General features: G+C 67.2%; 96 protein-coding genes and 3 pseudogenes. 27 read left to right on the forward strand and 72 right to left on the reverse strand.

From position 1 onward, the window contains the following. Positions 1–200 precede the first annotated feature (200 nt). From FGL98_RS13160 to FGL98_RS13170, 3 genes are all read left to right on the forward strand, one after another. Positions 201–1,442 (forward strand): saccharopine dehydrogenase family protein, encoded by a 1,242-nt coding sequence (locus FGL98_RS13160; protein WP_146317236.1) that lies wholly within the window; start codon positions 201–203, stop codon positions 1,440–1,442. Between the two features lie 194 nt (positions 1,443–1,636). Further along, positions 1,637–2,131, forward strand: a complete 495-nt coding sequence (locus FGL98_RS13165; RefSeq protein ID WP_146317237.1) for a DNA glycosylase AlkZ-like family protein — start codon at positions 1,637–1,639, stop codon at positions 2,129–2,131. Positions 2,132–2,228: 97 nt separating this feature from the next. After that, positions 2,229–3,344, forward strand: a complete 1,116-nt coding sequence (locus FGL98_RS13170) for a tellurite resistance/C4-dicarboxylate transporter family protein (protein WP_146317238.1) — start codon at positions 2,229–2,231, stop codon at positions 3,342–3,344. Here FGL98_RS13170 and FGL98_RS13175 read toward each other — a convergent pair. The 5 genes from FGL98_RS13175 to FGL98_RS13190 form a co-directional block, all read right to left on the reverse strand. Beyond that, positions 3,333–5,237: an acetate--CoA ligase gene (locus FGL98_RS13175; protein ID WP_146317239.1), complete on the reverse strand. Its 1,905-nt coding sequence runs from the start codon at positions 5,235–5,237 to the stop codon at positions 3,333–3,335. The two genes, FGL98_RS13170 and FGL98_RS13175, sit on opposite strands and share 12 nt — an antisense overlap. A gap of 638 nt (positions 5,238–5,875) precedes the next feature. Then, on the reverse strand, positions 5,876–7,315 hold the full coding sequence (locus tag FGL98_RS13180; RefSeq protein ID WP_146317240.1) for an HNH endonuclease signature motif containing protein: 1,440 nt from the start codon (positions 7,313–7,315) through the stop codon (positions 5,876–5,878). 173 nt (positions 7,316–7,488) lie between these two features. Beyond that, positions 7,489–8,382 (reverse strand): AAA family ATPase, encoded by an 894-nt coding sequence (locus FGL98_RS13185; RefSeq protein ID WP_342779979.1) that lies wholly within the window; start codon positions 8,380–8,382, stop codon positions 7,489–7,491. A gap of 43 nt (positions 8,383–8,425) precedes the next feature. Beyond that, positions 8,426–8,662, reverse strand: coding sequence for an AAA family ATPase (locus FGL98_RS26930; protein ID WP_342779980.1), 237 nt, complete (start codon positions 8,660–8,662; stop codon positions 8,426–8,428). Between the two features lie 224 nt (positions 8,663–8,886). Beyond that, a complete protein-coding gene (locus FGL98_RS13190) occupies positions 8,887–9,330 on the reverse strand; it encodes a hypothetical protein (protein WP_146317241.1) in 444 nt (147 codons plus the stop codon). Positions 9,331–9,554: 224 nt separating this feature from the next. Here FGL98_RS13190 and FGL98_RS13195 point away from each other — a divergent pair, with 224 nt between their 5' ends. Then, positions 9,555–10,658: an LOG family protein gene (locus FGL98_RS13195; protein ID WP_146317242.1), complete on the forward strand. Its 1,104-nt coding sequence runs from the start codon at positions 9,555–9,557 to the stop codon at positions 10,656–10,658. 10 nt (positions 10,659–10,668) lie between these two features. Here FGL98_RS13195 and FGL98_RS13200 read toward each other — a convergent pair whose 3' ends face one another. The 7 genes from FGL98_RS13200 to pyrH form a co-directional block, all read right to left on the reverse strand. Further along, positions 10,669–11,163, reverse strand: coding sequence for a flavodoxin family protein (locus tag FGL98_RS13200; RefSeq protein ID WP_146317243.1), 495 nt, complete (start codon positions 11,161–11,163; stop codon positions 10,669–10,671). 45 nt (positions 11,164–11,208) lie between these two features. After that, a complete protein-coding gene (gene purU / locus FGL98_RS13205; protein ID WP_146317244.1) occupies positions 11,209–12,078 on the reverse strand; it encodes a formyltetrahydrofolate deformylase in 870 nt (289 codons plus the stop codon). A gap of 80 nt (positions 12,079–12,158) precedes the next feature. Next, a complete protein-coding gene (locus tag FGL98_RS13210) occupies positions 12,159–13,016 on the reverse strand; it encodes a phosphatase PAP2 family protein (RefSeq protein ID WP_146317245.1) in 858 nt (285 codons plus the stop codon). 168 nt (positions 13,017–13,184) lie between these two features. Beyond that, positions 13,185–14,348, reverse strand: a complete 1,164-nt coding sequence (gene rlmN / locus FGL98_RS13215) for a dual-specificity RNA methyltransferase RlmN (RefSeq protein ID WP_146317246.1) — start codon at positions 14,346–14,348, stop codon at positions 13,185–13,187. Positions 14,349–14,360: 12 nt separating this feature from the next. After that, complete coding sequence (locus FGL98_RS13220; RefSeq protein ID WP_146317247.1) at positions 14,361–15,260, reverse strand: phosphatidate cytidylyltransferase; 900 nt, start codon at positions 15,258–15,260, stop codon at positions 14,361–14,363. Positions 15,261–15,273: 13 nt separating this feature from the next. Continuing rightward, positions 15,274–15,840, reverse strand: coding sequence for a ribosome recycling factor (frr, locus tag FGL98_RS13225; protein WP_146317248.1), 567 nt, complete (start codon positions 15,838–15,840; stop codon positions 15,274–15,276). 116 nt (positions 15,841–15,956) lie between these two features. Then, positions 15,957–16,685 (reverse strand): UMP kinase, encoded by a 729-nt coding sequence (pyrH, locus tag FGL98_RS13230; RefSeq protein WP_146317249.1) that lies wholly within the window; start codon positions 16,683–16,685, stop codon positions 15,957–15,959. Positions 16,686–16,837: 152 nt separating this feature from the next. Here pyrH and FGL98_RS13235 point away from each other — a divergent pair, with 152 nt between their 5' ends. Further along, positions 16,838–18,496 (forward strand): APC family permease, encoded by a 1,659-nt coding sequence (locus FGL98_RS13235; RefSeq protein WP_146317250.1) that lies wholly within the window; start codon positions 16,838–16,840, stop codon positions 18,494–18,496. A gap of 80 nt (positions 18,497–18,576) precedes the next feature. Here the strand turns inward: FGL98_RS13235 and acs are convergent, their stop codons facing one another. The 4 genes from acs to rpsB all read right to left on the reverse strand — a co-directional run bounded on the left by acs (position 18,577) and on the right by rpsB (position 23,381). Continuing rightward, entirely contained in the window at positions 18,577–20,538 is a 1,962-nt protein-coding gene (gene acs / locus FGL98_RS13240; RefSeq protein ID WP_146317251.1) for an acetate--CoA ligase, read from the reverse strand. Between the two features lie 111 nt (positions 20,539–20,649). Then, positions 20,650–21,267 carry an acetate uptake transporter gene (locus FGL98_RS13245; protein ID WP_146317252.1) on the reverse strand — a complete coding sequence of 206 codons (618 nt, stop codon included), beginning with the start codon at positions 21,265–21,267 and terminating at the stop codon, positions 20,650–20,652. A 265-nt stretch (positions 21,268–21,532) separates the two neighbouring features. Further along, positions 21,533–22,360, reverse strand: coding sequence for a translation elongation factor Ts (gene tsf / locus FGL98_RS13250; protein ID WP_146317253.1), 828 nt, complete (start codon positions 22,358–22,360; stop codon positions 21,533–21,535). A 52-nt stretch (positions 22,361–22,412) separates the two neighbouring features. Next, the gene (gene rpsB, locus FGL98_RS13255; RefSeq protein WP_146317254.1) at positions 22,413–23,381 is read right to left on the reverse strand and encodes a 30S ribosomal protein S2; all 969 of its coding nucleotides are present in this window, start codon (positions 23,379–23,381) and stop codon (positions 22,413–22,415) included. 283 nt (positions 23,382–23,664) lie between these two features. Between rpsB and FGL98_RS13260 the strand changes: the two genes are divergently transcribed. Then, positions 23,665–24,852 carry a pyridoxal phosphate-dependent aminotransferase gene (locus FGL98_RS13260; RefSeq protein WP_146317255.1) on the forward strand — a complete coding sequence of 396 codons (1,188 nt, stop codon included), beginning with the start codon at positions 23,665–23,667 and terminating at the stop codon, positions 24,850–24,852. A 93-nt stretch (positions 24,853–24,945) separates the two neighbouring features. Beyond that, positions 24,946–25,452: a M23 family metallopeptidase gene (locus FGL98_RS13265; RefSeq protein WP_146317256.1), complete on the forward strand. Its 507-nt coding sequence runs from the start codon at positions 24,946–24,948 to the stop codon at positions 25,450–25,452. 28 nt (positions 25,453–25,480) lie between these two features. On the opposite strand, the gene FGL98_RS13270 is transcribed toward FGL98_RS13265, so the two are convergent. After that, positions 25,481–26,380 carry a DUF3152 domain-containing protein gene (locus FGL98_RS13270; RefSeq protein WP_146317257.1) on the reverse strand — a complete coding sequence of 300 codons (900 nt, stop codon included), beginning with the start codon at positions 26,378–26,380 and terminating at the stop codon, positions 25,481–25,483. Between the two features lie 28 nt (positions 26,381–26,408). Then, positions 26,409–27,323: a tyrosine recombinase XerC gene (locus tag FGL98_RS13275; RefSeq protein ID WP_146317321.1), complete on the reverse strand. Its 915-nt coding sequence runs from the start codon at positions 27,321–27,323 to the stop codon at positions 26,409–26,411. A 173-nt stretch (positions 27,324–27,496) separates the two neighbouring features. Here FGL98_RS13275 and FGL98_RS13280 point away from each other — a divergent pair, with 173 nt between their 5' ends. Further along, entirely contained in the window at positions 27,497–28,762 is a 1,266-nt protein-coding gene (locus tag FGL98_RS13280) for a hypothetical protein (protein ID WP_146317258.1), read from the forward strand. Here the strand turns inward: FGL98_RS13280 and FGL98_RS13285 are convergent. Then, on the reverse strand, positions 28,751–29,689 hold the full coding sequence (locus tag FGL98_RS13285; RefSeq protein ID WP_186526160.1) for a MerR family transcriptional regulator: 939 nt from the start codon (positions 29,687–29,689) through the stop codon (positions 28,751–28,753). The two genes, FGL98_RS13280 and FGL98_RS13285, sit on opposite strands and share 12 nt — an antisense overlap. A 76-nt stretch (positions 29,690–29,765) precedes the next feature. Between FGL98_RS13285 and FGL98_RS13290 the strand changes: the two genes are divergently transcribed. From FGL98_RS13290 to FGL98_RS13305, 4 genes are read left to right on the forward strand one after another with little or no spacing between them, the layout of a single operon-like run. Then, positions 29,766–30,224 (forward strand): SRPBCC family protein, encoded by a 459-nt coding sequence (locus tag FGL98_RS13290; RefSeq protein ID WP_186526161.1) that lies wholly within the window; start codon positions 29,766–29,768, stop codon positions 30,222–30,224. Beyond that, the gene (locus FGL98_RS13295) at positions 30,208–31,212 is read left to right on the forward strand and encodes an NAD(P)H-binding protein (RefSeq protein WP_146317261.1); all 1,005 of its coding nucleotides are present in this window, start codon (positions 30,208–30,210) and stop codon (positions 31,210–31,212) included. Before FGL98_RS13290 ends, FGL98_RS13295 begins: the two co-directional genes overlap by 17 nt. A 17-nt stretch (positions 31,213–31,229) precedes the next feature. Further along, on the forward strand, positions 31,230–31,943 hold the full coding sequence (locus tag FGL98_RS13300) for a CPBP family intramembrane glutamic endopeptidase (protein WP_246136537.1): 714 nt from the start codon (positions 31,230–31,232) through the stop codon (positions 31,941–31,943). After that, positions 31,940–33,313: a cryptochrome/photolyase family protein gene (locus FGL98_RS13305; protein ID WP_146317262.1), complete on the forward strand. Its 1,374-nt coding sequence runs from the start codon at positions 31,940–31,942 to the stop codon at positions 33,311–33,313. The genes FGL98_RS13300 and FGL98_RS13305 overlap by 4 nt, the downstream gene beginning before the upstream one ends. A 308-nt stretch (positions 33,314–33,621) precedes the next feature. On the opposite strand, the gene FGL98_RS13310 is transcribed toward FGL98_RS13305, so the two are convergent. The 20 genes and pseudogenes from FGL98_RS13310 to FGL98_RS13400 form a co-directional block, all read right to left on the reverse strand. After that, complete coding sequence (locus tag FGL98_RS13310) at positions 33,622–35,697, reverse strand: MMPL family transporter (RefSeq protein ID WP_246136538.1); 2,076 nt, start codon at positions 35,695–35,697, stop codon at positions 33,622–33,624. A gap of 141 nt (positions 35,698–35,838) precedes the next feature. Then, a pseudogene (locus FGL98_RS13315) lies at positions 35,839–36,303 on the reverse strand (metal ABC transporter permease); the annotation flags it as partial. Beyond that, positions 36,216–36,830 (reverse strand): ATP-binding cassette domain-containing protein, encoded by a 615-nt coding sequence (locus FGL98_RS27125; RefSeq protein WP_146317265.1) that lies wholly within the window; start codon positions 36,828–36,830, stop codon positions 36,216–36,218. The pseudogene FGL98_RS13315 and the gene FGL98_RS27125, both read right to left, overlap by 88 nt. Further along, positions 36,827–37,711 (reverse strand): annotated as a pseudogene (locus FGL98_RS26935) (metal ABC transporter solute-binding protein, Zn/Mn family). The gene FGL98_RS27125 and the pseudogene FGL98_RS26935 overlap by 4 nt, the downstream one beginning before the upstream one ends. Before the next feature lie 111 nt (positions 37,712–37,822). Next, a complete protein-coding gene (dprA, locus tag FGL98_RS13330) occupies positions 37,823–38,956 on the reverse strand; it encodes a DNA-processing protein DprA (RefSeq protein ID WP_146317266.1) in 1,134 nt (377 codons plus the stop codon). Continuing rightward, complete coding sequence (locus FGL98_RS13335; protein WP_146317267.1) at positions 38,953–40,485, reverse strand: YifB family Mg chelatase-like AAA ATPase; 1,533 nt, start codon at positions 40,483–40,485, stop codon at positions 38,953–38,955. The genes dprA and FGL98_RS13335 overlap by 4 nt, the downstream gene beginning before the upstream one ends. Then, positions 40,482–40,901, reverse strand: a complete 420-nt coding sequence (locus FGL98_RS13340; protein ID WP_146317268.1) for a YraN family protein — start codon at positions 40,899–40,901, stop codon at positions 40,482–40,484. The genes FGL98_RS13335 and FGL98_RS13340 overlap by 4 nt, the downstream gene beginning before the upstream one ends. A gap of 122 nt (positions 40,902–41,023) precedes the next feature. After that, complete coding sequence (locus FGL98_RS13345; RefSeq protein ID WP_146317269.1) at positions 41,024–41,329, reverse strand: DUF2469 domain-containing protein; 306 nt, start codon at positions 41,327–41,329, stop codon at positions 41,024–41,026. Further along, positions 41,326–42,039, reverse strand: coding sequence for a ribonuclease HII (locus FGL98_RS13350; protein WP_146317270.1), 714 nt, complete (start codon positions 42,037–42,039; stop codon positions 41,326–41,328). Before FGL98_RS13350 ends, FGL98_RS13345 begins: the two co-directional genes overlap by 4 nt. Continuing rightward, the gene (gene lepB / locus FGL98_RS13355) at positions 42,036–42,857 is read right to left on the reverse strand and encodes a signal peptidase I (RefSeq protein WP_146317271.1); all 822 of its coding nucleotides are present in this window, start codon (positions 42,855–42,857) and stop codon (positions 42,036–42,038) included. The genes FGL98_RS13350 and lepB (FGL98_RS13355) overlap by 4 nt, the downstream gene beginning before the upstream one ends. Beyond that, a complete protein-coding gene (gene lepB / locus FGL98_RS13360; RefSeq protein ID WP_246136541.1) occupies positions 42,854–43,681 on the reverse strand; it encodes a signal peptidase I in 828 nt (275 codons plus the stop codon). Before lepB (FGL98_RS13360) ends, lepB (FGL98_RS13355) begins: the two co-directional genes overlap by 4 nt. Beyond that, positions 43,678–44,316: a signal peptidase I gene (lepB, locus tag FGL98_RS13365; protein ID WP_186526162.1), complete on the reverse strand. Its 639-nt coding sequence runs from the start codon at positions 44,314–44,316 to the stop codon at positions 43,678–43,680. The genes lepB (FGL98_RS13360) and lepB (FGL98_RS13365) overlap by 4 nt, the downstream gene beginning before the upstream one ends. Before the next feature lie 30 nt (positions 44,317–44,346). Continuing rightward, positions 44,347–44,709 carry a 50S ribosomal protein L19 gene (rplS, locus tag FGL98_RS13370; protein ID WP_146317326.1) on the reverse strand — a complete coding sequence of 121 codons (363 nt, stop codon included), beginning with the start codon at positions 44,707–44,709 and terminating at the stop codon, positions 44,347–44,349. 215 nt (positions 44,710–44,924) lie between these two features. Then, on the reverse strand, positions 44,925–46,091 hold the full coding sequence (gene trmD, locus FGL98_RS13375) for a tRNA (guanosine(37)-N1)-methyltransferase TrmD (protein ID WP_146317273.1): 1,167 nt from the start codon (positions 46,089–46,091) through the stop codon (positions 44,925–44,927). Between the two features lie 3 nt (positions 46,092–46,094). Further along, positions 46,095–46,607, reverse strand: a complete 513-nt coding sequence (gene rimM / locus FGL98_RS13380) for a ribosome maturation factor RimM (RefSeq protein ID WP_146317274.1) — start codon at positions 46,605–46,607, stop codon at positions 46,095–46,097. Positions 46,608–46,619: 12 nt separating this feature from the next. Continuing rightward, the gene (locus tag FGL98_RS13385) at positions 46,620–47,798 is read right to left on the reverse strand and encodes an MFS transporter (RefSeq protein WP_146317275.1); all 1,179 of its coding nucleotides are present in this window, start codon (positions 47,796–47,798) and stop codon (positions 46,620–46,622) included. 147 nt (positions 47,799–47,945) lie between these two features. After that, positions 47,946–48,188: an RNA-binding protein gene (locus tag FGL98_RS13390; RefSeq protein WP_146317276.1), complete on the reverse strand. Its 243-nt coding sequence runs from the start codon at positions 48,186–48,188 to the stop codon at positions 47,946–47,948. A gap of 5 nt (positions 48,189–48,193) precedes the next feature. Beyond that, positions 48,194–48,376 (reverse strand): sunset domain-containing protein, encoded by a 183-nt coding sequence (locus FGL98_RS27340; protein ID WP_484177377.1) that lies wholly within the window; start codon positions 48,374–48,376, stop codon positions 48,194–48,196. A gap of 36 nt (positions 48,377–48,412) precedes the next feature. Further along, a pseudogene (gene rpsP, locus FGL98_RS13395) lies at positions 48,413–48,871 on the reverse strand (30S ribosomal protein S16); the annotation flags it as partial. 185 nt (positions 48,872–49,056) lie between these two features. Then, on the reverse strand, positions 49,057–49,743 hold the full coding sequence (locus FGL98_RS13400; RefSeq protein ID WP_146317278.1) for a (2Fe-2S)-binding protein: 687 nt from the start codon (positions 49,741–49,743) through the stop codon (positions 49,057–49,059). 102 nt (positions 49,744–49,845) lie between these two features. Here FGL98_RS13400 and FGL98_RS13405 point away from each other — a divergent pair, with 102 nt between their 5' ends. Genes FGL98_RS13405 through FGL98_RS13415 form a run of 3 tightly spaced genes read left to right on the forward strand, consistent with a single transcriptional unit; the run spans position 49,846 to position 53,338 of the window. Then, positions 49,846–51,948: a phage holin family protein gene (locus FGL98_RS13405; RefSeq protein ID WP_146317279.1), complete on the forward strand. Its 2,103-nt coding sequence runs from the start codon at positions 49,846–49,848 to the stop codon at positions 51,946–51,948. Continuing rightward, entirely contained in the window at positions 51,945–52,736 is a 792-nt protein-coding gene (locus FGL98_RS13410) for an MBL fold metallo-hydrolase (protein ID WP_146317280.1), read from the forward strand. Before FGL98_RS13405 ends, FGL98_RS13410 begins: the two co-directional genes overlap by 4 nt. Further along, entirely contained in the window at positions 52,733–53,338 is a 606-nt protein-coding gene (locus FGL98_RS13415; RefSeq protein WP_222432166.1) for a DedA family protein, read from the forward strand. The genes FGL98_RS13410 and FGL98_RS13415 overlap by 4 nt, the downstream gene beginning before the upstream one ends. A gap of 12 nt (positions 53,339–53,350) precedes the next feature. Here FGL98_RS13415 and FGL98_RS13420 read toward each other — a convergent pair whose 3' ends face one another. The 7 genes from FGL98_RS13420 to FGL98_RS13450 all read right to left on the reverse strand — a co-directional run bounded on the left by FGL98_RS13420 (position 53,351) and on the right by FGL98_RS13450 (position 59,687). After that, the gene (locus tag FGL98_RS13420; RefSeq protein WP_146317281.1) at positions 53,351–53,734 is read right to left on the reverse strand and encodes a type II toxin-antitoxin system VapC family toxin; all 384 of its coding nucleotides are present in this window, start codon (positions 53,732–53,734) and stop codon (positions 53,351–53,353) included. Next, entirely contained in the window at positions 53,731–53,952 is a 222-nt protein-coding gene (locus FGL98_RS13425; protein WP_146317282.1) for an antitoxin, read from the reverse strand. Before FGL98_RS13425 ends, FGL98_RS13420 begins: the two co-directional genes overlap by 4 nt. Before the next feature lie 925 nt (positions 53,953–54,877). Continuing rightward, positions 54,878–56,206: a serpin family protein gene (locus FGL98_RS13430; protein WP_146317283.1), complete on the reverse strand. Its 1,329-nt coding sequence runs from the start codon at positions 56,204–56,206 to the stop codon at positions 54,878–54,880. 76 nt (positions 56,207–56,282) lie between these two features. Next, positions 56,283–57,188: an alkaline phosphatase family protein gene (locus FGL98_RS13435; RefSeq protein WP_186526164.1), complete on the reverse strand. Its 906-nt coding sequence runs from the start codon at positions 57,186–57,188 to the stop codon at positions 56,283–56,285. A 66-nt stretch (positions 57,189–57,254) separates the two neighbouring features. Further along, positions 57,255–58,499 (reverse strand): low temperature requirement protein A, encoded by a 1,245-nt coding sequence (locus FGL98_RS13440; RefSeq protein WP_146317285.1) that lies wholly within the window; start codon positions 58,497–58,499, stop codon positions 57,255–57,257. A 110-nt stretch (positions 58,500–58,609) separates the two neighbouring features. Further along, a complete protein-coding gene (locus FGL98_RS13445; protein WP_146317286.1) occupies positions 58,610–58,834 on the reverse strand; it encodes a hypothetical protein in 225 nt (74 codons plus the stop codon). 97 nt (positions 58,835–58,931) lie between these two features. Further along, on the reverse strand, positions 58,932–59,687 hold the full coding sequence (locus tag FGL98_RS13450; protein WP_146317287.1) for a metallophosphoesterase family protein: 756 nt from the start codon (positions 59,685–59,687) through the stop codon (positions 58,932–58,934). 45 nt (positions 59,688–59,732) lie between these two features. Between FGL98_RS13450 and FGL98_RS25450 the strand changes: the two genes are divergently transcribed. Together FGL98_RS25450 and FGL98_RS13455 are read left to right on the forward strand one after the other, a co-directional pair. Next, positions 59,733–59,876 (forward strand): hypothetical protein, encoded by a 144-nt coding sequence (locus tag FGL98_RS25450; protein ID WP_186526165.1) that lies wholly within the window; start codon positions 59,733–59,735, stop codon positions 59,874–59,876. Next, entirely contained in the window at positions 59,870–60,472 is a 603-nt protein-coding gene (locus FGL98_RS13455; protein WP_146317288.1) for a hypothetical protein, read from the forward strand. The genes FGL98_RS25450 and FGL98_RS13455 overlap by 7 nt, the downstream gene beginning before the upstream one ends. Here the strand turns inward: FGL98_RS13455 and FGL98_RS13460 are convergent. Next, positions 60,436–62,028 (reverse strand): helix-turn-helix domain-containing protein, encoded by a 1,593-nt coding sequence (locus tag FGL98_RS13460; RefSeq protein ID WP_146317289.1) that lies wholly within the window; start codon positions 62,026–62,028, stop codon positions 60,436–60,438. The two genes, FGL98_RS13455 and FGL98_RS13460, sit on opposite strands and share 37 nt — an antisense overlap. Before the next feature lie 114 nt (positions 62,029–62,142). Between FGL98_RS13460 and aceA the strand changes: the two genes are divergently transcribed. Both aceA and aceB read left to right on the forward strand, forming a co-directional pair. Next, positions 62,143–63,438 carry an isocitrate lyase gene (aceA, locus tag FGL98_RS13465; protein ID WP_146317290.1) on the forward strand — a complete coding sequence of 432 codons (1,296 nt, stop codon included), beginning with the start codon at positions 62,143–62,145 and terminating at the stop codon, positions 63,436–63,438. Between the two features lie 158 nt (positions 63,439–63,596). Continuing rightward, positions 63,597–65,288, forward strand: a complete 1,692-nt coding sequence (gene aceB / locus FGL98_RS13470) for a malate synthase A (protein WP_146317291.1) — start codon at positions 63,597–63,599, stop codon at positions 65,286–65,288. 136 nt (positions 65,289–65,424) lie between these two features. On the opposite strand, the gene FGL98_RS13475 is transcribed toward aceB, so the two are convergent. The 8 genes from FGL98_RS13475 to FGL98_RS13510 form a co-directional block, all read right to left on the reverse strand. Continuing rightward, positions 65,425–66,426: a GNAT family N-acetyltransferase gene (locus tag FGL98_RS13475; RefSeq protein ID WP_222432167.1), complete on the reverse strand. Its 1,002-nt coding sequence runs from the start codon at positions 66,424–66,426 to the stop codon at positions 65,425–65,427. After that, entirely contained in the window at positions 66,423–67,511 is a 1,089-nt protein-coding gene (locus tag FGL98_RS13480) for an amidohydrolase family protein (protein ID WP_146317292.1), read from the reverse strand. The genes FGL98_RS13475 and FGL98_RS13480 overlap by 4 nt, the downstream gene beginning before the upstream one ends. 10 nt (positions 67,512–67,521) lie before the next feature. Continuing rightward, positions 67,522–69,123, reverse strand: a complete 1,602-nt coding sequence (ffh, locus tag FGL98_RS13485) for a signal recognition particle protein (protein ID WP_146317293.1) — start codon at positions 69,121–69,123, stop codon at positions 67,522–67,524. 9 nt (positions 69,124–69,132) lie between these two features. Then, positions 69,133–71,475: a [protein-PII] uridylyltransferase gene (locus FGL98_RS13490; RefSeq protein ID WP_246136542.1), complete on the reverse strand. Its 2,343-nt coding sequence runs from the start codon at positions 71,473–71,475 to the stop codon at positions 69,133–69,135. A gap of 32 nt (positions 71,476–71,507) precedes the next feature. Further along, positions 71,508–71,846 carry a P-II family nitrogen regulator gene (locus FGL98_RS13495; RefSeq protein WP_146317294.1) on the reverse strand — a complete coding sequence of 113 codons (339 nt, stop codon included), beginning with the start codon at positions 71,844–71,846 and terminating at the stop codon, positions 71,508–71,510. Then, positions 71,843–73,207 (reverse strand): ammonium transporter, encoded by a 1,365-nt coding sequence (locus FGL98_RS13500; RefSeq protein ID WP_146317295.1) that lies wholly within the window; start codon positions 73,205–73,207, stop codon positions 71,843–71,845. Before FGL98_RS13500 ends, FGL98_RS13495 begins: the two co-directional genes overlap by 4 nt. 139 nt (positions 73,208–73,346) lie before the next feature. After that, complete coding sequence (locus FGL98_RS13505; RefSeq protein WP_146317296.1) at positions 73,347–73,685, reverse strand: P-II family nitrogen regulator; 339 nt, start codon at positions 73,683–73,685, stop codon at positions 73,347–73,349. Continuing rightward, positions 73,682–75,052 (reverse strand): ammonium transporter, encoded by a 1,371-nt coding sequence (locus FGL98_RS13510; RefSeq protein WP_186526166.1) that lies wholly within the window; start codon positions 75,050–75,052, stop codon positions 73,682–73,684. The genes FGL98_RS13505 and FGL98_RS13510 overlap by 4 nt, the downstream gene beginning before the upstream one ends. A 114-nt stretch (positions 75,053–75,166) precedes the next feature. On the opposite strand from FGL98_RS13510, the gene FGL98_RS13515 reads away from it, so the two are divergent. Then, positions 75,167–76,096: an oxygenase MpaB family protein gene (locus tag FGL98_RS13515; RefSeq protein ID WP_146317297.1), complete on the forward strand. Its 930-nt coding sequence runs from the start codon at positions 75,167–75,169 to the stop codon at positions 76,094–76,096. A gap of 233 nt (positions 76,097–76,329) precedes the next feature. Here FGL98_RS13515 and ftsY read toward each other — a convergent pair whose 3' ends face one another. Together ftsY and FGL98_RS13525 are read right to left on the reverse strand one after the other, a co-directional pair. Next, positions 76,330–77,724 carry a signal recognition particle-docking protein FtsY gene (gene ftsY, locus FGL98_RS13520; protein ID WP_146317298.1) on the reverse strand — a complete coding sequence of 465 codons (1,395 nt, stop codon included), beginning with the start codon at positions 77,722–77,724 and terminating at the stop codon, positions 76,330–76,332. Positions 77,725–77,802: 78 nt separating this feature from the next. Then, positions 77,803–78,141 carry a hypothetical protein gene (locus FGL98_RS13525; protein WP_146317299.1) on the reverse strand — a complete coding sequence of 113 codons (339 nt, stop codon included), beginning with the start codon at positions 78,139–78,141 and terminating at the stop codon, positions 77,803–77,805. Positions 78,142–78,227: 86 nt separating this feature from the next. On the opposite strand from FGL98_RS13525, the gene FGL98_RS13530 reads away from it, so the two are divergent. Beyond that, positions 78,228–79,433: a serine hydrolase domain-containing protein gene (locus FGL98_RS13530; protein WP_146317300.1), complete on the forward strand. Its 1,206-nt coding sequence runs from the start codon at positions 78,228–78,230 to the stop codon at positions 79,431–79,433. A gap of 12 nt (positions 79,434–79,445) precedes the next feature. Here the strand turns inward: FGL98_RS13530 and FGL98_RS13535 are convergent, their stop codons facing one another. Next, a complete protein-coding gene (locus FGL98_RS13535) occupies positions 79,446–79,637 on the reverse strand; it encodes a hypothetical protein (protein WP_146317301.1) in 192 nt (63 codons plus the stop codon). Positions 79,638–79,719: 82 nt separating this feature from the next. Further along, positions 79,720–80,226, reverse strand: a complete 507-nt coding sequence (locus FGL98_RS13540; protein WP_146317302.1) for a GNAT family N-acetyltransferase — start codon at positions 80,224–80,226, stop codon at positions 79,720–79,722. Between the two features lie 629 nt (positions 80,227–80,855). On the opposite strand from FGL98_RS13540, the gene FGL98_RS13545 reads away from it, so the two are divergent. After that, complete coding sequence (locus tag FGL98_RS13545; protein WP_146317303.1) at positions 80,856–82,640, forward strand: sigma-54-dependent Fis family transcriptional regulator; 1,785 nt, start codon at positions 80,856–80,858, stop codon at positions 82,638–82,640. 120 nt (positions 82,641–82,760) lie between these two features. Here FGL98_RS13545 and FGL98_RS13550 read toward each other — a convergent pair whose 3' ends face one another. Then, a complete protein-coding gene (locus tag FGL98_RS13550) occupies positions 82,761–84,626 on the reverse strand; it encodes a sigma-54-dependent Fis family transcriptional regulator (RefSeq protein WP_146317304.1) in 1,866 nt (621 codons plus the stop codon). A gap of 411 nt (positions 84,627–85,037) precedes the next feature. Here FGL98_RS13550 and FGL98_RS13555 point away from each other — a divergent pair, with 411 nt between their 5' ends. Beyond that, positions 85,038–86,093 (forward strand): zinc-dependent alcohol dehydrogenase family protein, encoded by a 1,056-nt coding sequence (locus tag FGL98_RS13555; protein WP_146317305.1) that lies wholly within the window; start codon positions 85,038–85,040, stop codon positions 86,091–86,093. Between the two features lie 202 nt (positions 86,094–86,295). Then, positions 86,296–87,162 carry an MOSC domain-containing protein gene (locus FGL98_RS13560; protein ID WP_222432168.1) on the forward strand — a complete coding sequence of 289 codons (867 nt, stop codon included), beginning with the start codon at positions 86,296–86,298 and terminating at the stop codon, positions 87,160–87,162. A gap of 120 nt (positions 87,163–87,282) precedes the next feature. Here the strand turns inward: FGL98_RS13560 and FGL98_RS13565 are convergent, their stop codons facing one another. The 12 genes from FGL98_RS13565 to FGL98_RS13620 all read right to left on the reverse strand — a co-directional run bounded on the left by FGL98_RS13565 (position 87,283) and on the right by FGL98_RS13620 (position 98,017). Continuing rightward, entirely contained in the window at positions 87,283–87,879 is a 597-nt protein-coding gene (locus FGL98_RS13565; protein WP_146317306.1) for a hypothetical protein, read from the reverse strand. A gap of 25 nt (positions 87,880–87,904) precedes the next feature. Continuing rightward, the gene (locus tag FGL98_RS13570) at positions 87,905–88,159 is read right to left on the reverse strand and encodes a hypothetical protein (RefSeq protein WP_146317307.1); all 255 of its coding nucleotides are present in this window, start codon (positions 88,157–88,159) and stop codon (positions 87,905–87,907) included. A 41-nt stretch (positions 88,160–88,200) separates the two neighbouring features. After that, a complete protein-coding gene (locus FGL98_RS13575) occupies positions 88,201–88,383 on the reverse strand; it encodes a hypothetical protein (protein ID WP_146317308.1) in 183 nt (60 codons plus the stop codon). An 85-nt stretch (positions 88,384–88,468) separates the two neighbouring features. Further along, positions 88,469–90,118 carry a chaperonin GroEL gene (gene groL / locus FGL98_RS13580; RefSeq protein WP_146317309.1) on the reverse strand — a complete coding sequence of 550 codons (1,650 nt, stop codon included), beginning with the start codon at positions 90,116–90,118 and terminating at the stop codon, positions 88,469–88,471. 51 nt (positions 90,119–90,169) lie between these two features. Beyond that, positions 90,170–91,195 carry an NAD(P)-dependent alcohol dehydrogenase gene (locus FGL98_RS13585; protein WP_146317310.1) on the reverse strand — a complete coding sequence of 342 codons (1,026 nt, stop codon included), beginning with the start codon at positions 91,193–91,195 and terminating at the stop codon, positions 90,170–90,172. Continuing rightward, positions 91,192–91,926: an iron-sulfur cluster assembly protein gene (locus FGL98_RS13590; RefSeq protein ID WP_146317311.1), complete on the reverse strand. Its 735-nt coding sequence runs from the start codon at positions 91,924–91,926 to the stop codon at positions 91,192–91,194. Before FGL98_RS13590 ends, FGL98_RS13585 begins: the two co-directional genes overlap by 4 nt. Continuing rightward, a complete protein-coding gene (locus FGL98_RS13595; RefSeq protein ID WP_146317312.1) occupies positions 91,923–92,933 on the reverse strand; it encodes an amidohydrolase family protein in 1,011 nt (336 codons plus the stop codon). The genes FGL98_RS13590 and FGL98_RS13595 overlap by 4 nt, the downstream gene beginning before the upstream one ends. 87 nt (positions 92,934–93,020) lie before the next feature. After that, the gene (mimD, locus tag FGL98_RS13600) at positions 93,021–93,365 is read right to left on the reverse strand and encodes a propane 2-monooxygenase effector subunit MimD (RefSeq protein WP_146317313.1); all 345 of its coding nucleotides are present in this window, start codon (positions 93,363–93,365) and stop codon (positions 93,021–93,023) included. Continuing rightward, positions 93,362–94,474 carry an aromatic/alkene monooxygenase hydroxylase subunit beta gene (locus tag FGL98_RS13605; RefSeq protein ID WP_146317314.1) on the reverse strand — a complete coding sequence of 371 codons (1,113 nt, stop codon included), beginning with the start codon at positions 94,472–94,474 and terminating at the stop codon, positions 93,362–93,364. Before FGL98_RS13605 ends, mimD begins: the two co-directional genes overlap by 4 nt. 67 nt (positions 94,475–94,541) lie before the next feature. Beyond that, entirely contained in the window at positions 94,542–95,588 is a 1,047-nt protein-coding gene (locus FGL98_RS13610) for an FAD-binding oxidoreductase (RefSeq protein ID WP_146317315.1), read from the reverse strand. A gap of 95 nt (positions 95,589–95,683) precedes the next feature. Continuing rightward, positions 95,684–97,321, reverse strand: coding sequence for a ferritin family protein (locus FGL98_RS13615; protein ID WP_146317316.1), 1,638 nt, complete (start codon positions 97,319–97,321; stop codon positions 95,684–95,686). A 507-nt stretch (positions 97,322–97,828) separates the two neighbouring features. Beyond that, entirely contained in the window at positions 97,829–98,017 is a 189-nt protein-coding gene (locus FGL98_RS13620) for a hypothetical protein (protein WP_146317317.1), read from the reverse strand. Between the two features lie 498 nt (positions 98,018–98,515). Between FGL98_RS13620 and FGL98_RS13625 the strand changes: the two genes are divergently transcribed. The 3 genes from FGL98_RS13625 to FGL98_RS13635 all read left to right on the forward strand — a co-directional run bounded on the left by FGL98_RS13625 (position 98,516) and on the right by FGL98_RS13635 (position 101,771). Beyond that, the gene (locus FGL98_RS13625; RefSeq protein WP_146317318.1) at positions 98,516–99,112 is read left to right on the forward strand and encodes a hypothetical protein; all 597 of its coding nucleotides are present in this window, start codon (positions 98,516–98,518) and stop codon (positions 99,110–99,112) included. Between the two features lie 69 nt (positions 99,113–99,181). Then, positions 99,182–99,826: a GPR1/FUN34/YaaH family transporter gene (locus FGL98_RS13630; RefSeq protein ID WP_146317319.1), complete on the forward strand. Its 645-nt coding sequence runs from the start codon at positions 99,182–99,184 to the stop codon at positions 99,824–99,826. Between the two features lie 151 nt (positions 99,827–99,977). Beyond that, positions 99,978–101,771, forward strand: coding sequence for a sigma-54-dependent Fis family transcriptional regulator (locus tag FGL98_RS13635; RefSeq protein WP_146317320.1), 1,794 nt, complete (start codon positions 99,978–99,980; stop codon positions 101,769–101,771). Positions 101,772–102,070 lie beyond the last annotated feature (299 nt).

Raw genomic sequence — 102,070 nt, forward strand, 5'->3', positions numbered from 1 at the left:
ACCGCGGCGACCCCGTCATCCAACTCGCCCCACCACTGATCATCGGACAACCCGAGTTCGACGAGATCGAACAAAAACTACGCAGCGTCCTCACGCAGGCCTGGTCCCGGCTCTAGCACCAGCGCTGTCCAGGATCGGGTAGCCGCCGGCGGGAAGCCCACCCTTGGGCTCCTTCAGGGGACGCCCACTAGGGTCTGGCTATGACAGATCGTGACCTCGACATCGTGCTGTTCGGCGCCACCGGTTTCGTGGGCGCCCTCACCGCCAAGCACCTGGCCGGCCATGCGCCCACAGGGCTGCGCATCGCGCTCGCCGGACGCAACCGAGCCCGCCTGGAGCAGGTGCGCTCCGGTCTCGGTGAGAGTGCTCGCAACTGGCCCCTGCTCGTTGCCGATGCGACCGATGCGGAGTCTCTGCGAGCGCTCGCCGAGCGTGCGCAGGTCGTGGTGACCACCGTGGGTCCGTATGCCGCGCACGGCCTTCCCCTCGTCGAGGCCTGCGCCCGCGCGGGCGCCGACTATGTCGACCTGACCGGTGAAGTCCTCTTCGTGCGCAAGTCGATCGACCTCTTCGACGCGATCGCCCGCGACACCGGCGCCCGGATCGTCCACAGCTGCGGATTCGACTCCATCCCGTCCGATCTTGCGGTCTTCAATGCCGCTGGACAGGCCGCGCTCGATGGTGCCGGTGAGCTCGCGGAGACGGTGCTGCTGGCCACGCTCAAGGGCGGGTTCAGCGGTGGCACCATCGCATCCGCGATGCTGCAGGCCGACGAGGTGCGGTCCGACCGCACCGCGCGCCGCGCGGCCGCCGACACGTTCGCGCTGTCGCCGGACCGGGCCGATGAGCCAACCGGTGAGCACCGCGACACGCTCACCGTGGCCTACGACCAGTATCGGCACACCTGGGTCGCACCGTTTGTCATGGCGTCGTTCAACACCCGCGTCGTGCGCCGAAGCAACGCGCTGCTGAATCACCGCTACGGCCAGTCGTTCCGCTACCGCGAAGTCATGCGCACCGGTGACGGACTGAAGGGGCGTGCCACCGCTCAGGCGGTGCGTGCGGCCCTCGTTGGTGGGTTCACCGCCATCGCCGCGCCCTTCGCGCGACCCGTGGTCAACAAGGTTCTCCCGAAGGCGGGTGAGGGACCCAGCCCCGAGAAACTGGACGCTGGATTCTTCACGATGGATGTGCGCGCCGAGACGACCACTGGCGCGGTGTACCGATCCGTTGTCTCAGCGCAAGGCGACCCTGGATACAAGGCAACCGCAGTCATGCTCGGCGAAAGCGCCCTGACTCTCGCGGTTGACCGTGCGGCTCTGCCGAAGCTACCCCAGGGCGCAGCGGGAGGTGTCCTCACCCCGGCAGTCGCGCTCGGTGACGCCCTCTCCAGTCGCCTGCGCAGTAACGGGTTCACCATCACGGTGGCCAGCGAGAGCTGACACGGTGGGCACGGCTGCGCCGCTTGGCCGCCTCCGACTCGTCGCGCAAGCGCCTGGTCGGCGAGCGATGCCCGACGGCCGCGCATACCTCATCATCCGGCTCGCGGTGGGCGCAGTGACCTGCCTCGGCCCGATGATCGGCGAGCAGCAGGCGTTCGTCCTCTGCGACGACTGGGTGACGGGATGACGGGCCCGTGGAGCTGGAGCCTGACGCCGCCATCGCCAACTGGGCGATCAGCTACTTCCGGTCCCACGGGCCCGCCACCCTCAGGGACTTGCTGTGGTGGACCGGCCTGCGCCACAAGGATGTCCAGCCCCTATGGGATGACATCACCGGATCGCTGGAGAGGCTTGTCGTCGACGGCGTGGACTACTACCTTGACCCGGCCACGCTGCCGCAGTGTGAGGCACTGAGCAGGGCCACCACGGATCCCCTGCTCACCGTGGCTTTCGACGAGATCTTGCTTGGCTTTCAGGCCCGGTCGGCAGTGCTGCATCCCGATCATTTCGAGGCAGTGGTGCCTGGCCGAAACGGCATGTTCCGCCCGGTGGTCATCGATGGCGGCCGCGCCATTGGCACCTGGTCACGCGATCGGCATACCGGAATGACGGTCGATCCGTTCCACGGCGTGGTCAGTGGCAAGGTCGCTCGCGCCCTGCCTCGACTGGCTCGTAACCCGCCCGGGTGAGCCCCGGGCACCCGCGCCACCTGCTCGCCGGCGCTCGCGCGGGCGACATCGGCGCTACGTCCCCACTGCCCGGTCCAGACGTTCTAGTGTGAGCAAGGTGAACGCTGCGAGCAGGAGCGCACCGAGCGTCGAGGCGGCCGGCCGGCCGCAGTCGGCCGCATACAGGCTGATCCGCGACCTCAGCATTGCCGAGTTTGCCTTTGTCATGGCGACGGGCATCATTTCGGCAGGGCTGTGGACGATCCATGCCGACCTGATCTCCCGGATCCTGCTGGTCATCAGCGTGGCCGCCTACGTCTTTTTGGGTGCGGTCCACCTGATGCGGATCATCTGGTGGCTGCCACGCATTCTCTCGGAGATCGTCGGGCCCAACGGGTTCAGCTTCATCACATTCACCGCGGCCTCCAATGTGCTCTCCGCTCGCTTCAGTCTCGCCGATCACACCACCACCGCGTCGATCCTGCTGGTCATCGGCGTTACGTCGTGGATCGTCCTCGGCTATGGCGTCCCGCTCGGCATGATCGCCCATGCGAAGCGGCATACGACGCTGGACCCTGTCAACGGCACCTGGTTCATTTGGATCGTCGGCACCCAGTCCGTCGCCGTCGCCGCAGCCAGCCTCGCCGATGCATTCCACAACTACCCTCTCGAGGCCTTCGCCGGCATCTGCTGGGCCATCGGGCTGATCCAGTATCTGTTGCTTGCCGCGGTCGAGTTTGCCCGGCTCTTGTTGCGCCGCATCCGTCCGAGCGAGTCCATCGCGCCTTATTGGGTATTCATGGGCGCTGCTGCGATCACCATCTTCGCCGGTGCTCACCTTCTCCAGCTGAGGCAGGTCGAGCACCTCATCCTTCCGGATGTCGTGGAGAGCCTCTCGATGATCATGTGGTCATTCGCGACCTGGTTGATCCCACTGCTCCTGGCTCTCTGCATCTGGCGCACGTTTAAGCGGCATCGGCAGATCGAGTACCGCACCGAGTGGTGGGCCATCGTCTTCCCCGTCGGCATGTATGGCGTTGCCAGCCGCGAGCTCGGTCTGGTCAACCACGAGCACTGGCTGATCGATCTGGGCTCCTGGGACGCGTGGCTCGCGCTCGGCGTCTGGACGGCGGTCGTGCTGATGCTCATTGTGCACGAGCAGCACATCCGCTGGGCGCGCCGCATCCGTCGTGGCGTGCCCGACCGACCCGCGAATGGACCGTCAGCTGCGTAGCACCTCGGCGAGATCGTCGAGCACCGACGGATCCTCGATGGTGCTTGGTGTCGCCGGCGACTCACCATCCGCGACCTGCCGCATCGTGCGCCGCAGGATCTTGCCAGACCTCGTCTTGGGCAGGGCCACGACCACGTCCACCCGCTGCAACGACGCGATGGCGCCAACCTGCCGACGGACCAGATCCAGCAACTCCTCCCGCACGACCTGCTCATCAACCTGTGCGGCATCGCCGGTTGACTTGAGGACGACCAGACCTCGCGGGACCTGACCCTTCACCGGGTCCGCGACCCCGATCACGGCACACTCGGCAACCGCGGGGTGCTCGGCGATGGCCGCCTCCAAGGCACCGGTCGACAGCCGATGCCCGGCAACGTTGATGACATCGTCCGTGCGGCCCATCACGAAGACGTAGCCGTCGTCGTCGCGGTACCCACCATCACCCGAGAGGTAGTAGCCCTCGAACGCGGACAGGTACGACGCGCGGTATCGCTCGTCATCGCCCCAGAGGGTCGTCAAGGTGCCCGGCGGCAGCGGCAGCCGAACGCACACGGCGCCCTCCTGGCCGGCCTCGGCCGGCCGCCCTTGATCGTCCAGCACCTGCACGTCATACCCCGGAACAGGCATCGTCGCCGAGCCCGGCTTGATCGGCATCTGCTGCAGCCCCACGAGGTTCGCTGCTATGGGCCAGCCGGTCTCGGTCTGCCACCAGTTGTCGACGACGGGCACGCCGAGCCGGTCGGTGGCCCACTGCCAGGTGTCCGGGTCGAGGCGTTCGCCGGCAAGGAAGAGCGAGCGCAGCCGCGACAGGTCGCGTCCCGCCAGCAGCGTGCCGTCGGGGTCTTCCTTCTTGATGGCCCGAAATGCCGTTGGTGCCGTGAACATCGCTGCTGCGCCGTAGCTCTCAACCACTCGCCAGAATGCCGAGGCGTCCGGCGTGCCGACCGGTTTGCCCTCGTAGAGCACCGTTGTGCAGCCCGTCAGCAGCGGCGCGTAGACGATGTAGGAGTGCCCGACCACCCAGCCCACATCCGACGCAGTGAACCACACCTCTCCCGGCTGCAGACCGAATACGTTGGTCATCGACCAGCGCAGTGCAACCGCGTGACCGCCGTTGTCCCGCACGATCCCCTTCGGATGCCCAGTCGTGCCCGAGGTGTAGAGAATGTAGAGCGGGTCCGTGGCGGCGACGGGCACACAACCGGCCGGGGCCACCGTCCCCGGGCGCATCGCGCTCGCCCAGTCGATGTCCCGTTCGCCCATGTCCGCCTCGGCCTGCGGGCGCTGCACCACGACCACGTACTCGGGCCGATGCCGTGCCTGCCGGATCGCGTCGTCCACGAGTGGCTTGTAGGGAACGACCCGGCTGCGCTCGACACCGCACGACGCCGTGATCACCACCTTCGGCCGGGCATCATCGATACGCGCGGCGAGCTCGGCGGGAGCAAAGCCGCCGAAGACCACCGAGTGCACCGCGCCGATGCGCGCACACGCCAGCATGCTGATGACCGCCTCCGGGATCATCGGCAGGTAGATGACGACTCGGTCACCCTTCTCGACCCCGAGGTTCTGCAGGATGCCCGCTGCGCGCCCGACCAGGTCCAGCAGCTCGGCATACGTGAAGGTCGCCCGGGTGTCGGTCACCGGGCTGTCATAGATCAGCGCCGTCTGATCGGCACGGCCGCCTATGACGTGGCGATCGAGCGCATTAAAGCAAGTGTTGAGCCGCGCATCCGGGAACCAGCGGTAGAACGGCGGATTGGCATCGTCCAGGGCGCGTCTCGGAGGATTGATCCAGTCGATGTCGCGAGCCGCGTCGAGCCAGAAACCTTCCGGGTCGCTGAGGCTGCGGTCGTATGCCGCCTGGTACCGGCCGGATGCACCATCACTCATGTCGACATCCTGGCACGCCCCGTCAACGCTCGGAACCGGATCGATGCACTCGCCCGGACGTGAGATCGATCTCCAACAGATCTGGTAGCCGGAGCTTCGACCAGAACACGGATGGATCGCCGATATCGGCGACGCCACTGAGCCACACCGTGATCGCCATTCCGCGTGACGCAAGGACAGCCGGGCGCCCGGTTGTCACAGCATCTCTGACGGCCGCAGAAAGCGATCCCGGACTGCACGGTGGGGCTCCCAGCCATCGTGCTGCCGCCATCTACGTCGGTGCGACGCGACCGGAAGCCCCCATCCAACGGCTCATCCCGTGCGACCTCCACCAAACTTCTGTCCCGCCGGACCGCGCTGGCCCCATCAGGCGACACCATCTCCACAGCCTTGGGCTCTGTACTCGAGACCAGGAGCGCGTCGTCTGGCAATCGCAAGCACAACTCACGCGCCGCGGTCGGCCCGTCGTCCGAGAGACGCCATTCATAGGGAGGGCATTCCGCTCGCACCTCCGGGATCGAGCGCCGCACGATCAGCACAGTGCTCGCGCCATAAGCACGGTCCGTCACACACCGGTCGTAGGGTCTGGCCGTAGGCAGCGATGGGCGCACTGGCTCCTTGAGACTTGTGGCCGCGGGTTAGGCGGTGTCGGCGAGGGTGCCCGGTGGTTCTTTCGGCATCTGGCCCGGGGCGAGGTCCCACGTCACTCCCGTGACCGAGACTCGGGCCATGTATCCCTTGGCGTGCACGACGTGATGATGTCGGCTGCACAGGAGTGTTCCGTTGTCCTTGAGGGTCTGACCACCGGCCCACCACGGGATGACATGGTGCGCCTCGCACCACCCCGGCGGCCTGTCGCAGCCAGGGAAGGAACAGTGCTTGTCTCGAACGATGATCGCCGTCCGCACGGCCCCGGTGAACAACCGCTCCTGCCGGCCCACATCCAGTGGCTGCCCGTCACTGCCGAGCACCACCGGGATGAGGTCCGCGCTGCAAGCCAACCGGCGGGCGGTCGCCGCGTCCAGCACCTGCCCGGTGGCCGTCACCGCGAAACCCCCGTTCCCGAGCCGCCGCAACAGGGCGTCCAGGCCCATCGTGACAATCACCTTCGCCGTCGACCGCATCGCATCCGCATCGGTGCACCGGGCGGCCGCCCCGACGATCTCCACCAGCGCGTCCGCACGCCGCTTACCCGGCGTCCGCGAGTCACGGACCTTCTCCCCCGTGGCCGGATCCTTGGTCGGCTGCGGCACGGACAGCGCCGTGATCGCCTCGATGACCTCCGCGGCATGTGCCGGCGAGAGCACCGCGACCAACTCGAAGAGACCGCTGGCCAGCTCCGTCCAGCTCAACGACTCCGCCCGCTGCGCCTTCTCCTCATCGGCCGGGGCCTGATCCTCACCGAACTCGGCGATGATCCGCTTGGTCAACCCCCGCAGATCCGCCCGCGTGAACCCCGGCTCGATCACCTGCAGGTAATAACCCAACACCTCATCCCGGGCCGCGTCCGGCAACGCCACCATCGCCTTGGGAACCTCCCGGACCACCGTCACCAGCATCGTGGCGCTCAGGTCGCCCGCAACGAATGCCGCACGCAACCGCGCATTCTCCGGCCGATTGACCGCCTCCGCAGCCGCCGTGATCCGGCTCGCCTCCCCCGGCTCCAAGAACCTCGCGCGGTCCAGCAACCACTGCCGCGCACCACCACTGTCAGACCCGGCCACCACCCCACGGCCGATCGCGTCAGCCAGCAGCAGCACCAACGATCGTTCCGCCTCTTGGCGTGCTCTCAGCAACTCCCGCGCCGCACCGTCCAAATCCGTGTCGCACAGCTGCCCACACGCATCCCCCACCCCGCGCATCGCGACCGGCGCCTCTCGCACAACAGACAGCGCCGCCACACCCGCACCCGGCGAGACATCTGACCCGGCCCCCGCCGGCACACCCGCCAGACCTCCCGAACCCTCCGGCACCGCGTACCCGGACAGATCCACCGGCACCGGCAGACCCCCAAACCCCGGACCATCCGACCCGGGCACATAACCCGAGATCCGCCGATCGTCCTGGTTGAAGTCCATGCTCTATCGTAACTTTGTTCGAACCCAAATTCAAGAGCCAACCATGAGAGTTTGCCGAATACCACGCTATGGCAGCACCTTCCGAAAACAAGTGGACAACTCGCGGCTCGACGGTCACAACTCACGGGTCGATCGGAACAACTCGCGGGTCGGTGGGGGTGAGCTCTCGACGGCTAGCGACGGCCCCAATCCCAGCCAGGGGTGGTCAGCAACCCCAGCCCCGGCACCCGCGTCTCACCGAGGTCTTTCACGAGCTCGATCTCGACGGCCTCGCCGGCCTCCCGTTCGTCGAGTCCGCGATCGGTCAGCAGGTCGATCAGGGCCCGCGAGTGCGACACGAAGACGGTCTGGGTGCGCTCCGAAACCTCTCGGATGAGCCTGGCTAGTGCCGGCAGCAGGTCCGGATGCAACGAGGTCTCCGGCTCGTTCAATACCATGAGCGCAGGCGGCCGCATCGTGAGCAGCGCCGCGATCCACAGCAGGTAGCGCAGGGTGCCGTCGGACAGCTCGGCCGACCGCAGCGGACGAAGCATCCCCGGCTGCCGCAGCTCCAGCTCGAAGAGGCCACCTGTGGACGTCACCTGCAGGGTCGCACCGTCGAAAGCGTCGGCGATGACGCGTTCGAGACGCCGGGGATCTTCCTCATGGATGGTCTGCAGGGCGGCCGCCAGGTCACTGCCGTCGTCGGCGAGCACCGGCGTCCTCGTGCCCACCTGCGGACGTCGTGCAGGCGCATCGAGGTCGGTGCGAAAGCCGTCATAGAAGCGCCAGGACCTGATCTGCTCGCGCACCGCGAAGATCTCTGGTGCGCGCACCGGATCGGCAAGCTCGGTCAGCATGCTCCGGTAGGTGGGCAACCGCTCGGTGAGGGTCTCCCACTGCCGTGCTGCCACAGCTGCCTGAACCGCCGCCTGTCGCCGTCGCACCAGAGTCGAGGCAGGACGCATCACTGCACCGGTGAAGACGACCTCCCGCTTGATCTCGGGGTCGCGCGCGAAGGCTGACGTGGTCGGCTGCGGCAGCCCAAGGTCTACGAGGTAGCCCAGGTCGTCGGAGGCAAAGCCCATCCGCAGACTGATCGGACCCCGCCGGGTGATGCCTTCGATCGCCTCACCGCCGGGCTCCGCTCAGCGACGCCGGTCCGGCCCACAGCGCGGACGTCAGGCCGCCCTCTCGCGCCAGGGCCCCGACCACCGCGCCCCGGCCGCAGTCGGCCAGCAGCCGCAACGCGCGATACAAGGACGTCTTGCCGCTGCCGTTGGCACCGGTCACCACAGTGAGCGGCCCCAGCGGCACAACCACGTCGCGCAGCGAGCGATACCCGGAGACTGCCAGCGTTGTCAGCACGTCCACACCGTATGCGGCAGGCCCGACAGTCCCGGCGTTGCAGCGACTCGACAAGGGATCGGGGTCTCGATACGGCTCGCGCTTCGCGCTCGCCTACTCGACCACCGGAAAACCGCCGCGCGCTCGCCCACTCGACCACCGGAGGACGGATACCGAAAGCTCGGTGATGTGCGGTGACCGACGTCCCCCGAAGGCGCCGGTCACCGCACACCACTACCTACTGGTCAGCCGCACTCCCCGTGCAGCCCCAGCTGATGGCGGACCGTGCTCGAGACCGCTCCGCAGCCGACCTCATAGCTGCCGAGGGATGTTACGGTCCACGCCGACCCCACCCGGTGCAGGAGCACCTGCGCGGGGTCCGTACGGCCGTCGCGCGGCGTCGCGACGGCGCCGGCCCACGAGCCGTGGAGGCGAATGGCGCTCACCGTCACGTCCGATGCCGGCACATCGCCAAGCAGCCGGCTGTGCAGGACCGCCGCCGTGATCGCCTTGTTCGTCGACACGGAGCGGGCACTGGATCCAGGCACGCCGGTCGCCGAGACGTGTGCGACGCGCGCAATGGGCGCATTTGAGGTATGTGGGGTGGCACTCGCCATGCCCGGCACCAGGGCCGTTCCGACGGCCGCCGCCATCACCGCAAGCGTCGTCCCGATAGCCATGCGCTTCATCCAGTGCTCCTTCTCAATCCGGCGCAAAATGCGCCCCCGAGTGTGTCGCCCCTCCGGCCGACACCAGGAAGACTCCCGAGATGCCCGGGAGGTTGGCACCGGCGCGGTGTCGTCACCGGATCGTGACCTTCTACCGCCGTCGAAGCGTGCGGGGAGATCTGCTGCATCGGACAGACAATCGCATCGGACGGACAGTCCATAACCCCGCAGTGCAGGATGGACGAATGATGCATCCGGAGATCGCCACTCTTGCCGAGCTCGATCGAGCTCTCACGGATGGGCGCTCGCTCCGGGGACTCCGCCTGCAGGATCTCGACCTGCGCGGGCGCGAGGGCGAACTGCTTGCGCACCGGAAGATCGAGGGTCTGGTCGTCCTGGGTGGCCGCCTGTCGCCCGCACTGGATGCGCATCTGCGCGCCGAGGGGGCGCTGATCTTTCCAACAGATCCTGGGCTACCGGTCAACCCCTACCGCGCTCACCTCTATCGGCCGACCGAGCTCTATAACGGCCTGGTCGAGTCCGGTTATGCAGCAACCCCGGACGCACATGCATACGCGTGGTCCCAGGACCCGGATCGGCGGCGGGACGCCTACGCGACACTGATCACGGCGATCCACGACGACTCGATCCTTGACGCCCTCGATGAGCTCGTGGTCCGTCGGTCCGTCGTCGGTGTCATGGGTGGGCATGCCGAGCGGCGCGGGACCACGCAGTATGCGCGGGCGGCGCACCTCGGTCTGCGACTCGCCGACCGGGGGTTTCTCGTGGCGACCGGCGGCGGTCCCGGATCGATGGAAGCGACCAATCTCGGTGCCTTCACCACGAACTCGGCAGATCTCGACCACGCCCTGACTCAGCTGGCGCGGGCGCCCGAATTCGCCGACGGCATCGACGGCTGGGCGTTGCCCGCCCTGCGTCTGCATCATGAGTTGGCCACCGATCCGCGCACCTCGACGCGCAGCCTGGGGGTGCCAACCTGGTTCTACGGGCACGAACCGCCCAACCTGTTCGGCCATTGGATTGCCAAGTTCTTCAGCAACGCCATCCGCGAGGACATCCTCCTGGCTCGATGCGACGCCGGCATCATTGTGCTGCCGGGAGCCGCGGGGACGGTCCAGGAGATCTTCCAGACTGCGACGCACCTCTACTACGGGAGGTCGACCCGCCAACCGCCCCTCGTGCTGGTCGGGCACGAGCACTGGACGACCACCATCCCGGCGTGGGATGTGCTGCAGCGCCTCGCCGACGGTCGCGCGATGTCCTCGGCCATCCACCTGGTCGACACCGTGGACGATGCGCTCGACGTGGTCGGCGACCCGGTCGACTAGGACCGGTCGATCAGCCCTCGGCGACAAGGGCGGCGATCGTCGCGCCCAGTTCGTATGCCGAGGCGAGCGACTTCTCGTCGAGGTCACCCATGACGTCGAGCACGTCGTAACCCTGCGCCCACTGCAGCGCACCCGTGATGGACAGCACGGCACGCACCGCACCCGTGGTGTCGTAGCGACCGTGCACGTACAAGCCGAACGGTCGCTTGGCCGTCACACCGGCCGACTCGTCCGCCGCACCACCTGCCGACAGCGACCCGCCGACCTGTAGGAAGGTCGAGTCGAAGAAGTGCTTCAGCGCGCCACTCATGTATCCGAAGTTCGCCGGAGTCCCCAGCACGTAGCCGTCCGATGCCAGGACGTCGGCTGCGGTGGTCTCCAATGCCTGCCGCTCGAGCACGTCCACGCCCTCGATGGCGTCGTCACGCGTGCCCGCCAGCACGGCCTCGGTGAGGCGGCGCATACCGGCGGTCGGTGAGTGATGCACGACGAGCAGCTGGGCCATTCGCCCACCATAGACCTACGCGAATCGGTCAGGACTCCAGCGAGATCAGTCGAAGACAATCGTGCGTCGGCCCCTTAAGACCACTCGATGCTCCACGTGCCACCGCACCGCCCGCGCCAGCGCCATGGCCTCCAGCTCCTCACCGGCGGTGGCGAGCTGCGCGGGCGACATCCGGTGATCCACGCGGCGGAAGTCCTGCTCGATGATCGGGCCCTCGTCAAGATCTGCGGTGACATAGTGCGCGGTCGCACCGATCACCTTGACTCCACGTTCGTGAGCCTGCCGATAAGGCCCGGCCCCCTTGAAGCTCGGCAGCAGCGAGTGGTGGATGTTGATGACCTGCCCCGCCATCTGCCGACACACCGCCGGAGACAGGATCTGCATGTAGCGCGCGAGGACTACTGTGTCCAGACGCTGTTCGCCGATGATCCGTAGCATCTGCGTCTCCGCGGCATCCTTCGTCGACGCGGAGACGGGCACGTGATGGAAGGGGACACCGTGCCACCGCACGATGTCCTCCAGATCCGGATGGTTCGAGACGACCGCGCCGATCTCGGCGTTCAGCTGCCCCGACTGCACGCGAAAGAGCAGATCCCGCAGGCAGTGCGGCGCCTTGGACACCATCACCAGCAGTCGGGCACGCTGCGCGGCATCATGCACCTGCACGTCCATGTCGTAGGTCGCGCGCGGGCCCTCCATCGCAGCCCGCAGCTCATCGACGCTGAGCGCGTCCCCCTCTCGCACCAGGTGCATCCGCAGGTGGAACTGCCCTGAGGTGGTGTCGGCGAACTGCTGGCTGTCCGCGATCGTGAGCTGATGCTCAAGAACCACACCGGTGAGTGCGTGCACGATGCCGCGGCGCTCCGGGCACGAGACGGTCAGCACGAACTCGCGTCCCGGACCCGATGGGTTCACGGTGCTCTCCTACGTGTCATCCGTGCATGGCGGCGAGCGCCATACATTGCCTTGGGCCAACCGTAGCGCCGGCGAAGTGGTCAACCCACGGGGCCATGACCATCCTTCGTGACCGCCGGACCGGGCACCGGCGTCGCATCTACGAGCGACACAACGGTCGGCGGGCGGTTCGCCTTCGCGCGCCACGCCGACCACATCCTTCGCAGGCCGACCTGACCCCACGCGGCCGCCACCAGGATCAGCACCGCCACGATCCCGTCGAGCCACCAGTGGTTGGCGGTCGACACGACGACGAAAACAGTTGCCACCGGGTAGAGCAGCGCAAGGAACCGCCATCGGCTGCCACTCACTCGCACGACGTACCAGCCGATGAGTACCGCCCACAGGACGTGCACCGACGGCATTGCCGACAGCTCATCGACATTGAGACCCGCACCATAGACCGACTGCCCGTAGCGCGCGGCGGTGTCGACGTACCCGGGTAGCAGCCGAGGCGGCGCGACCGGCAGGAACGCCACCAGCAGGCACACGCCCGTGCTGACTGCCATCGTCGTACGGACCGCCGGATACCTGTCGCGATGCCTGAAGAACAGCCACAGCAGGAAGATGCCCATCCCGTTGAAGTGCGCCATCGCGTAGTACAGGTTCTCGGCACGCACGAGGTCCGGGTGCCCGAGGACAAGGTGTTGCATCCAGTGCTCGGAGGGCAGCCGTAGCGTGTGCTGGAACCGCTCGATCCACCGTGCCCGAGCGAACGCGTCCGCCGCGCCCGAGCGCGAGATCAGCTGCGCCAGCTGCCAGGCCGCGAAGAGGCCGGCAAGGATGCTGATCTCCAACAGAATCGCGGCCACACGACGCAGCCGTCGGCGCAGCACCACTGACGAGGCGATGGCAACCAGGCAGACGGTCAACGCCTGCTGCCAGGAGAGCAAGCCCACGCGCGCCTCCTCGGTATGCCGCTTTAGTGTCTCAGGGTGGTTTTTTCCGGGGTCCCCGCGAAGTATCGCAGCGAGCTTGCGAGCGAAGAACTTCGTGGGGTGGTCTTTTCCGGGGTCCCCGCGAAGTATCGCAGCGAGCTTGCGAGCGAAGAACTTCGTGGGGTGGATTTAGGCCGTGGAGGCGGCGAGCTGGCCGCAGGCCCCATCGATGTCCGAGCCGCGCGTGTCGCGGATCGTCGTGGGAATGCCGTGTGCTCGCAGCCGCTCGACGAACTGCTGCTCGACGCCCTTGCGGGAGGCGGTCCACTTCGAGCCCGGTGTGGGGTTGAGCGGGATCGGGTTGACGTGCACCCAGCCCTTGCCTCGGGCCCGGAGCTTCTCGCCCAGCAGGTCCGCGCGCCAGGCCTGGTCGTTCATGTCACGGATCAGCGCGTACTCGATCGACACGCGACGACCGGTCGTGTCGTAGTAGCGGTAGGCGGCGTCAAGCGCCTCGTCGACCGTCCATCGGGTATTGATCGGCACCAACTCATTGCGCAGCTCGTCGTCCGGGGCGTGCAGGGAGAGCGCCAGCGTCACGGGCAGGCCCTCGGCGGCGAACTTGTCGATCGCCGGCACCAGGCCGACGGTCGACATGGTCAGGCCGCGAGCGCTCATACCCAGGCCTCCCGGCGCCGGGTCGACCAACCGGTGGATGGCGTTGATCGCCTGTCGGTAGTTCGCCAGCGCCTCACCCATGCCCATGAAGACGACGTTGGACACCCGCAAGGGCGTCTGCCGGTCCGCGTCGTCCAGGCCGGCGATCTCCCCGGAGCGCAGCATCCGGGCCCCGGCCACGACCTGCTCGACGATCTCGGCGGTCGACAGATTGCGGGTCAGCCCCTCCTGGCCGGTCGCACAGAACGGGCAGTTCATCCCGCAGCCGGCCTGGCTGGAGATGCACATCGTCACGCGGCCCGGGTAGCGCATCAGCACCGACTCGACGAGCGCTCCGTCGAAGAGCCGCCAGACCTGCTTGATCGTCTGCCCGTTGTCGGCCACCAGCGAGCGGACACTGGTGAGCAGCTGCGGCAACATCGCACCGACCAGCCCCTCACGCTCGGCCTTGGGCAAGTCCGTCATCTCGTCCGGGTCGGTGACCAGGTGCTCGAAGTAGTGCGTGGACAGCTGCTTTGCGCGAAAACCCTTGTATCCCAGCTCTTGCACGGCGGCCGCGCGACCGGCCACATCGAGGTCGGCAAGGTGCTGCGGCGGCTTGCCCCGGCGGGGGGCCGTGAACGTCAGCTTCCCCGGCTCGGGGTGCGTCGTAGGATCGGGCAGGTTGGTCGGCACGAGTCTTTCCTGTCAGGAGATGGGAACGAAGGCGGTGAGCACCGCCCAGACGACGGGGGCGGCCAGCAGCAGGGAGTCCAGCCGGTCCATCAGCCCGCCATGGCCAGGGATCAGGTTGCCCATGTCCTTGATGCCGAGATCACGTTTGATCATCGACTCGCACAGGTCGCCGATGGTTGCCGCCAGCACCACGAGCGAACCGAGAATGGCTCCGATCCACCAGTGTCCGTGCAGGACCAGGCTGACCGTGAGCGCACCGGCCACCACGCACCACAGCACCGAACCCGCGAAACCCTCCCACGACTTCTTCGGCGACACGCTGGGGGCCATCGGGTGCTTCCCGGCGATCACCCCGAACAGGTATCCCCCGATGTCGCTGGAAATCGTCACGACGATGAACACGACAATGCGCCCCGGACCGTCCGACGCGTGCAGCATCAGCATCGCGAACGACACGAGAGTCGGCACGTACAACGTGACCAACACGGCACCGGACAGGTCTTTGACCGCCTCCGCGGGCGCGCCGAACGAGCACCAGACCAGCAGAATCAGCAACGCACCGACAACGCACGCGGACAGCGCCTGCGGGCCCCAGATGTAGGCGATGATCGGCAGCCCCGCGGCCGCCGCCATGGTCGGGATGGCCGGCGGGTGGATCCCCCCGTGCCCCATCGCGCGCAGCAACTCGTAGACCCCGATGACCGAGGCCAGGGTCGCCACGACGATGAACAGTTCTTTGCGAGTGAACAGCGACACCAGCACCAGGGCGCCGAGCAGCACCCCGGTGCCTATCGCGGCATACAGGTTGCGGCCGGCTCGAGGTGTCGGGTTGGACTTGTCCGCCGGGGCCGGCGGGTCGCCGTGCTGGCGGGCCTTGCGGGCAGCGCGGCGGGAGGTGGGTGGTTCGGACATGGTGACGGACTGCTCAGACCTCAAGCAGGTCGGTCTCCTTGGCCTTCAGCACGCTGTCGATGGTCTCGACGTGCTGGCGGGTGAGCGTCTCGAGCTCCTTCTCGGCCCGGCTCCCCTCGTCCTCGCCGACGTCGCCGTCCTTCACGTGCCGGTCGATCTCTTCCTTCGCCTTCCGGCGCACGTTGCGGATCGACACCTTGGCATCCTCCGCCTTCGTGCGCGCCAGCTTGATGTAGTCCCGCCGGCGCTCCTCGGTCAGCTGCGGCAGGATGATCCGGATGACATTGCCGTCGTTGCTGGGGTTGACTCCGAGGTCCGACTCACGCAAGGCCTTTTCGATCGCCGTGATCGACCCCTTGTCGAAGGGCTGCACCAGCACCGTGCGCGCCTCGGGCGTCTGGAATGATGCGAGCTGCTGCAACGGAGTCGGCGCGCCGTAGTAGTCCACGTTCACCTTGTTGAACATCGCGGCATTCGCGCGGCCGGTGCGAATCGACGCGAAGTCCTCCTTGGCGACCTCGAGGGCCTTTTCCATCTTCTCCTCGGCCTCGAGGAGACTGTCGTCGATACTGCCGTCCATCGTTGCTCGGCTCCCTATGTCGTGATGGGTGTGATCCAGTGCCTACTCGGTGAGGCCAACCCGGGGTCCCAGCGAAGTATCGAGCGAGGAACGAGCGAGAACTTCGCTGGGTGGGTCTAAACCGTCACCAGTGTTCCGATCTTCTCACCTTGCAGCGCCCGGGTGATATTTCCTTCACCTTCCATGCCGAAGACCACCATCGGCAGCTTGTTCTCCCCGCACAGTGCAAAGGCCGTCTGGTCCATGACGCGCAGGCCCTTCTCGACCGCCTCGTCGTAGTGCAGCACATCAATCTTCGTGGCGGTCGGGTCGGTCTTCGGATCCGCTGTGTACACACCGTCGACGCCGCTCTTGGCGACCATCACCACGTCGCACTTGTTCTCCAGTGCCCGCTGGACGGCCACGGTGTCGGTGGAGAAGAACGGCATACCCATGCCCGCGCCGAAGATGACCACGCGGCCCTTCTCCATGTGCCGGATCGCGCGGCGCGGGATGTAGGGCTCGGCCACCTGTCCCATGGTGATGGCGGTCTGGACCCGCGTGTCGACGCCCTCCTTCTCCAGGAAGTCCTGCAGGGCGAGGCAGTTCATCACGATTCCGAGCATGCCCATGTAGTCGGCACGAACCCGGTCCATCCCCTTTTGCTGCAGCTCCGCTCCGCGGAAGAAGTTACCGCCCCCGATGACGATGGCGATCTGCACGCCGCTGCGTGCCGCGGCGGCGATCTGCCGCGCCATACCGCGCACCACGTCGGGATCGAGACCGACCTCGCCTCCCCCAAACACCTCGCCGGAGAGCTTGAGGAGCACCCGCTGTGGATTCTGCGTGGTTGTGGGGTAGCTCATCTGGCCTCCCGGCAATGGGCGCGTACGGCGGTCGGTAAATCCTTCCACAACCGGATCCGCCCCTCGACTGTGGGGTCGGCCCGGGTGCTCGTCGGAAATCCTCACGGGTCTCGACTCCCCATCCGCCGCTACTGCTGCCATACGTTGTTCGGATGGACAGTTCTACGACTCGCGCCCGAGATGTCGCCGGCGAGGACGCAAAGCTTCGCAAGAGCCTGGGCTACTGGTCCCTGCTGGCGATGGGAGTCGGCAGCGTCATCGGATCGGGCTGGCTCTTCTCCGCGATGTACGCCGCGCAGACAGCCGGTCCCGCATCGCTGATCGCCTGGGTCATCGGCGGCGCGCTGATGCTGATGATCGCGCTGGTCTTCGCCGAGCTGGGGATGGTGCGCCCCGAGTCCGGTGGGCTGGTGCGCTACCCGCTCTACTCCAACGGCAAGCTCGCGGCGACTGTGGTCGGCCTGGCGATGTGGCTCTCCTATGTCGGCAACCCACCCTCTGAGGCGTCCGGTGTGGTGCAGTATGCCTCCGCCTGGCTCGGCGGCGTCTATGACACCAAGGCCGAGAAGCTGACGCACTGGGGGATCCTGCTCGCCATCGTCCTGATGGCGGGCTTCGTCGTGCTGAACTACTTCGGCGTCCGACTCTTCGCCGAGTCGAACAACATCGTCACGGCCATCAAGATCATCATCCCGACGATCACGGTGATACTCCTGATCGTCAGCGGGTTCGACCACCAGCACGGTGCGGGTGGTTCCGCCAATTTCACCGGCCACGGGGGTTTTGCGCCAGAGGGGTACGGCGCGGCGCTGGGTGCCATCGCCTCGGCCGGGATGATCTTCGCCTACACCGGGTTCCGCAACATCATCGAGCTGTCGGGCGAGGCAAAGAACCCGCGCAAGGACATCCCCCGGGCCCTGGTCACGACCATCGTCTTCACGATCCTCCTGTACATCGCGTTGCAGATTGCCTTCCTGGCCGCCACGCCGGCGGACCTGCTCGCCAAGAGTGGCTGGTCGGGCATCAACTTCGACTCCCCGTATGCCGACCTGGCCAAGCTGCTCGGGTTCAGCTGGCTCTACTGGCTGCTCATCGCCGACTCCTCGCTGTCCCCTTCGGGATCCGGCATCGTCTACACGGCGTCCAACGGGCGCAACGTGTTCGGCCTGGCCAAGAACGGGCTGTTCCCCACCGCGGTGATGAAGATCCACCAGGGTTCGGGCATACCGCGCCGGGCACTGCTGCTCAACTTCGTCGTCGGGATCTGCTTCCTGCTGCCGCTGCCGAGCTGGCACGAGATCGTCGGCGTCATGAGCACCATGGCCGCCTTCACCTTCTCGATCGGTTCCATCACACTGCTCACCTTCCGTGCGGTCGGTCTGGGCAGCGAGCGGACACGCCTGAAGGGCATGGAGATCATCGCCCCACTGGCCTTCATCGTCAGCTCGCTGGTGATCTTCTGGTCGACTTGGCCGGACCTGAAGAAGACGATCCCGGTCGTCGTGATCGCCGTCGTCTGGTATGCCGTCCTGCACATCCGGGGAAACCTCGGGATGGACGAGATCCGCGGCGGTGGCTGGCTGGTCGTCTATCTCGCGGCGATGTATGTCATGTCCTACATCGGCTCCTTCGGCGGCCAGGACTGGATCACCGCGCCCTGGGACACCATCGTCGCCGCCGCCATTGCGATCGGCTGCTACGTCTGGGGACTGCGTGAGGGTGTGACCTACATGACGGCGCACCCGGAGATCGTCGAAAGCCTGCAGGCCCACGCCGGCGACGAGGAGGCCCCCGAAGTGAGCGTCGCGTAGGCGAGCCTCACCGCATACGACAGAAGGCTGGGGTGCACCGAAAATCGGTGCATCCCAGCCTCTTTCTGCCCAGCGGCCGACTAGCCCTCGCTGTCCTTCGCACCGGCGAGGTTGGCCTGGATGAGATCCATGACCGACGAGTCGGCGAGGGTGGTGGAGTCGCCGGGCTCACGCTTCTCGGCGATGTCCTTCAGCAGCCGCCGCATGATCTTGCCCGACCGGGTCTTGGGCAGGTCGGGCACGACCATGATCGACCGAGGCTTGGCGATCGCGCCGATCTGGTCGGCGACGTGGTCACGCAGCTGCTTGACGACGTCCTCACCGCCGCCGTGCGCACTCTCGCGCAGGATGACGAACGCCTCGATCGACTGTCCCGTGAGCGCGTCCGCCGCGCCCACCACGGCCGCTTCCGCAACGGCCGGGTGAGACACCAGTGCCGACTCGATCTCGGTGGTGGAGAGCCGGTGACCGGAGACGTTCATGACGTCGTCGACCCGTCCCAGGAGCCAGAAGTCGCCGTCCTCGTCCAGCTTGGCCCCGTCACCGCTGAAGTACACACCCGGGAACCGCGACCAGTAGGTGTTCTTGTACCGATCGTCGTCACCCCACAGCGACCGCAGCATCGCCGGCCACGGCTCGGTCACGACCAGGTATCCCGCGCCGCCCTTGTCCACCGGCTTGCCGGCCTCGTCGTAGACCGCCGCGACCACTCCGGGCAGCGGGGTCATCGCCGACCCCGGCTTACCCGCGGTGACTCCGGGCAGCGGGCTGATCAGGATCATCCCGTTCTCGGTCTGCCACCAGGTGTCGACCACCGGGCATCGGTCGTTGCCGATGTTCTTGCGGTACCACATGTACGCCTCGGGGTTGATCGGCTCGCCGACCGACCCGATGAGGCGCAGCGACGACAGGTCGAACTTGGCGGGGATCTGCTCGCCCCACTTCATGAACATCCGGATCGCGGTCGGCGCGCAGTAGAGGATCGTCACCTTGTACTTCTGAATGATCTCCCACCACCGGCCCTGGTGCGGAGTGTCCGGCGTGCCCTCGTACATCACAGACGTCGTGGCGTTCGCCAACGGGCCATAGACGATGTAGGAGTGGCCGGTCACCCACCCGATGTCCGCGGCCGTCCAGTAGACGTCCTTGTCGGCCTTCAGGTCGAAGACCGCCCAGTGGGTGTAGGACACTCCGACCATGTACCCACCGGTGGTGTGCAGGACGCCCTTCGGCTTTCCGGTGGTGCCACTGGAGTACATGACGTAGAGCGGGTGCTCGGCGTCGAAGAACTCGCACTTGTGCGTGGTGGGCTGCTTGCTCACCAGGTCGTGCCACCACAGGTCCCGCTCGTCGTTCCAGGCCACCTCTTGGCCGGTGCGGCACACGACCAGCACCTTGCGGACCGCCGGACAGTTCTCCATTGCCTTGTCCACGGTGGGCTTCAGCGCTGACGGCTTGCCCTTGCGGTTCGCGCCGTCCGCGGTGATCACCACCTCCACGCCGCAGTCCTGGACCCGGTCCTGGATCGCCTGGGAGGAGTATCCCGCGAAGATCACCGTGTGCGGCGCACCCAGCCGAGCGCACGCCAGCATCGCCACGACCGTCTCGGGGATCATCGGCATGTAGATCGCGACCCGGTCGCCGGTCTTCACCCCCAGCTCGATCAAAGCGTTCGCGGCCTGACACACCCGACCCAGCAGATCGGCATACGTGATGTCCTCGGACTCACCGTTCTCGGCCTCGAAGTGGTAGGCGACCCGGTCGCCAAGGCCCGCCTCGACGTGCCGATCCACACAGTTGTATGCCGCGTTCAACTTGCCGCCGACAAACCACTTCGAGTGCGGGGCATCGGACCAGTCGAGCACCTCGGTGAACGGCTCCGCCCAGCTGATTCGCTCAGCCTGCTTGCCCCAGAACCCAATTCGGTCCTCTTTCGCGTCCGCGTAGGCCTGTGCGGTCAGGTTCGCGTTCGCCGCCAGCTCAGGCGGCGGCGCAAAGGTCCGCGTCTCATGGGACAGGTTCGACAACTCCGGCTCAACCATCATTTCCTCCTACAAGGAACCGTTTCGTTCGCGGCGGGCGCCGTGCCCCGCATCGCGGTACTTCCATTCTCGCCCAAGGGCATCCTGGGCGAACGTGCACCCACGGATTGCTCACCGGGCAAGCGGGCCGACCGGCAGCAGGGTCTTCTTGAAGGTGGAGTTCGTGACGATCGCGAAGGACGCGTACCACGCGGCGATCGCCGTCAGGATACCCAGGTAGCCCCCGACATGCGTGACCCCGTTGCTCGTCCAGAACTCTCCAGCCGCAAGGAAGAAGTAGGTGATCGTCAGGAGCACGAACACAGCCAGCACCGCCATGCTCTCTCGCAGCGCGGCCACCGTCATGTAGAGCGTGAAGATCCCCCACGCGAGCAGGTACAGCCCAAGGCCCTGATTCACGGCCGTGCCGGCACCACTGAGATCGGTGTGCCCGGTGAGATACCAGAACGACAACCAGAAGGCGCCATATGAGCAGAACGCGGTGGCGCCAAACGTGTTGCCCTTGGCGAACTCCCAGATGCCGGCGGCGAACTGGGCGAGCCCACCGTAGGCAAACGCGAGCCCGAAGACGACCGGTTCAACTTTTGCCGGCACGATCCCGGCGTTGACAACGCTGAGCACAAAGGTCGTGAGGGCGAAACCGCCGAGACCCAGTGCAGCCGGGTTGGCAATATGACTTCCCGGCGCGGGTCTTTCAACCTCGTGTTCCGGCCGTTGAACTTCTGACATGACCATCTCCTTTGAGAGTCCGTCACCCGCCGGACGTGCAGCCGGCTAAGCGTTCCTCACTTCTCAGGATATGGCTTGCCGCACGCCCCCGGGGGAGTTCGTTGAAATCGCACGGACACCCTGTCTCGCCTGTCGACGCCGCGACTGCGGTGCCCGGCGTAGTGCCGAGTTCGGGAACGACATGAGCACCAAAAACCATCGAGTGGCGGAGACTGCCCGCCACTCGATGGTTCGCCCCGCCACGTGGCGGGTCAGATGTGCTTGGTCAGACGCCGACCTTGAAGCGGGCGAAGCCGGTCACGCTTGCGCCGGCCTCCTCCGCCACCTTCGCGACGCTCTTCTTCGGGTCCTTCGCGAACGGCTGGTCCAGCAGAGCGTTGTCCTTGAAGTAGGCGTTGACGCGGCCCTCGATGATCTTGGGCATGGCCTGCTCGGGCTTGCCCTCCTCCTTCGCGGTGGCCTCGGCAACACGCCGCTCGTTCGCGACCGTCTCGGGGTCGATCTCGTCCCGGCTCAGCACGGTGGGGCTGAACGCCGCGACGTGCATCGCGACGTCTCGCGCCACTTGCTCGTCCCCGCCCTTGACCGAGACGAGCACGCCGATCTGCGCCGGCAGGTCCGGGCTGGTCTTGTGCAAGTAGGAGACGACGGTCTCGCCCTCGAGACGCGCGACGCGCTTGAGCACGATCTTCTCGCCGATCGTCGCGTTCGCCTCGTCGATGACCTCTTGGACCGTCTTGCCGTCCAGGTCGCTGCTCAGCAGCTGCTCCGCATCGGTCGCCTTGACGGTGGCGGCCTGCTCCAGCACCTGCTGGGCGAGCGCGACGAACGGATCACCCTTGGCGACGAAGTCGGTCTCGCAGTTGATTTCGATCAGTGTGCCGACACCCGGCTCGACCTTGGCAACAACCAGGCCGTTGGACGCCGAGCGCCCCTCGCGCTTGGTGACGCCCTTTTGGCCCTTGACTCGCAGCACCTCGGCGGCCTTCGTCTGGTCGCCATCGGTCTCGTCGAGAGCCTTCTTCACGTCGAGCATGCCTGCGCCGGTCTTCGCGCGCAGTTCCTTGATGTCAGCGGCGGTGTAGTTCGCCATGTGTGTCCTTCGCTCCTTAGCGACTTCTAGAATGCGGTAACCGAGGGCCTGATCAGGCGCCGGCAGTCTCGTCGGTCGCGGGCTGGTCGTCGGCCACGGCAACCTCGGGGGCAGCGGCAGCAGATTCGGGGGCCACCTCGGTGGCCTCGGTCTCTGGTGCCGGCTGCGCTGCGGCGTCGGCCGTCGCGGTCGCATCGTCGGCGGTCGGGCTCGGTGTGGCCACGTTCTCGGTCGGCGCGGCGGCGCCGTCGGACGCAAGCAGCTCGCGCTCCCACTCGGCCATCGGCTCGTTCTCGGCGGCACCCTCGGCGGTGTCACCGGACTTGGATTGCGAGCGGGCGATCAGGCCTGCGGCGACGGCGTCGGCGACCACGCGGGTCAGCAGGGTGACCGAACGAATCGCATCGTCGTTGCCCGGGATCTTGTAGTCGACCTCGTCGGGGTCGCAGTTGGTGTCCAGGATCGCGATGACCGGGATGTTCAGCTTGCGTGCCTCGGTGACGGCCAGGTGCTCCTTCTTGGTGTCCACGATCCACACCGCCGACGGCACCTTGGCCATGTCACGGATGCCGCCGAGGCTGCGCTCCAGCTTGGTCTTCTCGCGATTCATCACGAGGAGCTCCTTCTTGGTGCGCCCAGAGCCCGCGACGTCGTCGTAGTCGACCTCCTCGAGCTCCTTCAGACGGGCCAGACGCTTGCTCACGGTGTTGAAGTTGGTGAGCATGCCACCGAGCCAACGGTGGTTGACGTACGGCATACCAACCCGCATCGCCTGCTCGGCGATGGACTCCTGCGCCTGCTTCTTGGTGCCGACGAAGAGGATCGTGCCTCCGTGGGCGACGGTCTGCGAGATGAACTCGTAGGCCTCGTTCAGGTAGGTCAGCGACTGCTGCAGGTCGATGATGTAGATACCGTTGCGCTCGGTCATGATGAAGCGCTTCATCTTGGGGTTCCAGCGCCGGGTCTGGTGCCCGAAGTGGACGCCGCTCTCGAGGAGCTGACGCATTGTGACGACGGCCATGCCGAGGTCCTTTCATAGAGGTTTCCAGTTGTCTTCGCCACCTGGCGTGTGCCGGGTGGCAAACCTGGTGTCCCGACGTGCCCGAACCGGCCTGGTCTCCCAGCCCGGACTGTGCAGGCCCGCCCCGCTCCACGAGGATCGGAAAAGGACACGCGAATTCGACCCGCACATACGGGTCGTGCCTCCAGTCTACGCAAAATCCCGGCCCGGACGGTAATCGGCGGATTGGGCCTGCCCCGCCACACCGATCCGCGAACCGAGGGCGGTCACTACGGTGTCAGGTATGAGTGCCTCGACGTCCTCCCCCAGCCCCGTCCTCGTCACCCGGATGCGAGACTTCGGACCAACGATCTTCGACGAGATGTCGGCGCTCGCCCGGCGCACCGGTGCGATCAACCTCGGGCAGGGCTTCCCCGACACCGACGGCCCCGCCGAAATCCTCGAAGCGGCGCGCGATGCCATCTCCAGCGGCTACAACCAGTACTCGCCATTGCAGGGCTACCCGGAGCTGCGCGAGGCGATCGCCGAGCACCAGGCGCGCTTCTACGGCATCGACCTGGATCCCGACCGTGAGGTCCTGGTCACCGTGGGTGCCACCGAGGCCATCACCACGACCGTTCTGGCCCTGTGCGAGCCGGGAGACGAGGTCGTCACGTTCGAGCCCTACTACGACTCGTATGCCGCGGCGATCGCCCTGGCCGGCGCGAAGCGCCGCACGAGCGTGCTGCGCTTTCCGGACTACGCGGTCGACGAGACATCACTGCGCGCGGCCTTCAGCGAGCGGACCCGCCTGGTTCTGCTGAATACGCCGCACAACCCCACCGGCAAGGTCTTCACGCGCGCCGAGCTGGAGCTGGTTGCCGCCCTCGCACGCGAGTACGACGCGTGGGTGGTGACCGATGAGGTCTACGAGCACCTGACCTTCGACGGGGTGCGGCACCTGCCGATGGCCGGCCTGCCGGGCATGGCCCACCGCACCATCACGATCAGCTCGGGCGGGAAGACGTTCTCCACCACCGGGTGGAAGGTCGGCTGGCTCAGCGGCCCGGAGCATCTGGTGACCGCCGCGCGCGCCGTCAAGCAATACCTGTCGTATGTCGGCAGCGGACCGTTCCAGCCCGCCATCGCCAAGGCGCTGCGGCTCGGTGACGACTACTACGAGCAGTTCCGCGCCGGGATGCAGGCCAAGCGGGACCTCCTGGTGCGCAGCCTGCAGGAGACCGGGCTGGTGGTGCAGCGCCCCGCGGGCACGTACTTCGTGCTCGCGGACGTTGCTCCGCTCGGCGCGACGGACGCGGTCGACTTCTGCTGGCAGATGCCGGAACTCTGCGGTGTCGTGGGCGTGCCGGTGTCGGTCTTCCATGACGACAAGGAGGCCGCGCGCACCCTGGTGCGGTTCGCCTTCTGCAAGCAGGACGACATCATGCGCGAGGCGGTGCGTCGGCTCGGCACGTTGCAGATCGCGCCGTGACCGCCTTCCACAGCCCCTCCCGCGCACCGGTGAGATCCACCGTCGAGTCGATACATCGACTGAGCACGCGCCGATGGCCCGCAGACTCGACCCATGTACCAGATTGTTCGCCACGCCAGCGCGGCGGTCCTGACGGTGCTCACCGTGGCCGTCGGTGCCTCCCCACCGGCGGGCACGGCGCCCGGGCACGGGTATGTCTGGCCGCTCACCCCGCAGCCGCAGGTCGTGCGCGGGTTCGAGCCACCACCGCAGCCCTGGGCCGCCGGCCACCGCGGCGCGGACCTTCTGGGCGAGGCCGGACAGGTCGTGCATGCCGCCGGCCCAGGGACGGTGTCGTTCAGCGGTGCCATCGCCGGCGTCGGCGTAGTGTCGGTGACGCACCCGAATGGCTGGCGCACCACCTACGAGCCCGTTGACGATCGAGCTGCGACCGGAACGAAAGTCGCTGCGGGTGCACGGATCGGCGCGCTGGCGAGCGCGGGAAGTCACTGCGCACCACGCTCCTGCCTGCACTGGGGTCTGCTGGTCGCGGCCGACACCTACCGCGACCCGTTGACTCTGCTGGAGGATCGACGGCCGATCCTGCTCCCGCTGGGGTGACGACCGCCGCTTTGATCGGCGATGGAGCCTACTTCGTCGCCGCCCTCATGGCCCGGGCCGCCTGCGAGGGGGTCATCGGCCAGAACCATGCGGTGCACCCGTGCAGACCCATCGACTGCTCCTGCATGACCGGCGCCGGCGCGCCCTGCTTCGAGCAGGTCTGGTGCATGTGACCCAGTCCGTGCCCGACCTCGTGGTTGATGAGGTACTCGCGGTAGCCGATGAGATTGCCCTTGAAGGAGGGCACCGCATCCGCCCATCGTCGATAGTTCAGCACGGCCCGTCCGCCGTTGAAGCAGGACCAGGTGCTGTCGGTATTCGCGGGCGCGCAAAGCTTGTCGGTCATCTGCGGGCTGGCGACCGTGATGTACACCTGAGGCTTGGTGCCGGCCTTCACCTGCTGCGGCGTCACCTGCACGAACCGCACCTGGTCGACGCTCTGCCAGCCTCGCGGGTCGAGCAGCACACTGCCCACCGTCTTGGCGATGTCGCTGGAGTTCGCGCCCATTCCCTTCTCCACCTGCAGGCTGTAGGTCACCAAACGCCCCTTGGCAGTCGATGCCGGGCCGGGAACCAGCACCCTGGTGAACGTGCCGCTGCCGTGACTGGGCACCTTCACGGGTGCAACCGTCGTGCCCGCGGGCTCAGTTGAGGAAGGGGGTGCGGGCTTGGAACTGGGGCTCGGGGTGCCGCCCGGCCCACGCGTTGACGGAGCGGGCGTCGCGGAGCCGGTTGGCGCGGTGGCGGTTGGCGCGGTGGTGTGCGATGACGTCGCCGCCGGCCGCGGCCCGGCTGCTGCCGCACCGCTCTGGCGCACATAGCTGATCATGGCGCTGGACAGGGCGAGCAGCGTGACTGCGCCGACGACGGTGCGCCGCAGTCTCACCTCACGCGACGTGGCCGGGGTGGGGCGGTGGGACGGCGGCATAGCTCCTCTTTCAGGTCAGCGGTGACGGTCATGCGCGCGGATGGGCCTGAGCGAACGAACGGCGCAGCCGCTCGACGGACACGTGGGTGTAGACCTGGGTGGTCGACAGGCTGGCGTGGCCGAGCAGCTCCTGCACCATCCGCAGGTCCGCGCCGCCTTCCAGCAAGTGGGTTGCCGCGCTGTGCCGTAGGCCGTGCGGGCCGAGGTCCGGTGCGTCCGCCACGTGCTGTAGCAGGGCGTGCAGCCCCGACCGCACCGCACGCGGATCGACCCGTCCGCCGCGCCGGCCGAGAAACAACGCCGGACCGGACTGCTCGGTGACCAGCCGCGGCCGACCGCTCGCATTCCACTCCTGGATGGCTTCGGCGGCCGGTCCGCCGAAGGGCACCGTCCGCTCCTTGTTGCCCTTGCCGATGACTCGTACGATGCGCTCCCGGAGGTCGACGTCGTCGACGTCGAGGCCGACCAGCTCGCCGACCCGAATCCCGCTGGCATACAACAGCTCGAAGATCGCGCGGTCCCGCTGGTGGACGGGGTCGTCGTCATCCGCCGCGACCTTCGCGACCTCGAGCAGACCCGCCGCCTCGGACTGCCGGAGGACGCCGGGAAGGGTCTTGGTGCGCTTCGGGGCCGCAAGCCGCAGAGCGGGATTCGTCGTCAGCTGCCCGACGTGAGTGGCCCAGGTGAAGAAACCTCGGGCGGAGGCAGCCCGCCGGGCGATCGTCGCGCGCGCGGCACCCGCCGCGTCCTGCCTCGCCAGGAACGAGCGCAGGTCCGCGAGGCGCACCTGCTGCCAGTCATCGACACCTTGGTCGACCAGGAATGCGCGCAGCGCGGCCAGGTCGCCGAGGTAGGCCCGAATGGTGTGCTCCGACCTGGCCTTCTGCGAGCGCAGGTACCGCTCGAAGTCGGCCAGCAGGCCGCCTTCGAGGGCTGAGCTCATTGGGCTGCTCACAGCTGAAACCGTAGCGCCCACACTCGGCGATTCTCGGGAGGATCGCCGGACAGGTGATCACCTGTGCACCGCCGAGGCCGCCGCAGTAGCCCGGGCTGCGCGTTCTGCCACGACATCCAATCCTCAGGGTGTGCTCAGTCCCAGATTGATAGACACGGCCTATGTCGACCTCTCAGAGGGAGCCCATCTCGCACGTGACCACTCGCCCGGATCAACCCCATCGGCTGCCGACGATCTCAGCGGCGGAGCAAAGCCTTCCCGTCTTCGACGAGCGCGGGCGGGCGGGTCGCGTCCGCAGGATGGTGTGGCAGGTGCTGGTCGCATGGGCGCTTGTGTGGGCGTCGCTCCAGGCGCTGGGAGGCATGTACTCCTGGCACTACTTCGTGACCGGCGGCACGCTGTTGACACACCCTGCATGGGCCTCCGGCGGGCTGCATGTATTTGCCGCACATCCCGAGCTGCAGATGGGACCGGTGGCCTTACTTGGGGCCGGTGTCATCGTCCTCGTGGGCGGCTCCTGGAGCACAGTCCTGGGTGCGCTGGTCATGATGGCTTTAGGGCTGGTAAACCTCCGGATACTCGAACGTACGGGAGCGCAGCTGCAACGTCGACCGATCTCCCCACGCATCACCCTGGTCGCCGGAATGGTCCTGGTTCCAATCTGGTCGGTGCTCGCAGTGCACTTCGGCCACCTGGATGACGTGTTGGCCATGACTTTCGCCACGGCCGCGATCGCCGCAGTGGTCAGATGTCGCATGTGGCTCGCCCCGGTGCTACTGGCGATGGCTGTCGATGCGAAACCGTGGGCGGCGGCGTTCGGCGTGATCCTGCTCCTGTCCCACACTGATCGCGCACGGAGAGTGGGCTTGTTCGTCGCGCTCACGGTGGCGATCTGGCTGCCGTTCCTGCTCGCCGACCCCCGCACGTTGCGGCTCAGTTCATTCACGATCATCAACGCCCCGGACTCCGCCCTGCGTGCCATCGGGATTCACTCCGCGACCACTCCGTCCTGGGATCGACCGGCCCAGCTGGCACTGGGTGCCGCGCTCGCCTGGTGGTGCCTACGGTCCGGCAAGTGGGCCGCAGTCCCCCTGGCCGTGCTTGCCACACGCATGCTGCTCGATCCTGGCACCTACCCGTACTACACGGCCGGCCTGCTGCTCGCCGCCCTGTTCGTCGACCTCATCCATCGCCGTCGCGCACTGCCCTGGTGGTCGATTGCCGTAGCGGGGTGGTTCGTCGTCTCCACCACACTCGTGGGACTGCACCACCTGCAGGCCGCCGGCGATGTGCGCGCGGCGTTCCTGCTCGCGGTGATCTGCAGGCTCTGCATCGGGAGATCCCCTCGGCAGACAACCCCTGGCGCGCCCGAGGGTGCTGGGCAGCAGTCGCACGCAGGAGCCGTCCCGGTCTACTCACCGCTCTAGTCGGTGTCGCATGCCCACTGCAGGCCGACGCAGCACCTGGGCGAGCTGGGCGACGGCGTCCTGCTGCCGGGTCGAGAGCAGCATCGCACCGCTCGCGGCCGCGAGTTCACCGGTTGCGCCAGCACCCGCGATGCAGACCGAAACGCCTCCGATGTTGTCCAGCGCCACGGCCAATGCCTCCTCGCGGGTGCCCGCCAGCACGACCACGGCCGGCGCGACACGGTCCACCACCTCTTGCACGTCGCTTGCGGGAGTGTCCGCGCCGAGATAGTGAATGCGCCAGTCCTGTCGCCCCAGCAGCAGCCCGAAGCACAGCAGAGCGATGTCGTGCTGCTCACCGCTGGGACAGGCGAGGACGGCTGCCGGGCCGCGCGCACTCCCCCACGCCAGCGTCAGGGCGCTCAGCCGCCGCCGAACCAACTGGCTCGCGAAGTGCTCGCAGGCGACCGTGCCCGTCCCGTCGGCCCACTGACGACCCAGCTGCTGCAGGAAGGGAAGGATCACGTCGTCCACGACGTCGCCGAGGGCGAGCGTCGCGAACGCCTCGTCAAGGGCCGCGTGCGCCGCTGCGTCGTCGAAGCGGTCCGCAGCGCGCTGCAGAGCCTGGATGTATGCCGCGTGGACACCGATGGGATGGCCGGAGGACGCACCATCGGGCCCGACGGGGAGCACGGTGGGTTCAACGAGGCTGCTGCGTTCGTCCTGGAGTACGCGACGCACCGCGACCGACACCGACACACCCTCCTGGCGGGCCTTGAGGACGGCCAGGATCCGACGTTCGTCAATCGGTCCGTAGAGGCGATATCCGGAGGCAGTGCGCGTCGGCCGCAGCAGACCGTACCGACTCTCCCAGGCGCGCAACGTGTGCGCGTTCACCCCAACTCGGCGGCTCAGCTCGCCGATCCGGAGCGCTGTCGTTGACTCCATGGAGCCCGAGCCTAACAAGACAGTAACCTTTGACAAACCTTTGACACAATGGATCTGCGTGTCTAGGGTTTGGCTCATGCCGACCTTGCGACGAGTGGTCACCACCACCGCTGACTCCACGACGGTGATGGACTACCTGGTCGACTTCGAGCACGCGACACAGTGGGACTCCGGGACCACCGCCTGCATCAGGATCTCCGGCCATGGCGGAGTCGACACCGTCTATCGCAACACCTCCACCTTTGCCGGCCGAACGGTTGAGCTCGACTACACCGTCGAGAGCCTCACCCCAGAGCGACTCGTCGTCGTGGGCCGCAACAAGTCCACCACCAGCCGGGACACCATCACAGTGACGCCACTGCCCGACGGCGCAAGTGTGGAGTACGTCGCCGAGTTCACCTTCAACGGCCTTGTCGCCCTGGTGGTCCCCCTGGTAAAGCCGATGCTGGAACGGCTCGGCGATCGCACGGCCGAACAGCTCCGGGACTGCCTGGACAACCTGCCGGCTCAAGGAACACGTGCCGACCGCGCATAACCGTGGACTGGCCCTGGTCACCGGCGCGACGGGATACATCGGTTGCCGCCTGGTGCCGCGCCTGCTCGAGGACGGCTGGCGCGTGCGGGTGCTCACTCGCGACGTCGGCCGACTTGCCTCCCGACCGTGGCACGCACAGGTCGACATCGTCGAAGGCGACGCCACGTCGCGGCCGGACCTCGATCGTGCATGCCTCAACGTCGATGTCGCGTACTACCTGGTGCACTCGATGGATGGACGGCCAGGCTTTGTCGACCGCGATCGTCACCTGGCTCAACACTTCGCGGCGGCGGCGAGCGGCGCCGACGTCGGACGCATCGTCTATCTGTCCGGCCTGCACCCAGCAGGGGTCGAGCGCCTGAGCGCACATCTGGCCTCCCGGGTGGAGGTCGGTGAGGTGCTGATGGCCAGTGGCGTGCCGACTGCGGTCCTGCAGGCGGCAGTAATCCTGGGCTCCGGCTCGGCGTCCTTCGAGATGCTGCGGCACCTCACCCACCGGCTGCCGCTGATGATGGCCCCACGCTGGCTGAACAATCGGATCCAGCCCATCGGCATCGGCGACGTCCTGCACTTCCTCGCCTCGGCGGCCACACTGCCCTCCGGCGTCCACCGAACCTTCGACATCGGCGGGCCGGATGTGCTGACCTATCGGCAGATGATCGAGCGGTTCGCGAGGCTCGCCGGTCTTCGTCGCCGGCTGGTGGTGACGGTTCCCGTGCTCACTCCGCGGCTGGCGAGCTATTGGGTCGGGTTCGTCACCCCGGTGCCGACCGGACTGGTGCGGCCCCTGGTCGGCAGCCTCATCCACGAGGTGGTGTGCGCCGAGAACGACCTGACGGATCTGGTCGAGGTGCCGGCCGGAGGGCTGACGGACTTCGACACTGCCGTCAGGGCTGCGTTGGCCGACGAACCCGAACGGCGGCCAGAGCCGGGCACCGTTGACCCCGCGCGCATCACGGCTGCAGATCCGTCCTGGGCAGGCCGTTGAGTCCGGTGTTTCATCCGGTGACCGAGGCGCGCGCCTTCGTCGTGGCTGCCCTGGTCGAGCCGACACCTCGCGACCACCGCGAGCCCGACAGGGCCTTCCGGCGCCGCCGCATCGTCAGCGCTCTCACTCTGGTCGTCGGCGCAGGAGTGCTGACCTGTGCCCTGCACCTACCGCCCGGCAACAACCTGTTCTACCTGGCCACCGTCATCCTGGCCGCAGTCTGGACCACCGGCGCCCTCGCCTCGGGCCCCCTACATCTCGGCAATGCATGGACCCGTGACGGCACGACTCGAAGCCGTGCCGTCGTACAGTCTCTCGCACTCGGCGTGATCCTGGTGGCCCTCTTCACCGTCGGTGCACTGGCCGTGGCACACCTCCCGCCCCTGCGAATGCCGTTGGACGCCCTGCTCGCGCACGCCAGCGAAGGCTCTCTCCCGCTCGTCGCACTGATCACGGCTGCCAACGGGGTCGCCGAGGAGCTCTACTTCCGCGGGGCGCTGTACGCAGGGGTGGGACGGCGGCACGCGGTGGCGGTCACCACGGTCATCTACATTCTGGTGACGGCTGCCAGCGGCGTCGTCCTGCTGTCCTTCGCCGCGGCGGTCCTCGGCCTCGTCGTGGGCCTCCAACGCCGGGTGACCGGAGGCATACTCGGTCCGGTCATCACCCATCTGGTCTGGTCACTGAGCATGCTCTTCGTCCTGCCGTCGGTGCTGGCGGTCGCGTCGTGACTGCCGTGCTGTGGCTGCGCCGCGACCTGCGCCGCGGCGACCAGCCCGCCCTGCATGAAGCGGCAGCGGATGGCCCGGTCGTGCCACTGTTCGTGATCGATCCCCAGCTCTGGCAGCAGGCCGGCCCGGTGCGTCAGGCATGGCTCGCCGCAAATGTCCTGGCAGCGGACCACGCCTACGACGGGCACCTGTGTGTGCGGATGGGGCGCCCCGAAGCGGTCGTCGCCCAGGTTGCCGCCCAGTCCGACGCACGACGCATCCACGTCAGCCGAGAAACGACACCGACAGGCGTGCGGCGCGATGCGCGGGTCCGGTCGCGACTGGCCGAGCAAGACGTCGCGCTCATTGAGACGGGCACCCCGTATGCCGTGGGGCCGGGTCTCATTCGCACGAAGGCCGGCGAGCCGTACCAGGTGTTCACGCCGTTCTCACGGGCCTGGCGAGAGCACGGTTGGCCGGCGCCGGCGCCGGCGCCGCACCGACTGAACCTCGGTAGCGCGGAGAGCGACTCCGACGCGCATGGGCTGCTGCAGCAGGCACGGAAGGCGTGCCCGATCCTGCTGCCCGTGGCAGGTGAGGAAGCAGCACAGACCCGCTGGAGGCAGTTCGCAGACACGCACCTCGACTCGTATGCGACCGGCCGGGACCGCCCCGACCTGGACGTCACCTCGCACCTGTCGGCCGATCTGAAGACCGGGGCGATTCACCCGCGGACGATGCTGGCAGATATCGGCGCCCGTCGAGGCGACGGCGTGCAGCGCTTCATCACCGAGCTGGCCTGGAGGGAGTTCTACGCCGACGTCCTCTGGCACCATCCGCGCAGCGCCTGGCACGACCTTCGACCAGCACTGGGCGGTCTCTCCTATGATGACCCGAACGAGTCGGCGGTGGACGTCGAGGCGTGGAAGCACGGGCGCACCGGGTTCCCCTTCGTCGACGCGGGCATGCGGCAGCTCGCCGAGACGGGCTGGATGCACAACCGCGTGCGCATGGTGACCGCCAGCTTCCTCACCAAGGACCTGCACCAGTGGTGGCCCATCGGCGCGCGGCACTTCCTCGCGCACCTGATCGATGGCGATATCGCATCCAACAACCACGGCTGGCAATGGGTGGCGGGCACCGGTACCGACGCCTCCCCCTACTTTCGCGTCTTCAATCCTGTCACGCAGGGCAAGCGCGTCGATCCCGACGGACGTTACGTGCGGCGGTGGGTGCCCGAGCTGCGGCACCTGCCGGGTGCCGCAGCCCATGAACCGTGGCATGATCCGGCCGGATACGACCACGGCTACCCGCAGCGCATCCTCGACCACCGTGAGGAGCGCCAGGAATCGCTGGCTCGATATGAGGCGGCTCGACGGCTTCACCTGTGACCGCCGGTTTCGGGTGCTCAACCCCGCCCACCCTCCGATCGGGCGGGCAGTCGACCAGGCAGTGGGACGCATTCGAAGCTTCGACCGCAGCGTGCTGGTGCGAACGGCGGAGCCGCCGGCCATCCTCGGCGACCCCCCGCCGTCACCTCGGCGAGATCCACGGGTGCGACACGAACTCCTGGCAGGTGGTCACGCATCACGCCGTCCCTGATGCGCTGCCGGCAATGCCACCGCTGACGGGCGACTTCCGCCCACCGACCCTCTGACACGGACCGGCGCACGACCGATCGGTCTGCCGGGCACCGGTGTCAGGTGGCCGACTCTGACTCATCCTCGGGTGTGCGGGCCAGGCGGCTGGGCCACCAGATGGCCGGCCCGATGTCATGTGCCAGCGCGGGCACCAGCACCGATCGCACGAGCAAGGTGTCGAGCAGAACACCGAACGCGACGATGAACGCGATCTGTGCCAAGAAGAGGATCGGTATGACGCTGAGCGCCGAGAACGTCGCAGCCAGAACGACTCCGGCAGACGTGATAACTCCACCGGTCACCGCGAGGCCGCGACGCACCCCAGCCCGGGTGCCATGACGCACACTTTCCTCTCGCACCCGCGTCATCAGGAAGATGTTGTAGTCGATACCCAGCGCCACCAGGAACACAAACCCGAACAATGGAACCGAGGGATCTGCGCCGGGGAAGCCCAGGACATGGTTGAACACGAGCGCCGACGCGCCCAGGGTGGCCGCGAAGCTGAGCACGACGGATACCAGCAGCAGGACCGGTGCGAGCACCGCACGCAGCAGCAGCATGAGCAGCACGAGGACCACCGCCAGGACAATCGGAATGATGACGCTACGGTCTCGCTCCCCTGTGCGCTGTGTGTCGAGCTGCACCGCGGTTGCACCTCCGACACTGGACCCAGGTGCCTTCGCGTGCTCGACCACCCGCATGCGCTTGACCACGGCCACGGCCGCATCGCTGTCCGGTGCAGCCTTCAGCACCGCCTGGACCTCGACTCGCCCGTCGACCACCTTGGGCTTGGCGTCTCCGGCGATCTGCTGCCCACCGTCTCCGAGCAGCGTCGCCGAGCTGATGCCTTGGACCCCCGCTGCGGTCCGCACCATCTGCCGCGCAGCCTCGGCGGGTCCGATGACGACCACTGGGCTGCCCAGGCCGGCCGGGAAGTGCTCTGCGGCAACCTTTTGCCCGGTGACCGACTCGGCGTTGTTCAAGAACAGCGCACTTTGGGAGACCCCACTGGCTTTCAGCGTCGGCAGAAACGCTGCGAAGACAATGAGCACCCCCGTCGCCACGACCCAGAGCAGTCGAGGGCGACGGCCCACCTCACCGGCAACGCGTCCCCATACCCCGGTCTTCTCCGGATGCGGTGAGCCATATTCGGGACGTCGTGGCCAGAAGCCCGCACGACCGAGCAGCACCAGCACTGCGGGCAGGAACGTCAGAGCCGACGCCAGGGATCCCGCGATGCCGATGGCGGCGACCGGGCCGAGACTGCTGGTCGAGCGCAGGTTGCTGAACAGCAGACACAGCAACGACAGGATCACCGTGATACCGGATGCCAGGATCGGCGCGAGGGACTGACGCAGTGCCACCTGCATCGCCCGGAATCGCGACTCGTGCTCGCGCAGCTCCTCTCTGAACCGCGACGTGAGCAGGAGCGCATAGTCGGTGGCCGCGCCGACGACGAGGATGGACAGGATTCCCTGACTCTGACCGTTGAGGGTGATGACGCCCTGCTTCGTGAGCCAGTAGACGACTCCGCTGGCCAACGCCAGGGCAAAGAGCGCCGAGACCAGCACAACAAACGGCAGGATGGGGCTGCGATAGACGACCAGGAGAATCAGGATGACCACCGACACAGCGACGACCAGCAGGACACCGTGGATGCCACCGAACGCGCTCGTCAGATCGGCGGCGAATCCTGCAGGTCCGGTGAGGTAGACCTGCAGTCCCGGGGGCAGCCCCGCCGACGTGTTCCGGCGAAGCTGGTCCACCACGGCAGGCAACTGGTGCTCCAGGGTGCCGTTCAACGGAACGATCAGCTCGAGCGCTTCCCCGTCCTTCGACGGCAAGGGTCCGACTACCGGCCCTGAGATGCTCTTCCCGAGGCTGACCGCGTCCTTGATCTTGCCGACCGCAGCCCGATCAGCGGCGGTGATACCCGCATCACGCTGATACACCACGACGGCCGGGTTGATCTCCTTCTCCTGAAAGGTCTTCTGCAGATTGGCCACGCGGGTGGCCTCGGCGGTCGTCGGCAGGAACGCCGAGGGGTCATTTATCGCGACGGTGCCGAGCTTGCCCGCAAACGGCCCGGCGACCGAGCCAACGACCAGCCACAGCACGACAAGCACAATGGGCACCGCCACGACCCATCGACGCCGTCTTGCCCTCGCGTCTGGGCCGGGCGCACGATGAGACACAGTTGTGCAGTCTAGTTACCGTCATCGGTTGCTTCGGCTGGAACCGACGACCACCTGGCGCACGTCTGGCAGCTGGTTGATTCACACCGGAGCACCGATCGAATCCTCGGCCAGACGAGCCGCTACAGGGGCGCGGCGGACCCGTCGCATGCCGATGACGCGGCAGACGAGGTAGATGGCGAAGGAGATCGTCGTGACGTGCGGACTGATGGGCACACTGCTACCCAGCGCGAGAAGGATCCCGCCGACAACCGAAACAAGCCCGAACGTCATGCTCAGCATCGGCACGACCCGAGGCGATGAGGTGACTCGCATAGCGGCCGCCGCCGGTGTGCAGATCACGCTGAGGACCAACAGGGCGCCGATGATCTGGACCGAGATGGCCACTGCGAGACCGAGGATCAGCATGAAGACGACCACGATCGCGGTGCCGCTGAGCCACTGCAGCTGCGGGGCGTCTACCGCCACGATCTGGCCGATGAGGAGTCCGAACTTGTTTGCCGCGCGGCCCTGATACAGAGACAGGAACAACACGCCGAGCCCGAGAGCAACGAGGGATCTGCGACCAGTGCCTGCGCGATCCTGACCCGCTGCTGCTCACCCCGGACAGCAGCCCGACCGGGGCATTCGCGTATTCGCCGGCGCCGACCGCATCCAACGCCTCTCTGGCCCGATCCCATGGCACCGAGAAGGGGCGCCCGATGCCGAGGCGATGCCCGTCCAAGCCCTGTCGCACAACATCTTTGGCCCGAAGTGGTGGTTGCGCGATCCATGCCTCGCTGTTGCGGGACGTACCCGATCTCTCGATCTCCGCGGCGCGCCGGATGACCCGCGACGATCACTCGCCCCGAGGTCAGGGGTTGCAGTCCCAGCACTGCTCGCAGCAGGCTCGTCTTGCCTGAACCGTTCGCGCCGAGCACTGCGAGGAACTCGCCCGGTTGCACGTCGAAGGTCAGGTCCGACCACAGCCGTCGGTCACCATACCCAAGGCTGGCGTCGCGCACCTGCAGTGTCGCCGGTCCATCCGGCGAGTCTGCGCCGGGGCCGGGGCGCGGAGTCCGGCCGCCTCTCATTTGAGTCCCTCCTGCACCGCGACCAGGTTGTTTCGCATCCACGAGAGATAGGTCTTGCCCTGCGGCAGCGTCTCGGTCACCGGCACCACGCTCACCTGATTCTGTTTGGCTGCGTTCAGGACGGCTGTGGTCTCGGGGCCGGCCGTGTGTTCGTTGTAGGCCAGCAACTTCACCTCGTGCTTGGCGAACAGGTCCAGCGTTACCTGCAGGGCCCGCACAGACGCGCCGGTTCCCTCCTCGACAGCCTCACTGAACTTCGCGGGAGTCTTGTTCACCAGCCCGCATGCTTGCAGCACATACAGCGGCACGGGCTCGGTGATGGCAACTCCCTCGCCCGAATGCGCTGCCTTCACTCAGGATTCCACACCTTCAAGCACTCGGAGCTTGCTGACGCACGCCTTCGCGTTCTGCTGGTAGGTCGTTCGGTGACCCGGGTCCGCCCTGCTCAACGCGGCGGCGACCTGGTCGGCCACCTTCTGCACGGTCGGGAAGTCGTACCACACATGCTCGTTGAGCTCGCCGTCGTGCGCGCGCTTACCCGACAGCTTCACCGCGTTCAGCACCACGGCACTCGTGTTGTCACTGGACGCCAACATCGTGTGCACGACATCGTCGTATCCCCCACCGTTCTTCACCACGAGGTTCGCCTGCGACAGCGCCAGCTGGTTACGGCTACTTGCCTCGTACGAGTGCGGGTCGGTGTCGGGATTGGTGATGATCGAGGTGATCGTGACGTTTCGACCCGCGCGTTCCCCCGCGACCTGGGACACCACATTGCCCCAGACATCGGTTGAAGCCACCACCGAGACCTTGCCCGACCCCGACGAAGAGCTGCCTCCGGCAGCGGGTGCAGCTCCGTGCGCGCTGCACGCCGCAGTCATGGCAATGAGCACCGCCGCGGCCACCGCGCCACTCGTCTTATTGAGAATCGTGTCATCACGGTCGCCGCTATACAGCGATAATGAGAACAGTTATCACTGGCTCGGCCGGAATCACCCGTCCGGGGCTTGGCGCCGCCATCCGTTGTCCTTGCGTTCGGCCATACCCCGGAGCTGCAGGTGGCCCAGTCCGCGCAACACCTCCGAGGCCGACAGACCCGCCGACCGAGTCAACCGGTCCACACTCGTGGACTGATGCACCGTCAGGGCATCAAAGATCCGTCGCGGAATCTCCGGCAGATCGTCACGCACCCGCACCTCACCACGCTGCACCGGGGCAAGGTCCGCCCCGATCTCACCCAGCAGCTCCGCACACTCGGCGGCATCGGTCACCAGCACCGCACGACCGTCGCGCACCAACGCATGACACCCGGCACTCGTCGGCGAATACACCGAGCCCGGCACCGCCGCCACCACTCGACACAGCGCCTCCGCATGCCGCGCGGTGTTCAACGAGCCCGAGCGCAACCCCGCCTCCACCACCACCGTGCCCGGAGTGATCGCCGCAATCAGCCTGTTGCGCGCCAGGAACCGCTGCCGCTGCGGCGACGCGCCCGGCGGCGACTCGGAGATGACGGCGCCATGTTCGACGATCTCCTCCAACAGGTTGGTGTGTGCGGCCGGATACGGCCGGTCCACGCCACCGGCCATCGCCGCGACCGTCGGCCGGTCCGCAACGATCGCGCCCCGATGTGCCGCCACATCGATCCCGAACGCCGCACCGGAGACCACCGTGAAGCCGCGGGACGCGAGGCCGTGCCCCAGCTCCTGCGCGACCTGCACGCCATACGGGGTCGCACTGCGCGCCCCAACAATCGCCACGCTGCGCACCGTGCCGTGCGCCAAGTGCTCACTTCCCTTGACCCACAGGCAGGCCGGTGGGCAGGCCAGCTCATCCAGACCGGATGGCCACTCGTCGTCGCCCGGCAGCAGGATCCGAATGCCGAGCCGCTCGGCCACTGCCAACACCCGGTCGACATCCAGATCGGCCACTCGGGCAGCACACCGATCAAACCTCCCGCCCGCGTTGTGCCGTATCCGATCCCACGCCCCCACCGGCCCATGCTCCAGAATCACCGGTGTCAACACCCGATCCAGCGGCTCGACCACCTTGCTGATCGCCACCCGAGCCCGCAACTCCACCTCACGATCCAAGCTCTGCGGCGAGGACTCCGTTGAGCAGCTCATGCCGCCACCTGAGAAGTGCGAAGGCACAACGCCTCACCCAGCTCATCCGGACCGGGACGCTCCACCCCACGCAGGTCGGCAACCGTCCACGCCAAGCGCAGACACCGGTCGTACCCTCGCAACGTCAACGCACCCGTTTCCAGCGCGAGACTCAGATCACGAGTAACCGCGCCCGGCAGCATCCACTCGCCCCGCCGCAGCACCGGCCCCGGAACCTGACTGTTCAACCGCCACCGGCTGTGCTTCCACCGTGCCTCCTGCCGGCGCCGAGCCGCCAGCACTCGCTCGGCAACCGTCGCCGTGCTCTCCCCCTTGGACCCGGCCAGCGTCAACCGCGTCACCGGGTGCATCTGCAGATGGACATCCACCCGATCCAGCAACGGTCCCGACAGCTTGCTCAGATAGCCGCGCCGCAGCACCGGCGAGCACGTGCACGACGCCCCCTTGCCGTAGTTGCGCCCGCATGGGCACGGATTCGCGGCCAGCACCAACTGAAACACCGCCGGATACCGCACCGTCCCCCGTGCCCGCGCCACCTCGATGAACCCCGACTCCAACGGCTGCCGCAGCGCATCCAGCACATCCCGCTTGAATTCTGGCGCCTCGTCCAGGAAAAGCACCCCTCTGTGAGCTCGGGACGCCGCGCCCGGGCGCACGTTGCCCGAGCCACCGCCGACAACGGCGGCCATGGTGGTGCCATGGTGCGGCGCTACGAACGGCGGACGCTCCACCAGGACATCATCGGTGAGCGCGCCGAGCACCGAGTGGATCGCCGTCACCTCCAGGGCCTCTCGACGATCCAGCAAGGGAAGCAGACCGGCGAGTCGCTCGGCGATCATGGTCTTGCCGACACCCGGCGGCCCGACCATGGCCATGTGGTGCCCACCTGCCGCGGCGACCTCGATCGCATGCCGCGCCTCCTCCTGACCGGCAACGTCGGCCAGGTCCGGGCCGTGCTGCTCCTGCCGGTACTGCGGCGCAGGTAGGTCCGGCTCCGGCACGGGTTGATGACGGCGCAACAGGTCGTACCGGCGGGCAAGATCGGCCAGGGAGGCCATCGGGATCACCTCGACGTCGGGCACCAGGGAGGCCTCGGCGGCGTTCGCCATTGGTACGACGACCTGCGGGACGCCGGCCTCCGCGGCCGCGACGACAGCCGGCAGGACACCGGTCACCGAGCGGATGGAACCGTCCAGCCCGAGCTCACCCAGATGAACCACCTCGCGGGCGAGGGTGGCATCGACCACCTTGGCGGAGATCAGCACCGCTATCGCAATCGCCAGGTCGAAGCCGGAACCATGCTTCGGCAGCGCGGCCGGTGACAGGTTGACGGTGATGTGCTGCTTGGGCAGCTGCAGCTCGCTGTTGGCGAAGGCGGCCCTGATCCGCTCCGGCGACTGCCGGCAGGCTGTGTCCGGCATACCGGTGATCACGAATGCCGGTAGACCACTCGAGACGTCCGATTCGACCTGCACCACCCTGCCGTCGATCCCATTCACGGCAACGGACTTCGTGCGCCCCAGTGTCATGAGGTCACATCCGATATGTGGGTGATCTGCGGACGGCCACCACGGGGGGCCAGGACCCCGATGACGTCGATGCGGACGCGCGCCACACCCAGTGGGTGGTCCCGCAGCCAACACGACGCAAGCCGTCGCAGGCGCGCCGCCTTGACCGGCGTCACCGCCTCCACCGGCGTGCCGAACCTGGTGGAGGTGCGGGTCTTGACCTCCACCACGACCAAGGTGTCGGCGCCCTCGTCAAGGGCGACGATGTCGATCTCGCCCTCTCGGCAACGCCAGTTGCGATCGATCAGGACCAGCCCGCGGGACTGGAGGTACCGCGCCGCGGTCTCCTCCCCACGCCGACCCAGATCGTGCCGTGGATCTGCTCTGCGGCGCTCAGCACCCGGCTCCTTCGCGGCCGGCGGCGAGACATCCGTCATATCCGATCACCTCCACGACTCAGCCTGCTGGCCTGGGAGGCGGTGCGCCGAGCGGTCTTGCTCAGGTGTGCACGGCCGTGCGGACCGACTGCGGGTGTGGACGAGGTTCGGGTGCGATCGGGCTACTCCGGCAGCTCGAGCTCGCGGGCCGGCAGCTCCTCGACGTTGACGTCCTTGAAGGTGATCACCCGCACGTTCTTGACGAACCGCGCCGGGCGGTAGACATCCCACACCCACGCATCGTTCATCCGCACGTCGAAGAACACCTCGGCCCCCTCGCCGCGCACGAGCACGTCGACGTCATTGCACAGGTAGAAGCGGCGCTCGGTCTCCACGACGTGACTGAACAGACCGACGACGTCGCGATACTCCCGGTAGAGCGACAGCTCCTGCTCGGTCTCGTACTTCTCCAGGTCTTCCGCACTCACTGGTCCACCTTCCTTACGTCACCGACCATGACTCCATCTTGCCCTGCATCCTCGGGGCGGCAACGCCGCCACGATCGACGGTGCAGCTCGCAGGGTCCCAGCCTCGCGAGCGCGGCCAGATGCTCGGGCGCGGAGTAGCCCTTGTTGCCCGCCCAGCCATATTGCGGAAAGTGCTCGTGCTGACCGGTGAGGATCCCGTCCCGCTCCACCTTGGCAAGGACACTTGCCGCGGCCACCGACGAGCAGGACATGTCGGCCTTGATCAACGTCTGCACCGGCGGGGTCGACGGCGCCTCGGACAGCAGCCCCAGGAGGCCCTCCCGCACGGGCTCGGTCAGCCAGTCGTGGTTGCCGTCGAGGATGACCAGATCTGGGACGATGTCCAGCTGGGCCAGCGCTCGCTGACCGGCCAGCCGCAGCGCGACAATAATGCCGACCTCGTCGATCTCGGCGGGTGCCGCATGGCCCACGGCGTAGGCTCGCGCCCACCGCCGCAGCGCCGGCACCATGCGCACACGGGCGGCCGGGGTGAGCAGCTTGGAGTCCCTGACCCCGGGTGGAGCGCTGCGGCTCGACTCGTCGATCACCACGACCCCCACGGACACCGGCCCGGCGAGCGCACCTCGTCCCACCTCATCCATACCCGCAAGCACGCGGTAGCCCTGACGCTGCAACGAGCGCTCGAATCGCAGGCTCGGTCGGACACTCATCTCGGGCTCGGTTCGGGGACCTTCGCGAATACCTTGGGATAGCTGTTCACCGACCCGATCCTGCTGAGCGGCCAGGCGATCGCCACGACCTCGCCGCTGATGTCGCTCATCGGCACCGACCCGGTCGCGCCCCAGGTCGCGCCCTTCCCATGGACGCGGGAGTCCGCGGAGTCACCCCGGTTGTCGCCCATGACCCAGACCCGGCCGGCCGGCACGGTGATGTCAAACGTCTGGATGCTCGGCGCGTTTCCCGGCTTGATGTAGGGCTCGTGGATCGCAACGCCGTTGACGGTCAACAGGCCCTGCTTGGTGCAGCACTTGACGCGGTCACCGGGTAGCCCGATCAACCGTTTCACGAGATGTTCGCCCCCTCCGGGGAGCACCCCGACGAAGACGAGCGCGTCGGAGATGCTCTGGCGCAGGGCGCTCGGCTTCGGCAACGGGTCCGGACCCCAACTGGTGGGCCGCTTGAAGACAATCACGTCCCCTCGGTGCAAAGGCGAGTGCTGCGGGGTGAACTTGCTGACGATGATCCGGTCGCCCGGCAGCAGCGTGTTCTCCATCGACTGCGACGGGATCGAGTAGGGCTGCGCGAGGAAGGTCTTGACCAGGAACGACAGGGCGAGCGCGATCACCACGATCGTCGCGATCTCACGGTAGAAGGCCCGTCGCGAGGTCTTCCGGGCCGCCACCTTGTGGGCCGGCGCCTCTCCGGGCCCGGGCGGATCCGATGGCCCGGTGTCATCCGTGGAGCCGTTGCTCACCTGCGTGTCCTCCTCCTGCGGTGCCATCGGGTGGTCGTTCTCATCATGCGTCATGGACCGGGCACCTTGTCGAAGGTGGTGGAGTAGTTCGAGAGCCAGGACATCCGGTCCAACGGCCAGACGATGGCAACGGCCCGCCCGGTGATGTCCTTCTCTGGCACGGACCCGGTCCGGCCCGTCCCGTCGTCGTGGTACCGCGAGTCGCCGGAGTTGCTGCGGTTGTCACCCATCACCCAGACCTTGCCGGGCGGCACGGTGATGTTGAACTTCGTCATGCTGGGCGGGTCACCCGGTTTCAGGTACGGCTCATGGATTGCGACACCGTTCACCGTCACCAGGCCCTGCTTCGTGCAGCACTTCACGTGGTCGCCGGGTAGTCCGATCAGTCGCTTGATCAGGTGGTTGTCGCCGGCCGGGTAGAGACCGACGAACTCCAGGGCCTTGACCACCGGCCCCGGGTGCGTCGGCGGCTCATCCAGCCAGCCGCCTGGATCGGTGAAGACAATCACGTCGCCACGCTGCAGTTCGAACGGCCCGGGGGTGAGCTTGCTGACGACCACCCGGTCGCCGTAGATCAGCGTGTTGTTCATCGACCCGGAAGGGATCCAGAACGGCTGCAGCAAGAAGGTCTTGATCAACAGGGACAGCACCAGCGCGACGACCACGACCACCGTGAGCTCGCGACCGAAGGCGGCCAGAGCGTGGCCGTGTCGACGTCCGCCCGGCGGGTCGGCGTCAGGGGTATGCGGTGTGCTTCCGGGCGGGCCGTCGCCCGTGCGCTGCGGCGGCACTGTCTCGCCGTGCGACTCGACGCCCATCGACTGCTCGCCCCCAGCCCGGCGATGCAGCAGTGGAAGCCGGTAACGGTCGTTGCTCACGAGCGGAGTCTCTCCCACGAACCTATGGGCCAGTAACGCAGCACCACCTTGCCGATGACATCGCCGATCGGCACGCACCCGCCGCCGGGGCTGCCGAGATGGTTGCGCGAGTCGTCCGATGCGGGCCGGTTGTCTCCCATCACGAACAGACAGCCGGGCTGCACGACGACGCGCAATGGCACCTTGCTGGCCTTCATTCCCGCCGGCAGGTAGGGCTCCTTGACCGCATGTCCGTTGACCGTCAGCACGCCGTCATGCCCGACCACGATCTTGTCACCGGGCAGTCCGATCACCCGCTTGACGTAGTCGGTCTGATCGGTGCGGATGCCGATGGCGTCGCCGGCCGAGCGGATTGCTCGGACCACGGCGTTGGAGGAGTCGCCGGCCGCCAAACCGAAGGCGTCCGTGGCATTGAAGACGATGACCTCGCCGCGATGCACGTGGTCCTCGCCGATCTTCCACACGACGATCTGGTCACCTGGCCGAAGGCCGGGCTCCATGGACCCCGTGGGGACGGTGAACGTCTCGAAGAAGATGCCGCGGACCAGCACCACCAGCAGGACGATCACCAACACCACGATCAACCAGCGGCGGCGTCGTGAAACAGGCGATGACGTGACCTCGCGTGAGGTCACGTCATCGCCTGTGGGGTGCAACGTCGAGACTCAGGCGCGGCTGGCCGGCGTCTCGCGCTTCTCCTTGATCTTGGCTGCCTTGCCGCGCAGGTCGCGCAGGTAGTACAGCTTGGCGCGACGAACGTCACCGCGGCTGACGACCTCAATCGACTCGATCACCGGGGTGTGCAGCGGGAAGGTGCGCTCGACGCCCACGCCGAAGCTGACCTTGCGGACGGTGAAGGTCTCGCCGATGCCCCCGCCGTGCCGGCGGATGACGACGCCCTGGAACGCCTGGACGCGCGAACGGGTGCCTTCGACGACCTTCACATTGACCTTGACGGTGTCGCCGGCGCGGAACTGCGGGATGTCGGAGCGAAGGCTCGCGGCATCGATGTCATCGAACTTCTGCATCGTGTGCTCTTCCTTGTGGCGCCACAGGTCGCCACCGTCATGGGTCAGGTGTGCGTCCGTGGTGCTCTTACGTCGGCCACATGAGGTATGCCGGTCACCGGCTCGGGGAGCCATGTCACCAGCCGTGCTCACTCCCCCTGCGGCGGGGGCCGAACCGATGCTGGACGCAAGGAGTCATTCTGCCAGACCGAAGCACCGATGCGGAAATCGGTGCCTCAGCCCCGTCGCCTAACGAACCGCACGGTCCCCGACACCCCGGACGGCGCCGGGCGGAACCCCGCCTTGCGGTAGAACCGGTGGTTGCCCGTGCTCGCAGCACCGGTGACCAGCGTGTATGCGGTGGCGCCGGCCGGCGCCACCGCCTGGATGTGCTCCAGCAGCATCCGGCCGAGCCCTCGGCCCTGCAGGTCGGGGGCAACCATCAGCCGGCCGATGTGCCAGTCGGTCCCCACCAGCCGCCCGCGCACGGACCCGATGAGTCGGCCGCCGGAGCGCACGGCATACGTCTGCCAGTCCTGCAGCGACTGGCTCATCGTGTCCAGCGTCTCGCGCATCGCCGGGATGTCCAGGGTGTCGTTTGCGATGCCCTCCTTCAGCCAGCAGGCATGCGTGAGGGTGAGCAGCTCGCCCGCGTCGGCGGGCACAGCGACCGTGACTGGGACGCTCTCGAGGTCGGCCGAGGTGATGGCCGACGCGGTGTGCAGCAGGTCGGGGCGTCGGGCGGCAGTGCGCTCCAGCCTTTTCCGGTGGCGCCACGAGGCGATCCGGCCGTGGTCGCCGGACAGCAGGACGTCCGGCACGTCGAGCCCGCGCCAGCTCGCCGGTTTGGTGTAGACGGGGTATTCCAGCAGGCCGCCCTCGTGCGACTCCTCGACCAGCGACTCGGCATTGCCGATGACCCCCGGCACCAGTCGCATGATCGCCTCGACCATGGCGAGCACCGCGACCTCACCCCCGTTGAGCACGTAGTCCCCGAGGGACACGACGCGCACCTCGGCGAGGTGGGCGGCGTGCTCGTAGACCCGCTCGTCGATGCCCTCGTACCGTCCGCACCCGAAGACGAGCCAGTCCTCGGTGGCCAGTTCACGGGCCATCGCCTGGGTGAACGGCATGCCGCCCGGGCCGGGCACGATCAGCACCGGTCGGCTGGCCTGACCGGCCACCAGCCGATCGAGTGCCTCACCCCACGGCTCCGGCTTCATCACCATGCCGGCTCCACCGCCGTAGGGGGTGTCGTCGACCGTGCGATGCCGGTCGTGGGTGAAGTCGCGCAGGTCGTGCACCCGCAGGTCGAGCACCCCGCGCCGCCGGGCCTGCCCGATCAGTGACAGGTCGAGGGGCGCCAGGTACTCCGGGAAGATCGTGATGACATCCGCGCGCACGGATCAGTCCTCTCCCAGCTCGAGCAGCCCGGGCGGCGGGTCGATCACGACGCGCCCGCCCGCGACGTCGACCTCTGGGACGATCTGTTCCACGAACGGGACGTATGCCGTGCCGCCACCGACCAGGGTCACCTCCAGCAGGTCCTGCGCCGGGCGGTCCTGCAGCCCGGAAACCTGCCCGACGATCGCGCCGTCCACGGTCACCACGGTCAGGCCCAACAGGTCGGACTCGTACCAGGCGTCGTCCTCCTCGACCGCATCCGCCGGTGCAAGCAACGTCGTGCCGCGCAGCGCCTCGGCGCCCTCCCGGTCATGCGCCTCGTCGAAGGCCAGCACCTGGATCATTCCCTGCATCCGTGCGCCGCGGATCGTCAGCGGTCCGCGGTCGGCGGGGTCGGTGGCCAGCACCGCCCCCACGGCGAAGCGCTCCTGCGGCAGGTCCGTGTGCACCCGCACGGTCACCTCGCCCTTCAACCCGAGCGGTTTGCCGATCCGTGCCACAACCACGTCATTCATGCAGTGATTCTCTCAGGCGTACCGGCCACGCGCGGCGTGGCGCTCGTTCGGCATGATGACGGACATCCCCGACAGGCACACCCCGAGCACCAGTGGGAAGAGCAACGCGTCCTGCACACCGAAGCGGTGCACCAGCGCCCCCATGATCCCCGGCCCGACCAGGAATGCGGTGTAGCCGGTGGTGACCACCACGGACAGCGTCCGGCCGCCGCCGGCCTGGCCCGCCAGTCCGTAGATCTGCGGGGCCACCAGCGCCACCCCTGCGCCGACGATGCACCACCCGAGCAGCAGCAGGGGCATGGTGTGGACCACGACCCCGACCAGGTAGCCCACGACGGCAAGTGCCCCGCCCCATCGGACCACGGCGCGCCGCCCGATACGGTGCACGATGAGGTCGCCGAGCAGCCGCACAACGACCATGAAGGCGGAGACGCAGGCCAGACCCCACGCGCCGGTGGCCGTGCTGACGTGCGCGACGTCGGTGACCTGCACGGAAGACCAGTCGGTGGCGGTGCCCTCGGTGATGCCGAAGCAGATCGCCATCACCGCCAGGATCCATGCGGCCCGCGGAATGGCGACGCGCCGACCGTCCTGCTGGACGTGGTCGACCGTTGCCGTCTGCACGGCATACCGCTGCACCGCGACAGCGGCCACGACCAGCACCACTGCGGCGAGCGCCAACCCGGCGATGGTGAGCGCCGCCCGCGTCGGCAGCAGGGCGCCGAGCACCAGGACCACGCCGGCGCCGCCGAGGGTGCCGATGCTGAACGACGCGTGGAACCGGCTCATCAGCGGCCGCGGCCTGGCCTGCTCCACCTGGACGGCCATCGCGTTCATCGATACGTCGGTCAGGCCGTTTCCCAGCCCGTACACCAGGCCGAGCAGTAGACCGGTGGGCAGGCTGGTCGCGAAGGACACGAGCACGGTGCCAACGGCCATCACCACCAGGCCGGCCTGGATGGGGCGAGTCGCGCCGCGCGCATCGCTCACTCGGCCACCGATGTTGATCCCGACAATCGCCGAGACCCCGTAGCAGACGAGCAGCAGCCCGATGCCCTGCGCGTTCGTGTGCATCCTGAGGGTCAACGTCGGGATCAGACCACCCATTACGCCGACCGCGGCGCCGTTCGCGACGAAGGCAGCCGTGACCGCGACGACAGCCGGCGGGCTGGCAAGTGTCGGCGCGGACATGTGCGGGCTCTCCTACGGGTGTGCCGGAAACCTGGCGGTGGGGTATGGGCGGCGGTGTCGCGTGCGAAGGACATCCTGCGCCGGGAATGCAGAATGTGCCGGGACCCCTGGAAGGTCCCGGCACATTCTGCGCGTTACGTGGTGGCCTCAGCGCGTCCGGTCGGTGTCGACGATGTCGACCCGGATGCTGCGGCCTCCGGCGAGCGCCTGGATCACGGTGCGCAGCGCCGATGCGGTGCGACCGGATCGGCCGATCACTCGCCCGAGGTCGTCCGGGTGGACCCGGACCTCGAGGAGCTCACCGCGCCGGCCGTCCTTGTGCCGCACCACGACGTCACCGTCGTGGTCGACGATGCCCTTGACGAGGTGCTCAAGCGCCTCCTCCAGCACCAGGATCAGTCCTCGGACTTGGCGCCCGGTGCGGCGAAGCCGGCGGCCTCGGCGGCCTCGGCGCTCTTGAACCACACCTCGGCGACGGTCGACTCATACCACTGCGACTCCGTGGTGTGGAACTTCATCGAGTCCTTGTTGCCCTTGACCGTGAAGGTCTTGGGGTCCGGTGAGGCGCCGTCGGCCAGCGGGGCTGCCGAGTCGGGCCCATAGCCGCCGTCGGCGGCCTGCGCCTTCTCCTCCTTGGGAGCAGCGGCCTTCGGCTCTTCGGCCTTGGGCTCCTCCTTGGCGGCCTTCTTGCGCGACGTGGTGGCGCCGCCCTTGTCGGAGTCGTCGCCGGCCTGCGCGGCGGCCAGAGCCGCCTCGTAGCGAGTCTTCTTGTCGACCTTCGGGGCCTTGACCTTGAGGGTGCCCTCGGTGCCGGGCTCGCCCTTGTACTTCTGCCAGTCGCCGGTGATCTTCAGCAGCGCGGCAACCTGCTCGGTCGGCTGCGCGCCGACTCCGAGCCAGTACAGCGCACGCTCGGAGTCGATCTCGATGCGGCTCGGCTCCTCCTTGGGGTGGTACTTGCCGATCTCCTCGATCGCCCGGCCATCACGGCGGGTACGGGAGTCCATGACCACCACGCGGTACTGCGGGGTGCGGATCTTGCCGAGGCGCTTCAAACGAATCTTGACGGACACGTGAGTGGTGTCTCCTGTTTCTGTGTAGGTAAGACGCGGCGAGACCGGGTGGGGAACACGCGGGGTGCCGTGACTTGGGGGGTAGAAGCGCGGACCCGGATAAGAGGGCCCAGGCCGCACGAGTACGCCCGACATTCTGCCAGATGATGCACCCGGACCCGAAATCCCGGTCTATCGCGCCATCCTTACCCCGTGAGGACGCAGTCACCACAGTAGCCACCATCGGGCACTCGGTAGAAGAGGCAGCAGGACCGGCGCCGGCCCGCATCATCGAGCGTGCCGCGCAGTGCTCCATGCTCCAGCGCACCGCCGGCGAGAGCGCGCGCCTCACCACGGTCACCGATGACCCGCGACGCGGCGGCCAGGCTTGAGGCGACATTGCCCCACAGCACCTGCCGCGACACGGCATACCGCTCCCCCACCCCTGTACAGAGCGGCCCCGTGACCCGCTCGATCACGGCGGCCAGGGTCGCCGGTGCGGCCGCCAGCACCGGCACTGGAGATGTCGCGACGGGGCGTGCCCCGGGCGCGCCCACCCGCCACCAGACGGTGTCCGCCGACAGATCGGGTATGCCGTGCGCAGCGACTGCCGCTCCGAGCAATGGCGCGGTGAGCCTCGCCACCAGACCCAGGTGCAGGGTGGACGCCGCGACGCGCGGCTGCATCCGTTCGTCGCCGGCAAGCGCCGCCAGGGTGCGCCGGACCTCCGCGTCCAAGGTGGCAGGCTCCAGCAGGTCGGTCAGGGGTTGCCACCGCCCGTCCGGCGTCCAGGCGTCCGTGGCGAAGTACGGCCCGAAGCCGGCTGCCTGCGCCAGGGCGGCGATGGAGGCCGCCTCCGCACAACCACCGTCACGCGGGCCGCTCTGCTCCATCCCGCGATGGTAGGCAGGCGCGGGGGCTGCGCGCGACCGGGACACCGGATCAGTCGTCAGTAGAGTGACCCGAGTGCTGCAGAGTCGACGGGTGAGGCGGGGATGACGACACCATCGCGATCGATCACCCACCGGGTCCGCCTGCTCGGCCGTGGTCTCGGCAGCTGGCGACCGACCTGGCGATGGGCGCGCGGCGTGCTGCGCTCGTTCATCACGTCGTTCCTCGCGCTCGGGGTCACCCTCTGGCTCCTGCCCGGCGAACAGACCGATGGTTTCGTCTCCGTGGCGACGCTGGCGATCGGGGTGCTCGCGCTCGGAGCACTGCTGCGCCCCTTCCTGACCCAGCTGACCGTGCTGACCGGCGCGATCGGGCTGCTCCTGGCCAGCCTCCTGGCGCAGGCGCTCATCCTCGGCGTGGCGCTCAGCGTGATCCCGACACTCAAGCCGTTCTCCTTCACCGAGATCTTCCTCGCGTCCTGGGGCGCGGCCGCCGTCGCCGCCGTTGTCAACTGGCTGTTCGACGCCAGCAGCGAGGAGGCCTTCCTCGGGCAGTTGCTCGGGCAGGCCGTGCGGCTGACCCACCGCCGCGGCGAGGACGGGCCCGGTGTCCTCATCGTGCAGCTGGACGGTGTCAGCGAACCACTGCTGCGCCAGGCGATCACCGCGGGCGCGATGCCGACGGTCTCTCGCATGCTCCGACAAGGCGGCCACCAGCTGCGGCGCTGGCACACCGGCCTACCCGCGACAACTCCGGCCGGCCAGTCGGTCCTGCTTCACGGTGACGTGACGGCCGTGCCGTCATTCCGGTGGTACGACAAGGACCAGAAGCGGATGATCGTGGCCAGCAAGCCGTCCGATCTCGCAGAGGTCGAGGCCGAGATGGCCACCGGCCGCGGGCTGCTCGCCGACGGCGGAGTGAGTGTCTCGAACCTGTTCTCCGGAGATGCCCCGACCAAGGTCCTCACGATGAGCGACGCGCGTCTGCCAAGTGCCGAGCACGGCGTGGCGACCTTCGCCAACTCCCGGAGCGGATTCGCGCGATCCATCGTGCTGTTCGTCGGCCAGGTCGTCACGGAGTGGTATCAGGCACGCCGCCAGCGACTGCGCGACGTCCATCCTCGGGTGCCTCGCGGTGGGTCATTCCTCCTCCTGCGCGGCCTGACGACCGTGGTGTTGCACGACCTCACCATGTCGATCGTGGCCGAGCACATGGCCCGCGGAAAGCCGGCCATCTACGTGGACCTCGTCGACTACGACGAGGTCGCCCACCATGCCGGTCCGAGCAGGCCCGAGTCGATCCGCACCCTGGAGGGGCTGGATCGGGCGATCGAGTTCTTCACCGACCTGGCGGCCGAGGTTCGACGCGACTACGAGATCGTGATCGTGTCGGACCACGGCCAGTCGCAGGGCACCACCTTTCGGCAGCTGACCGGCGGTCGGACCCTGGCGCAGGTCGTGCACGAGCTCTCGGCCCAGGAGCACGCCGAGCGGGACGATCTGGATCAATCGGACGAGGCCTGGGCTCCCGCCAACGTGCTGCTGGCCGGCGCCGCCCAGTCCGGCAAGCTTGTCGGCGCGGCCGCCCGATCGGCACAGCGTCGGCGGTCCAAGCAGCCGATCTCCCCGATCGAAGATCGGCTTGTCGTCGCAGCAGCGGGAAGTCTCGCGCACGTCTATCTTGCTGATGAGCCGGGCAGACTGAGCCGCGAGCGCATCGAGCGCCGCTACCCCGGCCTGCTCGCGGCGCTGGCCGCGCATCGGGGCATTGGCGCGGTGATGTCACGCACTTCGCGCGGCACTCTGCTGGTCGACGGCCCGGGCGGTGGGTGGGTCGAGCTGGACGACGAACAGGTCATCGACTCCTCTGGCCGGTCACCGCTGGCCCCCTACGGGCCCCGCGCGGCCGACGACCTGCGTTCGCTCGAACAGCGCTCCCACGTGGGCGACTTCGTCCTCCTGGGCGCCTTCGACCGACGCCTCGGCGAGGTCACCGCGTTCGAGGAGCTGGTCGGGTCCCACGGAGGCTTCGGCGGGTGGCAGAGCCGCGCACTCTTCGTCCACCCCTCCACCTGGGAGGTCACCGCCACCGGCGAACTCACCGGGCTCGAGGTGCACTCGGCGATGGTGCACCGGCTGCACCAGCTCGGGCTTCGGCCCGGGGACGCGGCGCGGCCCGTGTCCGATCCGGTCGTGGAGACGACATGACCGGCCGGCTCGCGCTCACCTGGTGGGGGCACTCCTCGACGACGGTGGAGCTCGATGGCGTCCGGATCGCCACGGACCCGTTGCTCACCAACCGGCTGGCGCACCTGCGACGCAGCGGGCCGATGCCAGGCTCGCGCGCCGCCGACGCGGATCTCATCCTGATCTCGCATCTGCACGGCGACCACCTTCATGTGCCGTCCCTGCGGCGATTCCGTTCCGGTGCACCCGTACTGGCACCACCAGGTGCCGCGGCGATCATCGGTCGGGGAGCGACCGGCCCGATCTACGAGATGCGTCCGGGCGAGGAGCGCAACCTCTGCGGCCTGCGCATCCAGGTGACGGCCGCATTCCACGACGGTCGCCGTTCGCCGCTGTCGCGAAAAGGGTCACCGGCCCTCGGGTTCCGAGTCTCGGGGGTGGCCCACTCGGTGTGGTATCCGGGTGACACCGGCCTCACCGAGGCGATGTCGCAGCTGGCGTCGGTCGATCTCGCCCTTGTCCCCATCGGCGGCTGGGGCCCGAGTCTTGGCGAGCATCACCTGGACCCTGTCCAGGCCGCGGAGGCGCTGCGTCGGGTCGGCGCGACGTTCGCGGTTCCGGTGCACTACGGCACCTTCTGGCCGGTCGGTCTGCGACGGCTGAGCCCGGCCAGTCACGAACGCCTTTTCGTCGCTCCGCCGACACACTTTGTGGCGGCCGCCGCTCACCAGACGCCGGCCACCCGGGTGCACGTGGCTCGGCAAGGACAGCGCATCGAGCTCATCGCCGACGAGCAGGCGGAGCGGTGACCGGCGGTCTGGGAGCTGTCGGGCTGCTGGTGCTGTTCGGCACCGTCGCGTTCGGCTCCATCCTCCCCGTGCTCCCGACCGGTGCTGCGGTGAGCGCCGCCGCCGTGCTGGCGCAGACCGAGCGACCCTGGGAGATGCTCTTCGTGCTGCTCTTCGGTGCGGCGGGAGCCTATCTTGGCGACCTCGTCTCGTATGCCGTGCTGCGGGCCGCCGGGCCGCCGCTCGCCGAACGGGTGGGCTGGCTGCGCGCGGACGATCCCGACGGTGCACTGGCTCGGATCCGCACGGGCATCGAAGCGCACGAGCTGCGTACGCTGCTGCTGTCACGTCTTGTGCCCGGTGGGCGGATACCGGTGCTGCTTGCCGCGTCACTGGGCGGATACCCATGGATTCGATTCGCATCAGCCGATATTGCCGCCAGTCTGCTGTGGTCGACCGCCTATGCCGTGATCGGGATCATCGGCAACAGTCTGCTGCCCAACACCACGATTGCGCTGATCGTGGTCGTAGCCGCCGCCATGTTGCTGACGGTCGTAATGCAGCTCGTGCAGCGTCATCGCCGCGCCGACGACACCCAGTCAGCCGAGCAACACGCAAGCTGAACTCGCGACAGACTATCTGGGCACCACGGTGACTGGACAGCGAATGCCCGGCGCGCGGCTGATCCGGGCATCGACGGTGACCAGGGCGCAGTCAAGGCATTCAGCAAGGGCAACATAGGCCGCGTCGTATGCGGAAAGGTTGTCGCGGAGCTCCCAGATGCGGTCGAAGAGGCCGTGAATGGCGTAACGAGTGAGGCCCAGCCGACGCCAGGCATCCAGCGCCGCCCACCCATTGTCGGCCGTGATGTCACCCGAGATGACGTGGCGGCGAAGGCCACTGACAACCTCGGAGTCCACGAGATGAGGTGCATGCAGTTGCTCATCCGCCACCGATTCCCGGGCCGGTCCCGCGTTCAGGACCGCGGACAGAGCTGCCGACGCGTCGAGCACGATCACCCGCGTGGACGCTCTCGCTCGACGCCCTCAACAATCGTGGGCACGTCGACGCCCAGGTCGGGAAGCTCTCCCATCAGCGCCGAATTGTCAGCGCGGCGAGAGGCTGCGGCCAACTCCCGAACTGCGACGGCGCTGACCGAGGTGCCATCGTGATCCGCGAGCCGCTGAAGTCTTCGCACCACATCGTCCGGCACATTCCGCAGATACAGGGTCTTCATGTTTCATAATGCTAGCAATTTGCTCGCAATATGGCGAGCTGGTTCTGCGGCGGAATCCGCTTCCGGCCAACGCACTCGACCGCCGGTTATCGAACTCCCCCGTTCCTGGTCCGGACGGTGCTCTACAGCGATGCGTAGAGCGCCTGCTCGAAGCCGACCTCGTTCGTGAACATCGCATTCACGCTCGCGCCGTCCAAGATCTTGCGCCCACCCCACGTGCCACCACCGAGCAGCATCTGCTGAAATCTCAGATGGTCGCGAGGAGTGGAGTCGAGCCCACCCTCACCGCTCCAGACGTCGGGCTACTGATCCAGTCGATGTCCGTCCCAACCCACCCGCCGCCCTCACCCTTCACGTGAATGGGCACCGACCTGACCCGCTACTGGTCGTTCATCAGGAACGTCGTATCCGACATTCCCAACGGACCGGAGACATGCGGGTCGACATAGCCCCTCCGTGCCGGGGTCGGCGATCATCGGCGCGCGGACGAACTCGTCCTTGCCGCCGAGCGCATTGCTGGGTGCCAGTCGCCGCCCATTTGACGATGGCATCGTTCCAGAACCAGTAGGACAGTCCGCTGAGTTGGGTCGCGAGCTGCTTGACGGTCGCCTTCGTCGCCGGCGCGCGCAGGCGCGGGGCATCTCCGTCAAATCCGTCGAGCACTTTGACCTCCGCGAACCGCGGGCAGTACTGCTCGACAGGCGCGTCCACGTCGGGCCTGCCTTGCACTGCCCCGCGGTTTGCGGTCCCGCGGTGCCCCCATCGATCGCCCCGTTGGCGATCGGCTGCTACCGCCACGCCGCCGGTATGGCAACCACCTAGATCAATCAGAGCAGACCGGGTCGTGGTGTGCCAGGTTTCGGCGAGTTTCGCCCCTGCCGCCCGGCTGGTGTCGCCAGACCCGACACCGCTGCAGCCCGGCGCATCATGCAGGATTGGCGACCTGCCCGAGGAACAGGGGTGCACCGGTGGTGGTGTCGTGGATGACGAAGAAGAACGCCCGGTCGACGACAAAGCTCACCGGCTGACTCTGTCGCACGGCGCCGGGGGCCACACCGACGGCGGTGGCGGCCGCGGCCTGCGTCCCGAACTCGTCGACCTTGACGACGGACTGGTGAATCACCGAACTGACCTTGAGCTCGCCGGGAGGGCCGGCGATCCCGGAAAGGTCAGCCCGGCCGAAGAGAGCCCTGACACCCATCGTCGTCAGCGCGGGCACCAGATTGGTGTGCGTGTTCGTGGAGAACTTCGGCAGGGTCAGCTGGACCTGTGTGCTGGTGGTGCCACGGGTCGCGTCCGACAGCACAGAGGGGAGCTGCCGGCGCACGGCGTCGTAACGACCCTTCTCGGGCAGCACGATCGTCATCGCCAGGCCACCGGCGGTATACGGAATGGTGACCGACCTCCATCCGTGACCGGCGCCGAGGCTCATGGGTGACCTGTCGGTCATGACGGTCACCTGCTGCGTCTTGCCGTCGGCGGTCGTGAACACGTGAGGGCGCGAGGACACGGTCATCCGTTCGGCCCAACGGGCCTTGAGATAGATCGCGTTCACGAGTTCGATGCGCGTCTGGCTGCTCACGGCGCTCGGGCCGAGCAGCTGGGGGATGAGCTGGTTGGTCCGATCTTTCACCCACCCGTTGATCTGGCCGCGGGCACCAGCCGGATCGTGCCGGAAGTCGACGGTGTGCACACCCGCTCCAAAGCCGGCTGCCAAACTGGTCAGGTAGGTCTTTCGCACTGGCAGGGAGCGGTCGGACCAGATCGAGTTCGCGTTGGTCACGACCATCTGCGGCGCCTTCGCGCCCGACTCCCTCCTCGCCGCAGACACGGCCGCCGCCACGGCGGTGTCGATCGCCGTCACATCCGCGCCCTGCACCTTGGCCGACCCACCAAGGGCCCGGTCCAGCTGCGCTCCGGTTTCACCCTTGGCACCCGCACGGGTCATAGCGAGCGCGGAGTAGATCGAATAGGGGCTGATTGCAGCGTTACTGGTTGGTGAGATGCCCGCATCCGCCAGAAACACCCTGCCGCCGAAGCTCGACAGATCGCCTCCGGCCCGCGCGGCCGGAGCAGGCGTCACGCGCTGCGCGCCCACCGACAGCACCTGTGGAGCCTGCCGGCCCGTCGACGGCTGCCCGGTCGTTGACTGCGCCGCGGTCGGGGCCGTCGCGCACCCGGCGATCATCGCCGGCACCGCCGGGACAGCACAGGCCAGGAGCAGAGCATGCCGAGTCCGACGTGAAGGTCTCATACAAGGGGGACGCCCTCGACACCGCCCGGGTTGCACAGAGCCGCCAGCGCGTCGACGCTCTCGACCCCCGACCCGGTCAGGCGGCCTTCCGCCACCAGCCGGACAGTGGCGCGGCCTTTGCCGCCAGACCAAGGGGCCGCAGCCGGTACATGTCCTCGATGGTGCGCAACACGTTGTAGTGGTCGATGTCCTGCGACACCACACCCGAGCGCACCATCGGCCCGACCAGGAAGGTCGGAATGTGGTTCGCTCGGGTGCCGTCGTCCTCGTCGAAGGTGACGATCAACAGGCTGTTGTGGGATTGCGCCCAGGTCGCCAACCGGCCCAGGTTCTTGCGCGCCCACGCGTCGCCGACCGAGACTGCGCAGTTGTGCATGTCATGACACATGTTGGGGACGATGAACGAGACCGTAGGCAGCGCCGACAGGTTGTGCGGCAGCTGCGCGTAGGTCCGGTTGCTGGCCGCGGGAACGTTGCTGAAGTCGACCCACGGATTGTGCTTTCGCTGGTACAGGCCTCGCTCCGCGGAACATCCGGTGAAGCCGCTCCTCGGCATCGACTCCGCATATCCGGCAAAGCTGCGGCCCGCACTGATCAGCTGCCGTGCCAGGTTGGGCTGGCCACCAAGGTTCCGAGGGCAGGAGTCACTGCGGACGCCGTGCGTCGACCCGGAGAGGAGCGCGATGTAGTTCGGCTGGCTCGGGTGGGCGATCCCGTGCGAGTTCCTAAAGGTCGCGCCCTTCTTCGCGAGCGTCGTCAGAAAGGGTGCCGCGGCGTTGCCCACCACCTGCGTGTCCGCCTTGTTCTCGAAGATCACCACGATCACGTGCGACGGCCGCGGCATCCCGGCGGCGACTTCGGTGATCACAGGTCCGGTCGAGTCCGGGTCACTGGTCGTCGCGGCGCCGCACCCGGCGACTGCCAGCAGCAGGAGCATCGCCGCCAGCACCATGCCTGCGTTGACCCGAGGTGTCCGTGACATGCCTCTAAGCATGCACCCGATGCTGGGAGGCCGCCATACCGTGCGAGTTACGTGCGGTGCCGTGGATTACTGGTCCGGAGGCTCCGCGTCGAGGTGGGTGAACGCAAACCACGTGAGTATGCCGTAAAGCCAGACCGCGCCGAGCATCCCAGTCAGCGCCAGGATCTGGAGCCACGGCGCGGGCGCGACCCAGCCCAGGAGGAGGGCCGCGAGGACCGCCGCCCCCAGCGCCAACGACACCGGCCGGTAGATCGGGGCGAGATCCACCCAGTCATCCAGCGAGGTCGAGATCAGCACGAGGGCCAGGACACCGGCCGCCACCGAGGACGAGAGCACCATGGGCGCCGCCGGGGGCAGGCCGCCGCTCGACGCGTGCTCGATGACGCTCACCATCACGCCGCCGGTTGCGGCGATGGTCATGGTCACCACCAGGTGGCCGACCAGCCAACGCGACACCGCCCCTCGCGCGGATCGCACTCGGCGGCCACCCACGAAGTCGAAGTAGCTCCACCAGTACGCGAACCCGATGCCCAGTCCGAGAATCCCGGTGATGATCGTGGTCGGGCTGCGGTGAGCTCCGGCGAGCCCGTCGACGACACCGACGACGACCTCCCCCAGCACGATGATGGTGAACAGGTCGAATCTCTCGATCATCGACTCGCTCGCGTTGATGCTGGTGTCCCGTGTCGCCCCGTTGCGCCAGTCCAGCAGCACGACGCTGCCGAGCCAACCCGCGACGACGCAGGCCCAGGCGACAAGGCGCGCCTCGCCCGGCAGCAGGGCGCTGGCGCCGACCACGACGGCCGAGGCGACGACCCCGACGAGGTAGGGCGTGGTCCTCGGCCGGTAGACCGGGTCGTCCTGGCGAGTCACGGCATACCAGAGCCAGGCGAGCAGCAGCAGGAACACGCAGTAGACCACCGCGAAGGCCCGGCCGTCGCCGGCAGCCGACTGACGGGTGAATATCGCGAGCACCCCGAGCACGACCATCTGCAGGAAGACGTAGGTCCTGGTGCGGCCCTCCGACCGACCGTGCAGGTCGTGATAGACGGCGCCGTTGACCCAGGCAATCCAGATGAGCCCGAACACCACGGCGAACCGACCCAGCCCGGCCCACGTCACGTCAGCGCCGAGCTGAGCCGCGACCTGCGAGACGACCACCACGTAGACGAGGTCGTAGAAGAGCTCGAGGAAGCTGACCTCGCGTCCCGGCACGACGTCGCCGTGTGCCCTGGGTGGCTGCCAGAAGTAGCGCCCGAACGCCGCCGCCGAGGCTCTGGAGATGGTGGCCTTTCGGCGTGCGACCGGCATCCGCACTCCTCACCTGGTGAGCGTCGACTGGGTGCCACCGCCGTAAGATCAGATCCTAATCTGATCTGACGGGTGCGCCACGTGGCTTCCTGTTGCGTCCGCGAACGTGGTCAACTCCTCCGATTGCGTGGGTGGTCCCGGGCGGCCCGCTCGTTTCCGCGCTTGTAGTTGCCCGTCACGCGGGCCATCAGCTTCTGCGGGTCGCCCCTCTCGACATCCGCCAAGAACTGCCTGGCAGCGGCGTGCCGCAGCGTCGTGGCTCTGGCACCGTTGTGCGTAATGACCACTTGGTCACCGACGAGCCTGTACGCAAAGCCGCTGGGTGAGTGAGACATGGACAGGCAGCATGCCCGTGAATGCTCCGGCCCGCAACCAGATTCGTCGCGGGCGAAAACGTCGGCGGTCGACCGGCGGTGCAAGCACTCGGCTGGGTCACGGACGATCTCCCGCCGGGGTGAACGCCGCTATCGCGTCGGCGTCGCTGTTGGCGGCAGCAAGGTATTCGTCGGCCCAGGCCTGGCGGTGCGGGTAGGTCGAGCCGGCCACCACTGCGTTGATGGCGGCTTCGAGGTGGATCGGTGTGTGGTACAACGAGACGCCGCCGTGGCGCAGGAGCGCCCAGCTGCCACCCGCGCGACCGTAGGGCATGCCGATGCTGCCGGGGTTCACCACCAGGCGTCGGTCGACCAGTCGGACAAAGGGCATGTGGGTGTGCCCGCAGACGACGGTCTGCTGATCATCGGGCAGCTCGGCGAACGCGTCGGCCCAGCGAGTCAGCGGCGAGTCGACCAGGACGAGTTCGTCATCTCGACGAGGACTGCCGTGGCAGAAGACCACCGGGCCGAACCCATCGACCTGAATCACCAGCGGGTGCGGCAGGCCGGCCAGCAGATCGACGTGGGCATCACTGAGCTCGGCCGCGGCCCATGGCGTGATCTCGTCGGGGACCTCGATCTCGTCGCCATGTCTGAGCGCGACCAGCTCTCGGTCGGCGTTTCCTCGCACGAGCCGCAGCCGGTCACCCTCGGCCAGCATCCGATCCAGCACCGCACCCGGCTGTGGTCCGGACGCGTGGTCACCCGTGACCACCACCAGGTCCGCGGCCCGCACCTCGGGCTGGGCCAGCACAGCCTCCAGCACCGGCAGCACGCCATGGACATCCGACAGCACCGCGACGGAGGAGATCACCGTGTCATCGTGTCAGGAAAAGTGAACGCGGTTATGCTCGACCGCATGCAGGCACTTCCCAGATTCGACCACGGAGCCCTGTTCACCGCGCTCGACGACCGGCGTCGTGAGCCCGGGTTGCACTGGTATCCCCTCGCAGACGAGCAGTGGTGGCCGACCGCCGCGTTCAGCCACCTGGCCAGATGGTGACGGCGCGGCTCTGGGATCGTGGCGAGGTCATCGGCGCGATGGTGCTGGCGTTCGCCGGGATCGCCTGGTTCGGCTGGGCGCAGGACGACCCGCCGTCATCGTGGGTGCCCTATCTGGCGGCGGGGTCGATGCTCTCGGCGCTGCTGCTCATCGCGCTGGTCGTGCTGCTGGTCCGCCGTCGCACGACGTCCGGATCGCCGATGTCGGACCCGGGGACCCGGCGCGGCTACTGGATAACCGTCGGCATGGAGGTGGTGCTGATCGTGGGTGGCAACCTGCTGCTCGCCGCACTGGGGCACCCGGAATACGACGCGGCCTGGACCCTTCTCGTCGTCGGTGTGCACTTCGTCCCCCTGGCCAAGATCTTTCACGCTCGCGGGCTGGCGCTCACCGGCGTGCTGGTGGCGATCGTCGCGGTCGCCGCAGCGGGCCTCGGGCTCGCCGGCGCCCTGACACCGAGTGCGGGGGCCGGCGCCGGTGGCGGGGTCGTGTTCATCGGGTACGCCGGGTGGGTCCTTCGCCGCGGGCGGCTACCCGACCCCACGGCCGCCGGCCACGGTCAGCCGGTCGGCGCGTTCCGATCCAAGAAGCGATAGACCTCCGTGTCGTCCACCCCGGGGAAGACGCCGGGTGGAAGTGCGGCGAGCAGGTGTGAGTGCACCCGCGCCGAGGGCCAGGCCTGGCCGGTCCATCGATCGGCCAGCTCCGCCGGCGGCTGGATGCAGCAGCTGGGGTCGGGGCACCGCGACTCGGCACGATGCTTGGTCTCACGCCCGCGCATCCACTTCACGTCCTGGTAGCGCACCCCGACGTTGACGGAGAACAAGCCGTCGGGTGTGCGGTCGATGGCGGCCGTGCACCAGAAGGTCCCCGAGCGGGTGTCGGTGTAGGCACAGAACGCCTGGCTCAGGTCCGGCTGCACGAAGACGCGTCGAGCCGTCCACGCACGGCAGACCCGCTGACCCTCGATCGCGCCGGTCGCATCGGTCGGGAACTGCACCCCGTCGTTGGCGTAGGCCTTGTAGACCACCCCATCCTCGGAGATCCGCATGAAGTGCACCGGTATGCCGAGGTGCTCGGTGGCCAGGTTCGTGAAGCGGTGCGCCGCAGTCTCATAGGACACGGCATACGCATCGCGAAGATCCTCGATGGCAATGTCCTTATGCTCCATTGCCTTTCGCAGCATCCCGACCGTCTCGTGCTCGGGCATCAGGATCGCGGCCGCGAAGTAGTTGATCTCGACGCGCTGCGACAGGAACTCCGCGTAGTCGGCCGGCACCCGGTGCCCGAGAACCAGGTGACCGAGGGCCTGCAGCGCCAGCGAACGCGAGTCGTGCTGACCGGCCTCCGGCTGCGGCAGGTAGATCCGCTTGTGGTGCAGGTCGGTCACGGTCCGCGTCGAGCCGGGCAGGTCCGCGGTGTGCACCAGCGCATAACCCAGGTGCGCCGCCAGCCGGTCGACGGCCATCCGGCTGATCGGCCCGCCGGGGTGATCGATGGCGCTCAGCAGGTCACCGGCAGCGTGCTCGATGTCACCGAAGTAGTTGTTCGCGGCCCGCATCCGGTCCCGCAGTGCGGAGTTCGCCCGCCGCGCATGCTCCGGAGTCGCCGCCCGGTCGGCCTGCGCACTGGCCATCGCCTCGTGCATCCCGACGAGGGCCTCCAGCGCCTCGTCCGGCAGCCGGGGGCTCACCTTCACGTGCGGAAGCCCGAGTGCGTCATACGCGCCGGATCGTTGCGCCCGCTCCAGCTTGATCTCCAGCGCCGCGCGCCGCGACGGAGGCTTGCTGCTCAACAGGTCCTGCAGCGGGGTGTCCAGCACCTCGGCCAACAGGCTCAGCACCGACAGACGCGGTTCCCGCTTGCCGTTCTCGATCAGGGACAGCGCCGACGCGGACATACCGATGGCCTCGGCAACGTCGCCCAGGGTGCGGCCGCTCTCCTGTCGCACGTGGCGCAGCCGACGCCCGATCATCAACGGGTCCAGCACCTTGGAGTCACGGCCCTCGGAGCGATCCGGCTCATGGTCCGGCGAAATCAACCGGCCCGGCGCGGCCGGGTCGGGGGCCCCGGCGCCGGACGCCTGCCCACGGCGAGAAGCGCCGGTCTTGACGTTCGAAGATCGTCGCGAGACGGCTGAAAGACGTGTCATATGGACACACTAGCGAAAAATTCGCATTTCTTGAATGGAAAATCGTCGTGAGTTCCCACTTTGATCCCCCAGAGTTGTCGTCAACGGATCCCCCGGAAAGGAATACGAGGAGCCATGAGCAACAACCCCGATGGCAAGACCACGGCCCAGGAATCAGCCGCCCTGCAGAAGGAGTGGCACACGGACCCGCGCTGGAAGAACGTCAAGCGCGACTACACCGCTGAGGACGTCATCAAGCTGCGCGGCTCGGTCCAGGAGGAGTTCACCCTGGCGCGTCGTGGCGCCGAGCAGCTGTGGAACAAGCTGCACACCGAGGACTACATCAACGCGCTCGGCGCCTTGACCGGCAACCAGGCCGTCCAGCAGGTGAAGGCCGGCCTCAAGGCCGTCTACCTGTCCGGCTGGCAGGTCGCCGGTGACGCGAACCTGGCCGGGCAGACCTACCCGGACCAGTCGCTCTACCCGGCCAACTCCGTGCCGAATGTCGTTCGCCGCATCAACAATGCGCTGCTGCGCGCCGACCAGATCGAGTTCGCCGAAGGCATCAAGACCGTGGACGAGTGGGTCGTCCCCATCGTCGCCGACGCGGAGGCCGGTTTCGGTGGGCCCCTGAACGCCTTCGAGCTGATGAAGTCGATGATCGCGGCCGGCGCCGCCGGTGTGCACTGGGAGGACCAGCTCGCCTCGGAGAAGAAGTGCGGTCACCTCGGTGGCAAGGTGCTGATCCCGACCCAGCAGCACGTGCGCACCCTGAACGCCGCCCGCCTGGCCGCCGACGTGTCCGACGTGCCGTCGGTCGTCATTGCTCGCACCGACGCGGAGGCAGCGACGCTGCTGACCGCCGACGTCGACGAGCGGGACCGTGAGTTCCTGACCGGTGAGCGCACCGGCGAGGGCTTCTACAAGGTCCGCAACGGGATCGAGCCCTGCATCGCGCGGGGCCTGGCGTACGCCGAATACGCCGACCTGCTCTGGATGGAGACCGGCACCCCCGACCTGGAGCTCGCTCGCAAGTTCGCCGAGGCGATCAAGTCGGAGCACCCCGACCAGATGCTGGCCTACAACTGCTCGCCGTCGTTCAACTGGCGCAAGCACCTCGACGACGCCACGATCGCGAAGTTCCAGCGCGAGCTCGGCGCGATGGGCTACAAGTTCCAGTTCATCACGTTGGCGGGGTTCCACGCCCTGAACTACTCGATGTTCGACCTGGCGCACGGTTACGCCCGTGAGCAGATGACGGCCTACACCAGGCTTCAGGACGCCGAGTTCGCCTCAGAGGAGCGCGGTTACACGGCGACCAAGCACCAGCGGGAGGTGGGCACCGGCTACTTCGACATGGTTTCCACCGCGCTCAACCCGCAGAGCTCGACGACCGCACTGGCCGACTCCACCGAGGCCGCTCAGTTCTAAGTCACCCACCGGCGACTTTCTTGACCACCCGAGCCCCCCGCGGCCACCTGGCTCCGGTCGCGGGGGCTCGGGTACCACACAACCCGAGCCCCACCCAGCTCCCACGACATCCATTGATCAGCAGTAAGCACCAGCTGCACGGCAGCAGGAGGTACGTCATGTGCGACTCCCACGGCACCCCGAAGATCCGCGGCACCATGCACGAGCGGTATGCCGAAATCCTCACCCCGGAGGCACTGGCCTTCGTCGCGAAGCTCGACGGCGTATTCGCCGGCCGGCGGGCCGAACTGCTCGCCGCGCGTCGTGAACGGGCCCGTGAGATCAGCGCCGGCGCCGACCTCGACTTCCTGCCGGACACCGAGCACATCCGCTCCGACGCGGGCTGGCAGGTCGCCGCGCCCGCGCCAGGTCTCGAGCGCCGGCGCTGCGAGCTGGTCGCGCCGGCCAACCGGAAGATGGCGGTCCACGCACTCAACTCGGACGCCGACGTCTGGCTGGCCGACCTCGAGGACTCGACGGCACCCAGCTGGGACAACATCATCGGTGGTCAGCTGAACCTGTTTGACGCCGTCCGCGGCAACCTGACCTACCTGGCCGCCGACGGCGCCGAGCACGCGGCGAGCAGCCAGCATCCGACGATCATGATGCGTCCACGCGGTTGGCACCTGTGCGAGAAGCACATCAGCGTCGACGGTCGCCCCATCTCGGCGTCGCTCGTCGACTTCGGCCTGTACTTCTTCCACAACGCTCAGCGGCTCATCGAGAACGGCGCCGGCCCGTACTTCTACCTGCCCAAGATCGAGTCGCACAAGGAGGCCGCGCTCTGGAATGACGTGTTCATTCTGGCGCAGAACCAGCTGGGCATCCCCCAGGGCACGATCCGCGCGACAACGCTGATCGAGACCTTGACCGCGGCATTCGAGATGGACGAGATCCTCTACGAGCTGCGCGATCACAGCGCCGGCCTGAACGCCGGCCGGTGGGACTACATCTTCAGCTATGTGCGCACCTTCGCCCAGCGTGGCCCGGAGTTCGTGCTGCCCGACCGCGACAAGGTCACGATGACCACGCCGTTCATGCGGGCCTACACGGATCTGCTGGTCGACACCTGCCACCAGCGTGGCGCGCACGCCATCGGTGGACCGGCCGCGGTCAACCCGACCCGGCAGGACGAGGAGAAGCGGCACCGGGCACTGGCCATCGTGCGCGCCGAGAAGGAGCGCGAAGCCGCTGACGGTTTCGACGGCTGCTGGGCGGCGCACACCGCGGTGATCGAGACCTGCCAGGAGGCCTACGCGTCGATCCTCGGCAGCAAGCCGGACCAGCGGGACGTGCGACGGGCAGTCAACGCGACCGCCTACGACCTGGTGTCATTGCACGGGACGGTGCAGACCATCAGCCTCGAGGGCGTCCGCACCAACGTCTCGGTGGCGCTGCGCTACCTCGCGGCGTGGATCGGTGGCCGCGGCGCTGTCGCGATCGACAACCTCATGGAAGACGCTGCGACCGTGGAGATCTCACGCGCCCAGCTGTGGCAGTGGATCCACCACAACTCGCAGTTGGCCGAGGGCCCGCAGGTCACCCGTGAGCTCGTCGAGCGCATCATCGATGAGCAGATGGCGGGTCTGACCCGTGGGCTGGATGACACGACGTCGGCTCGCTACCAGGGCGCGCGGGAGGTGCTGACGGAGGTCGCGCTCGGCGACTACCTGCCGGGCTTCTTCACGCCATACGCCTACGTCCGGTTCCTGATCGATCGCCCGCTGCGGATGTCGGGGCCGCTGGACCCGGAGGACCTGCGGCAGTCGGAGCACGTGCAGTCCGTCAGCCACGCGCACTCCGCGGCTTAGCAGTCCCCGGCCCACCCCGCGAGTTGTCCACTTTCGCTCCAAAGGCGCAGCTGTACGTGCGCCTTTGGAGCGAAAGTGCACATTGGGAGGTGTCTGTCGGTCGGCGCGTGCAGTTGGCTCGGTGCAGGTGGTTGGCTCAGAGCGCGTGGTCGACGTGGATGGCACGAATCCTCAATGCCAGAGCCACAACCGACTTCGGGCTGACGCGCGCATCCGCGTCGACCTCGATCACCGGGCCGGCTCCGGCGAGCTGATCCTGGGCTGCCGATCCGAGCGCCCAGGACACCTCGGGGACCGTCCCGGGGCGTATACCGATTGCCTCGAGCTCGCGGTTGGCCTCGCCGGGCTCGCACGTCTCCCACGAGTGCTCCAGCACCCCACCGGCCGGCGAGTCTGCGAGCAGCCGCCACAGCGGGCGAGCGTCGGCACCGGAGCCCAGGATCGAGCTGGAGAACAGCGGAACCCCCAGCTCCAGCGCAAGTCGTCGAGCCAGCGCCGTCCGCTCCGGGCCACGAGCACCGCCCACCAGCGCGGTGATCCGCAGCGGCGCGTGCGGACGGAACGCCGGACTCGGCCAGTCCGACGCCGTGACGGCATACGTGTCGTGATCTCGCCATCGGGTCTCCCCCGCCGACTCGAGCCATAGCATGTCGCGCACATGCCCCTCACGCCGAAACCCCAGAGACCGCAGCACCCCGGCCGATGTCTCGTTGCCGGGTCGCACATCCGCCTCGACCCGGTGCAGACCCATTCCGCTCGGCACCGACGCGAATGCCAAACCAACCGTGAGCCGGAGCCCTTCCGCGAAAAGCCCTGTGCCGGCATACGGGTCGTAGGCGTCATAGCCCATGGTGCCGCTCTGGAACCGACCCCTCACGACGTTCATGACATTGATCTTGCCGACGAGGTCGTGCCCGCCGGACTTCTGGTGTGCATGCACCAGGAAGGTGCGATGGTCCTGGGACTGCTGGCGCAGATGCCAGAGCAGGTCGTCAGGATTGACCGGGTTCCATCGGCCGATGCGCTGCGCGGACAGCTGGACGGCCACGCGGTAGGACGTCAGATCTGCGGGCGTCACGCTCTGCACCCAGACCCGCTCGCCGTAGGCAACAAGCGGGAGGATGTCCACGGTGGTCACCTGATGAGCCTACCCCGCATCACGATGTGCGTCGGCGTCGTCACCGCACGCACGTCCTCTCGTGGATCGCCCTGGTAAACCACGAAGTCGGCACTCTCACCCTCCTCGATGCCCGGGTGCCCCAGCCAGGACCGTGCCCCCCAGGTCGCGGCGTTCAGCGCCTCGAGGTTGGTCATCCCGGCGCGCACCAGCTCGGCAATCTCCAGCGCGACCAGTCCATGCGGCAGCTGACCGCCGGCATCGGTGCCGACGTAGATCGGCACACCCGCCTCGTGCGCGGACCCGATGGTTGCGTAGCGACGCGCGTGCAGGTCGCGCATGTGCGCCGCGTAGGCGGGGAACTTCGGCTCGCCGGCGGCCGCGAATCCCGGGAAGTTCGCGATGTTGACCAGCGTCGGCACGACCGCGATCTGCGCAGCCGCAAACTGCTCGATGCTCTCCGGCTGAAGCCCGGTCCCGTGCTCGATGCAGTCGGTCCCCGCCGCGGCGAAGTCATAGAGCGACTCCTCCCCGAAGCAGTGCGCCGTCGTGCGGGCGCCCTCCTCGTGGGCGGCAGCAATCGCATCCGTCACGACCTCCCGTGGCCAGCACGGTGCGAGATCACCGCGGTCCCGGTCGATCCAGTCGCCGACGAGCTTGATCCAGCCTCCTCCGCGGCGGGCTTCCTGGCGCACATATTCCACCAGATCCTCGGGCTCGATCTCGTAGGCGAAGCCGCGCAGATAGCGCTTGGTCCGCGCAATGTGCCGGCCGGCGCGCACGATCCGTGGCAGGTCGTCGCGCTTGTCCATCCAGGTGGTGTCGACCGGCACACCCGCGTCACGCAGCAGCAGCACCCCGGCCCGACGCTCGGTCAGCGCGTGCTCCTCGGCCCGTTCGGGTGAAACGCCGCCCGTGGCCTCGAGCCCGACGTGGCAGTGGGCGTCGACCAGACCCGGGAGCACGAACCCGTCCACCGTATGAACGTCGCCCGAGGGCGGCGTGAAGGTCACCCGGCCGTCAACCACCCAGAGCTCGTCGCGCACCTCCTGCGGCCCGACCAGCACCTGACCCTTGACGTGCAGAACCGGCTGTCCATCTTGCATACCGCGACTCTCAGTCCTTGCTATCGAGGAACTTCTCGAAACCCTTCGGCAGCTTCAGGTCCGACATGTCGGGCCCATCGTGCGCGCCGAACGCATTGCCGATCGCCTTCTCGCGTGCCTGCACCGACCGCTGCTCGGCGTCGAGTTCCTGTTGCGCGCGCTTGGCCGGGTTGCCGCTCTTGCCCTTCTTCTTCTTGACCTGCTGCTTACCGCGCTTACCCCCGCCGCCCATGCCGGGCATCCCCGGCATACCGGGCATGCCGCCACCCCTGGTCATCTGCCGCATCATCTTCTGCGCCTGGGTGAAGCGCTCGAGCAGGGAGTTCACCTCGGAGACGGTGACCCCCGAGCCCCCGGCGATGCGGGAGCGGCGAGACCCGTTGATGGCCTTGGGGTGCGTGCGCTCGTAGGGCGTCATCGACTGGACCATGGCCTCGACCCGGTCGAACTCGCGCTCGTCGAGGGCATTGAGCTGGTCGCGCATGCCCGCCATGCCGGGCATCATCCCGAGCAGCGACTTGAGGTTGCCCATCTTCTTGATGGCCGCCATCTGCTGCAGGAAGTCGTCGAAGGTGAAGTCCTCCTCGTCCATCAGCTTGCGCGCCATCTCGGCGGCCTGCTGCTTGTCGAAGGCCTTCTCCGCTTGCTCGATCAGGGTGAGCACATCGCCCATGTCCAGGATGCGCGACGCCATCCGGTCGGGGTGGAAGACCTCGATGTCCTTGACCTGCTCGCCGGTCGAGGCATACATGATCGGACGACCGGTGACCGACGCCACCGAGAGGGCCGCGCCACCGCGGGCGTCGCCGTCGAGTTTGGAGAGCACGACGCCGGTGAAGTCGACGCTCTTCTGGAAGGCGAGCGCCGTCTCGATCGCTGCCTGGCCGATCATCGCGTCGATGACGAAGAGCACCTCGTCGGGCTGGATCGCCGCGCGGATGTCGGCGGCTTGCTGCATCAGGTTCTCGTCCACCGCGAGCCGGCCGGCGGTGTCGACGATGACCACGTCGTACTGCCGCACCTTCGCCTGTCCGACGCCGGCCTGTGCGACCCACACCGGGTCGCCAAATGACCGGGTGCCCTCACCGAAGTCGGTCGCAGAGTCGTGACCGCCGACGTTGCCCGGCTCGGGGGCGAATACCGGCACCTTGGCCCGGTCGCCAACGACCTGCAGCTGGGTGACGGCGTTCGGGCGCTGGAGGTCGGCGGCGACCAGCACCGGGAAGTGCCCCTGGTCGCGCAGCAGCCTGGCCAGCTTGCCCGCAAAGGTGGTCTTACCGGAACCCTGCAGTCCCGCCAGCATGATGACCGTCGGCGGCCGCTTGGCGAGCGCGAGCTGGCGCGTCTCACCCCCCAGGATGCTGACGAGCTCCTCGTTGACGATCTTGACGACCTGCTGGGCGGGGTTCAGGGCGGCGCTGACCTCGGCGCCGGTCGCCCGCTCTCGCACGCGACCGGTGAACTCGCGCACGACCGGGGTCGCCACATCGGCATCGATCAGGGCGAGCCGGATGTCCCGGACCGTCGCGTTGACGTCGGACTCGGACAGGCGTCCCTTGCCGCGGAGGTTCTTGAACGTCGCGGTCAGGCGGTCTGACAGGCTGTTAAACACGGGGACAGGCTATCTCCCCGTGCTGTCCGCCTCGTCCACCCCATCGCATGCGTCGATCACCGCGCCGATCAGGCGCGCCACGTCCGGCGGTGTGAGCGGTCCCCTCCCGTCCGGGGTCAGGTAGAACGTGTCCAGGCTCTGCCCCGCATACGTCGCGACGTGGGCGGACCGCACGGCAAGCGCGAAACCCGCAAAGACCCGACCCACGTCATAGAGCAGCCCGGGGTGGTCCTGCGCGCGCACCTCGATCGCGGTTACCTCTGCCCCGGCCCCGGGTATGACGGTCGCTCGGGTGACCAGCCCCGCGGCACGGCACGGACGGCGACCCGCCAGGGACCGCAGCGGGGTGCGATCTCCGGCCTCCATCCGTCGCAGGGACCGCACCAGCCCGGCCGCCTCCGGCAGGTCCCCGGTCGTCGCCTCGACATGCCAGGTATCCAGTGCCAGCCCCCCGAGCGTGCGCACCCGCGCCGAGCGGACCACCAGACCATGGGCGCTCAACAGTCCTGCCGTATCGGCGAACAACCCGCTCCGGTCGTGGTCGGTGATCTCGATACGCGCACCGGCCGGATCCCGATGGATCGTCACCCGAGGGACCTCACCGTCAAGGTGACCATGAGGCTCGGGGACGTCGGACGGCTCCGGGGCGGCGACCTCGGCGCTGCCCAGCGAAGCACGAGCCCGATCGGCCAGCTCGACGATCAGGGACGCGCGCCACGGAGTCCACGCCTTCGGCCCGGCCGCGAGCGCGTCCGCGCGCGTCAGCCCCGCCAGCAGGTCGAGCACGTCCCGCTGGTGTCCTACGACATCAAGCAGTGCGGTCACCGTGGCCGGTTCGGCCACGTCTCGCCGAGTGGCCAGATCGGCCAGCGCCAGGTGCTCACGGACCAGCAGCCGCACCAGCTCCGCTTCATCGCTCTGCAGCCCTGATCGGCGAGCGATCGCCGCAGCGACGGGCGCACCCTCGGCACTGTGGTCACGCGAACCGGCAACCTTGCCGATGTCGTGCAGGAGCGCCGCCAGCAGCAACAGATCCGGACGACGCACCTGCGCGCGCAGCTCGCCTGCCCGCACCACGGTCTCGATCAGGTGCCGATCCACCGTGTGCACATGCACCCCGCCGCGCTGCGGTCGTCCACGGACCGCGGACCACTCCGGAATGAGCAGGTCGATGAACCTGCCCATGTCGAGCGCCTCCCACACCGTGACCAGGCCCGGGCCGGCCGCGAGGAGGTCCATGAACGCGTCACGCAGCTCGGGCGGCCAGGGATCGGTCGGCGGTCTGGCCGCGACCGCCAGCCGGGCGACGGTCGCAGGGGCCAGCGGCAGCGAGCGCGCCGCGGCCAGCCGCGCCGCCCGCAGGATGAGCAACGGGTCGCCTGCGTCCGCCCCCGGTCCGAGCACCACCTCGCCGTCGTGCTCGTAGCAGCCGTAACCGAGCGGGGTCAGCCGCGGCCGCCGCGGGCCGGACCGAAGGGTTCGGGCGCGCTGGGACTGCGTGGCCCGGCGGGTCGTGGCATCCAACGCAAACGAGACCGAGCGCGCGGCCTGCGTCACGGCGGTCATCAGCGCATCGGAGTCCGGGTGGCCGAGCAGCGCGGCGACCGCGTCCTGCTCCTCGCGCACCAGTCGGTCGCGGCCACGACCGGTGACCACGTGCAGCGCGTCTCGCACGTCGAGCAGGGCCGCGTGGGCGAGGTCGACGTCACCGTGCGGGCGGTCGGTCAGCCAGGCCGTGGCCAGGGCTCGCAACACGGTCATGTCCCGCAGCCCACCCCGCCCCTCCTTCAGGTCGGGATCGATGGAGGTGGCGACGTCGCCATACCGCTCGTGCCGGGCACGCACGCCGTCGAAGAGCTCGGGCAGCCGACGCCGGGCATTCGCGCGCCAGTCGTGCGCAATGCTGCCCTGCACACCGGCGACCAGCTCCGGGTCACCCGCCACGGTGGTGATGTCGAGCAGCCCCACGGCCGCGGTCAGGTCGTCCGCGGCGACCTTGCGGCACTGGGCCCGAGTGCGCACGCTGTGATCGAGCCGGAACCCGGCGTCCCACAGGGGATACCACACCCGTGCGGCGAGCGCCTCGACGTCATCATTGCCCAGAGTGCGCCCGTCATGCAGCAGGACCAGATCGAAGTCGCTGAGCGGACCGAGGTCTCCCCGTGCCAGGCTTCCGACGGCGGCGAGCGCCACCCCGTCCCGGTGATGCGTCCCGCACGCCTCCTGCCAGATGTCACACAGCGTCTCGCGCGCGTAGGCCGTGAGCCGACCCCGGCGGCCGGGTCCTGCCGGCGCGTCGGTGGAGGTACCTCCCGATTGCGCCTGGAACTCACGGGTTCCCGCGAGCTTCAAGCGCGCAGACTCGCTGGGGCGCAGCGACCGACTCACAGCGCCGACGCCCCCCGCTCCCCCGTCCGCACCCGCACCATGTCGTCGACCGGCGTCGTCCAGACCTTGCCGTCTCCGATCCGGCCGGTCTGCGCGGACTTGACGATCACGTCGACGACACTGCGTGCGTCCACATCCTCGACCACCACGTCCAGTCGCAGCTTCGGCACGAAATCCACCTTGTACTCCGCCCCGCGGTAGACCTCGCTGTGGCCGCGCTGACGGCCGTAGCCGGTCGCCTCGCTGACGGTGATGCCGGTGATGCCGTAGGCCTCGAGGGCCTCCTTGACATCCTCCAGCTTGAACGGCTTGATGATCGCCGTCACGAGCCTCATAGTCCTGCTCCTTCTCGGTCGGTGAGTCGTCCATGGTGCGTGGGGTTGGTGCGGCCGCTGCTGAACAGGTGACCGAGGTCGTACCCGGTCTCGGCGTGCTCGATCTGGTCGATACCGGCCCGCTCATCATCCTCGGTGACGCGGAAACCGACGGTCTTCTGCAACGCCAGGCCGATCGCGTAGGTCATGACAAACGAGAAGATGAGCACCGCGCCCGCCCCGAGCGCCTGCCGCCCGAGCTGGTCCAGCCCGCCGCCGTAGAACAGTCCGGTCGGGCCGGTCGCACCGGCCGGGCCTCCCGGGGTGGCCAGCAGGCCGATCCCCAGCGTGCCGATCAGGCCGCCGACTAGGTGCACCCCGACCACGTCCAGGCTGTCGTCGAAGCCGAACCGGTGCTTCAGGCCGACCGCCCACGCGCACACCGCGCCGGCCACCGCGGCCAGCAGCACCGACCCCACCGGGCTCAGCACCGAGCAGGACGGGGTGATCGCGACCAGTCCGGCGACCAGGCCCGACACCGCCCCGAGCGAGGTCAGTCGACCGTCACGGGTTCGTTCCACCGCCAGCCACCCCAGCATCCCGGCCGCGCCGGCCGCCAATGTGTTGATCCACACCCCCGCGGCCAGGGTGCCCGCGGACAGGGCAGACCCGGCGTTGAACCCGAACCAGCCGAACCACAGCAGCCCGGCGCCGATCATCACCAGGGTCAGGTTGTGCGGGCGCATCGGTTCCTTCCCGAAGCCCACCCGCTTGCCCAGCACCAGCGCGAGGGCGAGTCCGGCGGCTCCCGCGTTGATCTCGATCACCGTCCCGCCGGCGAAGTCGACCACATGCAGGTCGTTGACGATCCAGCCTCCGGCGCGTGCGGCATACCCGCTCAGCGCGAAGACCCAGTGCGCTGCGGGGAAGTAGACCAACGTTGCCCACAGCACGGTGAACCCCGTCCAGGTCGCAAATTTCGCCCGGTCCGCGATCGCCCCCGAGACCAGCGCCACCGCGATGATGGCGAAGACCACCTGAAACGCCACAAAGGCGGGGGCCGGGATGCCTTTGCCGACCGGGCCGTAGACCGCCCGCATGACCCCGTGCAGACCGAAATGGGTGAACGGGTCACCGAGCAAGCCGTCGCCCAGATCGGGCCCGAAGGTCTCGCTGTAGCCCCACAGGATCCAGCTCACACTGACCGTGCCCATTCCGATGAAGCTCATCATCATCATGTTGAGGACGCTCTTGCTGCGGACCATCCCGCCGTAGAACAGCGCGAGCCCGGGTGTCATCAGCAGGACGAGCGCGGCACACAGCAGCACCCAGGCGGTGTCTCCCGCATTCGGGGATGCGGCGGCGAGGGAGGCGGATCTCATATCGACAATCTGCGGGATCCACGTTTCGTCGAGCACCACGTCGTGTTACGGGCGTGTTTCATCGACCGTGCGAGCGTTAACTCTGTATTGCGGGACGCCGCACTGGTCACCTGCCGCTTACCCCGGGCTCGGGGATGTCTTACAGCGCCGACGCACCTCGCTCCCCCGTCCGGACCCGGACCATGTCGTCCACGGCCGTCGTCCAGACCTTGCCGTCTCCGATCCGGCCGGTCTGTGCGGACTTGACGATGACATCGACGACACCGTCGGCGTCCTGGTCCTCGACCACCACTTCGAGCCGCAGCTTCGGCACGAAATCCACCTTGTATTCCGCGCCGCGGTAGACCTCGCTGTGTCCGCGCTGCCGGCCGAAGCCGGTCGCCTCGCTGAGCGTGATCCCGGTGATGCCGTACGACTCGAGTGCCTCCTTGACGTCCTCCAGCTTGAACGGCTTGATGATCGCGGTGACAAGTCTCATACGCCGGCCCCTTCCTTGGTGGTCGTGCGCGCCTGCTGCGGTGCGCGATGGGTGCGACTGCCACCGAACAGGTGGCCGAGGTCGTAGCCGGTCTCGACATGCTCGATCTGGTCGATACCGGCCATCTCGTCGTCCTCCGTGATGCGGAACCCGACAGTCTTCTGCAGGACCCAGCCGATCGCGTAGGTGACAACGAAGGAGAAGACGAGCACCACGGCGGCACCGACCGCCTGACGCCAGAGCTGGTTCAGTCCGCCGCCGTAGAACAGACCGGACACGCTCGCGGAGCCGGCCGGACTGTTGGTGGTCGTGGCGAGCAGCCCGATCCCCAGCGTTCCGACGATGCCCCCGACCAGGTGCACGCCCACGACGTCCAGGCTGTCGTCGAAACCGAACCGGTGCTTCAGGCCCACCGCCCAGGCACACGTCATCCCCGCGACCAGACCAAGGGCGATCGAGCCGATGGGGCTCAACGTGGAACATGCCGGGGTGATCGCCACGAGGCCCGCGACGACTCCGGAGGCGGCACCCAGTGACGTGGCGTGACCGTCACGAAACTTCTCGAGCAGCAGCCAGCCGAGCATGGCGGCGGCTGTCGCGGCGAGGGTGTCGATCCAGACGCCCGCTGCGAGCGCCCCCGACCCGAGCGCCGATCCGGCGTTGAAGCCGAACCAGCCGAACCAGAGCAGTCCGGCGCCGATCATCACCAGCGTCAGGTTGTGTGGGCGCATCGGATCACTGCCGAAGCCCACTCGCTTGCCCAGCACCAGTGCCAGTGCCAGCCCGGCGGCACCGGCGTTGATGTGGATCGCGGTCCCACCGGCGAAGTCGATCACCTTCAGGTTGTTGGCGATCCAGCCACCCGTGTTCGCCGCGTAGCCGTTGAAAGCGAAGACCCAGTGGGCCGCCGGGAAGTAGACGATCGTCGCCCAGATCACCGTGAAAAGAGTCCAGGTCGTGAACTTTGCGCGGTCCGCGATCGCGCCCGACACGAGCGCGACGGCGATGATCGCAAAGACCGATTGGAAGGCCACGAATGCCGGCCCGGGAATGCCGCCATACACCTGGTCCATCACTCCGTGCAGCCCGAAGTGGGAGAAGGGGTTGCCGAGCAGTCCATGGCCCAGATCGGGCCCGAACGACTCGCTGTATCCCCACAGGATCCAGGCGACACCGACGGTGCCCAGGCTGATGAAGCTCATCATCATCATGTTGAGGACGCTCTTGCTGCGGACCATGCCGCCGTAGAACAGCGCGAGCCCGGGTGTCATCAGCAGCACAAGGGCTGCCGATGCGAGCACCCAGGCGGTGTCACCGGTGTCGATGTGTGCCGCCGCTGCCGCCGCGGAGAGGGTTGCATATGTCATACGGGTAATCTGCGCGACGCGCGTTTCAGCCGGCGCCCTGGCGTGTTACCGGCATGTTGCGGCGTGCGCCGGGGCGTTAACTTCACGTTGCGGCCGCCCGCACATACTGGACGTATGACGCTCACCATGGACCGGCTGCCTCGCCCGGTCCTCGCGGTGCACGACGCCGTCCGACATCGCGCGGCGCTGGCGCTGCGGGACCGGGTTGCCGGTGACAATGCCACCGGTCGCGCCGACCAGATCTGGGGACGTCCCGGCCCGCGCTGGTTCACGCCGGACGACCCGATCTGGCGGGTGCATCTGGATGCCTCGATGTTTCTCGGTGGCATCCGTGCGCTGCTGCTGCAGTCGCTTCATCCGCTGGCGATGGCGGGGGTGACCGACTTCTCCGACTATCAGAGCGATGTGTGGGGACGCCTGCAGTCGACGAGCAACTTCATCTCGCAGACGACCTTCGGCACGATCGAGGACTCCGAACGACTGTTGGATCGCATCAACACGATCCACAGCCACATCCAGGGCGTCGCTCCCGACGGTCGGGGTTACGCGGCGACCGACCCGCATCTGCTGCGCTGGGTGCACGTCGCGGAGATCGACGGGTTCCTTGCCTGTTTCGAGGCATTCGGTGAGTCGACGCTGACCCCGCAGGAGGCCGACACGTATGTCGCGCAGACCGGTGTCGCCGCAGCTCGTCTCGGGGTGATCGACCCTCCGCAGTCGGTGGCCGACCTGCGGGCAGCCCTCGCCGCGTTCGAACCGGAGCTGGAGATCACCCCGGCTGCCCGGGAGGTGCTCCGGTTCATCCTGTGGCGGCCGCCGATGCCCCTTGCGGCACGACCGGCATACCTGTCATTGGTCGCCGGGGCGCTCGCGACGCTGCCGCCGTATGCCCTGGAGATGTTCGGGGTGCGGCTGCCACCCGGTGGCCGCCGCGGCCTACGCCTTGCCGGAAACGGCGGCGCAGGCGCCATCCGCTGGATGCTGCACGACCCGATGGTGCGCTCGGACCGGCGGATGGACAGCCGGCCGGGCGACACCCGCTGACACGCCTGCAGTGAGGTCTACTCCCTCGTCCTCTCCTTCGGGATCCGGTTCGCGCTCGTGCCGCTGCTGCTCATTACCGGGGATCGCCGCGTGATGACCGACATGACCAATCGCCGAGTCACCCGTGCGCTGACGTTCCTGGTGACCCTCTTCGTCAGCGTCCTGAACGGCTGTCTCCTCTACCGCATGGTTGCCGCCTGAAGCGCGCCCCCGGCAGGGTGGGCGAGGTGCTCCTAGTCGAGCACCGCGTCGACGAAGGCCTTCGGATCGAACGGCGCCAGATCGTCGGCGCCCTCACCCAGGCCTACCAGCTTGACCGGCACCCCGAGCTCCCGCTGCACCAGCACCACGATGCCGCCCTTGGCGGTGCCATCCAGCTTGGTCAGTGCCACACCGGTGATGTTGACCGCCTTGGCGAACACCTCGGCCTGGCGCATCCCGTTCTGACCGGTGGTGGCGTCGAGCACCAGAATGCACTCGTCGATGGGGCTGCGCTTCTCGATGACCCGCTTGACCTTCGCCAGCTCATCCATCAGGCCGACCTTGTTGTGCAGCCGGCCGGCGGTGTCGATGATCACCACGTCGGCCTCGGACTCGTGCGCGTCCTTGACGGCATCGAACGCCACCGCTGCCGGATCGGCGCCCTCGCGCTGCGAACGCACGGTCGGCACGCCTACCCGGGCTCCCCAGGTCTCCAACTGATCGGCGGCGGCCGCACGAAACGTGTCGGCCGCGCCGAGCACGACCTGCTTGTCCTCGGCGACGAGCACGCGCGCCAGCTTGCCCACCGTCGTCGTCTTGCCGGTTCCGTTGACGCCGACCACCATCACCACGGCGGGCCGGTCCCCGACGCGGCTCGCCGCGATGCGCCGATCCATCGACGGATCGACCAGCTTGAGCAGCTCTTCGTGCAGCCATCCCTCCAGTTGCTCCGGAGCCGGCGCACCCTCGGCCTTCACCCGGGACCGCAGGTTGTCGACCAGCTCGGTCGTGGCCTCAACGCCCAGGTCGGCGCCGAGCAGCGTGTCCTCGACCTCTTCCCAGACCGCCTCGTCGAGGGTCCCGGCCGACAGGATGCCGAGCAGACCCTTGCCCATGGCGCTGTTGGATCCGGCGAGCCGTCCGCGCAGCCGTCCCATCCGGCCGCGAGCCGACTCGGGGTGCTCGATGACCTCCTGGTCCGGCTCCTCGAGAACCGTCTCGTCCGCAGGTGCGCCGTCCGAGACGTCGGCGCCGGCCCGGTCTCCCGGCCCCTGCACCGGGTCGCCGGTCGCCGGCGCGACGAGCTCTCCTGCACCCGTATCGGCCGCCGCCATGGGCGACGAGCCGCCCTGCTTGGCGGCCCTCTCGGCCGGAGCAGCGGGTGGCGGGGTGGCCCCGCTCTCGGCGGTCGTCCCAGTCTGCGAGACCGGAGGTGGAGGTGTCCCTCCCTTGCTGGTGTCAATCTTTGCCGCGCCACCAGGTTGATAGGTATTGCGCTCGCGCGTCTTGGTCTCGCGGGCCGGCGGTGCGACCGGTGGCGGCGACGAGTGCTTGTCTCTGCGACCACGCACCAGCGCGACGGCCAGCGTGATGCCGCCGACGACGAGGATGGTGATGACGGTGAGGATCTCCCAAAGCGTGTCCACCCGCACATCATGACAAACCGGTGCAGCGCCTGCACAGGCGCTGCACCGGTCAGCGTGGTCTAGTGAGCGAGAAGCCCCTCAGCCCGCGGTCTTTTGAGCGTCTGAGCCGGAGTCTTCCGTGTCGGCGGGGTGCGCAGCAGCCGGCTCGGTGGCCGTGGCCGACTCGTCGGAGGCAGTGTTGTCGCTCGTCTCCACCGACTGACCATCCGACTTTCCAGACCGACGCGTCACTGAGGCGCCCGTCTTCTTGGCGGTCGTCGCGACGCGCTCCTTGCGCTCCGCAACCGAGGACACAAGGGTCTCGCCACGTTCGGTCAGCATCGCTCGACCCTCGCGCCGCGCGGGCACGGCGACCAGGCCCACCACGACCGCTGCAAGGACGACAGACACGAGCAGCGCAAGAATAAGCCAGAGCATGCTCACAGTGTGCAAGGTGAACCTTGGAATCCCAAACCGCAACACCGCAACGGACCGCCCCATCTCGCCGAGTGGAGACTGGCATCATGACGCACTCCCCGACAACCGGCCTCGACGCCGGTCGACTAGACCGCCTGGACGCGCATCTGCGAGCGTACGTGGATGACGGTCGCCTGCCCGGCTTCCATGTCCAGGTGAACCGGCACGGCCAGGTCGCCCACAGCACGGCATACGGGCGACGCGACATGGCGACCGATGCGCCGATCACGCCGGACACGCTCTACCGCATCTACTCGATGACCAAGCCGATCACCACCGTGGCCGCGATGATGCTCTACGAGCGGGCCGCACTGGATCTGTCCGAACCGGTGTCGAAGTACGTCCCGGCCTTCGAGGACGTCCGGGTGTATGTCGGCGGGCCGGCGCCCGCGCCGGTGACCCGGCCGGCCACCGAACCGATCCGGATCAAGCACCTCATGACGCACACCGCCGGGCTCACATACGGCTTCCACCGCGTGCACGTCACCGACGAGATCCTGCGCGGGTGCATCGACGAGTTCGCTCCGCCCGCCGGCACCGACCTGGCGAAGGCATGCGACCTCTATGCCCAGGTCCCGCTGCGGTTCGACCCCGGCACGAGTTGGAACTACTCGGTTGCCACGGACGTCCTCGGGCGGGTGGTCGAGGTCGTCTCCGGGCAGTCGCTGGACGACTTCTTCCGCGACCACATCCTTGGGCCGCTCGAGATGAGTGACACCGCGTTCCACGCCGTCGACGTCGACCGGCTGGCGACGCTCTACGGACTGGGACCGGATGGCATCGTGCCACTCGACCAGATCGGGCGGGCCGCCCGGTCGCAACCGGCGATCCTCTCCGGTGGCGGCGGCCTGGTCTCCTCGATGGCCGACTACACCCGGTTCACCGACCTGCTGCTGCACGGTGGACGGCTCGGCGACGTGCGCCTGCTCAGCGACCGCACGGTCTCCTTCATGACTCGCAACCATCTGCCCGGAGGCGCCGACCTCGACGAGTTCGGCATACCGCTGTTTGCCGAGACGCCCTTCCGGGGTGTCGGCTTCGGCCTAGGCTTCTCGGTCACCATCGACCCGGTGCGTGCGGCACTTGCCAGTTCGGCCGGTGAGTTCGGCTGGGGCGGGATGGCATCCACCTACTTCTGGGTCGACCCCGCCGAGGATATGACGATCGTGTTCATGACCCAGGTCATGCCATCCAGTGCCTACCCGGTTCGGTCGGAGCTCAAGCAGCTGGTCTATTCGGCGCTCGTCGAGTAGTGATACGTCGATTTACAGCCAGTGCACCAGGAGATCCGTGGTGCATCTGGCACGGATCATCGCGGCCACGTCACGTACGCCGCCGAAGAAGCTCGGGGTGACGCACGTGCCATCCGGCTGCCTTCCTCGCGGGAGGTGGATCGGCTCACCGTAGGCGTCAAGGCATGCCAGGTCATTCGTCGCCGCACCCGCAGAACCTGACATCTACGACACCCGCCACGTCCTAGCTATTCAGAGAACATCGGTGCTGCCGGGTCAGCGGTTCCGTTCACGACGCCGGGTCCGCCTACAGTGCCAGCATCATCGCGACCTCGAACGCCTGGGTCTGGGAGTCGCCGTCGGTGACCCGCGCCGGGCGGCGTTCGTCCATCGGACGGAAGCCGAAGCCGCTCGCGAAGCTGATCGCGGTCGCGTCGTCAGAACCGGCCCAGAAGTAGAGCAGCCGGCAGCCGTTCTCGGTGGCGTTGCGAGCCGCGGTCGTCATCAGGGTCCGTGCGACCCGGTCCCCGGGTGCACCCGGCGCGGTCCACAGCCCGAACACTTCACCGGCCTCTGGGTTCTCGTGCAGTCCCAGACAGACCAGTCCGACCGGTTCGTGCCCGCACTCGGCGACGATGTACTGCGTGCGAATCACCCGGTGATGCCAACCGTCCTGAACACCGGCCGCATCGCCTCCGGCAGGGTCGAGGAACGTGTCAACCATGTCTGTCGCGTCGGCCAGCGCGGCCAACCGGGTTCGCTGGTAGAGCGGCCAATCGCCATCCTCGAGGGTGCGTGCCGTGATTTCGGTCATGCTCGAGAGTCGCACACTCGACTGGTGCGATCGAACGCTGCGAACAGGACACCCGTGGTGTCAAATCTGCCTGAGACAGCGACTCGTTCGGCTGACCTCCCGACCGCAAACCGCGGAATTGCGGGCAATCCGCGCACGGATATGCCACCGGCATCGCGTTACTGGGGTCACCGTTGGGCAGGAACCGCCCGCGCGGCTGGTCTCAGATTGAGACGGACGCGGAGCCTGCGCAACTGGGAAGGGTCGAGGAGATCCTCTCCGGCTGGAACGCACTGATCGCAGGGGGCTTTGTAGCGCCGTGGCGCGCCCGTGGACAGCAGGACTTCGCACCCAACACGCAGATCACCGGATGAAACCCATCACCGGTAATCGCCTTGATGAGGAGGGGTCATGACCATCGAGGACACCAGGCAATGGACACCGATCCAACGGTAGAAGCTGCTTCAAACCTGTTCTCCTCGGGCAACCCCAGCTCGATCGGAGTGGCGGGCTCTGTCGCATAGTCCTGGCCCGCCGGGTCGATGCAGTCGGCCACCGGGGGCGTCTCAATCTGAGACCTAGCACGCTGGAGCCCGTATCCGCCCGTAGCATGGGGTAACCCGAAGCACAGCCCGAGATGAGAGGCTCGTATGCCCCCTGGACCGCCCTCCGGTGGCACGCTGATGCGCTCCCGCGAACTGTTTCTCGAGGGCGGATTGGCCGACGATGCTCCCGTCCGTGACGAGATTCGCGCATCGTGGGTGCGGTCGCGCCACCTGTCCGTCGGCGCGGAGCACGTGCAGGCGACCTACATCGAGCGAGCCGATGGACAGATGCTGCTGCGCGACAGCGCGCGCCCGGTGTTGCAGGACGTCGCGCACGAGATCGCCAACGAACCGGTTGCCTTGTTGCTGACCGACCCGAACGGTGTCGTGCTCGACCGGGTATGCGGTGACCGGGGGCTGACTCAACATCTTGACAGGGCACAGCTGTCGCCCGGGTTCACCTATGCCGAGTCCTCCGTGGGTACCAACGGGATCGGCACCGCGATAGAAACCCGCACCCCCACGCTGGTGACCGGCGGGGAGCACTTCGTGAGCGACCTTTGCCAGTTCGGATGCGCCGGAGTGCCAATCATGCATCCCCTCACCTCCGCATTGATGGGTCTGCTGGACCTGACGTCATGGGCTGCTGACACCAACCCGCTGCTCCTCGGTTTCGCGCGAGCAGTCGCCCGGCGCATCCGGGATCGGCTGGTTGAACGGACCAGCCTGAACGAGGTCACCCTCGTGCGCGAGTACCTGTGGACCTGCCAGCACACCGGCGGCTCCGTGCTCGCGCTGAACGGCGAGCTGACCATGATGAACGCGCACACCCAGCAGACTTTCGACGTAGCCGACCAGTCCGTACTGCTCGCCCGATCCGCCGACGTCGCCGAGGCTAGACAAGCCGCGACCGTCGTGGCGGACCTGCCCAGTGGACAGGTGGTGAGGCTGGGCTATCGACCGACGTTCACCGATCAGAACGTGTTCGCCGGCGGCGTCGTGCAGATCAAACCGCAGGTCGCGACGCGCGGTCACGAGCCACGGCACGTGCCGGCGGTACGACTACCCGGCGTCGTCGGGTCCAGTCCCGCCTGGGAACGCGTCTGTCACAAGATCCTCGACAGCAACCGACGCTCCGAATGGCTCGTCCTCGAAGGGGAGCCCGGCGTCGGCAAGCTCACCCTGCTGACCGGGGCACACCGCGCAACACACCCCACCGGCCACCTACGGGTCCTGGACGCCGCCGATGCCGACGACCCCGAGGTATGGCTCGACGTGGTCGCCGGAGAGCTCGAGCCACAACCGGGCGCAGGCGCACTGATTCTGCGCAGGGTGCACCTCCTACCCGAAACAGCGATCAGCGCCCTGGCCGGAATGCTGCTCGAGTGCCAGGGCAATACCGGCCTCGATACGCAGCCCTGGGTGGCAATTACCATGCCGGCCGAGTCCCACAACGCCGCCATCGACACCGAGCTCCGTCCGCACTTCCCGCACACCGTCGGGGTTCCGGCATTGCGACACCACATGGACGACCTGCCCCGACTGGCGGCTCACCTCCTCGGACAGGTATCCCGCGAGAGCCGACTCGCCCTGTCCGACGACGCGATGAACCAGCTCATGCGCCTGCCCTGGCACGGCAACGTTAAGCAGCTGCGGAAAGTGCTCACCGAGGCCGCGCGACAGCGACGAACCGGCATCATCGAGTTCGCTGACCTACCTGGCGAATGCCGCTCGGCCAGCCGGCGTCGCCTCACCACGATGGAGGCCTTGGAACGCGACGCCATCGTCGACGCCCTGGACACCCATGACGACAACCGGAATCTTGCTGCCGAGTCGCTCGGAATGTCGCGGGCGACCATCTACCGCAAGATCAAGGGTTTCGGGATCTGAACCCAGCCACGCACGAAGGTCAGGTCACCATAGGTATTACCCCACCCCGCCCCACGCCCGCGCCGATGTACGGATCCTGTGCCCCCAGTGGCGAACCTGAACGCCGGCGGTGGATCTCGTTCAGACTCGGATTGGGGACGCCAGCGGGATCCCGTACTCGCGAATCCTGCGGTAGATCGTGGCCCGGGAGACCCCGAGATCCTCGGCTGCGGCCTGCTTGTTACCGCCGTGCCGGGCGAGCGACTCAAGGACGGCGTCACGTTGGAGCTCCTCCATGAGAGTCAATTGTCGCCGAGCCGTCGCAAGACACTTGGGTGGCAGATCGCTGGTCGCGATGACGCCAGCACGCCGGTATCTGACGATGCCGTGCAGGACCTGGTGCAGCTCGCCGATGTTTCCCGCCCAGGGAAGAAGCATGAGCCGACGCAGCGCCGCAGGGGACAGTCGCAGACTGTCGTCGCCGACGATCCGCCGCAGCAGGGTGGGAACCAGACGCTCCAGGTCCTCGATGTGGTGTCGCAACGGTGGGACGACGATGCTGCGGGAGAAACACGGCACCAACACCGCGTCGACCAGCGGGTTGCGCTGGATATCAGACAGGGTGAGGACGACCCACGAGCCGGTGGGACAAGCTCGGTCGGCGCCCTGCGCCAGGAGGAGCTTGGCGAGCCCGGAGACCACCTCGATGGGCCACCGGTGCCCGTCGCGCAGTACGAGCGTGCCACCGCCTTCGGTCAGTTCCGCGGCCGCCGACTCAAGCCACCAGCCGAGGTCGCTGGGCGCGGGCGGGTCGAGGACACGCAGGTGACCCGCCGGCGAGTGCAGCTCATGCACCGCCCGAGCCAACGTGACCTTGCCGACCCCGCTCTCTCCTTCGAGGATCACCGCTTCGCCGCGCGAACGAACCTCAGAGACGTCTTGCCCCACTCGCCGCCAGATCGGGCTCATCCCCACCAGGCCGGGCAGAGCCGCCGGCGACGTGCCAACATCGGGTGCCGACGGGTGGCTGGTCCGCTCGGGTCCCTGCTGGACATGGACGCGGACCACCCCACCGGCCAGGTCCGCGTTGCGGTACGAAGGCCGGTATTCCATCCGAGCCACCAGGCCACTGGGTAGGTCGACGACGATCGTATCCGTCGAGCGTGACCCGGCCACGTCGCCCGCGCGCTGCAACAGCGCCGCCTGGTCCGCGGCGTCGAAGAGCTGTTGCGACCGGCGGTTGATCATCACCACGTCCGCGTTGAGAGCCAGCACGGCACCAGGTGTCGAGCGGCAGGCCGACAGGTAGTCGCAAAAGAGCGCCCGTTCGTGGGCGCTCGTATCCTCCAACAGCTGCGCCTCAATACGCTGCGCGGTCGAGCTGGCAAACGCCATCAGCAACGTGTTCGCGCGCCGGTCCAGCACGGTGCACTCCACGGCCCCGATCAGCACCCTCGAGACCGGGTGGTGAATGAGGGCACCACCACTGGAGAACGCCCCCAGCTCATCGGTGAAGTGCTCATGCCCCGTCACCAGGGTCGCGACCCCCGCCTCCAGAGTCGTCCCGATCCCGTTGGTCCCGACCTGGTCCTCGGCAGCACTGAATCCCGAAGCCAGGAACACGACATCCATCGCCCGCACCAGCGCGCCGTCGCCGCAGACCCGCTGCTGCACCCGGCCGTGCGAGTCGGCCATGACCACACTCACCGGTTCACGACTCAGCTCGCCCGCCAACCGGGCAAGGACCGGGCCCGCCACCCGCAGCAGCCGACTGGACCCGGCCGGACAGTGCACATAGGCGGGCCTGGTCATCGTCGGGCTCAGCCCAAGCCGCACCGCACGCGCCCACGACGCCTGGATCGGACCCCGGACCAGGGTCGGTAACGGCTCCCCCGAGCGCAGAAACTCGTCACGCGCGAACGACAACTGCCGATCAACACGGCACGCCCGGTCTTTCAGGTTCGTCTCCATGTTCCTGGGCACCGGCAGCCGGCTCTCATCAGCCACAGGTGGAGGGAGGCCATACCCGGACCCGCTGCAGTACTGCCGAGCGGCCAGCGGCCCCACACCCGCGGAAAAGACCACCTGCACGTCAGTCTACGGCACGGCCCACCAATGCAGCGAAGTCTCACCGAGGGCGAGCGGCAGCGGCCCCATTGGTCACCCCAGCCCCTTCGCGTGCCCACTGTCTCGGGAAAGACTCCATCCGGTGATCGCACGCGCGCCGGCAGACTCGCTCACCGGGCGCCTTGTGCACCGCCGCTGGACGCCCCTGCTCCCGCTATCGCCCGGGGTCGCCGCCCGAGCGGCACATTCGCTGGTCGACCCGGCGACAGTCTCATTTTGCGACGGCGCGCGGTGCTCAGGCGGTGGACACTCCGTACCACGTCCCACACTCGGAAGACGAAGGAGCCCACCATGAAGGCACTCGTGTATCGCGGACCCGGCAAGAAGGCATGGGAGACCGTGCCCGACCCGGCCCTGAAGGACCCGACGGATGCGATCGTGAAGGTGGAGACGACCACGATCTGCGGGACCGACCTGCACATCCTCAAGGGCGACGTGCCCGCCGTCACCGACGGGCGGATCCTCGGTCACGAGGGAGTTGGCGTCATCACCGAAGTGGGTTCAGAGTGCGCCAAGGTGAAAGTTGGCGACCGGGTCATCATCTCGTGCGTCAGCAAGTGCGGGACCTGCAGCTACTGCAGGGAAGGGTTGACCTCGCACTGTCAGACGCTCGGGGGGATCGGCTGGATCTTCGGCCACCTGATTGATGGCACCCAGGCCGAGTATGTACGGGTTCCGTTTGCGGACAACGGGCTCATCCCGTTGCCCGAGGGAGTCACCGCAGAGCAGGGAACGATGCTGTCGGACATTCTGCCGACAGGTTATGAGATCGGTGTCCTGAACGGCGCGGTCAAGAAGGGCGACGTTGTTGCGGTCATCGGGACCGGCCCGGTCGGACTGGCGGCGATCATGACCGCGAGGAACAGCGGCGCGAGCAAGGTCATCGCCGTGGACGGCAACAAGTTCCGCCTGGAGGCGGCACGCGATTTCGGTGCCACCGACACGCTCGATGTGAACGAGGGTCACGACGTCGTCGAAGAGCTGAAGAAGCTGTCCAGCGATGGCCTGGGTGTCGATGTCTCGATCGAGGCGGTCGGCATTCCCGCGACGTTCGGCACAGCACTCGATGCGGTCCGCCCAGGCGGCCATGTCGCGAATGTGGGAGTGCATGGCGAGCCGGTGCAGTTCCCGCTCGAGCGCGACTGGATCAACAACCTGACGATCACCACTGGCCTCGTCAACGCGACGACAGCGCCCCAGCTGTTAGAGCAGATCACCTCGGGTGAGATCGCACCCGAGAAGTTCGTGACCCATCACTTCACCTTCGACCAGTTCGATGAGGCCTACGACACGTTCTCCCGTGCCGCGGACGAGTCCGCCCTCAAGGTGATCATCTCGGCCGGCTGAGCTCCCGACCGAATCCGGCAGCAGGCCACCGCCCGACGCCGTGCGCTCGGATCTGCATGAGTGGCGGGGCTCCTTTCGCGACGTGCCTGGTCTGCCGAGTCTGGGCGTCACTGGGTCACCCCAATGCACCCGCTACACGATCATCGACAGGAGCTGAGCACACATGTCGGCCGACCCCAGACACCTGGCCTATCCTCGGGCAGTGAACCCCAGTCAGAGCGCCGACGCCTACTCCGCAGCAGATCGCATCGGGACCGTCATGGTCCTGCGCCGGTATCCCGTCAAGTCAATGCTCGGCGAGGTCGTCACCGAGGCCGCTGTCACGGCTGGTGGGATTGCCGGAGACCGGGTGTTCGCCCTGGTCGATCAGGCGACCGGGCGTGTCGCATCCGCCAAGCAGCCGCGCCTGTGGCGACTGCTGCTGCAATGCACGGCGGCCTGGCAGGGCTCCCGATGCACCATCACCCTGCCGGGTGGCCGCGCCTTCGAGCTGTCCACCGACGATGCGACCGGCAGCGCCCGCGGCGTGGATCGCGCTCTCTCCGACCTGCTGGGCCGCCCGGTCCATCTGACCGCGACGCGACCGGAGGCCGCCACCATAGCCCGGCCGTCGCCGGAAGACGTGATCGAGCACGGCCAGTCGGCCCGGCTGCCCTACGAGCTGCTGGAGCTCGGCGAGGCCACGCCGGGCAGCACCTTCGTCGACTACGCGCCGGTCAGCGTGTTCACGACCAGCACGCTCGAGCATCTGGGCGTCGACGAGGTGCGATACCGCCCGAATGTGGTTGTGCAATCGCCGACCGGCGCGGCGTTCGACGAAAACAACTGGGCCGGACGGCAGCTGCGAATCGGCGAGGTGCGCCTGCGAGGTCTGATCCCGATCCCGCGCTGCGCGATCCCGACCCTCGAGCACGGCAGCCTGCCACGATCGCTGGATGCTGTTCGCCGCCTCCTCACCGAGAACCGGGTCGACGTGCCCGACATCGGCCTCGCGCCCTGTGCCGGCGTATACGCCGAGGTGCTCACCCCAGGCACGATTCGGCCCGGCGACGCGGCGACCTTCGAATAGCCCCACCCCGCACACCGCCGAGCAGGCGGACGGGCGAATGGATGTTGCGTTAAATCTCGATCCGTGGAAGGACTTGGTTGATCGGCTGTGGCTGACGGCGAAGACAGCCAGGTCGTCGTCTCAATCTGGGACAGCCGCCTTGGAGTCATCGACCCCGACGACTCGCCACGGTGGAATGAAGCCCTCCCCCACCAGTGCATCCCAGCCGTGGAAGATCTCGCGGACGCCGCTCGCGGTCAGTTCGCTGCACTCGTTACCCGGCCCAGACGCGACCGCCAGCATCGCGTAGAAGAACAGCGAACTGACTTGACTCTCGGGAGACTCCTTGTGAATCTCCATCTCTCCCACGGCTGCCGACACGATCCGGTTCACCAGCTGGGTGAGGCCCGGCATTCGGCGAGCAGCGAACCCGCGAGCACCCATCTGTATCGAGGAGCGTGCTTCCTCCATCGCCGGTGTGGTCGGCGGTGCCTGTTCCGGCTGATATCTCGTGCTGTCTGCCGCTGCGGACAGGACCATACTGGCAATTCGACTGCCGTGCTGAATCGTGTATGGCTGCTCCAGCGAGCCCCCCAGCACGAACGCAGCGATGCCGTCGAGCGTGATGATCTCGAACGCCGGGATGGTCTCAAGCGTGAGCGAGGCCAGCCCATCAATACTGGCAGCTTGCCAGCCTCGTTGTCCGAGCGAACCGAATTCGGGCTGTTGCGTTGTCACGTGTTCTCCGTTCGTCGAGCGTCGTTCATATCTGGGATTGCTCACCGGAGTCGCGGCCGAGGGGGCAACCATGCACGTGATCGGGCGTCGTGCGATGGGTCCACTCGGCCAGACACACACGGCACAACCGCGCCCCTTGCCCTCGGCCGAGTACCGCGATCACCGGGTCGCCGAGGGCAAGGGCATTCTGCGCGAACGTGAAGATGGTGAACTCGTCCTCGGTCATCCGCTCACGCGGCTTGTCGACGAGCACCCGAATCCGCCTCAGGGCATATCGCATCCACGCATCATCGTCGACGCAATCGGAGTCCATAAGGCGGGTCAGCCGACGGCCAACTCTGCCAGCTTCGACCAGTCATGCCGCTGATCATCCAGACTCCGTGAACACCCGAACCAGACGGTGCCGTGCTCGGACCGGGACGACCGAGTGAGGGCCTCTGCGATCTGCAGCCATTGCTCCACATCTGCCACCTTTACCTTGAAGTTCGCGGCAATAGCGTTCATCGGTCCAACCTCCTTCACATCGGCGATGGTCCGGTCGCGCGGCGCAGGAGGTGAGCCGGTGAGCGCACCTCCTGCGCCCCTTGGGTCAGTAGATGTTCGACGGTCGGACCATTCCTTCGGCGAGGTCACCGAAGCCCGGTGCCATAATCGCTCCGGCGTTGCCAATCACCTCCTCGACAATCGCCGTCTCGGTAGTAATGAGCAGCGCCGCAATCGAGGCTGCACTCTCCAGTGCGCTGCGAGTCACCTTCACCGCATCCAGCACACCGGCATCAGCAAGCCGGACGCACGTGCCGGTCAGGGCGTTGAACCCCACACCGAGGTCCGCTGCCTGCACCTGTTGCAGGACTTCGTCACCGTCATAGCCGGCGTTGATCGCGATCCACCGCAGGGGCTCACCGAGAGCACGGCGTACGACCTCCTTGCCGACCGCTGCATCGCCCGTCAGCTCGACCTTGTCGATGGCCGAGGCGGCCTGGGCCAATGCCGTCCCGCCACCCGTCACGACACCCTCTTCAAGCGCTGCCTTCGCAGCGGCAAGCGAGTCCTCGGTGCGCAGCATCCGCTCCTTGAGCTCGACGCTCGTCGCGCCGCCAACCCGTATGACCGCGATCCGGCCGGCCAGCCGGGCAATTCGCAGCCGAAGGTTGTCCTGATCATGCTCGATCCTGGCCCGCTCGAGCTGCGTCTCGAGCTGCGAGATTCGGGTCGTGACCGCGGCCGCCTCGCCGTAACCACCGATGATGGTCGTGGCACCTTCGGACACCGTAATGTGCGCACACTCCCCGAGGTCTCGTTCGGTAACCTCGGAGAGTGAGACGCCCGAGTCCTCGCTGACCACTCTGCCGCCAAGCGCCACCGCGAGGTCCTCGAGCTCAGCAACCCTGCGATGGCCGAAACCTGGTGCCCTGACGACGACCGACCTGAAGGTGCCGTGCACATTGCCGCTCACGATCATTTGCAGCGCCGGGCCGTCCACATTCTCGGCAAACATCATCAGAGGTCGGTCCAACCTCCGCGCGGCCTCGATGGTCGGCATCAACTCCTGCACCTGAGAGATCTTCTTGTTCGTCAGCAGCACCACCGGGTTGGTCAGGCTTGCCTCCATGCGGTCCTGGTCCGTCACCATGTAGGGAGAGATGAATCCGTGATCGACCTCGATACCGTCGACTATCTCCAGCTGGAGCCCTGGAGTATCGGTCTCCTCGATCTCGACGACACCGTCGTGACCGACGGTGGTCAGGGCCTCGGCGATCACGCGCCCTATCCGCTCGTCGTCGTTCGCTGCGAGGGTCGCAACCCGCTCGAGGTCCTCCTGTCCGGACACCGGTGTCGAACGCTCTCGTAATATGTCGACGACGCAGGTGACGGCATCCTCGATTCCACGGCGCACTCGCATCGGGTTCGCGCCGTGTTCAACGGATTTAAGCCCTTCGCGCACCATCGCCTGCGCGAGCACGGTCGCGGTGGTCGTCCCGTCTCCGACCATGCCATTGGTCTTCATTGCGACTTCCTTGACCAGTTGCGCGCCCATGTTCGCAAATGGCTCACTCACCTGGATCTCGCGTGCAATCGTGACACCGTCGTTGGTGATCGTCGGAGGCCCGGTGAGCTTCTCGAGCACCGCATTGCGCCCCTTGGGGCCAAGCGTGACTTTGACAGCGTCAGCCAGGATATTGACACCCAGCTCGAGCTGTCGACGAGCATCTTCGTTGAAGCGGAGTTGCTTTGCCATCGCGTCATACTCCTTGCTATTGATGCTAATTCGAGGAACGGGTGAGGTGGATCAGGGCACGAGAATTGCTCGGCCACGCACCTTTCCCTGGTCAAGGTCATCGAGCGCCCGCTGAAACTCGGTGAGTTTGTACTGCTGGGTGTGCAGCTTCACCTTTCCCTGTGCGGCAAGAACCATGAGGTCCTGGAGATCGGCGTAGGTGCCGACGAGGTTGCCGATGAAGTTGATCTCAGTGGAGATGATGTCGATCGTCGGCACGTTGATGTTCTCTCCGTAGCCGATGACGTAGTAGTTGCCGGCGTCGCGCAGCATCGCGACGCCTTCGCCCGTCGCGCCACCCTCACCGACGAAGTCCAGCAGTGCCTCCGCGCCCTTGCCACCCGTAAGCTCACGGACCGCGTCGACCTGTCCACCATCCGCCAACACCGTCTGATCAGCGCCGATCTCCCGCGCCAGTGCGAGCGCCTCCGGATTGCGATCGACGACCACAAGTGTGGCTGCAGACATGGCCTTCATGCTCTGAATGCCGATGTGGCCGAGACCGCCCGCGCCGATGATGACACAGACATCACCCGGCCGCAGAAGCCGAGCGGCCTTGGCGCACGCGTGCTGCGCCGTCAGGCCTGCATCGGCAAGTGCTGCGACGTCTGCCGGCTCAAGGGCATCGTCGATCTTGACACAGCTGCGGGCACTCGTTCGGATGTACTCGGCATACCCGCCATCGGTGTCAATGCCGGGGAACTGGCTGTTTTCGCAGTGGACATCATCTCCAAGGCGACAGGCCCGGCACAGGCCACAGGTCATCAGCGGATGCAGGATCACCTTGTCGCCAACCTCCACGTTGGTGACGGCGTCGCCGACGGCATGCACCCATCCGGCGTTCTCGTGCCCGATCGTGTACGGCAACTCGACGCCGCTCTTCTCCTGCCACTGACCCTCAAGGACGTGCAGGTCAGTGCGGCAGACACCAGCCGCGCCCACCTTGACAATCACATCCAGCGGCCCTTGGACTGTCGGCTCGTCAATCTCCTTCAGTTCGAGATTCTGGTGGTAGCCGACCACTTGAACGGCCTTCATACTGCGCTCCTCAGGTTCGTGATGACCGGTCCATTGTCACTGCCGGCATCGTCGTATCGCGTGGCGAGCATGCCACGGCAAAAGTGCGAATTGCCCTCGATCGAGATGCGGGTTGCGGTGGCGAAGCGCAGCCGCATGGGTGCCTCATCCTTCCGCAACGCGACACCGTCGTTGTCGACCATTACTCGGCAGCTCGGCTCGATGCCAAGACCGATTGACGCCCGACGCCGCAACAGAGCACGGGTGTTCGCACCAAGAGGCAGGTCCCTCAGTTCCATGAGGCACAACTCGTCAAGAGACCACGTGCCACGCCGAAGCATCTGCATGCAGCTGCGTTCCATCGCGGCTAGGTGCGCCTTCCGCTGAAAGGTCAACCGCAGCTCATCGAGACTGTCCTCGGCCTCGTCACCGAAGGTTCCCCGATATCCGACGCCTGCGGCGAGCCCGGCGTTGATCTTGTCGGAGTCGTGGTGATCGTCAAGCATCACTCGGACCTGCCCGACGCCGCTGACTAGACCGAGTGCGTCCACTGCGTCCGACGCCATCAGGTAGGCGAAGTTGGGTGAGCAGAACGACGTGGGCAGTCGTAGGTGGACCGTCACCCCAAGGTCATCAATGAGGATCGACCGGACGAAGCCCAACTCGGTGATCGGTTGGTCGAGCTCCGGATCGAGCACGGTGTCCAGCGCCGTCAACATCTCGCTCTCTAGCGAGGTGACGAGCGCTGTCATGGCTGCGAGCCCACAGCAGCGCCCAGCTGCAGCTCCGCGGGGACCTTGATCGTCTTGGGATAGAGCGCGGCGATGTTGAGGCCGAGGATCTTCTTCTTGACCTCAGTCGTCAGTGCCGGGTACTCGCTCATGTCTGAGGGGAATTGGAAGTCGACGAACTTCTCCACCAGCCAGTTGGGCTGCCAGAGCGCGTAGTCGGACGAGAAGATGATCCGGTCCTCGCCTACCCAGTACAGCAGCTCACCGAGGATCTGCCCGAAGTAGCGAGGACGGGTGTGGATGAACGCCATGGCCACGGACATGCCCGCGTAGACATTCGGCTCCTGCGTGGCGATCCAGCAGAAGTCCTCCAGCCGCGGGAGGCCCACGTGCTCGACGATGAAGTTCAGATCGGTGAAGTCGGTGGCGCAGTGATCGATGTCCGCGACGTCGAACGCGTCCCTGTCAAGCGGGCGGATGGTCGGGCCCTTGTGCACATGGATGTTCTTGATCCCCAACTGCCGGCACTTCTCCAGGTACTTGTACGTGTCCGGGTCGCTCATCTTGAAGCCGCGAGACGTGTTGTGCCAGGCGGCGGTGTAGACCTTGACACCTTGCAGGTTGAACCGCTCCGCGTCCTTCTCGAGTTGATCGAGCCCGGCCTGGCCTTCCCGCGGGTCGAAGGTGCCGTTCATGGTGAGCTGGTCAGGGTGCTGCTCGCGAAGCTCCCAGGCTTCCTCCTGACGGTCGAATCCGTCCTTGTAGAAGTCCCACAGGTGCACACTGTTCAGCACCGCATGGTCTGCGTATCCGACCTCGAAGACATCATGCATCAGGTCCGTGGCGGCGTACTTCTGGTACTTCTTGTAGTCCCAGACGTATTCCTCCGGAGAGAGGTTGCGGTGGTAGTCGTAGAAGCACTCGATGAACTGATGGCCCTCGACCCCCTTGCAGTTCTCATCCGAACCGTCCCAGTAGTGGATGTGACCGTCCACTACGAAGTACTTCTCGCCGTCCTTCTCGTACATCGCGTCCTCATTTCGGTTGTGCTTGTGGCGTGTTGCAGGGGGACAGTCTTCGGGGCAGCCGTTTCGACTGCCCCGAAGGCTGGGGGTTCAGGAAGAGACTGTGAGGTCAAAGCCGATGTATTCGGCAGCGTCCTCCGGACTGGCAAAGAGCAACGTGCGGTCATCCAGGTGCACCATGCGACCGTAGTGCGTCGAGCTGATCTCCTCGAATACCGAGCCGTCGAAGTCCTCACCGAGGGCATCGGTCAACTCGTCGTAGTCGAAGTCGAGCTTGGTGGTTCCGTCCACCCGAATCATCGATGGGTACTCAACGAGGTCGACACCGTCCTTGGCGCCCATGACCTCAGCCACGACTCGTCCGATCGGTGTATTCATCAAGGTGACCCCACACTTGTCGGAGAACGACGCGTCCGACCCAAACTGCATGCTCATTGGTTCAACTCCTTCGGTGCGTCCAGCCCGATCTCCTCGAGCATCTGGGTGAACTTCTCTTTGGCTGACTGGAATGACTCGGCGTAGGTGCGAACCTTGTCCGCCGGCTGGGACCAGATGGGCTGCATAGCGTTGGCCGCGTCAAGGCAGCGCGGGACCCACTTGGTCATCCACGTGCCGAACAGCTCCTTGTTCGAGGCTCCGAACTTCTCGTCCTGCACGAGAAGCTGGAAGAGGACTCTGGTGTAGGACGAGTCGCGGTTGTAGTCATTCTCGCCGGCGCCGACGATCGTCGGTGTGATGTAGTCGCCGTTTCGCGCGGAGACCTGCATCATCAGCTCACTGCGGAAGAGCTGTCCGACGAGCTGCTCGAATACGACGTTCGTCGCGAACAACAACTCGCACCAGTCGCCGGTCGCCGTCAGCTCCTCCACAACCTTGCGGGTCGGCTGCCACTCGGAGCCGTTCTGCCACGCCTCTTTGTGCGCCGAGCCGTCGAACTCCAAATGCGACTCGGACAGGTCGAGGTTGAACAGCGCCAGCTCCTGCGCGAAGCGCATCTTGTGCGCCGCATTGACCGCGACCGCATTGTTGATCATGTTCGAGGGGCAGGACCGCTGAATCGAGGTGAACACGTGAAGCGCCAGCCCGTTCTCGGCATGCATCCACGCACCGAGATTCTGCGCCACGAACTTACTCCATGGAGCATTCCAGTGGTCGTATGCATTTGCTCGCTTGGCGTTCTCCAAGCAGAGGTTGATCTGACGGACCACCGCCGCATTGTTGCGGAAGATCGTCTGCTCCCATTCCTCGTTCGGATCAAGGAACTGGTGCCAGTTGGACGACTTCGCGGCCGTCCAGTCATGCGGGTAACCGCCTGGCCCATCTCCGAATCCGTAGATCCACCCCTGTGTGAGGTAGCGGTCCGGATCGGGCTGCACGTCGACAGTCACGTCCTCATAAACGGTCGCACGAAGCTTTGCCGGCTTGAAGTAGTTGTAAGTGCGGCTTTTCGAGCTCGGGAACTCGAGTGCGCCGGCTTCCGAGTCCGTGAATTCAACTCGTGGGAAACTGCGCTTCGTGGGCGCAGCAACTGGACTGTCTGCCATGGATCTCAACTCCATCTGGTGTGGTGCGCGGGGCTGGCGCCTAACGCATTCCGTCGTGATTTTTGGACTACTCGGCTGCGAGCGGGCTTTCGAACTTGTCATAGAAGACCTGGTCGTTGGGAACGCCCTGCTGTGCTGCCATCTCCAGCGCCGCGTCGACCATCGGCGGTGGCCCGCACAGGTAGACCTCGGCCTTGTGCAGGTCTGGCTCCCGTGCCTCGACGACCTTGGTAACCATTCCCGACTCGCTGGTCAGGCCCAACTCGTCCGCCCCGTCGGCCGACTCCGAGAGGCACGCAACGAACTCGAAGTCTTGGAGCTTCTCCCCAAGGGTGCGGATCTCGTCAAGGTAGAAGAGGTCACCCACCGTCCGTGCGCCGTAGTAGAAGCGCACTTTGCGGGTGTCGCCTGTCTCGCTCATGTGACGCAGCAGTGCGAGCACAGGCGCCATGCCGGCACCACCACCGATGAGGACGATTGGCAGCACGTGACCGTTCTTGAGGGTGAAGTTGCCGTACGGGCCGTGCAGGTGGATCCGGTCGCCGACGTCGATCCCGTCTTCGAGAAGCTCCGAGAACTTGCCGCCCGGGTACTTCTTGATCAGGAACTCGACATGACCCGAGGTGGTCGGGGTCGTTGCCATGGAGAACGAGCGGTGGTCCTCGGTGCCGGGGATGATCAAGTCGGCGTACTGCCCCGCCTTGAAGTCATACGAACTGGGCTCAACAAAACGCAGTTTGAGTCCGACGATGTCGTGCGTGTGCTCGACGAGCTCGATGACCTCGGTCTCGATCTCCTGCAGTGGCGCCGAGTTGAGTAACTCGTCCTCGTCGAAGTTGAGAAGCTCGATTGTGCAGTCGCTGAAGGCATGTGCGCGGCACAGCAGGACGTAACCCTCCTCAACCTCTGAGTCGTTGCAGGCGAATGTCGAGTAACGCTCCATCTGGATGTCGCCCTCGAGGATGTAGGACTTGCAGGCGGAGCACTGGCCCTCTCGACAGCCATGCATCAGATGGATGCCCTGGCGGAATGCGGCATCGAGGATTTTTTCGTCCTCACCGACCTCCATGTCGATGTTGACCGGCTCGAAGGTGATGCTGTGGCTGTCGGACATGGCGTCCTCCTGGTCGCTCGAATCTCGGTGGTGGTGCTGGGTGAGGGCGGTGCCGGTGCCGGGGCGAACGACGCCCCGGCACCGGCAGATCGCTGTTAGACGCGGCAGATGTTGTCGTTCGCGCGGTAAGCCGTCGCCCAGGCCGCACGCTCGTCGTCGGTCATCTCGTTGAGCAGAATGTTGGGCGACATGAAGACGTTGCCCTTCATGTCATCGACGGTCCACAACTTCTTGGGGTCGTCGAGCTCCAAGTGCGGTTGCGGGATGAGCGTCTTGCCATCATCGCGGACGTAGCCGAGGTCCTGGATGATCTCGGAATAGTCCTTGTTGTGGTGCAGGGTCTCCCACTCGCGGTGGCCGGTCAGCCGACCCATGTTGGGGGTGTCCCTACCCTCGTACTCCGGTCGGAACGCCTTGATGTCGGTCCAGGCGCACGTCTCGGAGCAGTAGGTCCGCCACTGGCCATCCACCTTCTCCATGACCATGTCTTCTCTGATCATGCACGGCACCATGCAGGTCCAGCAGCGGTGCGGGTACTCGTAGCCGACATCCTCGAACGCGATCGGCTTGTTCTTACCGGGGTAGCGCAGCCGGTTGTAGGCCTCCCACCACTTGCCGAATCGGCTGTACCAGCCCGGATACTTGTCCTCGAACCACTCGAAGTCCGTGTCGGTCATCGGGTCGATCCGCCAGTAGTTGGCGAGCCAGCCCGTCGCGAAGAAGCGTGCCGTCTCGTGGACGTAGAACTTGTTGGTGATGCGGTTCCAGGCCTCTTCGACCAGGTCGTGCGGGATCACCAGGCCGTACTTCTCCAGGGGGAGGAGATAGCTGCGGTAGTAGTCGTCGTAGATCCAGCGACGCCACATCTCCGCATACGACTCGCGGTCCTTGCGACGGTCCTTGGTGCCGTACTCGATGAAGGTGCCGATTGCAGCGTCGACGACGCAGTGGTTGTTCCACCACGCATAGCGAAGGTCACGCTCAAGGAGCGGACGGTTGCGCTCGTCGGCGAGAGCCATCAGCAGAATCGAGTACCCGTTGCTGATGTGCCGCGACTCGTCAGACTGCACAGAGTGGAAGACCGTGGGTAGGAGATAGTCGCCGTTCGCCGCTGCCTCATCGGGCATGGCGACGAAGAGCGTGTTGGTGAACGCCGTCTCCGCGACCACCGTCAGGTAGATGTTCGACGCGGTGATCGCGTCGCCGGTGATGAAGCCTTCACCGAACTGGCGACCGATGGTGCCCGCGTAGTTGTTCGCGAACGCCTTCTCCGTCATGTCGAAGCCAGCGGGGTCGATGTAGTTGTTCATGTACAACTTCTTGAGATTCATCTGAATCGTCGAGTGACGAACCTCGTCGATCATCTGGACCGCGAGCCCGTTGTGGATCTCCGGGTTGGGTACCGCATCGATGGCCATGGGCATGGCCCGGGCTGCCGAGATCTCCGGGAACGGAATGATCGACAGGAACAACTTCTGCCACTCCAGCCAACGCTGCTGGACCTGGCGGAACATGTTGCCGCGGATCGCGCCGTCCATGGCTCCGAAGACGCGGTTGTCCTTCTCTTCCTCCATCGGGAAGTAGGACCGCATGATCTGCTTCAGCGGGTCCTTCTTTGGTGCCTTCTCGAAGGTGTAGTCGGTGCCGAACCGGGTGGCGGGAGTCGCGAACGTGGGTTCCCAGGTGAGTTCGGAGATCTTCGCATGGGCCTTGGTCAGGCTCTGTCTGCTCATTGGTAGGTGCCTCCTTGGAATGCTGTCGAGCAGCGACCCGGACCTGTGGTCAGGGCTGCCCCGTGCCATTGATACAACCCCCCATCGGCACTGGCGGACGTCTCAATGTGAGACTCGTCACGAACTTGCGAGGCTGCGACCGCGGGATGCCCCCGATGAGGCCCCACCCTGGCGATGGGAGGCCAGGTTTTCTGCCCACTTCCGCTCCTTCCAGCGCCCACCGGCTCACCGCGCTCACAGGGTCGTCGATGTCGTCCTCCCCCTGCTGCCAGGTCGGACTCAGCCCGACGACACGGGGCAGCACCAGTCAGGGCCACACGCGTGTCCGGCATGGATCCGACCCAGGGACCGGCTTGCCCAGGACCGCGCTGAATCTGGACTTGGACGACCCCGCCGGCGAGCCGTGTGCTTGCTGTACCTCGGCTGGTAGTCCAGCCGAGCGACAAGCCCATTCGGCAGGTCGGCGACGGTTGTGCTGGCAGACCGCGAGCCGGCAGGGCGACGCGCTCACGGCGCGTTACAACGGGCCGCGGGATCCGACTCCAGTGCAGTTCCGATGCCATTGGTCCCGACCTCGTCTTCGCGACAGCTGTAACCCGGCGGCAGAAATACGGCATCCATCGACGTCACCAACGTGGCGTCACCACCGATCCGTCGCTGCACCCGGCCATGGAAGTCCGCGATCGCCCAGATCACCAGTTCGTTGGTCAGGTGCTACGCCAGCCGGTCGAGTACCGGGCCGACTACCCGACACACCGGCTCGGCTCAGGATGGCAGAACACGTACGTGAGTTCGGCAAGGCCGAACGGAGCCCGATCCGTCGCGCAGGCGCCAACGATGCGCGAATAAGGCCACGAACGAAAGGCGGCAGGGGCTCGCCGGAAGCCACAAACTCATCCCGCGCAACCGTGAACTACCAGTCGATCCCGGACGCCCAACCTTTTGGGGCGCTGCTCGAACCGCGCAGGCACCGGCATCCCGCGCTCGCTTTCCACAGACGCAGTTTGGGAGTGTACCCCCCAGGTGCGATCTCAGATTGAGACGGCAGGTGGAGTGTGCCGGAGTACTACTTGTGACGATCACATATTGCGGCATGAGGCGATTGGCGGCCGCCACCCGCCTGACTCCTTCTGCGCACGTCTGCGCGAACGAGGCAGAGCCGACACGACCTGACGTTCGAAGAACAGGAACCGCATGCCCTACCTGTCATTCGAGTCGCGGAGCCTGCGCAACTGGGAGGTCCCGAGACTCGACGGCCTGGCATCACTCACCATCGAGGCGATGCCGGCATTCGAGGCCCTCGCATTCGACGGCATCGCGGCTCTTGTCGTCGGAGGCAGCCTCGAGCCCCCGCACACAATCGAACACGGCAGCCGGGTCGCCAGCGAAGTCATCGCTGCCGTGGTGCGCAGCCCCCGGTATCACCTGACACAGGAACCACCGATCACCCCGGCGGTCCGGGCCGCGCGCTCCGCGCTGATGACCGGCGCGCATGACGTGGCCGCGGGCGGCGTCCCGGCCCTGATCCGGCTGGTCAGCCGAATCGTGGAGGCCTCATTGGACCAGTTTGCGACTCACCATGAGTCCTCACGGGACCAAGCACGCTCACTGTTCTATGCCGGGCTGCTCGCGACCGCTTCCGGGTCCCGCACCACGTGCAGCGATCTCGCCACAGCCGGCGTCAACGAGATCTTCGAGGGCTGGGAGGCACTGTTCACGGTCGGCCTTGTACCGCGGTTCGAGCAGAGCACGGGCCTGCCTCGTCTATCGCTTACTGAAGCAAGTCATTAGCCATTCCCGATCTCACCACACCGCCGGTTGAAAACCTTTCGCCGGTCACCCCATTGATGAGGAGCAGCCATGACCACTACCGATGAAACCCAGAACACCGACACCGGTCCCGCGATAGAACCCGCATCGAACGTTTTCCTCTCTGGCAACCCCAGCGCAATCGGGGTCCCGACGTTTATCGCAGGCTCGGTGGCGCTCGGGCTGGTCCTCATCGGCTACGTACCTGCCTCGGCCGTCGGCGCATCTCTGTCGATCATCCTGGCCGCTACCGGCGTCGGCCTGACGATCAGCGCAATCTGGGCGGCGACACTTGGGCAGAGCGCCGTCGCAGGCATCTTCGGAATCTTCTCCGGGTTCTGGCTCAGCTACGCCGTGCTGGTCCTCGGCCTGCTACACGGCTGGTTTGCGATCACCCCTGCCGCCGCCGTGCGCACGCAGGGGCTGTTCCTGATCACCTGGCTGGTGATCATCGTCATGCTCACGCTGGGAACGCTGCGCCTGCCACTGGCCTTCACCGTGCTGTTCGCACTGATCGACCTCGCCTTGGCCGCCGTGCTCATCGGCACCCTGGACGGTTCAACCGGGTGGCTGCACATCGGCGGTGTCCTCGTGTTCATCTTCGCCGCGGTCGGTGCCTACATCTACTTCAGCGTCGCCGAGGTGATCACCGGCGGAGGCGCCATCCCGCTGGGCCGACCCGTCATCGCGTCCTGAACCACCCGGTACAAGCGATGTGGTCACGGGCTGACGAGAGGGCAGCCCGTGACCACATCGCTGGACGTCACAATGTGCGACTCGTCACATTCTGGAGCGGGCAGCAGTGTACACTTGAGTTAGCCAGGTTTCGCCGCGATGAGAGACGCGTATGACTTCTCGTTCAGCATCGGGCAGAGCGGTGTTGCAAGCCCGCGAACTGTTTCTCGAAGGCGGGTCGGCCCTAGACGGAGCCGTCCGCGATGAGATCCGCGCGTCCTGGTTGAGATCGCGTCAGCACTCCATCGGCGCGGAGCACGTGCAGGCAACGTACGTCGAACGTGCAGATCCTCAGACCCTGTTGCGCGACAGCGCAATGTCTGTCCTGCGGGACGTCGCTCAAGAGATTGCCAACGAACCCGTGGCTCTGTTGCTGACCGACCCGCACGGCGTCGTGCTCGATCGGGTATGCGGTGACCGGGGGCTGACTCAACATCTTGACCGTGCACAACTCTCGCTCGGGTTCACCTACGCCGAGTCCTCTGTCGGCACCAACGGGATCGGCACTGCGATCGAGACCCGATCCCCCACGCTGGTGACCGGCGGGGAGCATTTCGTGGGGGATTTGTGCCAGTTCGGATGCGCTGGGGTGCCAATCGTGCATCCCCTCACCTCGGCGCTGGTGGGCCTGCTGGACCTCACGTCGTGGGCGCGAGACACGAACCCGATGCTCCTCGGGTACGCGCGAGCAACCGCCCGGCGCATCCAGGATCGGATGGTTGAGCGCACCAGTCTGAGCGAGGTCACTCTCGTGCGCGAGTACCTCTGGACCTGCCAACACGCCGGCGGCTCCGTGCTCGCGCTGAATGGCGAGCTGACCATGATGAACGCGCACCTGCAGCAGACGTTCGACGCCGCCGACCAGACCACGCTGCTCGCATGTGTCGCCGACGTCTCGGAGGCCAGGCGGACCGCGACCGTGATCGCGGACTTGCCCAGTGGGCAGGTGGTCCGGCTTGGGTACCGACCCACCTTCACCGAGCAGAACGCGTTCGCCGGCGGCATCGTGCAGATCAAACCGCAGGTTGCGACGCGCACTCACGAGCCACGGCATGTACCGGCGGTGCGACTACCCGGCGTCGTCGGCGCCAGTCCCACTTGGGAACGCGTCTGCCAGAAGGTCCTCGACAGCCAGCGACGGTCCGAATGGCTCGTCCTAGAAGGCGAGCCCGGCGTCGGTAAGTTGACCCTCCTGACCGGTGCGCACCGTGCCGCGCACCCCACGGGCCACCTGCGGGTGCTGGACGCCGCCGACGCATACGACATCGATGTGTGGCTCGATGAGGTGGCCGAAGAGCTCGACGCGCAACCGAACACCGGCACACTGATTCTGCGCAGGGTCCATCTGTTGCCCGAGTCGGCGGTCAGCTCGCTCGCGGGGATGCTGCTCGAGTGTCAGGGCAATACCGGCATCGCCACACAGCCGTGGGTCACGATGACCATGCCGTCAGCAGCCCATAGCGCCACCATCGACGCCGAGCTCCTTCCTCACTTCCCCCATACCATCGCGGTCCCTGCGCTGCGACACCACATGGACGACCTACCCCGCCTGGTCGCACACCTGCTCGGGCAGATATCTCGCGACAGTCGGCTCGCGCTGTCGGACGATGCGATGAACCAGTTCATGCGTCTGCCTTGGCACGGCAATGTCAAGCAGCTGCGGAAAGTGCTCACCGAAGCCGCCCGCCAGCGGCGAACCGGCATCATCGGGGTCGATGACCTGCCCCCGGAGTGCCGCTCGGTCAACCGCCGTCGCCTCACCACCATGGAGGCCTTGGAACGCGACGCCATCGTCGACGCCCTGGACACTCACGACGGCAACAAGGACCTCGCCGCGGAAGCGCTCGGCATGTCGCGCGCGACCATCTACCGCAAGATCAAGGGATTCGGCATCCGCTCGCGTTGAGGTTGGGGACGACGACGGTTTCTCACATTGAGACGGCACCCGAAGCGGTCCGGCCATAGCCTGCTGATGCCATCTGAGCGGGCGGCGTCCGCATCCGAAAGTCCCCTTGTTCCGGAAGGAATTTCATGGTTGACAACCACGAGACCCGTGAGGCCGAGCTCAACACGGACAGCCCCGGGGGGCAGTGTCCGGTCGTGCATGGGCGCGGTCTGCACCCGACCGAGGGAGAGCGTAGTTCCGGTTGGTGGCCGGGTCGGCTTAATCTGAAGTTGCTCGCGCGTAATCCTGCGGTGGCCAAC

The organism is Leekyejoonella antrihumi (assembly GCF_007845645.1).
In the GTDB taxonomy this organism is placed as follows: Bacteria; Actinomycetota; Actinomycetes; order Actinomycetales; family Dermatophilaceae; genus Leekyejoonella; species Leekyejoonella antrihumi.

Excerpts from the sequence above, each read along its gene's own strand:
- FGL98_RS13480 (WP_146317292.1), bottom strand. The coding sequence starts at position 67,511 with ATGCAAGATGGACAGCCGGTTCTGCACGTCAAGGGTCAGGTGCTGGTC.
- FGL98_RS13530 (WP_146317300.1), top strand. The coding sequence starts at position 78,228 with ATGACGCACTCCCCGACAACCGGCCTCGACGCCGGTCGACTAGACCGC.
- FGL98_RS13385 (WP_146317275.1), bottom strand. The coding sequence starts at position 47,798 with ATGTCCGCGCCGACACTTGCCAGCCCGCCGGCTGTCGTCGCGGTCACG.
- FGL98_RS13440 (WP_146317285.1), bottom strand. The coding sequence starts at position 58,499 with ATGCCGGTCGCACGCCGAAAGGCCACCATCTCCAGAGCCTCGGCGGCG.
- FGL98_RS13350 (WP_146317270.1), bottom strand. The coding sequence starts at position 42,039 with ATGAGTGTCCGACCGAGCCTGCGATTCGAGCGCTCGTTGCAGCGTCAG.
- dprA (WP_146317266.1), bottom strand. The coding sequence starts at position 38,956 with ATGAGCTGCTCAACGGAGTCCTCGCCGCAGAGCTTGGATCGTGAGGTG.
- mimD (WP_146317313.1), bottom strand. The coding sequence starts at position 93,365 with ATGAGCATGCAGTTTGGGTCGGACGCGTCGTTCTCCGACAAGTGTGGG.
- FGL98_RS13590 (WP_146317311.1), bottom strand. The coding sequence starts at position 91,926 with ATGACAGCGCTCGTCACCTCGCTAGAGAGCGAGATGTTGACGGCGCTG.
- FGL98_RS13500 (WP_146317295.1), bottom strand. The coding sequence starts at position 73,207 with ATGAGATCCGCCTCCCTCGCCGCCGCATCCCCGAATGCGGGAGACACC.
- FGL98_RS27125 (WP_146317265.1), bottom strand. The coding sequence starts at position 36,830 with ATGAGAGGCGGCCGGACTCCGCGCCCCGGCCCCGGCGCAGACTCGCCG.
- FGL98_RS13290 (WP_186526161.1), top strand. The coding sequence starts at position 29,766 with ATGCCGACCTTGCGACGAGTGGTCACCACCACCGCTGACTCCACGACG.
- FGL98_RS13280 (WP_146317258.1), top strand. The coding sequence starts at position 27,497 with ATGTCGACCTCTCAGAGGGAGCCCATCTCGCACGTGACCACTCGCCCG.
- FGL98_RS13585 (WP_146317310.1), bottom strand. The coding sequence starts at position 91,195 with ATGAAGGCCGTTCAAGTGGTCGGCTACCACCAGAATCTCGAACTGAAG.
- FGL98_RS13405 (WP_146317279.1), top strand. The coding sequence starts at position 49,846 with ATGACGACACCATCGCGATCGATCACCCACCGGGTCCGCCTGCTCGGC.
- FGL98_RS13545 (WP_146317303.1), top strand. The coding sequence starts at position 80,856 with ATGCCCCCTGGACCGCCCTCCGGTGGCACGCTGATGCGCTCCCGCGAA.
- tsf (WP_146317253.1), bottom strand. The coding sequence starts at position 22,360 with ATGGCGAACTACACCGCCGCTGACATCAAGGAACTGCGCGCGAAGACC.
- FGL98_RS13610 (WP_146317315.1), bottom strand. The coding sequence starts at position 95,588 with ATGTCCGACAGCCACAGCATCACCTTCGAGCCGGTCAACATCGACATG.
- FGL98_RS13570 (WP_146317307.1), bottom strand. The coding sequence starts at position 88,159 with ATGCGATATGCCCTGAGGCGGATTCGGGTGCTCGTCGACAAGCCGCGT.
- FGL98_RS13160 (WP_146317236.1), top strand. The coding sequence starts at position 201 with ATGACAGATCGTGACCTCGACATCGTGCTGTTCGGCGCCACCGGTTTC.
- FGL98_RS13200 (WP_146317243.1), bottom strand. The coding sequence starts at position 11,163 with ATGGCCCAGCTGCTCGTCGTGCATCACTCACCGACCGCCGGTATGCGC.
- FGL98_RS13495 (WP_146317294.1), bottom strand. The coding sequence starts at position 71,846 with ATGAGGCTCGTGACGGCGATCATCAAGCCGTTCAAGCTGGAGGATGTC.
- rpsB (WP_146317254.1), bottom strand. The coding sequence starts at position 23,381 with ATGGCCGTCGTCACAATGCGTCAGCTCCTCGAGAGCGGCGTCCACTTC.
- FGL98_RS13635 (WP_146317320.1), top strand. The coding sequence starts at position 99,978 with ATGACTTCTCGTTCAGCATCGGGCAGAGCGGTGTTGCAAGCCCGCGAA.
- FGL98_RS13175 (WP_146317239.1), bottom strand. The coding sequence starts at position 5,237 with ATGAGTGATGGTGCATCCGGCCGGTACCAGGCGGCATACGACCGCAGC.
- FGL98_RS13190 (WP_146317241.1), bottom strand. The coding sequence starts at position 9,330 with ATGAAGCGCATGGCTATCGGGACGACGCTTGCGGTGATGGCGGCGGCC.
- FGL98_RS13555 (WP_146317305.1), top strand. The coding sequence starts at position 85,038 with ATGAAGGCACTCGTGTATCGCGGACCCGGCAAGAAGGCATGGGAGACC.
- FGL98_RS13185 (WP_342779979.1), bottom strand. The coding sequence starts at position 8,382 with ATGGGCTTTGCCTCCGACGACCTGGGCTACCTCGTAGACCTTGGGCTG.
- pyrH (WP_146317249.1), bottom strand. The coding sequence starts at position 16,685 with ATGAGCTACCCCACAACCACGCAGAATCCACAGCGGGTGCTCCTCAAG.
- frr (WP_146317248.1), bottom strand. The coding sequence starts at position 15,840 with ATGGACGGCAGTATCGACGACAGTCTCCTCGAGGCCGAGGAGAAGATG.
- FGL98_RS13510 (WP_186526166.1), bottom strand. The coding sequence starts at position 75,052 with ATGACATATGCAACCCTCTCCGCGGCGGCAGCGGCGGCACACATCGAC.
- FGL98_RS13445 (WP_146317286.1), bottom strand. The coding sequence starts at position 58,834 with ATGTCTCACTCACCCAGCGGCTTTGCGTACAGGCTCGTCGGTGACCAA.
- FGL98_RS13335 (WP_146317267.1), bottom strand. The coding sequence starts at position 40,485 with ATGACACTGGGGCGCACGAAGTCCGTTGCCGTGAATGGGATCGACGGC.
- FGL98_RS13455 (WP_146317288.1), top strand. The coding sequence starts at position 59,870 with ATGGTGACGGCGCGGCTCTGGGATCGTGGCGAGGTCATCGGCGCGATG.
- FGL98_RS13595 (WP_146317312.1), bottom strand. The coding sequence starts at position 92,933 with ATGTACGAGAAGGACGGCGAGAAGTACTTCGTAGTGGACGGTCACATC.
- FGL98_RS13410 (WP_146317280.1), top strand. The coding sequence starts at position 51,945 with ATGACCGGCCGGCTCGCGCTCACCTGGTGGGGGCACTCCTCGACGACG.
- FGL98_RS25450 (WP_186526165.1), top strand. The coding sequence starts at position 59,733 with ATGCAGGCACTTCCCAGATTCGACCACGGAGCCCTGTTCACCGCGCTC.
- FGL98_RS13615 (WP_146317316.1), bottom strand. The coding sequence starts at position 97,321 with ATGAGCAGACAGAGCCTGACCAAGGCCCATGCGAAGATCTCCGAACTC.
- FGL98_RS13260 (WP_146317255.1), top strand. The coding sequence starts at position 23,665 with ATGAGTGCCTCGACGTCCTCCCCCAGCCCCGTCCTCGTCACCCGGATG.
- FGL98_RS13430 (WP_146317283.1), bottom strand. The coding sequence starts at position 56,206 with ATGAGACCTTCACGTCGGACTCGGCATGCTCTGCTCCTGGCCTGTGCT.
- FGL98_RS13275 (WP_146317321.1), bottom strand. The coding sequence starts at position 27,323 with ATGAGCTCAGCCCTCGAAGGCGGCCTGCTGGCCGACTTCGAGCGGTAC.
- FGL98_RS13460 (WP_146317289.1), bottom strand. The coding sequence starts at position 62,028 with ATGACACGTCTTTCAGCCGTCTCGCGACGATCTTCGAACGTCAAGACC.
- FGL98_RS13220 (WP_146317247.1), bottom strand. The coding sequence starts at position 15,260 with ATGTCCGAACCACCCACCTCCCGCCGCGCTGCCCGCAAGGCCCGCCAG.
- aceA (WP_146317290.1), top strand. The coding sequence starts at position 62,143 with ATGAGCAACAACCCCGATGGCAAGACCACGGCCCAGGAATCAGCCGCC.
- FGL98_RS13540 (WP_146317302.1), bottom strand. The coding sequence starts at position 80,226 with ATGACCGAAATCACGGCACGCACCCTCGAGGATGGCGATTGGCCGCTC.
- FGL98_RS13515 (WP_146317297.1), top strand. The coding sequence starts at position 75,167 with ATGACGCTCACCATGGACCGGCTGCCTCGCCCGGTCCTCGCGGTGCAC.
- aceB (WP_146317291.1), top strand. The coding sequence starts at position 63,597 with ATGTGCGACTCCCACGGCACCCCGAAGATCCGCGGCACCATGCACGAG.
- FGL98_RS13525 (WP_146317299.1), bottom strand. The coding sequence starts at position 78,141 with ATGCTCTGGCTTATTCTTGCGCTGCTCGTGTCTGTCGTCCTTGCAGCG.
- FGL98_RS13235 (WP_146317250.1), top strand. The coding sequence starts at position 16,838 with ATGGACAGTTCTACGACTCGCGCCCGAGATGTCGCCGGCGAGGACGCA.
- acs (WP_146317251.1), bottom strand. The coding sequence starts at position 20,538 with ATGGTTGAGCCGGAGTTGTCGAACCTGTCCCATGAGACGCGGACCTTT.
- FGL98_RS13425 (WP_146317282.1), bottom strand. The coding sequence starts at position 53,952 with ATGAAGACCCTGTATCTGCGGAATGTGCCGGACGATGTGGTGCGAAGA.
- FGL98_RS13505 (WP_146317296.1), bottom strand. The coding sequence starts at position 73,685 with ATGAGACTTGTCACCGCGATCATCAAGCCGTTCAAGCTGGAGGACGTC.
- groL (WP_146317309.1), bottom strand. The coding sequence starts at position 90,118 with ATGGCAAAGCAACTCCGCTTCAACGAAGATGCTCGTCGACAGCTCGAG.
- lepB (WP_146317271.1), bottom strand. The coding sequence starts at position 42,857 with ATGACGCATGATGAGAACGACCACCCGATGGCACCGCAGGAGGAGGAC.
- FGL98_RS13535 (WP_146317301.1), bottom strand. The coding sequence starts at position 79,637 with ATGTCAGGTTCTGCGGGTGCGGCGACGAATGACCTGGCATGCCTTGAC.
- rimM (WP_146317274.1), bottom strand. The coding sequence starts at position 46,607 with ATGAATGACGTGGTTGTGGCACGGATCGGCAAACCGCTCGGGTTGAAG.
- FGL98_RS13270 (WP_146317257.1), bottom strand. The coding sequence starts at position 26,380 with ATGCCGCCGTCCCACCGCCCCACCCCGGCCACGTCGCGTGAGGTGAGA.
- FGL98_RS13625 (WP_146317318.1), top strand. The coding sequence starts at position 98,516 with ATGCCCTACCTGTCATTCGAGTCGCGGAGCCTGCGCAACTGGGAGGTC.
- FGL98_RS13245 (WP_146317252.1), bottom strand. The coding sequence starts at position 21,267 with ATGTCAGAAGTTCAACGGCCGGAACACGAGGTTGAAAGACCCGCGCCG.
- FGL98_RS13340 (WP_146317268.1), bottom strand. The coding sequence starts at position 40,901 with ATGACGGATGTCTCGCCGCCGGCCGCGAAGGAGCCGGGTGCTGAGCGC.
- FGL98_RS13195 (WP_146317242.1), top strand. The coding sequence starts at position 9,555 with ATGATGCATCCGGAGATCGCCACTCTTGCCGAGCTCGATCGAGCTCTC.
- FGL98_RS13630 (WP_146317319.1), top strand. The coding sequence starts at position 99,182 with ATGACCACTACCGATGAAACCCAGAACACCGACACCGGTCCCGCGATA.
- FGL98_RS13265 (WP_146317256.1), top strand. The coding sequence starts at position 24,946 with ATGTACCAGATTGTTCGCCACGCCAGCGCGGCGGTCCTGACGGTGCTC.
- FGL98_RS13575 (WP_146317308.1), bottom strand. The coding sequence starts at position 88,383 with ATGAACGCTATTGCCGCGAACTTCAAGGTAAAGGTGGCAGATGTGGAG.
- FGL98_RS13180 (WP_146317240.1), bottom strand. The coding sequence starts at position 7,315 with ATGGACTTCAACCAGGACGATCGGCGGATCTCGGGTTATGTGCCCGGG.
- FGL98_RS13285 (WP_186526160.1), bottom strand. The coding sequence starts at position 29,689 with ATGGAGTCAACGACAGCGCTCCGGATCGGCGAGCTGAGCCGCCGAGTT.
- FGL98_RS13400 (WP_146317278.1), bottom strand. The coding sequence starts at position 49,743 with ATGGAGCAGAGCGGCCCGCGTGACGGTGGTTGTGCGGAGGCGGCCTCC.
- FGL98_RS13435 (WP_186526164.1), bottom strand. The coding sequence starts at position 57,188 with ATGTCACGGACACCTCGGGTCAACGCAGGCATGGTGCTGGCGGCGATG.
- FGL98_RS13605 (WP_146317314.1), bottom strand. The coding sequence starts at position 94,474 with ATGGCAGACAGTCCAGTTGCTGCGCCCACGAAGCGCAGTTTCCCACGA.
- rplS (WP_146317326.1), bottom strand. The coding sequence starts at position 44,709 with ATGCAGAAGTTCGATGACATCGATGCCGCGAGCCTTCGCTCCGACATC.